We start from the raw sequence: 109449 nt of genomic DNA on the forward strand, positions 1-109449 counted from the left end.
CACTTAAAAGCATGGCCGGTACTGTTCTATTATTTTTCGTACTTTAGAAGGAAATGTTCTCGTATGCAAAAATGGGTATACATTCTTTTAATCATAACCGCAGTTTATATTGGAATCAGCATTTTGCTGTACTTGCTGCAGGATTTTTTTATGTTTAAACCCGAGAAGTTGCCTAAAGATTTCCAATTTCATTACGAAAATCAGGAAACCGAAGAGTATAATATTGGGACTAGGGATGGTGCTATTATCAATGGGTTGCGCTTTAAAGCCAAAAAGCCTAAAGGAGTGGTGTTTTATTTAAAAGGGAATTCTAAAAGCATCAAGGGCTGGGGCAAGTTTGCGGTAGATTTTACACGTCATGAATATGATGTGATTATGGTAGATTATCGAGGTTTTGGTAAAAGCACCGGAAGAAGGACCCAGAAAGCCATAAAAAGGGATTTGCAAATGGTCTATAATAAAATAAAGGAAAATGTGCCTGAAAAATATATTATTCTGTATGGACGTTCCCTAGGCTCTGGATTTGCCACAAAACTGGCATCTATGAACAATCCCAAAATGCTCATTTTGGATGCGCCCTATTATAGCTTGAGCAAGGTAGCCAAACGCTATATGCCTTTTATGCCCCTCTCCATTCTGTTGAAATTCCCTATGCCCACTTATAAATGGTTGAAATACGTGAATTGTCCAATTCATATTATTCATGGTACGGACGATAAATTGATTCCCTTTAAGACAAGTGTGAAATTATCCAAGATAAAGCCAAAGACCACACGTTTGTATAGTGTCATTGGAGGAGGGCATAAAAACTTGAACACTTTTGAATCGTATCATAAAATGCTAAGCGAGATCATACATAAAAAGCCTAGGGAAGTAAACCTGGAAGGGTCCAGTATTCATGTTGATCACCATAGAAAGGTATCCCATGCGAAGACTTAAAAAAGTACTTAAAGTACTATTGATTATATATGGATTGGTAACTGTTATGCTTTACTTCTTTCAAGAAAAACTTATTTTTTTACCCACAAGTTTACCATCATCACATACCTATACCTTTTCTGAACCCTATGAAGAATTGTTTTTGAATGCTGCGGATGGAGCGTCGCTCAACGCCCTTCATTTTAAAAAGGAAAACCCCAAGGGTTTACTATTGTATTTTCATGGAAATGCAGGCAATTTGGCACGTTGGGGGACTATTACAACTTTTTTTGTAGATATGGGGTACGATGTGTTGGTCATGGATTATAGGACCTATGGAAAGAGCACGGGAAAACTCAGTGAGGCGGCTTTATATGCCGATGCCCAACTCTTTTATGACTATGCATTGGACCGATATCCTGAAAATAAGATTACGGTATATGGGCGCTCCCTAGGTACGGGCATTGCTTCCTATATAGGTTCAAAAAATAAACCTGCACAGCTTATTTTGGAAACACCATACTATAGTTTAAAGGAGGTAGCCGTTAAACGCTTTCCTTTCTTACCGGTCAAATGGTTATTGCGCTATCAGTTTCCCTCTTTCCAATATGTACAAAATGTACAATGTCCCATTACTATATTTCATGGAACTAATGATGCTGTGGTGGCTTATGAATCTGGTGCGCGCTTATACGATTCCATTCCCATACAGGAGAAGAAACTATATCGAATAGAAGGAGGTTCACATAATAATTTAATTGAATTTGAGGGATATCGACAAGGAATTTCCGAAATCCTGGATAAACCATCAATCAAATAAATCTGAAGACAGATACCGATCGCCCCGATCACATACAATAGATACAATGATTCCCTTTTCTAGGGTGGCGGCTAATTTTAAAGCTGCTGCTGCTGCACCTCCGCTGCTCATACCGGAAAAAATACCTTCTTCCTTGGCCAACCTTTTGGCCATTGCTGCAGCTTCTTCCTGGCTTACTTCCAAGACACGATCTACTTTTGAGGGATTGAATATTTTGGGTAAATAAGCTTCAGGCCATTTACGGATTCCCGGTATTCTTGACCCATCTGTAGGTTGTACACCAACGATCTCAACGTTGGAATCCTGTTCTTTTAAATAGGTAGAAGTGCCCATAATAGTTCCTGTAGTTCCCATGGAAGAAACAAAATGGGTGATTTTACCGTTAGTATCCTTCCAGATTTCAGGACCGGTACTTTTGTAATGGGCCTTCCAATTATCATCATTGCCAAATTGATTTAAGGAAGTGTATCCCTCATTCTTTACTTTGGCTTCGGCATAGTCCCGAGCTCCTTCAATACCATCATCAGCAGGGGTTAAAGTAACTTTAGCACCATAAGCTCGCATGGTTTGCACGCGTTCTTTAGTGGAGTTTTCGGGCATGACCAATTCAATATCCAAATGATATATGCCGGCAATCAAGGCTAAAGCGATGCCTGTATTTCCACTGGTAGCCTCTATAAGTTTACTGTCTGTGGAGATATCACCTCTTTCAAGTCCACTACGGATCATATTAAAAGCAGCTCTATCCTTAACACTTCCTCCGGGGTTGTGTCCTTCCAATTTAAAAAATAAACGAACATTGGGGTTTTGGTTCAACACCCTCGATTCTACTAAAGGTGTGTTCCCGATCAAATCGAGAATATTATGAGACATGCGGTACTGTTTTTATTTTAATTTCTGGGGTATGATATACCGTTGATTTTGGTGGTAGGGATGCCGTGATCCAGGCATTTCCTCCAATAGTGCTGCCCTCACCAATAATGGTTTCTCCACCCAATATGGTGGCATTGGCATAAATAGTGACATTGTCCTCAATGGTAGGGTGTCGCTTTGTTTTTTGCAGATTCTTGGCAACATAATGGCCACCTAAAGTTACCCCTTGGTAAATTTTAACGTGGTTTTTAATAATTGCGGTTTCTCCAATAACAATTCCTGTTCCATGGTCAATATGGAACGAATCTCCAATGACAGCACCAGGATTAATATCCACACCTGTCTTGCCGTGGGCATATTCTGTCATCAAACGCGGAACCAAAGGAAAACCTTCTTTGTGCAATTCATGGGCAAGTCTGTAGATGGCTATGGCGTAAAAGCCGGGATAGGCCATATATACTTCCTCAACCGACATAGAAGCAGGATCACATTCCACGGTAGCTTCAGCATCTAAATTGAGCTTTTCCAAGACTACGGGTAATTTTTCCACATAGCGGCCCCATAATTTTTCACAGGAATTTTCATGATCCCAACAAGCCAATTCAACCAAATGTTGAAATTCCCTTTCCAAAAGATCTAGATTTTCTTCAACAGGAGTATCGATGTCAAAAAGTGTGTAAAAGAGTCTATTTGTGAAGGCCTCAACCTTTTCTTTTAGTTTAAACCTTAGATTGGGCTGTTTTTTATGTTGATTTATTTTACGTACAATAGATGCTTTGTCCATTTAAAATATATTGAAAATCAAAATTAACCAATATTTCAAAAAGACATGATTCAAAAAGGTTAACTTTAGCATAAAATATGAGAAATAATAAAACATGTCAAAAGTAGTGGTATCAGAGGAAATCCTTGATTTTTACCGAGAATTGGAAGAGAATAATAATCGCGACTGGTTCAATGCGCAAAAGAAAAGATTTAAGTCCTTGGAAGACAAGGTCAAGGAATTTTATCGTGCCATTGAGGCCCGCTTAAATGTTCATGATGAGATTGAAAAGATGAAAATCTTTAGAATTTATAGAGATGTTCGCTTTTCGAATGATAAAACGCCATTTAAGACGCATTTTGCCGGTTCTTTTTCCAGGGCAGGTGCTAGGAATAGAGGAGGGTATTATTTGCAGATAAAACCGGGTAAATCGTTTATGGCTACTGGATTTTGGGCACCATCCAAAGAAGATCTCTTTAGAATACGGAAGGAATTTGAATTGGATGCTTCTGAAATGCGAGAGGTGATGAATGAGGCTTCCTTTAAAAAGATGTGGGGGACTTTAGAGGGCGATGCCGTAAAAACAGCACCCAAGGGTTTTGATAAAACACATCCGGATATTGATTTAATCAAGCAGAAGCAGTTCATTTTCACAAGACACTTTACGGATAAGGAGGTGTTATCTGAGCGATTTTTAGATACTGTAGACTCCTCTTTTAAGGCAATTCGGCCCTATTTTGATCTTATGAGCGATATTTTGACGACCAATTTAAACGGGGAGTCCTTACTCGATTAATTCTGGCGTTTTTTCGAATAGCTGAATTTGATTTTTTAAACGTTCAATGACCATATTCATCATCCGTTTATTCAATGCGGAAGAATTTTGGATATAGCATTCATATTCTTCCAAGGTAAATTGGCCAATAAGCATTCCTTTAAGGGAATTTCTTAGTTTTATATCTTTTTGAATGGCATTCTCAATATATTCCAAACGTTTTTGGAGCGAAAGCTCATAGAATTTGTCTTTGTGTTTTTTGATGTAGTTTTTAAATGCGGCAACCAAAAGGAAATTCTGGAATTTAATTGTTGGGCGTAATGTTAAGTTCTGAAAACGCTCATCCTTGCTCATATTTTCTGTAATTCTTGCAGAAGCTATTTCCGGACGAATATCAAGTAGATATTGGGACCTATTGCTCATAATGAAGTGCTTTACCCTAAAGGTATACATTAAGAGTGCGTATCCGAGGATATCGAAAATTAGTTTTTAACGGCTTTATGAACATTGAAAACCGAGATTGTAGCGGGGATTTTTGAAAATGGGAATATTTTACACTTAATTTGGAGAGATAATAATTAAAATCGCCAAAAAACATGAAATTTGGAAAAGTTGAACAACCAGAAACGATAGATTTTACAATGCCTGAGGATCATCCAGATACGGTAGGGGTATTGGCGAAAAATAAAAATGGGGAACCGTTGCAGCTTTATGTCGGCTGTGCAAAATGGAATCGCCAAGATTTAAAGAATTTCTATCCAAGGGGTACCAAAGACGAATTACAATATTATGCATCGCAATTTAATTCCATTGAATTGAATGCCACGTTCTATAGAATTTTTCCAGCAGAACAATACAGCAAATGGTACGACAAAACCCCGGAAGGTTTTAAGTTCTTTCCTAAAATCTCCCAAGATATTAGTCATTTAAGACGCCTTAATGATGCCGTATACCCTATAGTGGATCGCTATCTGGAAGTTACAGCCAATCTAAAAGAGAAACTTGGAACCATGTTTCTCCAGTTGCATGGAAATTTTGGTCCTAAGAACTGGGATCGTGTGCTGCGTTTTGTGGAATATTGGCCTAAGGAATTTCCTTTGTCGATGGAATTTAGACATACCGATTGGTTTAATGATCCAAAAGTGTCTCAGGAACTATTTCACTTATTGGAAGAAAACAACATCTCCAATACTTTAGTGGATACTGCAGGTCGTAGAGATATCATGCACATGCGATTGACTAAGAATGAGGCGTTTGTGCGTTATGTAGGCGCCAATCACCCTAGTGACTATACCCGACTTGATGATTGGGTGTTGCGATTAAAAAGATGGCATGAACAGGGGTTGACGAACATTCATTTTTTTGTGCATCAAAATTTGGAGTTGGAATCCCCTTTGTTATCCGCATATTTTATAAAAGCCATGAATAAAGCTTTTTCTACACAGTTAAAGGTGCCGCAGACGTTACATCCGCCGAAAACCTTATTTTAGAAGGAGCAACCGTGTTAAAATACAGTAACGACTAAAGACAAAAGAAATACTACGATATACTTAATGAGTGTGGCCATAATTGGATATGGTTTTTGGTTGGTTAAAAGTATTGATTTTCAGTAAGATTTGGCCCGAAAGCCCTTAAAATTTATTGAAAACTTAACAGTTTTGAATAATGATTTTAATTTTTTGTTAAATAAGAAGAGCGCTTTTTTTCCTTTGCATTTATGCTTAATTTGGCCTTCAAAATATTGGAGCATGAAAAAAATAATTGGATTGGTAATGGTCTTTTTTGCTTGGACCCAAGTAGGAGCCCAGGAAACATTGACTTTCCCCTCTAAAGATGGATTGTCGGTAACAGCAGATTATTACCAAAAACAAGGGGCAAGTACCTTTATCTTGTTGTTTCACCAAGCGGGATGGAGTCGAGGTGAATATAAAGAGATTGCTCCTAAGTTAAATGCCATGGGCTATTCGTGTATGGCCGTTGATTTACGCTCAGGAGGGTCCGTAAACAACGTTGTAAATCGTACAAATCAAAAAGCGGGCAAAGCAAATAAGCCGACAGCATTCGTAGATGCTTATCAAGATATCGATGCAGCAGTGTCTTATGTGAAAAATACCTACAAACCTAAAAAGATTATTTTATGGGGTAGTTCCTATTCTTCAGCATTGGTCTTAAAATACGCAGGGGACTACCCTGAGGCAGTGCAGGCTGTTTTGTCATTTTCTCCAGGAGAATATTTTGGAAAGAAAGACTATATCTCCAGTAGCGCTAAAAACATCAAGGTGCCTACCTTCATTACTTCCTCAAAAAACGAAGCTGGCAGCTGGAAGAGTATTCACGCAGCCATTGCTACAGATTCAAAAACCAGCTACCTTCCCAAGACTAGAGGGAATCATGGTGCTAGGGCACTTTGGGCTAAGTTTGATGATCATACAGGCTATTGGGAAGCGGTCAAAAGCTTCCTAAACACGATTCCATAGGTTTCGTATACGTAAATGGAAAGTCAGGGTTAGGATGCTTTGATAAATACCCAAACCTGATGTGTTCATAAATATCTATCGTATAATAACTTGGCCTAAGCATTAACGATACCTTTTGCTATAGTTTTAAGCTTTTTGAAGGGATGCGGCAATGGCCTGCACTTCATCCAATACCCGAAGCAGGTTTCCTCCCCATAACTTTCGTATCTCCTCTTCGGTATACCCTCTTTTCACCAATTCCAAGGTAACATTATAGGTTTCTGAGGCATCGGACCAACCACGTATTCCGCCCCCACCATCGAAGTCGGAACTAATGCCTACATGATTGATTCCAATTTGTTTTACCATATAATCAATATGATCCACAAGATCAGATACGTTTACTGCTTCTGGAGCATCCTTTTTGGTTTTTGCAACCTCTTCCCCAATGGTTCGGATTTGGAAGGCATTTTCCCGAAATCTTTTTATTTGTGCATCAGTAAGGCTCGCAAATTCTGAGCGGTCATACCACTCCAATTGTAAGGAATCTGCTACTTTTTTGAAGATATTTCTCATATAAGCAGCTCTTGCTTCATGTTTTTCTGTATTCAAATAGGAGCTAAAAGCTACGGTTTGTACAACCCCGCCATTCTCTTTGAGCCATAATAATTGTTCGTCATCCAGATTTCTACTATGGTCACATAGGGCTCTAGCTGAGGAATGCGAAGCTATTATTGGAGCTTTGGATATGGCAATCATTTGGCGCATTGCCTCTTTTGAGGGATGGGAAACATCGATCATCATTCCCAGTCTATTCATTTCACTAACAGCCTTTTGTCCTAGTTCACTTAAACCATTGTGTAACCAAATGCTATCTCTTTCCCCCGTATTGGAATCACAAAATTGACTATGTCCATTATGGGATAAGGAAATATAACGAGCTCCCATTTCATGATATTTTTGGAAATTCTCAAGGTCTTCGCCCATGGGATATGCATTTTCAACGCCGATCATGGCTACCTTTTTACCTGCGGCATCTATTCTTCTAACATCATCGGATGTTAAGGCCAATTCAATTTTATCAGGAGCAAATTCCTTGCAGAGCCGATGTATTGCATTAAACTTATCCATTGCATTGGCAGCCGCATTGGTATAACCCTCAGCGTTTAACGAATCTTGACCGGTATAAACAATCAACCAGGAAACATCTAAACCACCTGCTTCCATTTTTGGTAAATTGACTTGGGTGTTAAGATCTTGGGTGTAATTGGTAAGCGGGGTAAAATTTTTGGTATTGATATCATCATGAGTGTCGATAGTAATGACAGATTGGTGAATTCTTGTCGCTTTTTCTTCTAGGCTTTCTTCCTTCTTTTTTTCTGAATTCCCACAACAGACTAAAAGAGATAACCCAAGGAATAGCAATGCATGTTTCATAATTGTAAGATTTTATACCTACAAATAAAACGATTTGACAACAGAAAATGAAGCTTAGGTAACATTTAATTGGTTATGGCCCATGAATTAAGGAGTTTTAAACAAATAATAGTCAGTACGTTCATTAAAAAACCAAATCAAAAGTAATCACAGTACATATTTTAACCCCCAAAATTAGCTGTTCCATTGAAACCTAAAGACCTACTACAACACGTATCCGAACTAGAAAAAACACTGGATAGTTTTTCCTTCGAAAAACTCAATTCAGAAGAAGCGGCACAACTCAAAAAATCCTTTGACTTGTTCAAAAACATGCTACAAGCAAAGATTCCGGCTAAAGCATACGCTTCATCCGCGCCTGTTCATTTGGATTTTGATGAAACTCATGCTCCCCTGGCCGCGGAAACCGAAAATATAGCAGTAAAAACCAATGGAAATTCAGAGGAAAGCATGCTCATAGCTAAGGTTAGTCACGAAATAAGAACTCCGCTCAATGGAATTATCGGCTTTACCGATCTGTTGAAAGAAAGCAACCTTAGTCAGGAGCAATTGGAACATGTGAACACCATACAATCAGCTTCCAATAGCCTTATGGATATCATTAACGAGCTTTTGGAATACTCAAAACTATCTGCTGGTATTGAGCATTTTGAGTCCATTAATTTCAACTTTTACAGCATTATCAGGGACGTAATGTATTTATGCAATACGCTTATAGTAGACAAGGAAGTGAAGCTGGAAATAGACATGGATACTAGGATTCCCGAAGTATTGATTGGAGATCCTTCCAAGCTGTCCCAAGTACTGCTAAATTTGATCGGAAACGCTATAAAGTTTGTAGAAACAGGAGGAATATGCCTAAAGATCAGCTTAAAAAAGGAAAATAAGGACCAACTGTGGTTGGCCTTTGATATTACGGATACTGGAATCGGAATTTCTGAAGATAACTTAAAGCACATTTTTGATTCTTTCCGACAGGCAGAACGCAATACTTATGTCAAGTATGGAGGTTCCGGACTTGGATTGAGTATCGTAAAACAAATTATTGAAAACCTTAACGGAGATATCAAGGTTTCCAGTAGCCTTGGAATAGGAACTACATTTAAGTTTACACTCCCCTATAAAAAAGGAGTTATGGCCGAAATGGCTACGGAAACGCCGGATGAAACCTTTATTGAAAACGAAAAAACGGCACTTAAGGGGATGAAAATTTTGGTTTTTGAAGACAATACCCTGAATCAGAAACTAATAGAACAACGCCTTAAGATATGGGGCTGCGAAACTTTCATTACAGATAACGCCCTCTATGGCTTAAGCATTTTGGAGAAGAATAAAATAGACCTTGTGCTTATGGATCTGCGTATGCCCAAGATGAATGGTTATGAAGTGACGGAACGCATAAGAAATAGTAAAAATCGCTTTGTAAAGCAAATACCAGTAATTGCGCTTACTGCCGATTTCACCATCAAGGATAAAGACCAATGCCTGGCCAACGGAATCAATGACTATATCCTAAAACCATATAGTCCCAATGAATTATTAAGAAAGATTATTGAAAATAAGAATAAAACCAACATGGATACACTACACGTAATTGAATCAACAGGAATAAATGCAAACGAAGTAAACCCTAAAGTAGATTTAGCACCAGTGCTGGAGGAATGTATGGGAGAACTGGATCTATTGGATGAACTCGTAAGACTCTATAAACAGAATGCTCTTGAATTTATGGGTAAAGTCAAGATTCACTTGAAGGGGCAGGATATGGAGCAATTGGAATTTGCAACCCATAAGATAAAATCTGGTTTGGCCATGATGCATACACATAGTTTATATGATATAGCGGCGCAAATGCATAAAATATGTAAGACCAATAAAGATAGCAAGCATTTGGAGTTTTTATACGATTGCTTCCTGGAAGAATATGAAAAAGTAGAAAAAGCAATAGACCAAGGCGTGGCTGATTTGAGGCAAGGGAAATAAATAGATGGAGAAGAAAAAACTTTTACTGGCAGAAGATGATGAATTATTAGCTTCCTTATTAAACTATCGTTTGGTCAAAGGAGGGTATGATGTTAGCCTTTCCGTGAATGGAAAGGAAGTAAAAGAGTATTTAAATGTTCACACGCCAGATATTATTGTAAGCGATATCATGATGCCGTATTTTTCTGGTATTGAGCTTATTGACTTCGTAAGGAATGAGTTGCAATCAAATATACCTATCATAATAATATCGTCTGCGGGGAACGAAGAAAATGTATTGAGTGCCTTTGAATTGGGAGCGAGTGACTTTATATCAAAACCGGTAAGTCCCTCAGAACTCTTGGTACGGGTAGCACGGGAATTGAGCAAACGATAATTTTTGAAAATAGCACATAGCACATACTATAATTATTTATGGATTACGGCCCCAAAAATAGATACCGATATTTTATGGGCCATTACCCTTATTTCTACTGTTTTAGGGATTTTGTGCTTTATGATCATCTTTTTTTTTAGGAATAAATTATCTGCAAAATCAAAAAAGACCGCGACTCGAAAAACTGAATTAGCACCAATTGTAAGTGAATTTCTCTTTTATGAAGAAGATGCTTCCAAAGAGGAAAAGAGCAATTATGTGCAATTGAAGATTCAAATCAGGGAGTCCTTAAAAGACAATTTTAATAGGGAAGTGCTTTCCGAAGTTCTCCTGGATTTACAGAAGGATGTTTCTGGAGATACCAGAAAACGACTGTATAAGCTTTACAAGGATTTGGGATTGCACCTAGACGCGTTCCAGAAATTAAAGAGCTGGCGCTGGGAGGTTGTTTCCAGTGGTATTTTGGAACTCACCCAAATGAAAGTGGAGGAGTCCTATACGTTCATTACCAAGTTTGTCAATGATAAACGCAGTGTAATACGCAAGCAGGCAGAAATTGCTACGGTAACCTTAAAACATGAAGGCATAAATTACTTTTTAGATACCACCAAGTATACTATTTCCGAGTGGCAGCAATTAAAACTATTGGATGTACTTCGCAATCAGGAAGATTTTCAAGCCCCTAAATTTAAAGTATGGCTGACCTCTAAAAACAAGGATGTGGTGTTGTTTGCGCTGCGACTGATAAAGTATTATAATCAAAGCGATGCCAATGCCTCTATTATACACCTTGTACGTCATAAAAACAATGAGATAAAGGCAGAAGCCATTCACTGCATCAAGGAATTTTGCGTTTTTGAAGCCTTGGACACCCTAAAGCAAGTGTTTAAAAAGTGCAATGCCGATATTAAACTCTTAATTCTTGATGCCATTGCCGAATTGGGAGACCATGATCAAATTCCTTTTTTGAAAGCGGTAGAGCAAAAAGAATCAAACTTCTTAGTAAAAAGTAAAGCCCTAAATGCCATAAATACGATTTCCCCCGAATCTGTTATGCCTACGGATAATATTGAAGAAATAATACCAACCCCAATGGATAACAACGAGATGCCAAACACCAAAGAGGAACAGCATATGGAAATCTTTGAAAAAGAAGAACAAGGCCCAATAAAAGAAACTATGGATGATATCATTGATGAGTTTCAAGCCTGGCCACCACCTGCGGAAGATGGGAACGATACCATAAATATTGATTTTTTACCCATTGTTTCGGAAGAAATTTTACAGCCTGCCCAAGAACATGGGGAAGAGCCTATCAAATATGCCAATGAAGAGGATAATAAAGAGACCCTGAAGGAAGCCCTGTTGGAAGACAGCACCTTAGATGCATCCTTGGTAGATTTTCTTCAAGCCATTGTAGAAGAGCCTCAAGGTCTTTTTGCCGAAAAGACTGCAATCACAACGGGGGAAGACATAGAAGGAGAGCTATCACAAGATACTACTGCCATGGCTTCAGAAGAATTGGAAGAGTTGCTGCCCTTTGAAATTGAAAAAGTCAAGGAATTGGAAGAAAGCGGAAATATCACTGAAAAAATAGAAGAGGAGGAGAACGATGAGAAGGAAACCTTAAAGGCGCAAAAAGAAATGCCCAAAAGCGTTTTTGATCATGACTATTTTAATCAGGATGAATATAATAAGACCTTATTGTTAGACACTATTGAGCAATTCGGTGATCAACGTGAAGTACCGCTTTTGATTTCCATTGTGGAAAAAGAGACTAATGGTAGCATAAAAAACAATGCATTTGAAATCTTGAACAAGATTTCGGACAAAAAGTACTGGTTGACCCAAGATCGATCTGGGGTTGTGGAGAACTCAGAGTGCAGGGAAGAAAGTGTCTTTAGGAAACTATTCTGGGTGAGTGATGAAGAATCACAGTTATTACTTCTTGATGAGATGTTGACTGTTGGAGATCATAAGGAAATCTGCTTTTTGGAAACCTTATCCAATTGCCCCAATGATTGTATTCGTAAAAAAGCCCAAACGGTGGCAATAGCCCTTAAAACACGAATAGAAGCTACGGAAACTGTAGAAGAAACAAGCTTGAATATAAATAAGGCTGAAAGCAATTTTTTAGAAGCCCTATTGGAGGAGAAAATTCCTGATTTGGATGATGAAAAGTTAGCGGAAACCTCCGATATGAAAATAAATGAAGAAGAAACTACCTCTAGTTCCTTTGACAAATATAAAGGGGTTATGCCACTGGAATTCTGTTTTTTATTGGATGAACTAGAAATACGACCGTCAAAAACTCTGGACTTGTTTGATACGGAAATCGATTTCGAGAACGCAGTGCCTCAGCTACAGCAAGATACACCAAATACTGGCCCTACGACTGATAGGGATGAGGAAGATAGCTTCTTAAAACAGTTATTATCTTCACCTTCTAAGAGAAAGAACGACTGAAGTGGATAACGGCATACTAAATATCATTCTGGAGTATATAAACATTGTTTTTTTGATGTTTACCATAGTCCTGTTCACCATGTTTGCCATTATGGGATATCTCTCTACCAGAAATTCCATTCATTATAAAAATAAAAACAGTTTTGGAGATCTTTCCAAAGTAATGGCCTCTCCTTTAGCTCCGAGTATTACCATTATTGCACCAGCCTATAACGAAGGGATGACCATAGTGGAGAACATTAGGTCCTTATTGTCCTTACAGTACGTGAATTACGAAGTCATGGTGGTGAACGATGGGAGTAAGGACGATACCTTAGAGAAGATGATCAAGGCCTATGACCTTATAAAAATAGATCGCAAGATAGATCCGGAATGGAAATCCAAACCCATCCGGGGAATTTATAAATCCAAACATCGATCTTTTTCCAAATTAACGGTTATTGATAAGGAAAATGGAGGAAAGTCCGATGCACTGAATACTGGGATTCAACTTTCTGAAAATAAATATGTAGGCTGTATCGATGTAGACTGCCTGTTATTGCCCGATGCACTATTGCATGTAGTAAAGTCCTTTTATCAACGAACACAAAAGAAAGTAATTGCTGTAGGAGGGGTAATCCGTGTGGCCAATTCTTGCAAAATTGCAGGAGGAATGTTAGAGGAAATACGCTTGCCCGAAAATTGGCTGGCCAAGTTTCAATTATTGGAATATACCCGTTCCTTTATTCTCGGAAGAATGGCTTGGGGAAGAATCGATAGTCTTTTGATCATCTCTGGCGCTTTTGGTTTCTTTGACCGGGAAATTGCCTTGGCAGTAGGGGGATATGATACCAATACCGTTGGAGAAGATATGGAAATTGTCTTCAAAATGAGACGGTATATGCACGATAGAAAGGAACCCTATACCGTTGAGTATATTCCAGATCCCTTATGCTGGACCGAAGTACCTGAAAGTGTAAAGATACTGGTGAATCAAAGAGACCGCTGGTCCCGCGGAAATCTGGAAACATTACAAAAACATCGGGATATGTTTTTCAATCCCAAATACGGAAGATTGGGTATGATCAGTTATCCCTATTGGTTCTTTTATGAATGGTTGGCTCCGATCTTGGAGTTTTTTGGGTTTTTTGCAACACTTCTTTTCTATTATATAGGAATTTTGAACTTGAGCTTTTTTATTGCGATAACGGCTACCGTATATACCTTTTCGATCATGTTCTCTTTCTATGCCATCCTATGGGATGTGTATTCCTATAACCAATATACCAAGACCAAGGATATTTTAATCCTAGTATTGTGTGCTATTGTAGAACCTGTTGTTTTTCACCCCATTATTGTCTATTCGGCCATACGTGGAAACTATAAGAAGTTGTTTAAAATAAAGTCGGGATGGGGAACCATAACGCGTAAAGGATTTAGTAAAGCCTAATTGGATGCAGGAAGGAGCTAACATAAAAAAAACCTTGAAACGAAAGACCCTGAAGGACTTTACGCGTTTGATCCTTGCCTATTTTTTATGCCTTTTTGTGTTGTCTATCTATCAGTATATTAGATTGTATATGAGCGGGGTTCTGGATAGCTTTATTAATAAAAGCCTCCTCTTGCTGATTATTCATCATACAGGTTTTACGGCTGTAGTTGGACTGTTCTTTGCCTTTTTATTTAATTTTTTAGAAAAAAGAAAGCCTACGTTCGGCTTTAGAATGGTGCGATTACTGTTGATACTGCTCCTGACCATAGAAGTCCTGCTCATTGAATATTTTGTACGCCAATATGAAATTCTTGGAGCGGAAATACTAGGGATACAACAGTACAATACCGAGATAGTTTTCAATATTACAGTTTTGGCGCTTCTGGGAGTAAGCTTATTATTTTACCTCTTCTATAAAATAACGGCATCTACCTACAATTATATCAGCAAAATGTATCCACTGACCTTAGTGTTGTTCAGTGTATTTTTAACCACCTTGACTTCGGATAAAAAACCGATAAATGAGAATAAGACCCAACATCTAATTTCCAGTATCGCGGATGATGTTCTGGATTTTAACAAATACGATGGTCGTATAGAATATCCCTTATTGACTTCCCATAAGGAAAAGACAGATTTGGTCAATGATTTTGAATTCGGGGAGCAGCGACCCAACCTTGTCATTATCCTTGTAGATGGTCTAGGGGCTGATTTTGTGGGTAGTAGAGCAAAATATGGAGGGCTTTTGCCTTTTTTGGACGCTATGGACCAACAATCGCTATCCTGGGATAATTATGTGAGTAATACCGGGGAGAGTGCTGCGGCACTACCTACGCTTATGGGATCTCTTCCCTTTGGTAAAAATGGGTTTACCAATATAGAAGGGTCGCCCAATAGACATACCCTATTCAGTATTTTAAAAAATAATGGGTATACCACCACTTTTAATTATGGTGGCAACAGTGCGCTGAACTATCTGGACAAGTTTTTACATGAGGAGCGTGTGGATTATATCTTGGATAGGAAAAGTTTTGGGAAAAACTATACCAAACAAGAAGAGGACGCAGCAGGTATTTCCCTTGGATATCCCGATAAGGAACTATTCGTGAAATGGAATAAAAATTTAGGGACAGCTCCCAATCCCCGTTTGGATGTATTCATGACTTTGAGCACTAAAAAACCATTTGAAAACCCCAATAAAGCGGAATACAAACAGCAAGTAAAGCAAAGGTTGACAAAGAGTAATATAATAGGAGAACGGGAAAAAAAATTGGTACTTAAGAATCTCGACGTCTTTAGTAGTTTTTTATATGCCGATGATGCCTTAAAGGATTTCTTTGCGGCCTATAAGAAGCATCCGGATTATAAAAACACCATATTTATCATCACAGGAAGCCATAATACCAATGGATTGCCTCAGGACAACCGATTGGATCGCTATCGGGTTCCTTTTATGATGTATAGCCCGCTTTTGAAAAAACCGCAACGAAAAGCTGCTTTGGCCTCACATGCCGACTTGGCGCCAACGGTATTGTCTTTATTGAATACCGCTTATGATTTAAAAACCCCGAGGCAAACGGCTTGGTTAGGGAATTCATTGACTCATAGTACCCCCTTTGATGGAACCAAACAGATTCCCCTTTTTCGTGCCAAAAACAATATCCAAGAGTATATCTATGGGAAGTATTTTATGTCTAGAAGCAAGGTTTTTGAAATGGGAGAGGATTTGCAGCTGGCCAAAATTAGAGAAACAGCCCTTAAAAAAGAGATGAAAAAAAGGTTCAAACTTTTTAAATCTATCAATAGCTATGTAGCGGAAAACAATAAAATTCTTCCAGATGGCTTAGCCATAATACCTAGGGAGAAACAGGAATTTACCAAACAAGAGCTAGTATGGGTACAGAGTGTATTTAATGGAAAAGATTATGATAACGCCTATAATACGGCACGAAAGTTAGCGTTTAATGATGACGATAGGGCAAGAGCGCTCCTTCTTTGTCGGTATATTTTGTCCAAAATACCAGGACATTCCGATACAGAAATTTTAATGGGAAGAATTCATGCTTGGGAGAAAAACTATGACGGATCTATACGTATTTTAGAAGAAGTGATTCGGAAGTATCCTATCTATGAGGACGGATATGCCGCTTTATTGGATGTGTATTTCTGGTCCAATAAAAATGAAAAAGCCTTGGAACTCTATAAAAGCATTGAACGAAATGAGATAAAAACGGACGCCATTGCACAAAAGATGAATAGAGCCTACACGGCTTTAAAAAAGAGCGCTACCGAAAAAGATTCTATAAATGCCATTATAACGGCTAAAATTGAAAGATATATCGCTTCAGCGAGCTTATGAAACCGTTTAAAAATACATATTATCTAGGCCTCCTATGCCTGTTTGTGGGGGCAATGGGATTTTCTCAGGAAGTGGCTTATAATGGCAATCCTGACAAATCTTTTTTCGCCGCTCGGGATTTGGCCTTCAATGGCAATAGGGGAGTGGCCAGGGATACCTTGAAACAGATACTGACGAAGTACCCGGCCTATACGGATGTCAGAAATTTATTGGCAAAGACCTATAGCTGGGATGGTGCCTATGATAAAGCTAGGAGACAATTTAATATCATTACTTCTGCGGAAAAAGAAAACAAAGAGGTTTGGGAAGGAGCTGTTAAAAATGAGATCTATGCCAAAAATTACGCTATTGCCTTAGGTTTGGCCAATAAATCCCTGAAATACTTAAAGGATGACGCAGATTTAATGAAACTGCGGCAACAGGCTTTAGATCATATTTATGCAATGCAAGGGGAAAGTACGGATGAAGTGGACACAAAAAAACCAGATTCCTTGGAAAGCAAGCCTTTCAAAAATAGTGTTAGAATCAACAACGCTTTTGAAGTATTCGATATCTTGTTCGACCCCTTTATTTCCTCAAGTATTGAATACAAGAGAGAGACAAAGGCCGGAAGTATTATTCCCAGGGTAAATTATAGCAATAGATTTGCTACCAATGGATTGCAATATGAAGTGGATCTCTATCCCAAGATTTCAAAAACCTTCTATGGCTATGTAAATTATGGATTTTCCGATGCTTCTATTTTTCCAAAACACCGAGCTGGCGCTGAATTGTACGCAAACCTGCCCAAGGCTATGGAAGCCTCCTTGGGTATCCGTTATATTGATTTTAGGAATAGTGATGCTACGATATTTACAGGCTCCGTAGGACTTTATAAGGGCAATTACTATTTTTCTTTGCGTCCTTATTTTTCTCCTAGACCAGATGGCACCGCTAACTTTTCCGGAAATTTCTTAATGCGCAGATATTTAAAAAATGCAGATCACTACTGGGGACTGAATGCGGGATATGGGATTTCCCCGGAATTACAGCAATTCAGGGTAGATGGAACCTTGCTGGCAGAGACACTCCTATACGTAGAGTCCCAACAGATAAACATAGAATATCAATTTACGGGAAAAGATAGGGCCAATGTCTATAGAGCCAATCTTGGCCTTACACGGCAGGAGTTGGTATTTGATCCAGGGCGTTTCTTTTGGGCCATTTCGGCCGGAATTTCCTATCAATCCAGGTTTTAAACCCATGAAAAGGGAGATAACACCTTAAAGAATCCATAGGTTCACAACAAAAAAAGGGTACTACACCACAATTTGTTGTTGAAAGCAGATAAAAAAGATAGCTTTATACTATAGTTATTGACACCCAAATCCAATAATAATAAAAAACCAAACCTTACCAAATATGTTATACGACACCTACGGAGAAGAATATCTTAATTTTCTTCAAGATCTAAATGAAATTCTAAGTTTAAACGAATTGGTTGAGTTGGACTATTTATAGTCTAACAGGCCCGTTCCACCCAAATCCTTAAAATTATGGCTAGTAAAAATCATGAAAACAACGCGTATTTAAACTTCATTGAAGATTTAAATGAAATCTTAACCGATTATGATATTAGTAAATTGAGTTTTTCCTAATAGTCGTTAAGTACAAAAGATCTCAAAAGGAGTTCATGAAAATGAGCTCCTTTTTTTATGTCCTGACCCTATCCCAAATACGTTTTTAATAACTTGCTTCTAGAATTGTGACGCAGTTTTCGTATGGCTTTTTCACGGATTTGACGTACTCTTTCCCGAGTGAGATCAAAAGTCTGTCCAATTTCTGAAAGTGTCATAGATTGTTGATCTCCGATACCGTAATACAGTTTCACCACATCTGCCTCCCTGGGAGAAAGCGTTTCCAATGCTCTATTGATTTCAGTATTTAAAGATTGTTGCATTAGGGAAATATCGGGTCTGGGCGATTCCGCAGAGCGCATAAGATCATAGAGGTTGGAATCTTCCCCTTCCTTTAGAGGAGCATCCATGGAAACATGACGTCCGGTATTTTTTAGGGATTGTTTCACCTCGCTCACACTCATTTCCAATTCCTTTGCAATTTCTTCAGGAGAAGGTGGTCTTTCATGTGCCTGTTCTAGATAGGAAAACGTCTTTTTTATTTTATTGATAGACCCAATTTTATTCAAAGGCAAACGCACCACTCTAGATTGTTCCGCCAGGGCTTGAAGAATAGATTGGCGTATCCACCATACGGCATAGGAGATAAATTTAAATCCTCTGGTTTCATCAAAACGCTTGGCAGCTTTTACAAGCCCAACATTTCCTTCATTGATTAAGTCCGGTAATTTTAATCCTTGGTTTTGGTATTGTTTTGCTACAGAAACGACAAACCTTAAATTGGCATTGGTCAATTTTTCTAGGGCCAATTGGTCTCCGTCCCTTATTTTTTGTGCGAGTTCTACTTCTTCATTTGCTGTAATCAATTCAATTTTACTGATATCTTGCAAGTACTTGTCCAAAGATTTTGATTCGCGATTGGTAACTTGCTTGATAATCTTTAGTTGCCTCATATGTGTAATTTGGAGTTGTTGTTTTATACCCATCAGTATACATTATTATTATGGATATTCCAAAGGGAATTGGACAATCTTATACATAACTTGTTATAGTGCTTTATTTAAAAGCTTGTCTTATTTTTGAGGACAAATCAGAATATGAGCAAAAGAGCCTTGATAAAATATTTGGGCAGTATGGAAAAAGAGGAGATTCAAGAACAACTCTTGGACCTCTACAACCGTTTTCCTGTTGTAAAGGAATACTATGATTTTGTATTCAATCCAAAAGAGGATAAATTGGTTCAGGCGGCAAAAGTCAAGATTTCCAATGAGTACTTTCCCGTGAAAAGAAAACGCCCAAAAGCACGCAGGTCTGTGGCACAAAAATTCATTAAGCATTTTATAAAGTTAGGAGTGGAGCCAGAACTAATTACCGATGTAATGCTGTACAACTTAGAAATTGCCCAGGCCTTTTCCAAGGAAAAGAATGTCCCGGATGCCTTTTACAAAAGCATGCTCAATTCCTTCAATGAAGCTGTCCAATTTGTAGCATTGCACGGTCAGTTACCCACCTTTAAAACAAGAATTGTAAATATATATCAGGAAAGCCAGCGGCAACAATGGTTGTATGCCGAGGGTTTTTCTAGAGCCTTAGATAGTATAGCATAACTATGGGAATAGTAATTATTAGGCAAGACGATAAAATTGAGGCATGGAAAAATGCCATACAGACATTTGACCCTAAAGTTGAGGTATATAGTTACCTCGAGGATCATAGCAAAGAGGAAATCTCAATGGTTTTGGTTTGGAAGCCTCCCCACGGCATTATTGGCCAATATCCTAATCTAAAATGTATTGCTTCGGCCGGTGCCGGAGTTGATTTTATTTTTGAAGAGGAAGACCTTCCCTCGGTTCCTATCACTCGTGTTGTAGACCCCGTACTGGCCAGTGATATGTCCGAGTTTGTTTTGGCCTTAACACTGAATCATCTCAAAAATTTGAATACTTATAAAGCAGATCAGAGTGCACAACAATGGGTGCCACGTCCGTATTTGAGAATTAAGGATGTTACTATAGGTATTCTTGGCCTGGGAACCTTGGGACAGGCCGTTGCCGCAGATATGCTTAAATTAGGTTTTAAGGTTCAGGGGTGGGCAAGGTCTTCCAAGGAATTGGAAGGAATTACTTCCTTTTCCGGCCCAGAAGAACTCAGTACCTTTTTAGCGACAACGTCCATCCTAGTATGCCTGCTTCCCTTGACCAAAGAAACCGAAGGGATTCTAAATGTGGATCTTTTTGAGCAGCTGCCTAAGGGGAGTTATATTATTAACGTAGCTAGGGGAGCGCACTTAAATGCAGCGGATTTGATCAAGGCATTGGACCGCGAACAGCTCTCCGGGGCAAGTTTGGATGTTTTTCATACAGAGCCATTGCCCAAAACCCATGCCCTATGGCAACATCCCAAAGTACATATAACGCCACACGTAGCCAGTGTCTCCGATCCGCAAGCCGTAGTCCCTCAAATCATGGAGAATTACTACCGTTTGGAATCAGGAAAAGCGCTTTATAATGTGGTTTCTTCCCAAAAAGGATATTGATCCAAAAAATAATGGATGCAATAATCCCCTGTAAACAAGGCAATTCTATCATGCAAGGGACAGAATCTTGTTTTTATTATAGGATTTATGAATTATTGTTTCATTTAAGGGTAAAAAACATATAATTTAGTAGGGTTTATTTTTTTTCGGTACACTACTGAAAAAATGGAATACTAAAAGCATCATCTAACTACCTTGAAGTTACAAAAAGAGACCATAGAGAAGAAGTTATACGATTATCAGTTACAGGACCTGCGTACTATTTTCAAGTATTTTGAAGAATCCGCGGATGATGTCAATGTATTATACCAATTGCCTACTGGAGGAGGAAAGACGGTGGTTTTTTCCGAAATAGCCCGTCGTTATATTGAAAAAACGGGTAAAAAAGTGGTGGTCTTGACCCATAGAATTGAATTGAGCACCCAGACTTCCCGTATGTTGGAAGGCTTTGGTGTCCATAATAAGATCATCAATAGTCAAGTCAAGGAACTCCAAGATCAGGATGAATACATGTGTTTTGTGGCCATGGTAGAAACCTTGAACAACAGGTTACAGGATGATAAAGTAGAGATACAGAACATTGGTTTGGTGATTATTGATGAAGCCCATTACAACTCCTTTCGCAAATTGTTCAAGTATTTTGAGAAGTCCATTATCCTTGGGGTTACGGCTACTCCTTTGAGTTCCAATATTAAACTCCCCATGAAGGATAATTATTCCAAACTGATTGTGGGAGAATCTATCGCATCCCTTATTGAAAAGAATTTTTTGGCCAGGGCAAATATGTTCAATAGCGATGTAAGCCTCAAAACCTTGAAGTTGGGAATAAGTGGGGATTATACGGTGAAATCTTCCGATGAGCTCTATGGAAACCAGAATATGCTGGGGAAATTGTTGAGTACCTATGAGAAAATTGCCAAGGGAACAAAAACCCTAATTTTTAACAATGGGATCAATACCTCGAGATATGTTTACGAGACCTTTAAAAAAGTAGGGTATAACATCCGTCATCTCGATAACAAAAACAATGCTACGGAACGCCGTGAAATCCTGGAGTGGTTTTCCAATACTCCAGATGCTATTTTAACCTCGGTCAGTATATTGACAACCGGCTTTGATGAGCCTACGGTAGAAACCATCATTCTAAATAGGGCCACAAAATCCTTGACCCTATATTTTCAAATGATCGGAAGGGGATCTAGAATACTGCCCAATAAAGATGAATTTACCGTAATTGACCTTGGAAACAACTTGGCCCGATTTGGAAAGTGGGATGCTCCCATAGATTGGCAGGAGATTTTCCACTTCCCGGATTTCTTTTTGGAGAATATTAAGAATGATGAGGAGATAGAACGGGAATTTGTGTATGAAATGCCCGAAGAATTGAAAGCCCAATTCAGCAAATCAGAGGTCTTGGAATACGATATTAAAGCAGAGTATAAAAAGATATTTGCCCAAGGCTTAAAATCCAAAACCGTTTTGGAACGCAGTATAGAGCAACATGCCAAAATTTGTGTAGAAAACAGTGAAGATGTCTTTGATGCCCGAATATTGGCAAAACAGCTCAAAGAAGAAATTGCTTATCGCGTGCGTCAGTACTCCTATTGTATCATGAACAATACAAAGAATTACAAGGAATGGTTGGAGGAAGATTACGAGCGAAAATTACGATTGAGTATTTCGCAAAAATTTGCGGCCAAAATGTAAATGGAAGAATCCATGGGGGAGGATAGGAAACTGTTGGTCATTGGTTTTGTTTGGCCAGAGCCTACGGCAACAGCGGCAGGTAGCCGAATGTTGCAATTGCTACATTGTTTTATAGAAGCCGGATATCAGCTCACCTTTGCTTCAACGGCGGTTAGAGGTCCTTATAGTCTGGATATGGAAGCCATGGGGGTGACTACAAAGGCAATAACTTTGAACGATGCTAGTTTTGATGCTTTCGTCAAAGTCTTGAATCCCCAAATCGTACTATTTGATCGTTTTTTGACTGAAGAACAATTTGGTTGGCGTATAACGGAACAACTCCCCGATGCCGTACGCATATTGGATACGGAAGATCTGCATTCCCTGCGTTATGTGCGAGAGCAGGCGGTAAAGAAGGAAAAGGCCTTTAGCATAGCGGATTGGCTGGAGAGCGAGAAAACCAAACGTGAAATCGCCAGTATATATAGATCAGATTGCTCCTTGATGATTTCGACCTATGAGATGGAGTTGTTGGAAAAGTATATCGGCATAAATGACCGTTTATTGGTCCATATTCCATTTATGGTGGCTAAAGTAGATGCAGAAGATTGGGTGCTCTTTAAGGATAGGGCAGGCTTTATTTGTATTGGAAACGGAAAACATGCTCCAAATGTCGATGCTGTACTTTGGCTAAAGAAAACCATATGGCCCGTAATACGGCAATGGTTACCACAGGCACAAGTGCGTATTTATGGGGCGTATTTACCCGAAAAAGTAAAGCAGTTGCATCACCCCCAAACAGGTTTCCATATCATGGGGAGGGCACCAGAGGTGCACGAAGTTATGGGAAGAGCAAGAGTAAACTTGGCTCCTTTGCGTTTTGGTGCCGGAATAAAGGGAAAATTGATCGATGGAATGCTTTCAGGTACTCCAAGTGTAACCACAAGAATAGGGGCAGAAGGGATGCATGATGACCTCCCTTGGAATGGCGTGGTCGTAGATGAGGTAGCAGCATTTGCCAAAGCAGCGGTACAGTTATATCAGGAAGAAGAAAAATGGCATCAGGCCCAGCAAAATGGCATAAAAATAATACAACATAGATATCAAAAAGAAAAGTTACAAGAAGGCTTATTGTCTAAAATAGAACATATACAAACAAACTTAAGATCTCATAGAAACATGAATTTCATTGGAGCCATGTTGCAACAACAACAAATGGCCAGCACAAAATACATGTCCAAATGGATCGAGGAAAAAAATAAATCACTATAGAAATGAAACAGATCGATTGGAAAATTGCAAAAGAATTTGAAGATATCACCTATAAAAAGAGCAATGGCGTAGCGCGAATAGCATTCAACCGACCGAATGTCCGGAATGCCTTTCGACCAAAGACCACAAGCGAGTTGTATCAGGCTTTTTATGATGCGCAGGAAGATACCTCCATTGGAGTAGTGCTATTATCTGCAGAAGGGCCTTCTACCAAAGATGGCGTCTATTCCTTTTGTAGTGGAGGAGATCAAAAAGCAAGAGGACATCAGGGATATGTGGGAGAAGATGGAATGCATCGCCTTAATATCCTGGAAGTACAGCGTTTGATTCGTTTTATGCCCAAGGCCGTTATTGCGGTGGTACCAGGATGGGCCGTAGGTGGAGGACATAGCTTACACGTGGTATGTGATCTTACCTTGGCTAGTAAGGAACATGCTATCTTTAAGCAGACAGATGCCGATGTGACCAGTTTCGACGGGGGGTATGGATCAGCCTATTTGGCAAAAATGGTAGGGCAAAAAAAGGCCCGGGAGATCTTTTTCCTGGGAAGAAATTACTCCGCACAGGAAGCCTATGAAATGGGTATGGTCAATGCCGTGATTCCCCATGAGGAATTGGAAACCACCGCCTATGAATGGGCACAGGAAATATTGGCAAAATCCCCAACCTCTATAAAGATGCTAAAGTTTGCCATGAATCTTACAGATGATGGTATGGTAGGGCAACAGGTTTTTGCGGGAGAGGCTACACGCTTGGCCTATATGACCGATGAAGCCAAAGAAGGACGAAATGCCTTTTTGGAAAAACGTAAACCCAATTTTGGGGAAAACAAGTGGATTCCTTAATACGCCTTGTAAAGGAGATATTCATTCAAGTTTTCGTAGGCCTAAAACTAAAAAGAGTCCTGATCTAAGAAGACCGGACCCTTTTACGAGAACACTATATGAAAATGAAAAAATTAACTTGTTTGACTAATTCTTTAACTAAAGTAGACCATTACATCGAGGGAATTAAATTATTGTTGTGAATGGCGTCATTAGCGTGGTATCTTGCTTGAATTCTGATATTTAGATATTTCAGGGAGAGACTATAGCGCCACTTATAATATCTTGTGATAAGAAACAGTGCTAAACTAAAAAGAGTCCTGATCTAAGTAGACCGGACCCTTTTACGAGAACACTATATGAAAATGAAAATTTTTATTTCTTTATTACACTTCGAATATAGAGGGATTCCCCTGCATTTCTAAATTATTGTTGTGTAGGTCCAAAATTCTGTGGTGTAGGCTTTAAATCTTGTTATTTGAAAATTCACAGAACTGATTTTTAGTGAACTATTCGTTGATAAACCTAATGATTGTGGAGGAGTAGCAATCAAGAAATATGGAGTCTCAGTATACCCTATAAGTGCCTTGAATTCCCTTAATCGAGATTTTGACATTTATTTTGGTCCAAGCGTATCTTTTGGGATTGGGTTAGGGATAGTTACGCAAAAAAATCAAATAATACACAATAAAAAAGAGTCCTAATCTAAGTAGACCGGACCCTTTTACGAGAACACTATATGAAAATGAAAATTTTTATGTCGTTATTACGATGTAAATATAGCCTCCTTCTACCTCATAAATAAATTATTGTTGTGAACCCTTCAGAAGTAGTGGTGTCCACAGAGAAAAATGATATTTGGGCTTTCTGATATACGGAAAATGACTCCAATGTATAGCAGCGTTAGGGGTTGAAAAGCCTTCTTCCAATTGATTTAAAAAATGCAAAAAAAATCAGATTTTCCTAACTCCTTAAGATTCAGGGAGATTCAATATATTATATACTAAAATATGCAATTAAAATGCGTATAAATTTAAATATTTATTATTTTTATTCATATTTAGTTATTATTTTCTATATATTTGTTTCGTGCTCAATATTACTTTGGGCATACGATATCGAATACATTGAATGGTCCATTCATCATAATGAAAAGAGGACAGTTACCTCTATAACAACCAAAAAATAAATTTATGATGTTAAAAAAAGTAATTCAGTATTTTTCTGTAGGTGCGGTATTAATGTTTGGTGTAAGCTGTGAAAATGAGGAAAGGACACCTCAAGAATTTTCAGAGGTAAAGCTCGAATATTTTGCTAGAAAAATAAGCAAGGAAGAAGTTAATACCATTAAACCGGAGGTTTTAAAACTGGCCGAAAATTATAACGCCCCTCTATTAACCGGGAGAGAGAATGATTTTGAAGTACTAACGGATAATGTGATCTATGTCCAAAAAGGAGATTATGATTCGTATACTTTCCCCATAACTAGAGACAATGCAGAGATGGAAGGTTTTGAAAACCTCTTAATCAGTAAACAACGTGACAATACCTATAAAGCCTTCTTTGTACTTTATGATGTATCTCTAGAAGATCAGATACAATACTACAATGGCGAGGAAATGGATTTTTCGGATAAGGTCCGTTTCATTGAAGCGGATACTGATTTTGAACACCTGATCACGGCTCGGGACCCTTTTGGTGGAGGAATATTGAATGAATGTCCTTTTGGTTCGTGTTGTGCTCCCGTGCAAGGAGAAAGCCAGGGAACAGGACTTCCTATTATTAACCTTGAGATAATTGACTGTCCCGAACCTGACGGGAGTGGAGGCTCCAATGACAGCGGGGACACCGAAGGAAACGACAATAACGACGATGAACAAGAGGACTCCCCAAGTGGAGGAAATGACCCAAACAATAACAATGATGAAGAGTTCCCAAATAGAGGAGGAGGCGATGGTGGCGATGGCGCCAATACCGATTTGCCCTGTTTTGACTGTGACACGGATGGAACTACACCAATAGTGGCACCGAGGATATTGAGCGAACTCAATAGTATGATAAGTGAGGGTCTTATAGAGTCCTATAGTTTTGAAGATATCGGCGGAATCCTTCCAAGTGTATCAAGTGTTACAGAACTAAGAAACAGGTTAAATAATGTCGAATCCACGTTTGATATAGGTAATACTTTGACTACATTGCAAGATGGTACTAAAAGATTGGAGGGGTTTATAAGAATCGTAGGGCTTTTTTCCTTTACATCGGTTGATGTAAACCTGTTCATCGACCAACAATTAAAGACGGATGCTACTCCCTATATGGTAACCAATTTAACGACCACCCAGACAGGAGGTGGGTTATTGAGTAATTGGGAATTGATATCCTTCAATGTAACTCACAAATCCGTAAACCAATCACGATTGATTATTACGGGCAGAATGAGGTATGGATTGGACTTTTTAGATCAAGATTTTAGCGTTTCGGAATTGTTCAGGTATGAACTTATCCTAAACGAGGAAACAGGTGAACTTATCAGTATTCGGGGAATAGATTAAAAAAATATTATGGACAAACTTATAGAGACTTCAAGTACGAGTTTATTGATTTGGCAAATTTTCTTGCTGGTGACAATGATATCCGTTGTTGTCGTAATAATTTATTTTGCTAGGTTATTATCAAGATATCTGAAATTGCGTATCAAGGATTTAGAACAAAAACGCGATGATGGAGAAAAATGAAAAAGTATAATTATGAAAATAATAAAAAGGCTTAAGGATTATAGTATCATTAGAAAGATAGTACTTTCTTTCATTCTATTATTTATACTTACTGCAATGTTAATAGCCTTTGTATTTTTGTGGATTTACTTTCCTGACCAAGAATTTTAAATTTTAACATGTTTAAGTATAAAAACCTAATTTTCTTACTCATACAAGAAAAATCCTTTCGAGATGATTCCATTTGGAGTTTGATAGAATTTTTGTTGGGTTTGATCAATATATTCGTAATGATTGCCGTGGTTGTTCTGATCATTTACTTGATCAAATACTTAAGAAAAAAAATCGGACAATGATGAAAAATAGCTTATTGATAGTGATGATATTATTCTTTTCGATGTCTTCCTTTGGACAAAAAAAAGAAAAGGTAACTGTATATTATTTTACCGCAACTTGGTGCGGGCCCTGTAAAATATTCAAGAAAGCTAGGAAGACCGAAGCGATGAAGGAAGCACTTTCAAATGTCCGTCTAAAAAAGATAGATATGGACAATGATAGAAGAAGGTTGAAAGAAATCTATAAGGTGAAATCTGTTCCCACTTTTCTAAAGATAGGAAATAAAGGGAAGGTGTTGGCACGAATTGGGGGTGTCACTCTTTATAATATCAAACAAGGAGATAGTATCTTGGATTATGATTACATGGCCAAGGTCATGTACGATTTTGTAAATACCGACATCTATGATTATTAATTCGGATATTTTTATGTTAAAATCAGAAATCATTTAAGTCTTGCTTTCTAATTAAACCAGCAGTTTTATGATATTTTCTTCCTTTTACACTTTTCTAGAAGTGATTCCCACTTTTCTAGTACTGGTATTGTACGCAGGCTTTTGTAGCTTCTTTATTTATTTAGGATTTCTCATGTTGAAGTACTTAAATCTGAAAATCAAATTGATGCAAAAAGAACTTTTTGAAGATGATGATAAAAACTCATAGATACAGAAGACTATATAATAATATAACATAGAATTTTTCAAACAGTTAAGCGAAGGTAACCTCCCATCTTAAAGAGTTTTTATATTTTCGTGTTGTCCTGCGCAAGAGTGCTTCTTAGGAATGGGACAAACAACCAAAAATAGAACCTCTTTTTATGGATAGTTATTTGATCATAACCGCACTTATTTTTTTAGCTGCCGCATTCGGCTATATCAACGTCCGCTTTTTAAAACTGCCCAATACCATTGGCTTAATGCTCATTACCATAGTATACACCCTGGCAGTGCTGGTCTTAAGTTATTTTGACGATACGCTCCTTAGAGCGGAATTGGAATTTGTACGGCAGATCGATTTCAAAACAGTACTGTTAGATCAGATGCTGAGCTTTCTCCTGTTTGCAGGGGCCTTACATACCAATTTTCAACAGTTAAAATTACAACGTTGGCCCGTGATTGCCTTTGCTACCTTAGGAGTAATGGTGTCTACTTTTTTAATTGGAGGAGCCATGTTTTTCATCCTACAACTTCTGGGACTTCCCGTAGATTTTATCTATTGCTTGTTGTTTGGCTCTCTTATTTCCCCCACGGACCCTATTGCTGTGCTGGGAATTTTAAAAAAAGCGGGAGTTCCCAAAACCTTGGAAACCCAAATCGTTGGGGAATCCCTGTTCAATGATGGCGTTGGGGTAGTCGTGTTTTTGACCATTTATCAAATCGCTTCTTCAGGAACTGGGGATTTTGATTTTATGGCAACGCTTGGACTTTTTGGACAGGAAGTCATAGGAGGCCTCCTTTTAGGACTATTATTGGGTTGGATTACCTATCGCTTATTGAAATCTATTGACGATTTTGATATTGAGGTCATCATCACCTTGGCCATGGTCATGGTGGGAACGTTAATTGCTCAAAAATTACACTTATCAGCTCCCTTGGCCATGGTGGCCGCTGGCCTATTGGTAGGAAACGATACCGTACGGAATACGGCCATGTCCGAGACTACCGAAATGTATGTGGACAAGTTTTGGGAATTGATCGATATTCTTTTGAATGCGGTGTTGTTTATATTGATAGGAATGGAAATGTTGGAACTGGTATTCGAAGGAGAGTATATCGTAGCGGGTCTTATCGCCATTCCGGTAATTTTGATCTGTAGATACCTATCCTTATTGCTTCCTGTTAACTTCTTTAAAAAGAAACTCAATTTTGTACCCAATACCAACCTGATCATGACTTGGGGAGGTCTGCGTGGCGGAATATCTATTGCCTTGGCTTTGGGCTTGTCCCAAGAAATGCATCGCGAGCTATTTTTGGTGATTACCTATGTGGTCGTTATCTTTTCTATTATCGCACAGGGGCTTACCATAGAGAAACTGGTAAAAAAACTGCAACTAAGACAAAAGTAAGTTCTTGTAGGTCCCTATTCGATACCTCCGGAATCCCTATTAAAAAAGGGGGTAAACTAAAAAGAGTCCTGATCTGAGAAGACCGGACCCTTTTACGAGAACACTATATGAAAATGAAAATTTTTATTTCTTTATTACACAGTAAAACTAAGGCGAATCTCAGGAAATCAAAAAATATTGTTGTGAACTAAGGGAGAATTGTGGTCTACACGATAAACGGTGTTTTTTATCGATAAAAAACAAAGCTAAAACTAGGGTTTTCTTGATGGCTGTGTGGCTAACTTAGGGTATGGCAGCAATAATTTCCTTGAGAAAAGTATTGATGTCAAAGTTGGGCGCGGCTCCCAAACCTGTTCTTACCACCACCAAATCTTTGGAAGGAATAATGAAAACACGTTGCCCTTGAAACCCATTGGCAGAGTACATATCTCTTGGAACGTCGGGATATTTTCCTTCGGCATTCAACCAGAAATGGGCCCCATAAGTCCCCTCAGATCCCGCGGTGGGTTTACGCACGTAATCGTCCCAACTACGCGCAAACAATTGCTCGCCATTCCAATTGCCTTCATGAAGGTACAACAACCCAAACTTGGCCCAATCCCTTGTGGTGGCCCAGGCATAGGACGATCCTACAAAATTTCCTTGTAGATCCGTTTCGATCAGCATGGAATGCATACCTATTTTATCAATGAGCTGGGTGTAGGGGAAATCCAGATATTCTTGGTGACTGTTAAATTCCTGCCTCAAAATACCCGATAATAAATTGGAGGTGCCCGAAGAGTAATTCCATATTTCGGTAGGAGGAGCCAGAGCTTCCTTAAGAATCTGGGGTTGAGTCATATCATCCGCTAAAAACAACATCTTGTTCACATCGGAGATCGATGCATAATCCTCATCCCATTCCAATCCACTTTGCATGCGCAATAGGTGATTCAAACTAATATTTTTTCGGTCATCTCCCTGCCATTCGGATACCGGAGCAAGATCATTCACATTGATCTTTCCCTGATGCTGTAATATGCCATAGAGTGTTCCTGTAATACTTTTAGTCATGGACCATCCCAAAATGGGAGTATTTACGGTTAACCCACCCGTATACTGTTCCGCAATAATATGATCTTTGTACACCACTAAAACTGTTCTTGTCTTGGTAACTTCCGGATCAGCAAAGGCATGGTCCATAGCGCTCTTCAATTGGTCATAATCCACTTCAGCAAAAGTACTGTCCTTGGTCCCGTTGTTTCCATAGGGGAAAGGAAGGGGCGAATCTAATACGCTACGTTGGGGAATCAGGGAAACGGCTGCAGGATTTCCCGTATCGGTGACCAAAACACAGCCTAAACCTTCCCGATACACGGCCTTACGTTCCATAAGCCCAAAGACGGATGAACTCGCATACCGCAAACTCAGGTCAACATCGGTATCGGCCAATTTAATAAGAGGAACATTATTGTCGTTTTTAGTGATGGATTCTGCTGTGCGCTGTGCAATAAAAACACTGGAAGCCATATTTTTTGAAGCGTATCCCGATATGATCGTAAGTTTTGGATAATTATAGACAAGGGCAAAAATGAGTCCAGCAACCAATACCAGTAAAAGACGTTTTACGATTTTCATATAGGGAAAGAATTGTATATTTAAAAGTACGAATATAAGTATTTGATTTTATGTCGAACCTTGGATTAATTATTGAAGAAAGAAGTAGGGATATTGGAGATTTTTTAGTGGGAAGACTAATTCCGTTTCGAAAAAAAAGAATGATAGGTCCCTTTATTTTTATTGATCATATGGGGCCTTCATTATTGGGGCCTGATCGCTATCTGGATGTTGATCAGCACCCCCATATTGGCCTATCAACACTAACCTATATGTTGGAAGGGGAAATTATGCATGAAGACAGCATTGGAACAAAACAATTGATTAGTCCGGGATCTGTAAACTGGATGGTAGCCGGAAAAGGAGTATCGCATACGGAAAGAACCCCCAAACACTTAAGACAGGGAAAACAAACATGGGCCCATGGGTACCAAATTTGGATAGCATTGCCCAAACATTTAGAGGATATTGCGCCTTCATTTCACCATTGTCCCGCAGAAGAATTACCTATATGGAAGGAGGGTAGCACCACCTTTAAATTGATAGCAGGAGAAGGCTATGGACAAAAATCACAAGTGCCTGTACATTCCCCTTTGTTTATGATAGAAATAAAAAGTCAGGAAGAATATCATTTGAATACGCAAGGGCAACTGAAAGGAGAAATTGGTATTTGTGTGGTCGAAGGAGCTGTGGAGGCCTGTGGACAGCGCATTGAAAAGGGAAATATATTGGTGTCCAAAGTAGAGGATATATGCAGTACGGTGCTAAAACCAAATACCCACCTTTTACTTTTTGGCGGGGAACCATTCCCTGAAGAACGTTTTTTATTGTGGAATTTTGTGTCTTACGATAAAGAAAAATTGAACAAGGCTAAAAAGGCCTGGGAAGATAGGACCTTCCCCATGATGGAAGATGAGACTACCTATATCCCATTGCCCAAATAAAAAGAATAAACACCTATTCTTTTGCACGCTTTATACGGGATGGCTATCTTCCCTGTTTAAAGCAATACTATGGCAATTATCTTTTGCAGACAAAGCATCAAGACCCTATTTCTATTGGGATGTTTCCTAGTGGTTTCTTGCGGACAACGAAAAGAAGAAAGGCAGAAGCGCCTATATGATACCTATTGTGCCTCTTGCCATATTGCTCCGGATATCCAGGATTTACCAAAAAGGATTTGGTCCAGATATGTGCTTCCCGAAATGGGCGCTAGAATGGGCATAAAAGATTCTTTGTATGACCTCACCAGGGAATTTTCTTATGAGGAACAATATGCCATAGGAAAAACCGGCATCTTCCCGTATACGCCCATCATCAGCGAAGAAGATTGGCAATTGCTAAAAGCGTATGTGTTAAAACTAGCCCCGGATACCTTATTGCCAGGCCCTAAAGCCAATAGAAGTAAAAGGCTGACACAGTTTGCGGCTTCCCCCGTTACTTTGGATAGTATAGGAAGGTCCCTGATTACCTTTATGGACTATGATGCGGAGCACAAACAACTGCTGACAGGCGATGTGAACGGATTTCTCACGACCTATGATTTGGGAAATACCGCCAGCGTCCAACGAAAAAAATTTAGAAGCGCTATAACGGATTATACCCGCAAAGGAGAAACGGGATTCGTGACTACAGTAGGACAATTAGATCCTTCTGAAGTAGCTTTGGGGAGTATTGCCTTGGAGACCAAAGATACCATAAGCTATCTTCCAGAGGTGATTCACAGACCAGTACATACTTTGGTGCATGATTTGGATAAGGATGGTACGGATGAATTGGTAGTGAGCGAATTTGGGTATTTTACAGGAAAACTATCCTTGTTCACAAAGGAAGAAGGGAAATACATAAAAAAAGTGTTATTAAATCAACCTGGGGTAATCCGGGTTCTTGCCGAGGATATGGATCATGATGGGAAGGAAGACTTGGTCGCTTTGGTATCGCAAGGCAGCGAAAGTATCAGTATTCTTTACCAAAAAGAAGCTTTGGAATTCCGTTCGGAAAAGGCCATTGAATTTAGTCCTATCTATGGCAGTAGTTGGTTTGAACTGATCGATTATGACGGGGATGGGGATAAAGATATTATTACCGTGAATGGTGACAATGCAGATAAATCCGTAACCCTAAAGCCCTATCACGGCATGCGCATACATATCAATGGGGGTGATAATACCTTTACCGAGACCTATTTTTATCCTTTGAATGGGGTAACTAGGGTAGTGGCCCGGGATTTTGATGAAGATGGGGATGTTGATTTTGGACTTATGGCCGCTTTTCCCGATTATTTTAATCATCCGGAATTCTCCTTTGTGTATTTGGAAAATAAAGATGCGGATAACTTTAGTTTTGAACCCTACACCTTTGAAACAGCGAAAAATGGGCGTTGGTTGCTGATGGATACAGAAGATGTGGATGGAGATGGGGACCAAGATATTGTTTTAAGCTCCTTTTCCTATGTTTTTTCACCGGTACCGAAGGAATTACAGGCATTATGGGATCGGGAGAAAGCCCATATTATGATATTGAGAAACACCCTGCGCTAGCGGGGCGGAGGTATCTAAAGTGTTGTGATTAATGCGTACTTTTAAAACCAATTATCTGGACGACATGAGAATTTTTGGAATCAGCCTTCTTACACTACTTATTTTTTCTTGTTCCAATGACATAAAAATTGTGGATAAGCCCATAATTTTTAATGAAGAACGAAAGCAATTGACCTTGGAGTATTTGTCCGATCGGTATGGATTGGAACAGAAGTTGCCGGTAATCGACCCCAAGATGATTGTATTGCACTGGACCGTTATACCAACTTTGGAAGCCTCTTTTGAAGCTTTTGAAAAACCTAAACTCCCCAATTGGCGCCCGGACATTGAAAATGTCAGTGGGCTTAATGTATCTTCACATTTTTTGGTAGACCAAGACGGCACCATATATCGTTTAATGCCGGAAACCACGATGGCAAGACATGTTATTGGTTTAAACCATTGTGCTATAGGCATTGAAAATGTTGGGGGCGAAGATGATAAACCGCTGACTCAGGAACAAGTAGAAGCCAATATTCAATTGGTACGCTATCTGGCAGAGAAGTATGATATCCAATATGTAATTGGGCATTACGAATACACCAATTTTGAAGGACATGCGCTTTGGTTGGAAAAAGACGATGGATATCGCACCTTAAAAACGGATCCGGGAGAAGATTTTTTAACTAAAGTGCGTCAGGCCACTACAGAATTTAATTTTAAACCAACACCTAAAAAATAAGACAGACATGTCCATTAAATTATATACACTATTGTTTCTTTCATTTATGCTAACCATGGGCTGTGGGCAAGCACAGGAAAAAGAATCCAATAAGGCGATTGACGAAGGTATTACCACGGAATTGTACGATACCTATGATTCCTATAAAGAATCAAGTATTGGAAAAAGAAGGATAAAACACAAAGACCTACAACCATTGATTGACCACTATAGGCAAAATCCAAAATTCACGGTAAATAAGGTGGGAACCTCCATTGAAGGTAGGGATTTAACATTGATCAGCATAGGGACGGGGGAAATCGATGTTTTCTTATGGTCACAGATGCATGGGGATGAGCCTACCGCATCCCAGGCCATATTCGATATTTTTAACTTTCTGGATAGTGATAGTTTTAAAGCGGAAAAAGAAGCCATTCTAAGCAATCTCAAATTACATTTTTTACCGATGCTCAATCCCGATGGAGCAGAGGTATACCAGCGAAGAAACACCTTGGGAATAGATATTAACCGAGATGCCCTGCGTTTGCAATCCCCGGAAGGAAGAACCTTAAAAAGAGTTCGGGATAGTCTTGAAGCTGATTTTGGGTTTAATCTACACGATCAAAGTACCTACTACAATGCAGAATTGACCAATAAACCAGCAACCATATCGTATTTGGCCCCTCCCTATAATTATGAAAGAGAAGTGAACGCAGTGAGAGGAAACGCAATGAAAGTCATTGTTTTTATGAATACGATCATACAAAAATATGCTCCTGGACAAGTAGGGCGCTATAGTGACGATTTTGAGCCCAGGGCATTTGGGGATAATATCCAAAAATGGGGCACTAGCACTATTCTGATTGAATCCGGGGGATATCCAAACGATATTGAAAAACAGGAAATACGAAAATTGAACTATGTTTCCATCTTATCCGCCATATATACTATTGCCAAAGGGAATTACAAAGAGATACCTTTGGAAGATTATGAAAAAATACCTCAGAACGACCGTAAATTGTTCGATCTAAAAATAGAAGGCGTAACCTATGAGCTCTTGGGAAAACCCTATACCATAGATATTGGGATCCATCGTTTGGAAGTAGATAAGGAAGGGCATAATGATTTTTGGTATAGTAGTCGTATTATCGATCAAGGCGATTTATCTACCTACTATGGCTATGAAACGGTCAATGGAGAGGGCTATACCTTGCGTCAGGGAAAAGTGTACCCAAAAACAATGGCTAATATGGAAGCCGTAAAAGATTTGGATTTTGCACAATTGTTAAAGGAGGGCTATGCCTATGTCAGGGTAAAGAAAATCCCTTCTACCGCACTTTCCTTTGATCACAGCCCCTTGCACCTGATAAGCGAGTCCTATGAAATTCCGGAATTTCGTATAGAGATAGGGCAGAACCCCACTTTTTTGATGGAAAAAAATGGGGAAATATTAAGCGCCGTGATCAACGGTTCTTATATAAGCCTTACCAAAGGCTTTAAACCAATCTTGTTCAATTGGAACGGTAATGGGATGATCTATAGATAGTATACGGTTTAGTGTTCAATGACAACACTTTCCCCTGGAATCCATTGTTTATCCTCATCGCTATAGTAGAGGTATGCACTGCTCGCTGGAGCGGTATAGCTTCCTGCAATTTCTGCTTTTAGGCTAAAGCGTAATGTTTTTGTTTCTTTAGGCCTAAATTCGCGCCAATAACAAATAATGTAATTCTCGGAGAGTTCGTAATACGCCACTTTGTGCTGTTCCAAGAACTCCTCCAACTGCCAGGGTTGCAATGAAGCTCCGGAAGGGATGCCGATAATGGCCGTCACCATGGGAATTCCTTTCGCTTCCATATTCTTAATATCTACCTTCATAGGAATAATATCCCCAACACGATAATTGTTCACTGGGATATGGGTATCCATAAGTACTTTACAGGCCTCGGAAGAATCGGGTAGATAACTGTCCCATTGCAGGACTAAACTGTAAGGAAACTGCAATTTATTGGAACTAAATTCCACCTGAACTTCTTGCGTACCTGAAGTAATATACTTTGCAATATCCCGTATTTTAATGATGCCATTTGGGGTATATTCCAAAGCACGTCTAAGCGTATGTCCATTTATGGTCAAAGCGATGTTGTCTTCGGCGGAGAGGATATCTCTCTTAAAATTTTTAGTGTAAGCGATCAATGCCTTTAGGGCCATTGCTGTAGATTGTGTAGCCCCAAAACGTCCGTGTTTTCTGTTTTTTAAAATAGATTCAATGCCTTGAGTAATATAGGTCTTATGTTTTTGTTCTTCCCTTAGCAAGGCCAATACCGTGAATGCCGAGGTTTCAATAATTTTCCCGTTACCATAAGAACGTGTAATGGTATGGGAAACAGGCAATTCGGAAAAACCGTTTTGCGCAATATGCTTTTTAATTTCCCGAAGAAGCAATTGCGCTTTTTCCTTCTTATTAAAGTTATAACTAGCCAGAGTCATTAAGGCCAGGCGATAGGCATCCTTGCTCTTTAAGGCTTCGTTATAGGCATATTCATATTCTTTTTGGATATCTACTTGGATTCCCGCTTCGCTAAGCGCATATACAATATAGGCATTGGCGACATCTTTGGGAGAGCTGGCAAAACTGTCGTATCCCTTGTTCGATTTCATAAATCCGCCTTTACCGTCTCTCCGACTCATAAGCCATGCTACAGTTCGTTTCAACATTTTTTCACTAACCCCTTTATAAACTTCCTTCATTTCTGTAAACTCCAAAACTCCATAGGCAGTTAAGGTTTCATGGGGAGGCGTATCCCCAAACCATTCAAAGCCCCCTTCTTTGGTTTCAAAACCTATTAACTTTTGATAGCCCTCTTTAATAAATTTCAAAGCCCGCCGTTCTATCTTTGGATTACTTTTTCCGCTTTCTTTTAAATATTTCAGAACCATGATATTGGGGTAAGTACTGGAAGAAGTCTGTTCAAAACAACCATAGGGTTTTCTGATCATCCCCTCAATGCCATCCAAAACATCGCCTATAACATCGGTATAAATGTTGAATTCGGCGGTTAAACTTTTGGGGACAACCTGTGCTACATTGAATTGGAAAGCTTGACTCTTATTTCCGGATAGGCTGGCCTCCGTTGGGAAATAAGGACTTATTATGCTTATATCTTTTTGTACGACATCATTGTAATAGGAGGATTTTGCCGTAATTCCAAGGGTACCTTTAGTGTCTACTTTAAGAGGTATAATCTTTATAGGTTTAGTTATAGTACTGTTGGCCTCTATATAGATGGTTTTGGGCAAATCTTCTAAAGGTTTAATAGAATTCGGTAGCTCAAATGATAACTGAACATTAAAGGAATTGCTGGCATTATTGCTAATGACCATGGGTAAAACTACGGTATCATTGACCGCCATATAATTAGGGGTCTTAACATCGATATGTAGTACCTTTTTGGTACTATAATCCTTTTCAGCCCTGCCTACCAATCCGTTATACCCTATACCTTCTGCAGTAACTTTAAAGGAAGTTATGGCGTCGGAATTATAAAATTCAAGTGTAGCTGTTCCTGCTTCGTCGGTCTGTACTACTGGATTCCAGTAAATGGTCTGCCTGAAATCCGAACGCTCATGGGGAAGTGCCTTTCCCGTATACTGGGGAACATAAAATTGTTTTTTACGATGGTTGCTATAATAGGGATAGGAATAAAATTGAGCCGTTGCATAATTGTTGTATTTGGAACTATGTAGCTTCTTTTTCCGACCGTAGTCTTTTGCGCCATTTTTACTGTTTATGAGAATCACTCCGTTGCTTGCTGCGGTACCATATAATGTGGTTGCCGCAATATCTTTTAAAACAGTTATGGAGGAGATTCTTGAGGGGTGTAGTACGCTAACATCCCGGGAATTAATGGGTACCCCATCTAAAATGTATAAAGGCTGACTGTTCCCAGAAATGGCAGCTGCTCCCCGTATGATAATGGAGGTATCCTTGGAAGTGGCGCTGCCTGTAGTATTAATTTGTACCCCCGCCACCTGACCTTGAAGTGCACTGGCGATACTCTGATATTGTTGAAGATTTTCACTATGTATGAAAGCAGCGCTGGCACTCAGGTTTCTTTTTGCCATTGAACCATATCCAACTACGACAACTTCGTCTAAGGATTCACTATCCTCTTCCAAACGTATAGGAGCTATAACCTGCTGTTGTATTGGTTTTTGAAGCGGTTTTACAACAGCTTTAAATCCCTTTACATCGCTGAAATCCTTAGGATGGCTTGTCTTGTTCTTTGCGGATTTTGTGCCTGTGGTGGTGTTCCCTTTTACAATGCGAAGTTGTTTTTTATCTTCTCTATAAGCCAAAAGAATATGATGTATTCCCTCGGCAATTTTAAAAGTATAACTACCATTTTTATGTGTCTCATCTACCAGTACTTTGTTGCCGTAACGATCAAAAAGTAAAATATTGGCCTGAATGGGATTGCCATCGGTATCGTGGACTTGTATGGTTTGCAAGCCTTTTTGTTCAGGCTTATAAACTGCTTCTTTAAGGGGTAAGACATCGTTTTGGATGTAGTTGCGCCATCCGTGGGTAAGCATGACGTAATCCAGTGCTTTTTTGGATTTGGGCTCTTCTTCATCAAAGTAAAATTTGGGTTTGTAGATCTTTCCCTTCAATTCTGAGGATAATAGTAAATAGGAGGAAATATGATCTTGTTTATCGTCAGCAAAAGACAAGAGGGCATTATCAGCAACACTGAGGGATAGGTTTGCAGGAACGGGACTATTCTTTTCATCTGTAGTTTTAATGTGAATCATCACCTTTTCCCGAGTTTCATAGATCTCTTTATCCGAGTTAATACGAACTACTAACTTTTTAGATGCGTTGAGAAACACCAGACGTTCCGCTAAAATTTCTCTTTGTGAATCCATTAGGGAAAATTTCGTTATACCTGCGGGAAATGCTGTGGTAGGAATGGATAAGGGAGTTTGATCAGAAGCTACCTCTTGACGATGTAAAAGCTGGGAGGCGTTTGAAACCTCTAGGAATAGAGCTGTATTTGTGGTATTGTAAATATGGAAAGTGGCATTTTTAGGAGTGCTTTCCAGGATAAAATTGACTCCTTTGCTGTGGACTTTAGGAAGCTTTATTTTCTTCTTGGAGAGGAAGGGAGAGGTAATCAACGCATAATAGGTTTTGGAAGCTTCCGGGCTGAGATAAAATCCGCCCATACCATTGTGATAACTGGTAAAATCAGTAATTCTAAGCCCGTTTTCATCAGTAATGATTCCGGCTACATCTACAGGTTTGGCAAATTCATTCAAAGCTTTAAAAGCCACGTGATTTTTGGTTTTTTCCAAAAGTTTTCCGCTTTCCGGGAAAAATTGGAGATCAATGGTATCTAAGGTAATGGGAACACTACGAGAGATAGAAACTGTTGTTTCGTTATACGGCACAAGAATATTTAAGACCACATCCGCAGTATTTAAGGTATCGGGCAGATTAAAAATAGGCTTTGCCTTTCCTTCACTACCTGTCTTTATTTTTTTTAAGAGAAATGATTTGCCTTTCAACAGGACCGAAAAAGTGATTTCTTTGTTGGGCAAGGGATTATTCTTTAAATCTTTAACCTCAAAATTTGCCTGTACTTTTGAGTTTTGCCCATAACTTTCTTTTTCGAAGCTCAATTGTAGAAGTAGTTTAGGTTTAACCACTTTTTGGACTGGAATTTTTTTGGTAAAAAAAGAGGAGGTTCCATAATTTTTCATCCACTGACTATACATTTTTAGGGTATACATACCGCCCACCCAGTCGTTGGCAATAAAAAAATCCCCATAAGCATATCCTTGTTGTACATCTAGCTTTAAACTTTTTACTACAATGCCTTTTGGCGATATGAGTTCGGCAAAAATAACATCGCTCGTGGTTGTGGCTTTATTCTCGCTATCCACAATATAGGATTTGAACCAAATGGTCTCCCCTGGAAAATAAAAAGGACGATCGGTATGGGTATATATTTTCTCAAGGCCTATTGCCGTTTTGTCTGAAAGTGTAAAGGCAGCACATAGTAGGACAACAATCCAAAGTAAAGCGCTCCGTAGAAAAGTTTGAATGGTTTTCATAGTTATATTTTTATGTTCATCTGAATACCCAACTCGCTGGTTAAGGGAGTATTGAAAAAATGCAAACCCTGCCCGGCAGTTTGATCGAATAAATTGCTGTAAGGATTGGCACCTTTATATTTGGCGTATGTAAAAATGTTCTTCCCATAGATGCCTACACTAAACTTTCGGAAGAAACCTTCATCTTTTCCATGGGCAAAGTCAAAAGCAATATGAAAAGAGCGAAGGTTTACATAACTACCATCAACAATAGCTTCTTCTGCCACGCCGTCATAGCCGTAGCGTATAAAACGATTTTGAGAGATATCCATTCCCGGATCCGCAAAATTGACGGCTGTGGTATTGGGATTTCCAGTTTCGGTGACACCGGGAAATACAAAATTGGTAATAGAGCGCTCTTGGGCGGATTGCTGTGATCTTCCCAAATAATTCAGCACATTCTGGGTGCCATTCCACACATCGCCTCCTTTTTGATAATCCAAAAGAAAATCCAATTCAAATCCTTTCCAGGAAAACCTATTTTGAAACCCCAAGTTAAAATCGGGTGTAGGATCACCAATGATACCCAGTTCCTCTGCAACTTTGGGAAAACCTTGGGCATCAATAATACGGGCACCTTCTGCATTTCGTTCGAACCTTGAACCTACAATTACGCCTGCAACTTCTCCCGGAATCAGATTTTTGGAAATGGAACGAAAACCGGCAATAGGTAATGGTCCATCTCCATCAGCGACCCTTAAAACCTCGGTCCTATAGGTTGAAAAGACAATGCTGGGGTGATATGACAAATTTTTATATCCACCTCTGATATGGCTGCCCAACTCTATTTCAAAGCCTTTACTTTGAATATCGGCACTGTTTTTTAAAACAAATTGATTTTGATCCCATACAGGGAATACACTTTTTCTGGTGGTGTTACGATAATAAATCACGCTTAAATCGATAGGGGCATAGGGAATATGAAAAGTAAAATCAGCGCCTATTTCGTAACTCCTTTTTTCTTCTAGTTCTAAATCGTCATTTACGAAAAGATCCTGATTTGTGGTATAGCTAAGACTTTCTTCTGGTTCCAATCGCAAGGCATTATGGCTTTGATTGGCATAGTATAACGGCAGGTAATTGACATCGTTGGAAAAGGAAGCGGTAAGCATAAAGCGATAGTTTCCGTGCCAGTCAAAGAGTTGCCTGATATCGGTCTTCAGTTCAAGACCTGGCAGCCAAGTTTTTGAAGGCTGTATAGAGGATAGGAAACTATTGTTAGTGAAGGACAATGTGGTTTCCCATTCCCATAGTTCCAAGGAAATTTTATTGAAAAAACGATAGGTGTTCCTGTTTAAATCTCTTTCTATGAATCTCATTGAAGGTGGTGGGGTAACCGTGCTACCGGCTATCCCGGTTCTTTCGGAAAAAATAAAGTTAAGTTGATCGTAATCATAGAAAATGGTACTTAAGATGTCTAGGTCCATGCTGTCACTTAAATAAGTATGGTAATTGAAATTTAAGCTTAGGTCAATATGTTGCTCCCTAAAAGTTTTATCCGTTTGAAATCCGTTTAAAAATCCAACTGTACCTGGTAATACACCAAAATCTTGTCGGTTTTTAGAACTTTGGTAACTCAATATGGTCTTTAAAGAAAACTCATCCAGAATATTGAATTTGTTGGTAAGACCAGCAATAAAAGTCCGATTTTTGGTTTGATTGGTATTTGAAGATAATAACCAACGAGGATTGTTAAAACGACCAGCACTAAAGCTACGCTGCTCTCCATTAGGAAGTACCTCTCCTTGGTTGAGATCAAAACTTGCGGGAGTTGCCAATAGCTGTTGTAGGATATTGTTTTGAAATCCATTCGTATTGGGTTGATTCTGTTTGGAATGGATCAATTTTAGAAAAGTATCCCAATAAATGCTATGGTCACGAGCATTGTGTTTATATCTTAAGTTGAGATGCTGAGCCCTGTTTTTTTCTCTTCCATAGATGTCTTTAGCGGTGCTATGGGTGTAATCAATACCGCCAAAATCCTGATCTGTGTTTAGATTAAAAAAAGCTGTGTTGGTTGTTTTTCCAACCGATTCAAAAATAGTATTGTCATAGGCAATGGCCGAAACACCGTTTCCAGAGTTTAGGGGAACTAAGGAACCATTTTGATCAAAGGGGGAGTCGCTTCCGTCAAATTCCAAAGTGGATAATGCAGGGCCATACGAAAAGAAATTGTCCGTTTCTGGCCCCAAAAAGGCAATAGAGCCATTGAAAGGGCCTCCTTGGCTAAATGTATTCTGAATTTTGGGTAAATTCCTTTGTGGTATGAATTGCAAGGCCGAATTGGAACTGACCCCAAGTTCAAAAAAAACATCTGGACTAAAATACGTGATATTCAATTCGTCTTTGCCAAACTCAATTTTTTTGATTTTTTTATACGGTAAAGAACCTTTTTGACGATTATAGGTATGACTACTTTCCAATATACTTTTTATACTATGCGAAGTGTCCCTAACTTTTTCCAGGGCTTTAGCAAAGGCATCGCTTTTTATGGCTTCTACTTTTTTTTGTTCTACCATAGCCTTAGAAACCCCCTTGGAGAACATATCCGCGTTCACCACAATGTATTTGGTTTTTTGGCCTAAATAAGAATAGCGTAAGGTATTGCCAATAGAACAAGCAATGCTATAATTCCCATCGAAATCGCTTTGCGTCCCAGTATTCTTTCCCACAACAACAATGCTTACACCGGGTAAGGGTAAACCATTACTATCGGTTAATTTCCCAGAAATAATACCAGATTGTGCCCAGATGGAAAAGTTCGACAAGAGCAATATGAAGAGAAGGAATCCTGTTTTTTTTGGTTTTTTCATAGGGTTGGTCTATTAGTCTGGTACTAAACTATGAGCTGCAGGAAGAAAAAAAAATCCAGTTTGAGGGAACTGTCCCTCTGGATGAGGGAAAATATATTTTGGTGGAGGAGATACAAAGACGGGCATCAAAGAAATGACTGTGCAGGCAATGTAACAAGGATATTCAGAGGCTAAACAAAAACAAAAGCCATTCCCGAAAGAATGGCTTTTGAAGCATTAGAGAAATTAGAAAAAATAATAATAGCTTATAAGTTTTCCGCTTCTAGGAGTGCGAAAAATTTATCTAGGTTAGGAATAATAACAATTCTGGTTCTTCTGTTTTTGGAACGGTTCTCCTTGGTATCATTGTCTACCAAAGGCTGATAACTGCTACGTCCTGCTGCAATGAGTTTAGCGGGGTCCACTTCATAATCCTCTTGTAGTGTTCTAACGATAGATGTGGCTCTTTTTACACTAAGATCCCAGTTGTCTTGAAATAATGCGGTACTAATGGTTCTGGAATCGGTATGGCCTTCTACCATGACTTCCATACTTGGTTCGGAGTTAATGACACCGGCAATCTTTTCTAAAATAGTATTGGCCTTATTACTTATGCGGTAGCTACCACTATTGAATAATAACTTGTCAGAGATATTGATCATTACAACGGTCTTGTCAATATCAATATTGACATCGTCATTATCATCTGCAATGGATTTTTTTAGATTGTAGGAAACGGCCAAATTAATGGAATCTTTCATGGTCTTAGCCTCAGCTAAAGCACTGGGATCTACTTTCGCCAATGTGGCGCGCATTTTATCCCTGGTGTTCTTGCTCATGACAGCAACATCATCGATAGAGGTCAATTGACTGTCATTGATTTCTTTGAGAGAATTGATTTTTTCATTGTAAGCTTCAACTCTTGCTTCAATTTTGGAAACTTTGGATTCCAAATCTTCCTTCTCTACCTGTGTTTTGGTCAACTGGCTTTTGGTGGTGGCCAAATCGTTTTCCAAAGCGAGGTATTTCTTTTTAGAAACGCATGACGTCAGGGTCAATGCGGTACCTAAGATAATGGGGATGATTCTTTTCATTTTCAAAATGTATTTAGTTCTTTAAAAATTATTTGTGCAATAGTATACGTGCCGAAATAAAAAAAAGATGTTTTGAAGAGAGAAAAAAGTCATTCCAAATAAAAAAAGGCACTCAAAGAGCGCCTTTTGTTTGCTGTTTTTTTAGGTTTATTCACAACCTCCGGTAAAGCCATCGGCACTGAATCTGGTTTGTACGGCACCTTGGGAATTCCCGGAAACTACTTGAATGGCTAGATTATTATTTCCACTGCCATCACGTTTTGGACTGCAATATTCGAACAAATAAAAACTATTGGCTTGCTGGGAAACTCGAAATGAAATATCATTGAATGTATTTTCCAGTTCTTGGGCATTCCCTGCAAATACGCTAAAAGTTTTTCCGATTTCCATTAAGGTTTGTGTTTCTATTTCACTTCCCAAACCAATAGAGAAAAAGGAAATGTTGGAATTCGCCTCTCTCACGCTGCGTAAAGCCGCATCTTCGGTAAACCTCGAGGCCTGATCGGTACCATCCGTAAAAATTACCACGGAAGCAGCACTGATCACATCATTTTGCCGACTCTCATCCAACAAGTTTTCGGCAATATCGGTGGCTTTGATCACCGCTCCGTACAAATCCGTGGAAGGGTCATTGCTGATATCGGGCGTAATTCCATTTATTGCGGCTGTTAGCTCTTCTTTTGAGGCAGTCAATGGATTCAATAAGTGTAATTCGTCTTCCCCGTCGAACCAATAAATAGCCATTTGAAAGGATTCCTGGGCGGTATCAGGAACCACATTGTCGATAAAGCTAATGGATGCTGTTTTTAGTTCGTCCAGGCTGCTGCTAAGGACACTGTTACTCAAATCCAGCACCAATAAAGTGTTGTTTGTGAATATTCTGGAATTGGGGGAAATTCGGGCTAGGGATTCCGAGGAAGAGATGGTGTTGAAGCAATCATCATTCCTTCCCTGTTCATAAATCGTAAATTGATCGGCCGTTAAATTGGGAACAGGAGCACCATTGGTATCAGAAACTTTAAAAAATATGGAGACTTTTCCGGGCAACGTGGTGAATTGATCTTGAATGGATAGAATCAATTGATTTTCGCCCAGATCAAGACATTCATCAACCGTTCTGCCTTCACCCAATCCGCCATCCCCAAAATTAGGATTAAAGCGTACATCATCATCTGCATTTCCACAGGAAACCACTAAAAATAAAAGGGAAAGGTATGTTAAAGTTTTGGCGTAAAGTTTCATTTTTCAGTTTTTATGTTCAGATAAAAAACGCTCAAAAACAGCGAAAATTATAGGGATAAATCCAAATAAATGTTAAAGTATGTTAAGTAAGTACGTCCATTTTCATTCCTTATCCATACTTCAAGGGACATATGTCCAGTAGGGAATGAAAGATTGGATTACTAATAAACTGTTAAAATGAAAGTCGTACTGTTAAATAAAAAATGGACAAGTTTTATTTTTGGTAACTTGTAGGATATTTAGAGACACAGAACACAATCACCTTAAAAACATAGATTATGCCAACGTTTGAATTAACAGTAAATGGTAAATCCCGAACTGTAGATGTAAGTGAAGACACACCACTTTTATGGGTGTTGCGAGATCACTTGGATTTAGTGGGTACTAAATTTGGTTGCGGGATAGCGCAATGTGGAGCATGTACGGTACATGTAGATGGAAATGCAACTCGCAGTTGTTCACTTCCTATTGGTGCCGCAGCAGGAAAAACAATTACGACTATTGAAGGCTTATCAGAAGATGGTTCCCATCCGGTGCAAGTGGCATGGAAAGCTGTAGACGTGCCCCAATGTGGTTATTGCCAGGCGGGTCAGATGATGACTGCCTCTGCTTTCTTGGAAAAAAATCCAAATCCGACCGAAGCGCAAATCAAAAATGCCATGCATGGTAACATTTGCAGATGTTCGTCATACAACCGTATTTATAGAGCTGTGGAAATGGCAGCGGATAAAATGGGATAATGCTAAATAAATAAACATGTTCCATGGGACTGTAGCATTCCTTTTGTAAATCACAGGACAGTACGATTCCAATTGAACGGAAAAACACTTAAAGAAAAAAACATGTCAACACCTATAACATTCAACAGAAGAAACTTTATACGGACCTCTTCTTTAGCGAGTGGAGGATTATTGATCGGATTCAATTTATTTTCCTCTTGTAAGCCTAAGGCAGCACCTACGGTAGAAATATCCCAACTGGATTTCAATGATTTCAATGCATTTATTAAAATAGCCGACAATGGGGCGGTAACAATTTTTTCTCCCAACCCGGAAATAGGACAGGGCGTAAAAACATCCATGCCCATGATCATTGCGGAAGAACTGGATGTTGCTTGGAAGGATGTCTATGTGCAGCAGGCCGTTTTGGATACGGAGAACTTTACACGCCAGGTTGCCGGGGGTAGCCAATCGATACGCCAAGGCTGGGATGCCTTGCGCAATACCGGGGCAACGGCAAGGCAGATGTTGGTCAATGCCGCTGCAAAACAGTGGGGCGTAGACCCCTCCGAATGTACCACCAGTGAGGGGGTCATTACAAATGCCAATGGCGATACCCTTACTTACGGTGATGTAGTAAAAGTAGCGGCTACTCTGGAAACCCCGGAAAGCGTTACGTTAAAGGAACCTAAAGATTTTAAGGTGATCGGAACCGACGTTCAAAATGTGGATATCGATAAAATCATTACAGGGAAACCTTTATATGGAATGGATTTTAAGGCAGAAGGCATGGTATATGCCGCTGTTTTGAGACCTCCCGCTTTTGGACAGAAATTGGAATCCTATGATGATACTGCGGCCAAAGCAGTTCCCGGTGTGATCGATGTTATCCGAATGGGACAAAAAGGAAGAGATTTATTAAAGCAAGAACGGCAGAACTGGACCACCAAATTGGGCGAAACGGACAAAGTTGTGGTATTGGCTAAATCCACCTGGGAAGCTTTTCAAGGAAAAAAAGCCTTAAAAGCTACTTGGACCGAAGGAACGCCTACCGAGAGTACAGCATTCCATGATAAGAAATTATTGGAAATTCTGGATGGCAATGATTTTAATACCCGCCGTTCGGATGGAAATATCAAAAAAGCCTTTGCCGAGGCAGATCAGATTTTGGAACGTACCTATGAATCTCCATTTTTACCACATAACTGTATGGAACCCATGAATTTCTTTGCAGATGTTACCGGAGATAAAATACGTTTGATCGGCCCAACACAAACCCCCGAATCTACAGCAGGTGCCGTGGCAGAGATGCTGGGAAGGGATGTAGCCGATATTAGTGTGGAAATGTCCCGTATCGGAGGTGGCTTTGGTAGACGTCTGTACAGCGATTTTGTATTGGAGGCTGCCGAGATTTCCCAAGCAATAAATAAACCGGTAAAAATGGTTTCCTCTAGGGAGGACGATATGACCGCTGGAGTATACAGACCAGCAATTAAGTATCGCATAAAAGCTTCCGTAAAGAATGGGAAGGTTACAGGATATCATTTAAAAGAGGCGGCTGTTAACAGCAATATGTATGGTCTAATTCCCAATTTCTTCCCCGCTGGGGCCATTGAAAACTATCAGGTAGATACTGCAAATTATCAGAGCAATATTACTATTGGCGCCTGGAGGGCTCCTTATACCAATTTCCTTTCTTTTGCCGAACAAAGTTTTTTTGATGAATTGGCAGAAATGATGGGCGTGGATCGCGTACAATTACAATTGGATCTGTTGCAAAAGGTAAAAGGACATAATGACGAATTCATTCAATATTCTCCAGAACGCTTGGAAGGGGTGATCAATGAAGTGGTCGAAAAATCCAATTGGGGAAATAAAGGAGGAAATACTTATCAAGGATTCTCGGCCTATTACTGTCATAACACGCATGTGGCGGAAGTTGCCGATGTGGAAATAGAAAACGGACAGCCCGTAGTGAAGAAAGTTACCGCAGTAATCGATTGTGGTATTGTAGTGAATCCATTAGGGGCTAAAAATCAGGCAGAAGGCGGTGTTGTGGATGGCGTAGGACATGCCATGTTTGGAAACTTTACGTTTGAAGACGGCGTACCGCAGGCCCAAAACTTTGACGGCTATCGCTTGGGAAGAATGAAAGAAGCTCCTACCGTAGAAGTACACTTTGTGAAAAATGAATTGGCGCCAACAGGTTTAGGAGAACCAACCTTCCCACCTGCAGGTGCAGCAGTTGCCAATGCCTTGAAAGCTGCTACGGGAAATAGGATCTACAATCAGCCTTTCACTTTGAATCCGGAACTATTAAAAATGCCGAAAAAAGAAATTATAGGATAAGAATGACAATTTTATTATTTGGAATAACAAAGGATATCATAGGCGCGTCTTCCTTATCACTCCCCATGTCCAATGGAATGGGAGGGAAGTCACCCAAGACGGTAGGAGAACTTAAAACCTATTTATCCAATACATATCCCGATCTCCAGAAATTATCTTCCATGGCAGTTGCAGTAAATAATGCCTATGCAGAAGATACCACGGTAATCGATGCTTTTGATGAAGTGGCTTTGATTCCTCCGGTTAGTGGAGGATAAGAAGTTGTAGTCATTAAAAGGAATACACACCAAACCCTTTTTAAAACCTATCCGTTGTGATAGGGACTAAAAAAGGGTTTTTGTAATGGAATTGATTTATATTTGATACAAATGGATGCAACAAAAATATATGGCCTTGTACTTTCCGGAGGAAAAAGTACACGGATGGGAACAGATAAAGGGAATATTGTGTATCATGAACTTCCCCAAAGGGAGCACCTTTATCATCTGTTGAATAAAATATGTGAAAGAACCTTTCTGAGTGTTCGTTCCGATCAGCAGGCAGACTTACCCAAGGATATGGACTATATCCTGGATAAAAATGAATACAGGGGTCCCTATAATGGACTACTAAGTGCACATGATGCTTTTCCAGAGGCTACATGGTTGGTTTTGGCCTGTGATCTTCCCTTGATGGACTATGAAGGAATAACAGAATTGTTGGAATCCAGGGATATGTCAAAAATTGCAACAGCCTTTGCCACGAGGGAAAGTCAATTACCAGAGCCTTTATGTGCTCTGTGGGAACCTGAAGCCTTGCGTAGTTCAAAGGCCTATTTGGATGCGGGCAATGGTACCTGCCCCCGTAAATTTTTAATTAATTCCGAGGTGCGATTGGTACACCCCAACAATGAATTGGTCTTACTTAATGCCAACTCCAAAGAAGAGTATACTTTAGCGTTGGATAAATTGAATTCCCATGAGTGATTATCGGTACATACGACAGACCACTTTAAAAGAATTTGGTCCTGAAGCCCAAGAAAAACTAGCAAATTCCAGCGTCTTGGTCGTTGGTGTGGGCGGCCTTGGTATCCCTGTATTGCAGTATTTAAATGCCATGGGCGTAGGTACTTTGGGAATGGTGGAGCAGGATATTGTGGACCTTAGTAATTTGCAACGGCAGGTCCTTTATACAGAGGACAATATAGGGCAATCAAAACTTGAAGTGGCTTTGGAAAAATTGCAAGCGCAAAATAGCTTGACTTCCTTTAAAACCTATTCCACTTTTTTAACTCGGGATAATGCTTTAGAAATTATAAAAGACTATGACCTCGTTGTGGATGCTTCCGATAATTTCCCAACACGCTACCTGGTCAATGATGCCTGCGTATTATTGAATAAACCCTTTGTATATGGTGCGCTGCATAGCTTTGAGGGTCAGGTTAGCGTATTCAATTATAAGGGTGGCCCCACCTATAGATGTCTATTTCCTAAAATGCCATCAAGTGAAGAAATTCCCAATTGCAATGAAAATGGAGTATTGGGCGTAATCCCTGGAATCGTAGGGAATTTTCAGGCCTTGGAAGCGGTAAAAGTACTTGCAGGAGTGGGAGAGGTGCTGTCTGGTAAATTGTTGCTATATAGTGGCCTAACTCAGGCTATGCAAAAAATAAACTTTAAGCGGCATTCGGACTATGCCAAGGTTACCACCCTGCAACAGTCCTATGATACGTTATATTGTGGCATTGAAGCATCTGTTAGCACAGAACACCTACTGAAACTGCTAAAGGCCAAAACCACCTTTCAGCTCATCGATGTGCGTACTCCGGAAGAGTTTGGACAACAACACCTGGACCAGGCCTTTAATATTCCTCTTGATGAGCTTTCACAACGTTGGAATGAAATTGATCCCACGCAGGATACCTATTTAATTTGTCAGTCTGGAAAACGGAGTCAAATGGCTTTGGAACAATTACAGACAAAATTTAAGGAAGCTACCTTCTTTAATGTAACGGGAGGAATAAATCAGTATAATAGGACGATCGCCCAAACTACTACATAGCTGTGAGGCTACTTGATCATGGAGGTTTCTAAAACAGATATTGCAATACTTATCTTGGCAGCGGGATCATCCACTCGTATGGGAACGCCCAAGCAAATTCTTCCCTGGGGCGATACCACTTTATTGGGAAATGCTATCCGCAGTGCCCAAGGCACCGGGATTAAGGACATCTATGTTGTCCTTGGTGCCAATGCACCTCAAATTCTCGAGATCAACCCCATAAAAGACATTCATTTTCTTACAAACTCCAATTGGAAAGAAGGATTGGGAACTTCTATAGCCACGGGCATGCGTTATTTTCAAGAAGCAAACAAAAACTATAGGGGAGTACTCGTTATGCTCGGAGATCAACCTTTGATCGATACGACCTATCTAAATAAGATGATCACTACCTTTACATTGACAAAGAACAGTATTGTTTGTACTGCCTATGATGAGAAAAAAGGGGTCCCCGCCCTTTTCGATCAGGTCTATTTTAAGGAGATGATTCTTTTATCCAAGGATTATGGGGCAAAAGAGATTCTCCACGCCAATAAAAAGAAACTTCTGGCATTAAATGCTTTAGGAAAAGCTGTTGATCTGGATACAATGGAAGCCTACAAAAGATTAAGGGCGGATACTTTTAGCAAGTCGTAATATCTTTAATTCCAGCAGATAAGGGTGTAAATTCCTTTAAGGATCACTTTTTTTTGAAAAAAAAATGAGACATTATCGAAAGTCTACGGTTATACTTATAAACCGATCAATCAAATAGTCGTATTTGGAGCATTCAGATTTAATACAAGCTTGCAAAGAGAATAGTTATAAAGCGCAAATGCAAGTGTACAAATTACATAAAGATAGTTTGTACAATACCAGCTTGCGTATTCTTAGAAACGAGCATGATGCAAAAGATGCTGTACACGATGCTTTTATCAAAGGGTTTCAACGCATCCACCAAATAGACGACGAAGGGAATTTAAGAGCATGGTTAAAGCGTATAACGATCAATCGTTCATTGGATATGCTCAAAGAAAAAAAGACCATGAGTTGGTTGGAAACCAATCCCATGCTTTTGGAAGATGAAACAGAAGCAGAATTGGAAGAATCGCAGTATCCACCTATTGCCGTAGTAAAAAAGGCGATAGAAGGATTGAAAGATAGATATCGGGTTATTGTCGTACTGTATTTGATTGAAAATTATTCCCATAAGGAGATTTCCCAATGCTTGGGTTTAAATGAGAGTACGGTACGAAATCAATACCGAAGGGGAAAACAGTTGTTAAGATCTCAACTGGAACGTAAAATGGAGTTATGAGTTTAAAAAAATATATAGAGAAACATAGAACGGCTTTTGAAGACCAAAAAATGCCACTGGACGCAACACAAGACTTTGAATTGCAATTGAAAAATACATTGCATACGTCATCAAAACAAAAAACAAACAGCTATACATACTTTGCTGTTGCGGCCAGTGTCTGTCTTCTTATGGGGCTTGGTTATTATTTCATACAAGATAGGACGGTTAAAGATGAAGTACGGGAGCAACTGATCTATTCCATGTCAGACCAGGTGGCCAGTGAACGTTTACAGGCAGTATATGATGTGGAGGAAAATTACAAAGAAGAGGATGATAGAATATTGGGAACCCTGTTTTCGCTTTTACATAAAGATGAAAATAACAACGTAAAAATTGCAACGATCGATGCCTTGGTCAAATTTTCGGAGAATGAGAAAGTACGTTTGCATTTGATCAAAGCTTTGGAAGAAGAGCATGAACCATTGGTTCAAATTAAATTAATACAATCAGTGACCGTTTTAAGGGAAAAGCGCGCGAAAAAGCCTTTAAAACAGCTTATCGAAGATAAACAAACCTTTCCTGTGGTCAAGGAAAATGCCACATTGGCAATGTTAAAATTAAAAAACGAATAAGATGAGAAATTGGATAACTATAAGTTTGGTATGTTGCTTCTTTATCGCAGCAATAGGCCAAGAGAAAAAAATTAAATTCAACAGTGGAGTGTTAAAAATTTGTTCCTCCTCCCATATGAAGATCAGCGGTTATGATGGAGATGAAGTGATTATTAGAACAGTACAGAACAATAGTTTTTTAGTAGAAGGACAGCATTCCAAAAGATATAGACCTAAGATTACCAAAAATGGAAAAAATGCAAATCCAGAAAAGAGCACAAAAGCCGATGCTATTCGTGTTTATAGAAGTCTAACGAATGGATTTACTGAACGGAAATTAGAAGAGGGTTTAAAGCCCTTGGGCACAAAATCTACCAACCCTGCCGATAATTTGTATTTGGATATAGAATTAAAAGAAGGGGAACTTCTAATTAAAGATTATGATTCGGGGAAAGGACAAGGACAGGTATTGGTTTTGAACAAAGAATACGAACTATTAATTCCCAATAGTATTAAATTGTTTTGGGATACCAAAGGCTGTAAAAAAACAAAGGCAAATAGTTTTTTTCTTCGATCTAAACCTTGGGAATTGAAGGACTTTAAGGGAGAAACCGAAATCTCGTCTTCTTTTGGTTCTATTTCTTTGATCGATGTAAGCGGACCAGTACTTGCAAATACTTTAGGTGGGAACGTTAAAGTGGTTTTTGACAAAGTGAAACCTAATGAGTTATATTCTATTATTAGCAATGACGGCCATATTGATGTACAATTACCCGAAAATGCCAATTTGAGTGTTAGAGCCATTGGTAGTCGTATTCTTAGCGATATTGACTTTAAGATTACGGAAGAAACCATTGTTTCAGGAATGAAGGCAATGCAGTTACAACTAAATAAAAGTAATATTAGCATGAAACTGAATGCAGGCTATGGAAATGTATATCTCCGTAAGAAATAAAACCATGAAGTCATAAAATAGATTCGTTTTAACAGCCATAGATTTATATTTTTATTGAGAATATAAATGGAAATAAAATAGTTATTTTGCAGACTATGGTAAAGATGAAGACAGTAGTATTGTTTGTAGTAGGGGCAATGACCTACAGTTTTTCCCCGGCGCAAGAGATGAGTTTTGAAGCCTATAATCCAAAATCTACTTTGGTGGTTCCGGGGAAGGAAATCAAAAAGGCCAGATTTCCTTTTATTGATGTACATGGCCATCAATACCGTATGGCTACCCAAGATTTATCCCAACTCATAAAGGACATGGATAACATGAATATGGGGCTAATGGTGAATCTCAGTGGAGGATCAGGGGATAATCTTAAAAAGGCCATTGAAAACGCAAAACGCAATTATCCAAATAGGTTTGCCGTCTTTGCCAATGTCAATTTTGAGAAGGTCGGTACGCCAGATTGGGGAACTAAAGCAGCGGCCCAGTTGGAAGCGGATGTACGGAATGGGGCTAAGGGGTTGAAAGTTTACAAAAGCCTTGGCTTACGAAATAAGGATGTGAACGGCCAGCGAATTGCTGTAGATGATGCCCGCTTAGATCCCATCTGGGCGAAGTGCGCGGAACTCGGGATTCCAGTATTGATTCACTCGGCTGACCCTAAATCTTTTTGGGACCCCTTTGATAAGGATAATGAACGCTGGTTGGAATTAAAAACACGCCCTGGAAGAAAACGCTCTGCCACGGACCCGGTGCCTTGGCAGCAGATTATTGATGAACAACATCGCATGTTCAAAAAACATCCTAAAACAAAATTTGTGAATGCACATATGGGATGGTATGCCAATAATCTAGGGAAATTGGGGGAACTTTTGGATGAAATGCCCAATATGTATGTGGGTATAGGTGCAGTTATTGCAGAATTGGGGAGGCAACCTCGATTTGCCCATCAGTTTTTTGTAAAATACCAGGATCGAATACTATTTGGAAAAGACAGTTGGAAACCCGAGGAGTTTCCTACCTATTTTAGAGTATTGGAAAGCAATGATGAGTACTTTCCATATTATAAAAAATATCATGCCTTCTGGTCCATGTACGGTCTGGGACTGCCCGATGAAGTGTTGAAAAAAGTATACTATAAAAATGCATTAAAACTTATTCCGGGATTAGATAAAAGCCTATTTGAATAAGGATAAATCTCTGCTGTAGGGGAGTAGGGCTACACGTTCTTCTTCGATATGCATCGCCAAAAAAATAGTAAGAAATATCCCTTGTTTCACTCAAGAAGCAAGGGATTTCTTTTACTTTGTATCTTTCGTTGACCTAGGGCAAACCGTTCGATAAAAAGGCTCTTTGAGCACTTATAAATATGCACTTAACTTCTTTTGCTGATATTCCTTATACATGTCATGAACCATGGCAATGTTTTCCTTAAACTGTGTATCGGTAAAAATACTTCGAATATTCTGTCTGATCTCTTCTAGACTATCCGTGTCTTTATCTCCGCGAATGCCTAAACCGTGATAGGCAATTCGTGCTGCATTTCCATTTTGATCAAAGCGTTTTCCAGAGTAAACTAACATTGGCACCGAAAAATGAATACACTCATTAATGCTATTGATGCCACCGTGATTAATACTGCAATCGCTAGCTTTTAAGACGCTTAATTGAGGAACCCAGTCAAACAAATGCACATTGGGCGGAATATCTCCTATATCCTTAACTGCGATATGCCTTCCCAAGGACATGATCAATATCCAATTGGATTCTGTAGCTACTGCCTGGACAACTTTTTTTAAAAAATGAACATCTCCTTTAACAAAACTACTAACAGAACAGTAGATCAATTTTTTATGGGATTGATTTTTGGTAGCCACAATGGTATCTATTTTTTGCTCCAAGGCAGCTACATCATTGTTAATATCTCGACCAACATGTACCATTGGTCCAATATAGCGCAGATTTTTGGGCGGAATATGAGGGAAATCCATGGATTTAATGTTCATGGTCCATATGGGAAGCGAAGTAAATGTAAATAAAGGAGGCATATTCGTGGGAATCAATGTTCGTGTAGGAAAACCGATACGTTGCGCATATGTTTTAAGAACACTACGCCTATAATTTTTAAATGTAAGTCTATTGACCAAAAGCCTTGCCCATACTTTTGCACGTATAATACACCAGGCTTTCACAATATGCAATCGCCTTCCTTGGCCTTCCTTATTGGGAACAATAGTAGATCGCAATGGAGGCAAGCGGGTGCTTATTTTGTTGGAAAACCAGGCGGTGTATAGCTTAACATTAATGTTGACGGCCAATGCTGCAAAAATAATATCGTGCAATTCCATATCAATGAGGGCGACATCGGGTTGGAGTTTTTTTAAGATGCTCTCGTATTCCGCTAATCCAAGTGCTCTTTTTCCAATATTGTAATGATTTGCGTAGTTTTTAATATGGTACAGAAAACGTTTTGTCCAGGAAACCCCTAATGCATGAGGGCTGAAGTTAAAAATGATCTGTGGCAATTGTAGATAGGAAAAACCCTGATGTTCCACTTTCTCCCGCACATCCTCCGGACATAGATAGGTAATGGAATGCCCTTCTGACTGCAACCTAGTGGCCATTTCAAAACTAGAATGGAGTCTTCCTGTTAACCCAGATACTATGATCGCTATATGTGACATACTACGGAAGGACTAAAGTGGTTGGTTAAGAATATCATGCTTACAAAATTAATTTAGGAGGTTATGTTGCCAAGAATTGATAGATACGGATTTCACTTTTCCTTTTACGGCAATCGCCGCGATACAACTTTTTCTGGGACTGAAGGAAAACATATCCCACTTTTCCCTTTCCAATGTGTCCCATTGTGTTTCTATAAGTTGTGCGATCATGTCATTGTTTAAGGTCACTGAAAAGGCGTCTAGAGGAAAAGAAAGCCCCATGCCTTTTGCTTTAATAAAGGCTTCCTTTCTCGTCCAACAACGGTAGAAACCCTCGAACTGATTTTTTTGACCCATGGATTCCAACGTATGGAGCTCTGTTGCTGAAAAAAAATTTCGCCCTACTTCCATAACGTCAAAATTATTTTTCATATATTCTATATCTACACCTATTTCATGGTCTTGGACAAAACCTATTACAATATAATTCTCAGAATGGGACACATTGAATTGTAATGAAGTAGGCTTTCGGAACTGGGGCTTTCCATAGGCTTCATAATCAAAATCAATATCTTGAGGAGGTTCTTTTAAATATGCCCCGCTTAAACAGCGTAAAACCCCTCTTGCTGTGATATAGGTACGTCTATCTTTAACAAATCGAAATCTAGAGGCCTTATATTTCTCATCTTCCGAGAGCAAATTAAAATAAGCCTGTTCCTGTTTCTCCGAAATAAGGGAGCTAACGTTCCAAATGTGCACGTTGGACGGAAGTAACTCATCTTTATGCTTTAATTTATGGATCAAAACAATTATTTGGGCTGTGGGATTGCTTCTAGGATTGATTTTTCAATATTTTCAGCCAAATGCTGAACATCTGTTCCTTCAAATAAGGTTAAATGATTTCCTTCTGTCCGCAAGACATTGACGTTCTTGTTAGAGAGCTCCTGCCAACCACGGATATATTCTTTGTTAATTTTCTTATCGGATTTATCTGTGAGAATAAGGGAAATATGGCCTGGATGTTTCTTTCCCCATTGATATTTATTATAGATCGCAATTAAATTACTCTTTATTTTTTCAAGGTTCTTTTCATCTTTTGACCCAAATAGATTCACCCATAGTGGCTCTATAAATCGACTCGTTTTATTTATGATCATTAAACGGATACCGCTAATAGGGTTTTTTACAATCCTTTTCATAAAACCTCTAAAACGCAATTTTAATCTCGACAATTCAATAAAGTCCTCTTGTTCTACTAAACTATCGGCCACAATGAGATTTGCAACCTTTCCGTGCCTTTCAAATTCCCTTGCCATTTCTATTCCAACCGCAGAGCTAAAGCAATACACCATAAGATTATAGGGACCTTCCGGCTGTATTTGCATGATTTCTTTGGCATAGCTTATGGCCATTTCTTCAATGCTCTGATGCATATTCTCTTTACCATCGATTCCCGAGGGCTGGAGGGCATAAACGGGTCTGTTTATATCCAAACTGTTGGCCAAAGGGTTGTAAAAAAATACATGACCTCCACCTCCATGGACACAGAACAACGGTTTTTTATGGCCACTGGCTCTAAGTGGTACTATATATTCCCAGGATTGTACTTTTTTGTCACCTTGGAGAACTGCCGCAATAGCTGCTATGGTGGGATGTTCCAAAAGGGTAGTGGGAGGAAGTTTAACCCCCATTCGGGTATCAATTAAGGAGAACATCTGTACGGCCAACATCGATTTTCCGCCAATCTCAAAAAAGTTATCATGGATACTGATCGATTCTATTCCAAAAACAGTCTCCCAAATTGCGGTAAGCTCTAATTCTGTTTTGTTTTTTGCAGCAATAAATGCTTGTTTTCCGTCTTTAGGGCTATTTTCGGTTTCACTGATCTTGGAAGGAATATTTTCAGGAGTCGGTAACTGAGAAAGTACTTCTTGCAGGGAGATGTCCGCCTGGTCTATTAGGACTGTACACAAACGTTCTAAGTTTTCCAAAAACCATGAAGCACTGGTATTTGAAATAACATCTGGATTAGTGAACAGGTTTATTTCTAGACAGTTTCCTGTTTTCACTACAAAGGTCATGGGGTATGTGGTGGTCACACCACTTTCAAAACCACGCACGGTAACACCGGCACTCTCCATATCTTTCCAAGGAAAGTTTTCAAAAATGAACAAACTGTCGAATAAAGGAGCCCCAGAAGGCCAATTGATCCACCCAGTAATATCATCATTGGTAAAATGTTCATAGTTTCTTGCCTCTTGCTGTTGCGTTTGTATTTTTTGAAAACAGGAAGCTACCGTTTGATCTTGGGAAAGATCGGTGTTTACAGGAAGTACGTTCATGAACATTCCTGCCATAAGTTCAATATTTGGAAATGATGCCGTCCTTCCGGAGACTGTAGTCCCAAAGGTAATATTTTGATCTCCAAAATAGGCTCCGAGCAATAGGGACCAAATTCCCTGAAACATAGAATTTGCGGTTACTTTATGTTTCCTTGCCAGCGCATTAAGCGCTGTAGTGCGTTCTTCAGATAGTTTTAAAAAATGATTCGTACTTTCTTTAGTGAGCGTTATTTTCTGGGGATTAAAAAGTGGTGCCTTGGAAACGCCATTGAAGGTCGTGTTCCAGAAATGGGCCGCTTTTTTTGGGTCTATGCGTTGTAACCAGTTCAGATATGCCTTTTGGGAAGGAACAGCTTCCAGTTTTGGGATAATATCTTTTGAAAACCCTTCATAGAAGGCAAAAATATCTTGTAGAAGGATACTACTGGACCAACCGTCCAATAAGAGGTGGTGGCAGTTCCAAATAAGGTAATGCGCCTTTTCGGATAGCTTGATCAGGCTAACTTTGGCGAGAGGGCCTTTTTCAAAATTAATGGTTTTCTCTTCCGCTTTGTTCTTAAAGGCGGTGAGTTGCTGTTCTTGCTCTTCCTTGGAAACATTGGACCAATCATGATGTACCCAATTCATTTCAGCCTGTGGACGCACCACCTGAATGGGCTTTTCCATTTTTTTCCAGTGTACCGAAGTTCTTAAAACTGGGTGCCGATGAATGGTAGCTTGCCAAGCTTTTTTTAGTAAGTTTACGTCCAATGTACCTTCTAATTTGCACTGAACGTGCAAGAAACCCTGATCATTTTTACTCATCAAATGATGAAACAGCAGGCCTTGTTGCATTGCTGTCAAAGGATAAATGGCTTCTATTTTTGCTTTTGGTGTTGTTGTTTGACTCATAATGTTCTATAGCAGATTCTCTAGTAGATTATCCAGGTCATCCTGGTTTAATTCTACTTCTGGAAAATCTGAGGGAGTATACTTTCCCTCTTCTTGGGTATCACAATGCTCTATAATCTCATCCACGGCTTCATTGAACTTTTGAATTAAATGTTCAATGGTTTCTGTATGATGGATAAAAGTACTATAACCCCAGCGCATATGCAATTGCCCATTCGTAATATAACAATTTATTTCTAGGACGTAATTCCGCTCACTCATAGGATGATGTACCCCTTCCAAGATGGGAGACATGTTCAGACTACCTTCTTCAGCCTGGAGATCTTGTTTTCCTAAGAAATTAAAAACTACAGTAGGCTCTTGATTTCTAGGCAATTGTTTGGTCAAATACCTGGAAATACCATAACCAATCCCAGAATTTGGGATTTTACGCATCTGCTCTTTGATGGTTATGATTTTATCCCCAAAACTACCCGAAGAGGCATGAAGTTTCACAGGGAAAAAAGAAGTAAACCAACCTACCGTATTGGAAAGGTCCAAATCTGTGTGATTGGTCTCCCTCCCATGCCTTTCCAAACTAAGGGATAAGGTCTCGTTTCCAGACCAATGACATAAAGTATGCACTAAAGCAGTAATCAGCAATTCGTCTGTTTTGGTACTATAGGTTTCATTGGCCCTTTTGGATATGGCTTCGGTAACATCATGATCCAAAGTATAGGCAATGGTTTCGATATCTTTGGATACGATGGGCAATGTTAACTTCTGATCCGTAGGGAGTTCTGGAATGTCAAGGACCTGGTCTTTCCAAAATGACAGTTCTTCTTCGCTTATGATAGTTTGACTCAAATGGTCGATCCAGCGTTTTATAGAGCTTGTTTTTATGGGCAAATGTATGACGTTGTCGCTTGTCTCTTGCTGTATTGCAGAAATGATCTGATCGGATAACACCTGCCAAGAAACTACATCAATAACCAGATGATGCGCCAACAGCATGCAACAATCCCCAGAGGGAAGGCCCGTTTTTACATAAATGGCTTTGAAAAGGTTTCCTTTGGAAAGGTCCATTGCATGCTGAACCTCGTTCAGACAACTCGCTTTTTTGGCTTCAATATCCTCTTCATTGGAGAAATCTACATATTCATAAGCATTCATAGCTTCCGGAGCCAAAATTGAGGCATGCCATACACCCTCTTTTTTTGTGAAACTCAATCGCAATGCGTCGTGTTGTTCCACAATTTTCTGAATGACCTTGGGAACCATATCGGACATATGGGGCGCCAAATTATTCAATTGCATATTTTGATTCCAGAAATGCGGTGCATTGATATGGGTATCAAAAAACCATTGTTGGATAGGTGTTAAGGCAATGTCTCCCGTAATCACTTCTTCAGTATTATCTGCAATCTGATCTTCAAAGGACACAAAAAGTGCCAACTCGGCTATCGTTTGATGATCAAACAACTGATTGGGCGAAAGGGTCATCCCCAATTTACGTGCCTTGGCAATAATTTGTATACTTAAAATGGAATCCCCACCGATTTCAAAAAAATTGTCTTGGACACCAATGGGAGAGAATTGAAGGACATTTTCCCAGATTTCTATTAACTGCGCTTCAATTTTAGAACTTGGCCCAGTAATTTCTTTGGACGTATCCTTTTGGTTCCGTATAACCTTTTGGGCTTGGGCCAACGCTTTTTTGTTGACTTTTCCATTGGGCAATAAAGGCACCTCTTCTATTTCATAAATGCTGGCAGGCAACATATAATCAGGAATGTTGTCCTTTAAGTGTAATTTTAGCCCCTCTTGTGTAAAAGCGTCCTGGGATTGTATATAGGCCACCAATTTCTTGGGCGATTCCGCCGAAGTTTTAAGGAGCCCCTTTTTAATCAATTCATTGAGTTTAATGGAGACTAATTTACGTTCATCAATAGATAGTTTTTCTATCCGCTGTATTAAATTGCTTTCTGTCATTGTATGGTCTTCATTAGTATGCCAATGCCCTATGCTATAATTTTGAAGTAGGGCGTTTACTGTATTTTGTTCACCAGATCATTTTTAGATCTGTCCTAACATAAATTCTTTTTCTTTATCGCTCAATGTCTGTACGGAAGACAGAATATCTTCAATTTCCGTAGAGGACATATGCCGTAATACCTTAGCCAATGCGACTGCGGACAGCCCTTCTTCAGACAATTCAATAGTCATATCCTGAGACGCTTCCTCAACTACAACTATGGCATTTTTAACAGGTTCATAGGCAGATATGGCCTTTTCAATCTCGTCCAGTTCAATTCGAAAACCTCGAACTTTAACTTGTTGATCTGCTCTTCCCAAAAATTCAATACTTCCATTGTTCCTATAGCGACCTAAATCACCCGTTTTGTATAATTTCTCCCCTGGGATAGTACTAAAAGGGTTGTTCACATAAGCATTAGCGGTCAAATCGGGTCTATTGATATAACTGCCCGCCAATCCGGGCCCTCCGATATAAATTTGACCAACTGATCCAAAGGGAACCATATTAAGGGCGTCGTTCAAGAGATACACTTTAGCTTCGGCTACTGCTCTTCCAATAGGAGTTATATGATGTATATCTTCCTTGGTAACCTTATGGGCAATGCACCATACGGTAGCCTCCGTAGGACCATATTCGTTATATAATGCCGTTTGGGGCATACGATCAAAATGCACTTTGCAAATGGAAGGAGCACAAGCTTCCCCAGCTACCATTACGGTAGTTAAGGATTGTATTTTGGATAAATCAACATTTTCCAAAATCAATTTATAGAGCGAAGGTAGCATTAATGTATGACTTACCTTTTCTTGTTGAATAACTTGAGCTATTTTATCAATGTCCTGTTCAATGCGTTTCTCTGAAACCACTAATTTTCCGCCAGTACATAAGGTCCAGAAAATACCTGCTTTTGAACTGTCAAAAGAAATGGAGGACATCAATAAAAATGCGGATGGATTTTCATCGTAAAAATGTAACCTTCCCGCTGTAGAGCCCATAATATTTTTATGTGTTATGGGAACCCCCTTAGGTTGCCCCGTACTACCTGAAGTATAGATAATATAGGCCAAATCTTCCGAATTTACCTCAGGAAAGGTTATGCCATCCAATATTACCGATGTATCCAAAGCATCGATGAAAAGTAAATTCGTTTTAAATTCATTGAAAATTGGCTGGAGCGTATGTTGTGTAATTACAGCTCCTACCTGTGCATCTTTTAAAATAAAATCGATTCTTTGCGCAGGATATTCTGGATCAATGGGCAAATAAGCGCAACCCGCTTTTAGAATACCCAACAAGCCTACAATCATGTCTACGGAACGTTCCACACAAAGACCGACTACTTTAGTAGGTATTTGGCCGTCTTTTAACAAGGTGGCTGCCACGAATTCTGCTTTGCGGTTCAATTCAGCATAGCTAAGACTTGTATCCTTATAACATACCGCTACCTGATTTGGATCGGCCTTTGCAAAAGTTTCTATAATTTCATGAACTCCTTGAAACTCTTCAAAAGGATTATCTTGGACTTCTTCTTTTGGAAAGAAAACCGTTTTTTCCTTGGAAGTAAGCATAGGAATGTTGGCCATGGGCAGTTCTGGATTGAGGACCAACCCTTCTAGAAGGATTCTAAAATGCTCTTGAAACCGTTCAATGGTAGCCTGTTCAAATAAGTCCGTATCATATTCAAAAGTGGTCGATAATCGGCCTTCTTCCTCGGCGACAAAAAGCGTAAGATCAAATTTGGAAACCCCAGTATCAAATTCGGAATGTTCCGATAAGGTCACATCTGGCCCAAAAGAAGGGGTATCCGTTACGGCATGATACAAGAACATCACTTGAAAGAAAGGATTTACACTGAGTGAACGCTCTATTTTCAATTCATTGACCAGGCTATCAAAAGGTACCTCTTTATTGGAAAAAGCTTCTAAGGTAGTTTTTCGTACTTCATGGGTAAATTGTGAAAAGGATTGCCCCTCCTGTATCTCAGAACGCAACACCACGGTATCTATAAAGAAGCCTATAAGATTTTCCAGGCTTTTTTGACTCCTATTGGAGATTGGAGTGCCAATAAGGATATCCTTTTGCCCAGTATATTTATAGAGTTGTAGATAGTAGACCGATAAGAGCAATACAAAGGGAGTGACCTCTAATTTTTTTGCTAAGGCCAAAATAGCTCCGGACAATGCATCAGGAAAGTGCTGCGTATGTTGTGCTCCCCTGAATAAAGGACGCACAGGCCGTTGTTTATCTGTTTGCAAATTTAAAACGGGAATATCTCCGGATAATTTCTCTTTCCAATACCCCAATTGTGCGGCATCTGTTGTTTTCTTACGTTCCCAATAGGCGTAATCGGAAAATGCTATCTCCAAGGGAGTAACCGTAGGTTGCAGTCCTTGGTTAAAAGAGGCATAGAAAGCCGCCAGATCCTTTTTTAAAAGTCCTATGGACCAAATATCTGTAATAATATGGTGCATGGACATAAACAGCACATGTTCGGCATCCCTTTTTTTTATCAAAGCAACCTTGATCAAAGGTGGCTGTGCAAGATTAAAACGGGTATTGGCGTAGGATGTTTGTACCTTATGGAGTTCCTGCTGGGCCTGATCCTCTGGTAGTCCACTAAAGTCAAAATCATCTACCGAAATCGCTAGTTGATCATCCACCTTAAATACAGGTGCGCCATCAACAATGGGGTAGTATGATCGAAGTATATCATGCGTTTTGAAAAGCATTTGCATACTTTTCTTAAGATAGTCCGTGTTCAGATGACCACGGAGCGTACAGGACTCCGAATAATTATAAAAAGGATTATTGGGATACAATTGTTGCAATAGCCATAGTCGCTGTTGCCCACTGGAAAGGGGAATAACAGCATCTTGTGGTGCTTTCCCTATCCCTGTTGATCCCAAGTCTTTTTTCTTTCTATTCTTCCACTGACTTAAGAGGGACTTTTTTGTATTTTCCTTAGCCATTACCAATAATTTAGTATTGTAGTGATTAATATGCTGATAGTCGTTAGCGCAACCCTAACCAAACAGCAAAATCGTATATAGTTCTTCGAATGGAATCTTCTATCCCTAAGTTCACATCCAGAATTCTTTCCACCATCCAATAAATTGATACTATAATGAGTAAAACGGACATATAGACTAGGAATTTAGGATATAACTTTAATTTTCTGATGAGGAACAGGATAGGGAATATACCTGCGATGATGGCCAATTGTCCTATTTCTACACCGATGTTGAATCCTAGCAAGGATAAGGTAAGGAATTCTCCTTTGAAACCCAATTCCCCTAAAACACTAGCGAATCCAAAACCATGAAAAAGTCCAAAAATAAAGGCAATGACCCAATCCTTTCCTTTGAAAATAGGTTTAATGTTGTGATAAGCGGCAAGTCCTATGGAGAAGGCAATAATAGATTCAACGATCTGTGATGGAAGCGTTACTATTTTTAGAGAAGCCAAACTTAAGGTAATGGTATGGGCAATAGTAAAGAAAGTAACAATTTTTATGATATACATAAAAGCCGGCCTGAACTTCTTTACAGGGTACCATCCCCAAATATTGAATTTCTTTTCAGCGCCTTCGCCCGTGGTATCTTCTTCCCTTCGTCTTCTAACTACAGCAGGTAGAATAAGAGCTACTAAGAACAGAATATGATCTAGACCAATCCATATATGCCAAACCCCTTGTCGTACCATGGCCATAAAACCTTTAAAAACAGACGCATCAGTCAGGGAGAAGGTTTTATTGGTATAGCTACCTTCCGTAAAATCCAGCGCAAACAAAGATTCATTGTTGATCAGTCCCGCTTTCCAATTGTATTCCATGGTAAGGAAATTTCGCTGCCCCGAATTTTCTTCGATAAATACGCCATTGGTAACGGTCATTTCGTCCGGTAGGGTCTCTGAATTTTCTAGATGAAAGTGAAAATTCATAAAAGAGCCATAACTAACCCGCAAAGTGGACATTTCGCCTGTAAAGACGATTCTATGTTTTCCATTTGGTGAAGCGAAAGAAGCTTTTCTTAAAAGATATGCTTGTATTTCTTGCTGATACGGGCGTACATCCTCTATACTTGGATGTTTCTCAAAACTGTAACCAAGAACGGAATTGAGTTCGTTTACGTTCAATTCAAAACGACCATCGATTCCATTATTTTCGTATACCCTTAAATAAATAAAACTTTGCTCTGGCTGGTGGGCATAACTAATCACCGGGATTAGAAAAAAGAGAAATAATAATAGTTTAAAAAAATGGTTTTTCATAACAGTTTATTTATAATCAGGTTTTTACAAATTTAAAAGTATTGTTTTTACTATAGTTTGTGCATATTTCCTAAAAAAGAGGACTAGTACAATTATTTTTCGATAAATTCATTGAATTATGGGTTCAATAACATAGTTGTGAATTTGATGTGCTGTTTATCTAAATTATCTTTGCCAATGTTGTTAAAAACATAAGGAATAGCTATTCCTCGTTTTTCCTGCTACGGACCAAACCATCATTATTGCTAGAAAACATATACGATATCTAAACAAGCAAAATCCATTCATTTTGGAATCAACGATCGTATGTACGCAAAAACTTATTAAAGGGTTTTTTATTAAGGTTGTAAAGTGTGAAAGCTGCAAAAAGCTATATAAAAAATGAACCCTCCCATTGTATTTTCCGTAGGTAGTGGAAATAGAATTAGGCAAATTTTGAATTTGCATAAAACAACAACAGCATAGCGCAATGGACAAAATTATAAAAGATTATATCATTAATGAGGTAGCTACGGAGAGGCTTACGCATATAGATGTGAAGGAAGAACTTCTAGGAAGTGGGATTGTAAATTCCATGGGAATGATGCGGATTGTCCTATTCATTGAAAAGCAATTTCAAGTAAAGGTCCCACCAGAAGATATGACATTGGACAACTTTAGGAATATTCAAAAAATAACGGAGTACATTACTTCCAAAAAGGCGTAACGGCATTCTTAAGAAAATGATGAATACTTTAAATAGTACACCTATGCAACTTACACAAAGTCAATTATTGCTTTGGGCAGGACAAAAATTAAATCCAGATACGCCATTACATAATACCGCACATTCTTTTGACATTTCGGGAGATATTGATTTTAACATATTTAGTAAGGCATTTCAAGAAACTATCGCCCGTACGGATGCGCTACGAACTGTTTTCTTTGAAGAAAATGGTATTCCTCAACAACGTATAGTACCTTCCATAGCATTTACACCAGAGTACATTGACCTCAGTGGAGAAGAAGATGAGAATGCCATTCAGCTTATTTTAAAGGAAAGGAGCAAGGCGCATATTGCTATTAGTGAACGAATCTTTGATGCGGCTTTATTTAAGATTAACGAAAATAGATACATTTGGTTTTTGAATATGCACCATATGGTGACGGATGCAATTTCGGCTACTTTAGTGTATAAAAGAGTAGCATTGCTCTATAAGACAATTGCCGAAGGAAGTTTGGCTGCTTTGAGTGCCTTTCCGACCTTTTCGGAATATGTTGCCTTTGAATCCAAGCAATTGAATCATGAAGATCTTCAGGATACTGTAACCTATTGGAACACTAAAATTCAAGATCTTAAGGAAATTTCAAATTTCTATGGCATTCGTACCAAAGATGTTGGTACCACATCAACAAGAGTCACCCTTAAATTTGGAACGGAAAGAGCCGATAAACTTAGAGCTTTGATACAACAGCCAGAACTGCGCAGTTGGACATCAAATTTAACCTTGTTCAATATTTTTGCAACCGTATATTTTGTGTATTTACACCGGATTAGTGGCGAAAAGAAAATTGCGATTGGAGCTCCGGCACATAACAGGTTGAATAAAAAAATACAGGAAACCATTGGTCTTTTCATTGAAATTTTTCCAGTAGTATCGTCTCTTTCGGAAGAAGATACCTTTCGTACGGTTTTAGAGCGTATGAAATTAGAAGCCAATGACTACTTAAGACATGCACAACCGGGAATGGTTACCCCCGAAATAAGTGGAAGTTTTAATACCATCTTAAATTACATTAATGCGACTTTTTCTGATTTTAATGGGATTCCCATGAAATCAGAGTGGATCCATACCGATCATATCGATATTACCCATCAAATGCGCTGTCATATTGTGGATTTTGATGATACAGGCGATATAGAAGTGATGTTTGATCTAAATCACGGTGTATTCAATGCGGAACTGATTGAAAGGGTACCACAGCATTTCTTAAACGTATTTGATGCTTTTTTAGAAGATATGGATCAGTCCATTTATCAACCAAGCATCATTACGCCAGAGGAACTTCAAGCTGGTTTGACGGAAACGCAAACGGAAGCAAATGATTTTGTCCCTATTATAGCACAATTTCAAAAACAGTGTGAGGCAGATGCGTCCTTGAATGCCGTACAATTTAGAGAGGAGAAGATAAGTTATGGGCTTCTTGACCAAAAATCAGATGCTTTAGCCGTTTTTCTTAAGAATAAGGGCGTTGTCCCGGGAGATAAAGTTGCCTTATATTTAGAACGCAGCCCTGAGTATTTGATTGGGGCCCTGGCTATTCTAAAATTAGGTGGAACTTTTATTCCCATCCCTTCCGATCAACCTGATCATAGGATAACCTATATTTTGGAGGACTCCGGGAGTTCCCTATTGTTAACAACATCCAATCTTATTGGGAACATTGACACAGGAAATGCTGAATCTATCCTTTGGAATGAGCTAAGGGATGAAATTGAAAAAATCGCTGAAAAACCTCGCTATCATGCAACAACTGCAGAGGACATTGCTTATATGATCTATACTTCTGGGTCCACGGGCAACCCCAAAGGAGTATTGATTTCCAATGGTGCTTTTTTCAATTATATTGCCTGGGCCCAACACGCCTATAAGAATACGGAAAAATATATTTTTCCATTATTTACTTCCATTGGCTTCGATCTAACCATAACGTCAACATTTCTTCCGTTGACGACAGGGGGGGAGATCGTTGTTTATAAGGAAAGTGATCATGGACCCGATATTTCTTTAATGGAAGTATTGGAAGAGAATAAAGTGAATAGTATAAAACTTACCCCTTCACATTTGGCCCTGATACAGGGGAGAACTGTTTCAGATTCCAAACTTAGAACCATGATCGTGGGTGGGGAAGATTTCAAAACTCATATTGCCAATGCAATTCAAACATCTTTTGGCCCAACCTTAAAAATATATAATGAATATGGCCCTACGGAAGCTACTGTAGGCTGTATTGTAAGTCAATATGATGCAAACAAGCATCTTCAAGCCTCCGTGCCTATCGGTAATCCAATAGCCGGAATGCAAGCCTATGTACTGGATTCCCATAAGAATATGGTGCCTACAGGCGTCATTGGAGAACTGTATATGGGCGGACTCGGTCTAGCCAATGGATATGCAAACCTTCCTGATTTAGTGCAAGAGAAATTTGTAGATAACCCTTTTGTTAAGGGAACAAAAATGTACCATACCGGGGATTTGGTTCGTATGAATGAAGCGGGGGAATATGAATATTTAGGACGTGCCGATGAACAAATTAAATTAAGAGGTTTCCGTATTGAATTGCCGGATATTGAATCCAATCTGGCCAATCATGAATTGGTGGATAATTGTGCGGTAGTCCTTATTGAGAGTAAACAATCCATTCCCGAAGATGAAGTGTTCAATTGTGTACGATGTGGCCTTCCTTCCAATTTCCCGAATACGGATTTTGATGAAGAAGGTGTTTGCCACGTCTGTAATGCCTTTGACGAATATGAGGAAAGAGCACAACGCTATTTTAAGACGTTGGATGATCTTAAAGCGATACTAATGGCCGATGATCTTGATCCAGAACGCGAATACGATTGCTTGTCCTTATTGAGCGGAGGAAAAGACAGTACGTACATCCTTGCCCAATTGAAGCGAATGGGACTTAAAGTGCTTGCTTTTACTTTGGATAATGGATATATCTCTACCCAGGCCAAGGATAATATAGACAATATCGTATCTAAAATGGGCATTGATCACGTCTATGGCACTACAGAACACATGAATAAGATTTTTGTAGATAGTCTACACCGTTTCAAAAATGTGTGTGACGGATGCTTTAAAACGATATATACCCTAAGTACAAAGATAGCGCTGGAAAAGAAGATCCCTTTTGTGGTCACAGGGCTCTCCAGAGGGCAATTTTTTGAAACAAGATTGACCGAAGAGCTATTCCGGGATAAGGATGCCGATGCGAGTCAAATTGACGATACGATCCTAGAGGCCCGAAAACTGTATCATCAGGAAGAAGATGCTGTAAAAACACTCTTGGATACTTCTGACTTTGAAGATGACAGTACGTTTGAAAAAGTACAATTTGTAGATTTTTTCAGATATACCGATGTAAGCTTAGAAGAGATGATTCGCGATCTGGAAGACGAGATAGGATGGAGAAGACCAACAGATACAGGGCGCTCTACCAACTGTTTGATCAATCAGGTTGGAATTTATGTGCATAAAAAACAAAAAGGATATAGCAACTATTCTTTCCCCTACAGTTGGGATGTTCGTATGGGCCATAAAACCAGGCAAGAAACCTTGGATGAGATCAACGAATATATCTACGAAGATGAAGTAAAACGCATCATGAAAGAAATAGGTTATGAAGAACCAGGAGAAACAGAATTGAACCAACAACGCTTAGTAGGCTATTATACTGGAGATTCCAGAGTTCCTTCCAAAGAATTGGCAGAACATCTTAGAAATGAACTGCCCGAATATATGGTGCCAACGCATTTTAAGTATGTAGAGGAGTTACCGCTAACCTCCAATGGGAAAGTAGATAAGGCCACTTTAAAGCGCCTAAACCTTACGCAATTGGATTTAGACACTCCTTTTGTAGCGCCTGAAGGAGAGATTGAAGAGCTGTTGGCAGCTATTTGGAAAGAAGTATTACGCTTGGATCAAGTGGGTACCCAAGATGATTTTATAGCCCTAGGAGGGCATTCCTTGGCTGCGATAAGGGTAACCGCAAGAATCAATGAGGAATTTGAAATGAATCTTCCTTTGAACAAAATTTTTGAATTGCCTACAATTGGCGAATATGCCGCGCATATTGAAGCAACGATTATTGCTTTGATGGAAGAATAATAAAAAAAACAAACCCTAACTGCAATTTTTCCGTAGGTAGGGATGTATCATGGAAAACAAACTGCAAAAAGGCTTGAAGCCATTCATCATTAAAAATATAGCGATATTGATCGGTATCTGTTATTTGCTGCAGCCTTTGCATCAGCAGATTGGTGAAGTATTGCATACGGTTTCCCATCATATAGACGCTCCTACAAGCGTACTGGCACATGATCATACAGATAGCACTCCTTTGGATATGCACGCTCCTGACGATCATATGACGGCTTCAGTAGATCACGAGCATGGTTTTATGGATTTCATTGCAGAGCTTTTTGAAAGCTCGGATTCCGATGAACATCCTGGAAAAACCCAAAAACGCGATATTAAAATGTCCAAACATCTATTAGCGCGTTTCGATTTGGTTTTACCCCAGGAAATACTACAGAAAAATAAAATAAGTGTGCTGTGGGAACATGAACTCTTAAAAGGATACGAATCCGAGTTCTATCCTCCTCCCAAAATACTGTAAGGAATACCTCTAGTCAGTTTAACCATTTAATTATTCTTTTTCGTGGATGCATTACAACTATGAAAACCAAGAGAATATGCTCTTTTTTATGGAGTATGTTAAACTGACAATGCCCTTATTTTCCCTATTGCATGTGAATTTAACATGCTCAAAAAACAAAAAAATGATGTCTATATATCACCTGAGAATGAATCTTAGTGGGTATGGGACAAGTATGAAAAAACAAAATAATGAAAAAATATATACTAAGCTTAGTCTTTTTAATGGTAATGACCGGTCTGAGCGCACACGAATTGAAAGGAACTATAGTTGATGAAGATAATGTTCCTGTGGAAGGCGTAGCCGTAGTAAATACAACTACAGGCGCCTATGTTTACTCCAATGTTTCCGGATATTTTGAATTGGATGATATTGCTATTGACAATGTGATCAGTATCTCTAGTTTGGGATTTGAAACCCAAGAAATTGTGATTACCGAAAGTCAATTGGATGCCACCGTGAATATAACATTGTTGGAGGCGGCAGTTTCCTTGGACCAAGTAACTTTGGTCTCTAAAGTAAATGCCCTGACCAAGTTTGTTGATGTAGATGTACAGGCAAATCCTGTAAAATCTTCTCAGGAGATCTTGAGAAAAGTTCCAGGGTTGATCATTGGACAGCACGCTGGTGGAGGTAAAGCCGAACAAATCTTCTTAAGAGGTTTCGATGTGGATCACGGTACTGATGTGGCTATCAATGTAGATGGATTGCCCGTAAACCTTCCTTCCCACGCCCATGGTCAAGGGTATGCCGATCTTCACTTCTTGATTCCTGAAACTATTGATAATGTAGATTTTGGAAAAGGACCTTATTATGCCAATAAAGGAAATTTCAATACGGCAGGTTATATTGATCTAAATATTAAAGATAAAATTGATCAAAACTTGGTAAGTGTAGAAGCCGGTCAGTTCAATACTTTGAGAGCTGTTGCTTTGTTAAAAGTATCCGAAGGAGAATACAGCAATGCCTATGTAGCTTCTGAAATTAATTTAACCGATGGGGTATTTGAATCTCCACAAAACTTTAACCGTATCAACCTTTTGGGACGTTACAACTACAACAACTACGAGGATGAGCAATTAACGTTGTCCATCTCACATTTTCAAAGTAGATGGGATGCTTCTGGACAAATTCCACAGCGTGCGGTAGATCAGGGGATCATCAGTAGATTTGGCGCCATTGATGACACAGAAGGTGGAAATACCAGCAGATCAAACATATGGTTGAAGCACACCAAGCAATTGGATGAACATCAAAGAGTTAGAACGAAAGCCTATTTGAGCAAATATGATTTTACCTTATATTCTAATTTTACATTCTTTTTGAACAATCCGGTAGACGGAGATCAGATAAGACAGTCAGAGAGCAGAACTATTATTGGTGCAGAAACCATTTATGATACCAATTTCCATATTGCCGATCACGATGCGCAATTAAGCTTCGAAGGAGGTTTAGGTTTCCGTTATGACGATAATAACGATGTAGAGTTATCCCGTACACGTAACCGAAGAGAGCTCTTGAGTAGATTGGCTTTTGGAGATGTTGATGAAGTCAATGGATATGCTTTTGCCAGTGCAACCTATAAAACGGATAAATGGAGTTTTATTCCTGGAGTGCGTTTGGATTATTTTAAGTTTGGATATGACAACTTCATTTCTGGACTTGATAATGGTGGTGCCAATCTTTTTGACAACAGACAAGAGGAGGATGTTATTGTAAGCCCAAAGTTTAATGTCATCTTTACGCCTTCCCAGAACTTCCAGTTATACCTTAAATCTGGATTTGGATTCCACTCCAATGACAGTAGAGTGGTCACCAATCCTCAAGGTTTGGGATTGAACAACGGTAACGACCAGGATTTAGAAACACTTCCTTCTGCGTTTGGTGTAGATTTGGGAACGATCTTTAAGCCTACCAACAGATTGGTAATCAATGCTGCGGTATGGGGATTAGGACTTGAACAAGAGTTTGTATATGTTGGAGATGAGGCTGTTGTTGAGCCAAGTGGACGTTCTAGAAGATATGGAGTTGATTTTGGAGTACGTTATCAATTGACCGACTGGTTGTTTGCCAATGCCGATATTAACTATACTTTAGCGAGAAGTATCGATGAAGTAGATGGACAGGATTTTATTCCATTGGCTCCAGACCTTACTTCTGGAGGTGGACTTACCATTAGAAATCTTGGGAAATTCTCTGGAGGTTTAAACTACAGATTTGTAGATGATAGACCGGCAAACGAAGACAACTCTATCGTAGCCGAAGGGTATTTTGTGACCGACTTCAATTTAAACTACAATTTTGCAAAAAATTGGACTTTTGGAGTTATTGTCGAAAACCTTTTTGATACAGAGTGGAATGAAACACAGTTCGCTACGGAAACAAGATTACAGAATGAAGCAGAACCTGTAGAGGAAATTACATTTACCCCGGGAACACCTTTCTCTTTAAGAGGAAAGCTTTCCGTAAGGTTCTAGTAATTAAAAATACGCCATTCAAAAATCCTCTTTGAGCAATCAAAGGGGATTTTTTATATATAATCCCGATAACCTACGGGAAACCATAAGGACTTCAATAAATGCCTCCCTATTTTTAGTTCAGAAATTTAAACTTTTCAACTATGGGACTATTTGATCAATGGGGTGACAAGGCGGACGATATCGCACAGGAAAAAGCGAGAAACAATAATCGTTATCAAGAAGAATATCGGTACAACAATCATCGGCATCACACGCCAAGAAAAAAATCAGGAAGCTTTCTAAATTCGGTTTTCAAAGCAATAGCATTGTTGTTTATTATTTGGTTGATTGCCAGTATTATGAAGTAAAAAGCAAAGCTTAGAGATAAGCTGCTATTGAAAAACCAATGTAGGTACCCAGCGCATTTCCTATAGAACCAATGATAATAGCGGGCAAAATCAATTCATTTCGTTTAAAATTTTTAGCCAAAGCCAGTGCAGTAGTGCCTCCACCTACATTGGCCTGAGACGCTATGGCAATAATTTCCCAATCGTATTTTAGAAAGAAGTTAATGCCAAAAATAAATAGGCCATGAATCAATACAATGACCGTCACAAAGCAGAGTAGGAGTACGGACAGGTATCCCGACTGTCCCAAGGCAGCAAAATCGCAATAAGCCCCAACTACCGCCAAAAACACGTACACGGCCCAACTTCCCAACAACATATTTCCCTTTACCTGTGAAATCGTTTTAAATTGTGCTAGGATCAAGGCTATGGTCGTTAAGATCAATATGGCAGGAATTACAATACCTTGTGTTTCAAAAAATACTGCTATTTGATCGGAAATAAAAAGCGCAAAGCAACTAATGCCTACGAGGATGGATATGGATTTTAAAGTCAAGGTTTCTATTTCATCGGTCTGCGAACCTATATCCAGAGGGTCTTTACTAGCTGTGTTTTTATTTTTTTTGAATCTCGGGGCTAGTTTCTGCAGACTTACCGGAATGGCGATGGTTAAAAAGAACCATAAGGTAGTAATGACATTATCTACGGCTACGGCATTGGTATAAATAACGCCTTTATCTACCACTTCGTAGTGCAGGGCAACGGCATTAAAATTAATACTGCCTCCCGTATAGGTACCTGCAAACATTCCTGCCAAGGCATTATATATCCCTTGAAAGTGAACCGAATCCTTAATGATGAAGCTGGCAACCAGCACGCCTAGCACTGTTCCCAGGCTACCTAGAACAAAAGCGAATAGAATAGGAAAACCTACCTTTTTTAACTGCCTCAAATTCACATCCAACAATAAAAGGAATAAGGCAATCGGTGCCAAGTAATCAAAAATACCATTGTATACTGGATTGGAAGTAGTTGGAACCAGCCCAATATTGGCTAAAATTGCAGTAAGGATAATCACCATCAAGGCGATACCAAAAGTTTTGAAAAAAGCTTTTTTCGTCAACCAATCAGAAATTAAAAGTACAAAAGCAAGGATGGCAATAAGGTAAATAGGGTGGTTTATAAACTCCATAAAGTGGTATTTTTTCTATAGCTGTCTCAATGTAAGGGTAATACTGGAAATAGGAAAAAAAATAAGACATTGAATTTTATGTGTAAGCATTGGATATACCTTTACGACTACCTTGTTAAATTGACAACGACATGAAAAAATTATACACACTTATTCTAGTATTGGGACTAGCATATGGCGTACAAGGTCAAGTATTGAATTCAGTCCCCTCCGCAGCAGCAAAATCATTAACCGACGGATGGTATAAGTACCAGACAGAAGGCACCTATTTAGATGTAGAAGTAACCGCTGGGAGTATTAGTGAAGGCAATATCAAGTGGTTTAATGGCGATAGTTATTCCGGAAAGCTTCAGGGAAGTGAATTATGGGGAAAAGGAACCTATACTTGGTCCAATGGAGAGCGCTATGAAGGGACTTTCAAGAAAAATGCACGTCATGGAAAAGGAACCATGTACTGGAACAACGGAGAAAAATGGAGTGGAAAGTGGAAAAATAATCTTCGAAATGGAAAAGGGAAGTTATGGAAAACGGACGGTACCATCGAAGAAGGCATATGGGAAAACGGTAAGCTAGTGAAAAAGAAGTAGAATCTACTTGTGTAATGCACGTTTAGAAGCCTTGACTGTTGTCAGGGCTTTTTTTTATTAGGGCTTTTCCCAAACCATTTGGCGATGGTATTTTCGGCCGGTTTGTAGCGAGGAGTGAAGTCAAGATTTTTATAGGCGTTTTCCTTGGACGTACAGGAATCCCATTGCCAGATGTACATGCCGGCAAACCAATCCTTGTCCCACACGCGCTGAAATAAGGCTTCATAGGCAAGTTGTTGGGTTCTATCGGATTTTTTTAAATAAAAAATACTGAGGACCGAACCCCATTCCCAGGGTTTTATGGTAGCAGAAGCCTCACTTTTGTACCCCACTTCCGTAAAAAGAATAGGTCTTTGATATTTTTCATGAAATTGCTCTAAAGTGCGGATATGCTTGGTCCACCCTTGTTTAATTTCTTCCAAATCGGGATTGCTGTTTTTCGTTAGGGGAAAATAAGCCTGAACGCCAATATAGTCCAACGCACTCCAGAATTCCGGGAAATCAGCCATGGCATCCCAATTGGCGGCATAGGTTAATTTTCCTGGATATATGGCCCGTATTTCGGTGATTAAATCCAACCATTTTTGAGGCTGCTGCTGTAAAGATGTCTTTAGTTCGGTACCAATACACAATAATTCTACTTTGGCCAAGGCCGCCATTTTTGCGTAATGAATCATATTTTTCCTGTAGGACTCAAACCAAGTATCCCAAGCGGCACTATTCGGTAATTGAATATTGGAACGCCATCCATCGCGCATCCATAAATGAGGTTTCAATTGTACATGTCCTCCTTTGCCGTGAATTTTAGCAATACTTTGGATAAAAATAGAGTCACGCGCCGTCCACATCCCTATTTCCTCAGGGACTCCCATAGCCCGGGTAGTAGCATCCTTTTGATACATAAAAGGAGTTACAGCAACCCATTCAATGTTATTCTTGATTAAATTATCCATGGTCTTTGTGGTATTCCTACTCAACCCAAACACACTCATTCCACGGTGTTTTCCATCTTCGGCAAAAAAATTGGACGCCTTTCCAGAGGTATTTTCCACGCTGGTATCCCAAGTATAGGCATAAGATTCATAGCTGTTTTTATATATGATGGCTTTATAACTGCCGATCAGTAATAAGGCAGGCAGAAGATACCATAGCCCTACTGCCTTTAAAAAGGCCAGTAGCCCTTTTTTTCTGTAGGTTCTGATAAAGTGCCGTAATGTGAAAAAGAGGAAGCTGAGAATTAAGAAAATCACATGAATACTAAGGATGGCCCAGAGATTTAATATTTCTTCCATTTGAGCCCACAGATTGCCTGGCGCAACCCCGGCGCGTAGCAATTGATAGATGATCAAACCAACGGAGAGTACCCAAGACAGGCCGTAAATCATAAGGAGGAGGAACCCGTTTCTCTTTTGCATGAAAAATCTAATTTTTAGCTTTCTTAAGTAAGAAGGCCAATTTTAAAAAATGTTACACTTTATCTCTATAAAATAATTGCAATTCATCTAATTAGAAGTACTATCTTTGTATAGAAGCGTTGAAATAGCTATATTTAACTTGCTTCGGCAATTCTGCGATATCGCTAAGGGTAAACCAAGAAAACAGTCATTTTTCCAAGAGTTTATGTGATATTTCAATTACGAATAACCAATTGACAAACTTAAAAATCTACGAATAACGAATGGCGAGAGCACAGGAAACCTTTGGTAAAAAAGAACGAGAAAAAAAACGTCTCAAAAAGAAAGAAGAAAAGCAAAAGCGTAAAGAAGCACGAAAAGCTGCGGGAGGAGCCGATAATATGTTTGTTTATGTTGATGAAAATGGACATCTTGTGGATACTCCACCAGACCCCACCAAGAAAGTAAAAGTAGATGCAGAAAGCATTGAATTGGGTGTTCCCAAAAGAGAAGAGGAAGAATACGATCCCATTAGAAAAGGAAGGGTAGAATTTTTTAATGATTCCAAAGGATTTGGTTTTATTAAAGACACTGAAGATCAAGAAAAGTATTTTGTGCACATTAATGGATGTACAGAAGAAATAAAAGAGGGGGACAAAGTGAGTTTTGAGTTAGAGAAAGGCATGAAAGGTCTTAATGCCGTCCGCGTCAAAAAAATATAATAGGTATTTTTCAATACACTATTTTGTAAAAAAGGATACGGCAACGCCAATTTGAGCAGTATCCTTATTTTTCCTTCAAAACATACATCTTTTATATACTTGCCATATTAATAGGTATATGGCTTTTACATGCAATACCTTACCATAAATTTTTGCTAGGCCTTGTTGTCCAGATAATCTCCCAAGTGACGCAAATGCTCATCCCAGAATTGCGCATAACCATTCAACCATTGATTGATTTCTTTCAAAGGCATTGCATTTGCATAGCAATACCGTTCCCTACCTTGGGTATTGCTATGCACGAGACCGGCGTTTTCCAAAGTTTTAATATGTTTGGTCACACCCTGACGACTGATATTGAACTGATTCGATATTTGAGTGATGGATAGGGCAGTGGTAGCCAAGATGAGACCATGGAAAATTTCGCGCCGTGTGGGATCGGCAATGGCTTTTAAAATTTTAGTGATACTATCCTGCATGTGTCAGTTTTGTGAGATAAGTACCCAGTTCCAACATACAGTTTTCCCAGCCTCCATTAAAACTATTGAACATGCTAAGGGCGGTTTCTGACGTATAACCCGAAATTCCTGAATGTTCTAGGGAAAGTTGTGTTCCTCCTGCAACTGTCTTTAATTCCCATTTTACCGTAGTCTCCACAGGATTGTCTTGTACTACCCAAGTGTAGATCAGTGTGTAGGGCGTTGCGGATTTCACTTCCCCCATGATCGGAGAACAATCTTCTTTGGAAGAATTAAAGGTATACTGATAACCTACTTCTGCTTTAAAATCACATTCAATAAACCAAGTGGCTATTTCTTCTGCTTTGGAAATGGCATTCCAGACCGAGTCAATGGAATGTTTAAAAAAAACTTCTTTTGTGATTACGTCGTTCATAATGATTGATTTTTAAAATTAATATGCAACTGTATGGTTGCAAATATAAATATATTTTTTTAATATGCAACATTTTGGTTGCATATTATTCAAAACTACCTCCTATGCTTGTATAAATTAAACTCGGTGGGAGAGAAGAAGTCTTTAAAATTGTGGCAGTACCAAATCTAAATACTTAAGGAGTTGCTGCTTCCGGAATACTTTTGCTCCAGGCACACAATTGATGGAGTATAGGGATAAGCTCATTACCTTTGGCTGTCAGGGAATATTCTACTCTAGGCGGAATTTCTGGAAAAGATTCCCGATACACAATACCACGGGCTTCCATTTCTTTGAGTTGCTCCGTAAGTACTTTTCTACTGATTTTTTCTATACGCGCAGCCAACTCACCAAAACGCAGCTTTCTATTTTCCAGGGTATATACAATAATAGAGGTCCACTTATTGCCTATAATATTCATGGAATGTGTCATCGGACAATGATGTGGATTATCAATACACTTTCTTGTCATCTTGGTTACCTTTAGGTTACTACTTTATTTTGGGTAAAGATATAAAAATATCTTTTAGTAACAATTATTAGTTACTTTTGGAAACTAATAATCGTAAACAAGACAAAATGAAAATATTTGAGCCATTTTCCTTAGGGGAAATCACATTAAATAATAAAATAGTTATGGCGCCAATGACGCGCTGTAGAGCCATAGGGAATGTTCCCAATGCACTAATGACAGAATACTATTCCCGTAGGGCTTCTACAGGTCTGATCATTACAGAAGGTACTGCACCTTCCATCAATGGTTTAGGGTATGCCAGAATTCCAGGGGCTTATACGGATGAGCAAATTAACGGCTGGGAATCCATTGCTACTGGAGTTCATGCGAATGAAGGAAAGATTTTTGTACAATTAATGCATACGGGTAGAGTGTCCACAAGTTTAAACTTGCCAGAAGGAGGTATTACCATGGCACCATCAGCTATTCCATTGGATGCTATTGAAATGTATACTGATGAAAAAGGGATGCAACCTCATGATGTTCCTGTGGAAATGAGCTTGGAACAGATTGCGGCCACTCAAGAAGAATTTGTCAATTCTTCCATTAAACTTGTCGAAGCAGGAATCGATGGGATAGAACTGCACAGTGCAAATGGCTATCTTTTAGATCAATTTTTGAATCCTAAGACCAATACGAGAACGGATGAATACGGAGGTAATTTTAAAAATAGAGCACGATTTGTAGTGGAAATTGCGCAAAAAGTAGTTGCTGCGGTAGGAGCAAACAAAGTAGGGATACGCTTCTCTCCCTATGGTGCTTTTAACGATTTAGAAAGTCATTTTGAAGATGTAGTGGAACTCTATACCTATTTGGCGGAAGAAATGAATACCTTAGGTCTGGCCTATATCCATATTGTAGATCAACGTGTGGCCATGAATGCACCAGAATTTGGTTCGGATATTAGAAAAACTATCCGGGAGCACTTTAATGGAGCTTTGATCGGTGGGGGAGATATCCATGAGGCGAATCAGGCAGAGGCAAAATTGGATGAAGGGTACGACTTGGTCTATGTGGGAAGGCCTTTGATATCTAATCCTACTTTTGTTGAAAAAATTAAAAAAGGGGAAGCGTTGACACCAGTTGATCCTGACACCTTCTACTCGGCGGATACCCAAGGTTATTTGGATTACAATTAAAAATAAGAAACAAATACATTATAAATTGCATATGTCACTTACTGAAGAATTAAGAGAATTAGCGGAAAACAGTGTCAAAAGACATCCTGGAGAAGCCCAAGAGATTATGAAAGCCGCCATAGAGGAATTGGAAGGAACGGATATCCTGGAAAAAGCGTTCAAGACAGGGGATAGTATTCCTGCCATTAGCCTGCCAAATGCCAATGGCGTACAACTCGATATTAGGGATATCCTAAAAGATAAGAGGGTTGTTTTGGCCTTTTATCGCGGTGCATGGTGCCCTTATTGTAACCTTGAATTAAAGGCACTTCAAGAGGCCTTGCCGCAAATTGAAGCCAAAGGTGCCCAACTGGTTGCCATAAGTCCGCAAACTCCCGACAATAGCATGACTTCCAAGGAAAAGAATGACCTTAGTTTTGAAGTATTATCAGATACGGATAATGGCGTGGCCAGGGCCATGAACTTGGTATACGAACTACCAGATGCTTTGGTGGCCTTATACACGAAATTTGGTATTGATTTAGCCTCCAGCAATGGGGGAACAGCTTGGGAGTTGCCCATTGCTGCAACCTATATTATTGAACAGGATGGGAGCATTTCCTACCATTATTTAGAAGAAGATTATAAATTAAGGGCAGATCCACAAGCAATATTGGATGCGCTTTAAGAGCATAAAAAAGGCAATCTTATTTTAGATTGCCTTTTTTATGGTATAAATCCTTCAGAATTACGGAGCTTGAATACCTTGGATTTAGAATTTGCTGACTTTTACTTCCAATTCGGGAAGTTCCTTTTTTAAGAGATCAATTTGTTTTGGATCGGTTTTCCTATGAACTTCTATGTATTTTAGATTTTTGCAGGATTTTAACGGCGATAAATCAGCTATTAAAAAGCTGGATATGTAGAAGCTTTCCAATTGCTCCATACCACTAAAATGTGATGCATTAGTGGTTTCGGACTCAAACGAAGAGCCAGATTTTTCAGGAATGTATAAGGAAGTTAGATTTTTTAAACCTTCCAACGCCGTAAAGTCGGCTTCCGTAATTCCTTTTTCTCCCACCGACGATATATTGAGCCATTCTAATGATTTTAGAGTACCTACGATGGGATAAAACTCTGCTTTATCCATTTTGTTGGGAATTCTTAGAATTTTGATTTTCGATTGTCCCTTTAAAAAAGTATAATCATCCATGCTTCCGCCATCTAGCCTAAATTCTTCAATATCGTTTTTCCCAATTAAGGCATCGGCATTAATAAAACTAATGCCTATGGCATCAAAGATTTTCAGGTTTTTAGCCTCTTTAAAAACACTGAGGTCAAACGGGTTTTCATCGGTTCTTCTTAAATAACTAAAGGAAATCTCTTCCAATTCCTTGAGATGTTCCAATGGACCTATATGCTCAATTTTTTCAAAAGCAGAACCAAAATCAAATTTTCGGATCCAAGGTAAGCCGGTACATATGGCTTCAAATTCTGCTTGGGATATCTCCCGTCCCAATTTGATATCGATTTGTTCTTTTTTCTCCAATTTTTGAATGGCTGCTAAGTCCGCATCCGTAAAATGTTCAATAACTACGCGTTTTCCATAAGTTTTAAAGTGCAACGGCGCATCTTCGGCTTCTTCAATACTTGCCTTTTTAGCATTGGAGGACATGCTTATTCCACTAAATTCGGCTCCTGCCGCATACATGGAAATATCTGTGAACAATTTGCTTTTAGATTCTTTTTTAGAGGTATATACAATGTCATTGTTTCGTTTATAGAGGATCTTCCCCGATTTTCGTTCCACCTTGACCAGATCTCCTTTTTCCACTTTTACCTTAGAGGTAAAGATAACTTTCCCTTTTTCTAAAATTTGGATACTGCCATTTCCTTTCACATACAATCCAAATTCCACCGTATCCCAAGTAAATTCTGTATTCTGGCTGGACAAGCCCAGTATTTTGGCTCCTTTAGGTTTCGTGATAGTGGCTTGCGTCCACCCATCTTTGTTGGCACCAATGGCCTCTTCTGAGGCGGTACCTGCATTCCACCAAGCCTTTACATCCCCATTTTTGATCAGTTTATTTCCTTTGATCGAGATGTTCTTGGTGTTGGTCCAATTGATTTTGGTCTGTGCCTTTACCGTTATATGGATCAAGATACATAGCATTAAAAGATAGGTTGTTTTCATAGCAAATTATTAGGTTATTAGTTAAGAATAATGTGTTTATTTCTGCAGTATAACGTATAAAGCATGCACATCTTATATCTTGAAGGTGTTATAAGTATGATTGTATACAGGGGAACTTGAATCTTAGTTTTGTAGGGAAAAGGGTTTGCGCGTAAAAACGGTATGGATCATTGGAATGAAAAACTCAAGATTTTCCGAATCATAAGCGGGATCAAAAGAGTTCTGATCCCAATTTTCGCAGAAATCCACCGCAAGTGAATAATAGGCATGATTTTTATATTTCTCCCTGGAATTTCGCAAAGCTTCTGATAAACTGACATTATAAAACATCTGAAAAGTTCCATGGTGACGAACGACCCAAGTAACTTCCTCTTTTACAAAAGGACGCAAAATCTCTGCGGCAACCTGTCCATGGGTAAATGGGGCCAGTACATCCCCAATATCATGGAAAAGCCCGGCCATCACCCAATCCACGTCGGCTCCGTCACGGTGCACACGTGTGGCGCATTGCAATACATGATCCAATCTACTTATCTTATAAGCCCCATCATCTTCGGTCATTTCCTTTAAATGGGCAATCAAGCGGTCGGGTAGGGCCGCAGCAGTGGCCTCATCATTGGCGGCAATGATTTCATAATCTTCTGGGGTGCCATCTTTCATGGCAGTAAAACTCACAATGCTATGTTCGGACATCAGTAGGATATTATGTTTAAAAATACAAATAAAGTCTCTTGATTTACAATCAATGGGCTATAGTCTTACGGTCTATTTCAATTTTCCCAAAGATTTTGCAACTAATACAGAGACACAGCTGTCCCCTGAGATATTTACCACCGTTCTGCACATGTCCAAAGGACGGTCAACAGACATGATCAACGCTAGGGCCACAGCAAGTTTGGTAGAGGGAAAGCCCACGGATTCCAAAACAATCACCAACATAATGATCCCTGCACTTGGTGCAGCAGCGGCTCCAATGGAAGCTAAGGTGGCAGTAAGCACAATGGTCAACTGATCGGCAATATTTAGATCGTGCCCCATGACCTGACACACAAAAATGGCAGCAATGGCTTGCATAAGACTTGTGGCGTCCATATTAATGGTAGCTCCTACGGGACAAACAAAACTGCTGATTTCCTTTTCTACGCCCAAGTTCTCTTCCACACATTTCATGGTCACAGGAAGCGTTGCCATACTGGAGCTTGTGGTCAAGGCCGTTAATTGTGCAGGTAAGATGCCCCTTATAAAATGAAATGGATTTCGTTTTGTATACGCCATGACCAATAGCATATAGAATACTACCAATAGGAACATTCCAAACAAAAGTACGCCAGAATAGCTGAGCAATGCAACGAAAAGTTCGCCACCGGTAGTTTCCACGATCAATGCAGCGATAAGCGCGACTACACCGTAGGGTGCAAAAAGCATGATTAGATCTACCGCCTTTAAAATGGCATCGTTGGCAGCATCCACCAAACGTTTTACTGGAGACACTTTGGTGGCAGGCAAAATAAGCATACAAATACTAAAAAGTACCGTCACAAAAATGACTTGAAGCATATTGGAATTGCTATTCGCCGCTCCAAAGATGTTCTGTGGCACCAGATTTTCAATAAAATGAAGCGGGCCATTATCGCCCATATTTTGCTTCATTTCAATTTTATCGGTCATCATGGAGGTAGAGTCGGGAGACAGACTGGCCAGGGTTTCTGGACTAACATTGGAGCCTGGGGAAAATACATTCACTAAGAATAAGCCCAGCACTACGGCAAATACCGTAGTAAATAGGTAGATGACAATGGTTCTCCCTCCAATTTTGGATAAAGAAGCCATATCCTTGAAATCAGTAATTCCCTTAGACAAAGACACAATGACCAGGGGTACGGCAATCAATTTCAATAACTTAATAAAAATGGTGCCAAAAGGTTTTATCCAATCTTTTACCAAGGCCACACCGGCGGGGAATTGTGCTGCAATTAGACCAATGATTACCCCCAAAATCATCCCAATGAGGATTTTCCAATGCAATGCTAATTTCTTCATAAATAAGGAATGCTATTTTAAAGCGACAAAAGATAGGAATAAAATACGCTTTGGATGTATTTTTAACTATAGAATACGCACGTACCATCGCGTTTCACTTTTAAGTACCTTTGTCCTATGTCTAAATCATTACTTTTTATTCCTGACATTTCCGGATACACCAAGTTTATACAAACCACAGAGATCAATCATAGTCAACATGTAATTTCCGAATTGTTGGAAGTCTTGGTTAGTGCCAATATTTTGAATTTGAAGCTAGTGGAAATTGAAGGAGACGCCTTATTTTTTTATAAAGAAGGAGATGTCCCGTCCCAAGAAAATCTGCTGGCACAAATAGAAGGGATGTTTACGGCTTTTCACAGTCATTTGGAATTGCTCAAAAAGAATAGGATATGTCCTTGTAATGCCTGTGCAACCGCACCTGATTTGGAATTAAAAATTGTGGCCCATATTGGGGATTTGCAACATATTCAGGTTCAGGGGAATCGCAAACCTTTTGGAAAACATGTGATACAGGCACATCGCTTGCTTAAAAATTCCGTGGATAGTCAAAACTATGCCTTAGTGAGCAAAGCCTTGGCCAGTGAGATAGGATTACCGATATATTATTACAGCAAATTGTTTCGCTTTAGAGAGGGAGCGGATACCTATGATGACGAAGAGATCCCGTATATTTTTGCGGTTATTGATCAGGAAAAACTAAACCTTAAAGGCTTTGTGGAACCAAAAAAAGTAGGTTTTGATTTTCCACCTCAACTCATTCTTAAGGAACGCTTTGAGGTTTCGGCAGAAACCTTATTGGAGGCCATCACCAACTATACCACAAGGCATCACTGGGCCGATAATGTAGACAAATTTGAATACAATGAAAATGAAGTTACGCGCATTGGTACGGAACATATCTGTGTAATCAATGGCAAACATCTTAATTTCACGGCGATAAGCAAAGATGTTGAACCCGGAAAACTGGTTTATGGGGAATTGGCGACAAGTCACCCTATTTTTGATGAATTCAATAATTTTTTCGTGATTACACCTTTATCGGGAACTTCCTGCGCCCTAGAAACCGAATTGTATTGGAAGGTAAAATCTCCTTTAAAAAGAATTATGCTGTTTCTTTTTCTCAAGAAAAAAATAGAAAAAACCTTTATGAGGAACTTGAAACAGCTGAAGCATTTTGTAGAAACCGAAGGCGTATGATCCAATATTTCCAACAAAACTGTTTAAAGCATAGATTTATATTTATATCAGAGGGGTACTTCTAGAGTCTACCAATTTTTCCTACCTTGTTACGGACTAATTTTATACCTAAAACACATTATGGAATACCTCAAAAAATCATTGCAGCTACTGTTGCTGCTGGGCAGTATATGCCTTATGCATGCCCAACAACTAAAATCGGAAAATTATAGCGGACTGGACTTTAGAAATTTAGGTCCGGCTTTGACCTCAGGAAGAATTGCCGATATCGCCATACATCCGGAAAATGAAAATATATGGTATGTGGCCGTGGGATCTGGGGGCGTATGGAAAACACAGAATGCGGGAACCACCTGGACCCCAATTTTTGATAAAGAAAATAGTTATTCCATAGGTTGTATTACCATTGATCCCACGAATTCAAGAACACTTTGGGTAGGAACTGGAGAGAATGTAGGAGGGCGCCATATGGGGTTCGGTGATGGCATATATGTAAGTCATGATGATGGAAAAAGCTGGAAAAACATGGGATTGAAAAATTCCGAGCATATTTCCAAAATTATCGTACACCCCAACGACCCAAATACGCTTTGGGTAGCATCGCAAGGGCCTTTATGGAGTAAAGGGGGAGAACGTGGATTGTATAAATCCATTGACGGAGGAAACAGTTGGAGAAGAACCTTGGGGAACAATGAATGGACGGGCGCTACAGATTTGGTGATGGATCCCACAAATCCGGATATCTTATATGCGGCCACTTGGGATAGGCATAGAACGATTGCTGCATATATGGGCGGAGGACCAGGATCGGGTATCCACAAAAGTACGGATGGCGGGGAGACTTGGACGGCCTTAAAAGAAGGTATTCCAAAGTCGAATTTGGGGAAAATAGGACTGGCAATATCTCCTTTTAACCCAAAGACCATCTATGCTGCTATTGAACTAGATCGCAAAAAAGGAGGCGTCTTTATGTCTACAAATCAGGGAGCTTCTTGGACCAAGCAGTCCAATGCCGTATCCGGAGGTACCGGACCCCATTATTATCAGGAATTATACGCTTCTCCCCATCAAGAGGGACGTCTGTATTTAATGAGCAATACGTCGCAGATATCAGATAACCATGGGAAGAATTTTCGTTTCATGAACGAAGATAAAAAGCATGTGGATAGTCATGCAGTAGCCTTTAAAAAAGATGATCCCAATTATATTTTATTCGGAACAGATGGTGGTTTGTATGAAACTTTTGATTTGACCAAAACATGGCGTTATATCCACAATCTGCCCTTGACGCAATACTATAAAATTGCGGTGGACGATTCGGCTCCTTTCTATAATGTATATGGGGGAACTCAGGATAATGGTTCCCACGGGGGGCCTTCCAGAACCTTGAGTGAGGCAGGAATTCGAAATTCGGATTGGTGGATTACCTTGGGGGCAGATGGACATCAATCGGCGATAGAACCCGGGAATCCGGATATTACCTATGGGGAATTTCAACAGGGATGGCTATGGAGAATAGATCAAACGACCGGAGAAACGGTATTTATTCAACCACAACCGGCTGCAGGAGATCCCTATGAACGTTTTAACTGGGATGCCCCAATACTGGTAAGTCCCCACAATCCTAAACGGCTCTATTTTGCTTCCTATCGCGTATGGAAATCAGAAAATAGAGGGGACGATTGGAGTGCCATTTCAAAAGACCTGACCAGAAACCAAGAACGTTTGTCCCTTTCTATTATGGGAAAACAACAAAGTTGGGACAATCCGTGGGATGTGGGAGCCATGTCTAACTACAATACCATTACTTCCTTAGCGGAATCTCCCAAGCAGGAAGGATTGCTTTATGCCGGCACCGATGACGGTATAATCCAAGTGACGGAAAATGGCGGAAATTCTTGGCGAAAATTTGAATTGGGGCGTATCAAAGGTGTTCCTTCTACGGCCTTTGTCAATGATGTACGTGCGGATCTTTTTAATGCCAATGTAGTATATGCTGCCTTGGACAATCATAAATATGGAGATTATAAACCCTATCTTATTAAGAGTGTCGATAAAGGAAAATCATGGACTTTGATGAATGGGAATCTCCCTAAACGCCTTTTGACATGGCGCTTGGTACAAGATCATGAAAAAGAAGATCTACTCTTTGCCGCTACGGAGTTCGGGGTCTATTTTACCAATGATGGGGGCAAGAATTGGATACAACTTAAAGGAGGATTGCCTACCATATCTATTCGGGATATCGCCATACAGCGCAGGGAAAATGATCTTGTCCTAGGATCTTTTGGAAGAGGTATTTATGTACTGGACGATATGAGTCCTATTCGTCAATTCAATGCCTCCATGTTAAATAGGGAAGCCACCTTATTCCATACAAAACCGGCCTATTGGTATATTCAGAAAGATGAAATTTATGGACAGGGCAATGCGGAGTATGCCGCAAAGAATCCCGATTTTGGAGCTATATTCACCTACTTCTTGCCCAAAAAAGTAAAGTCACTGAAGGAGGTACGTCAGGAAAGAGAGAAGAAATTAACCGAACAGAAAGCTTCCATTCCATTTCCGGGCTGGGAAGCCTTGGAAGCCGAAAAAAATCAAGATTCCGTATTGATTTTATTGACGATTAAAGATAATAAGGGCAAGGTGGTCAATACGGTCAAAGGAACGAATAAGAAAGGTTTTAACCGAGTAAGTTGGGGATTGGATTATACCGATAGGAGTGGAGAATCTTTGCGCACAAATGCACAGTTGGGACGTTTTTCTGGAGGTGGTGCTTTGGCTACCCCCGGAACCTACACCATGACCCTTTCCAAGCAAGTTGATGGCAAAATAAGTGTTTTGGCAGAACCCCAGACCTTTGAAGTGAAACGCCTAAGAGAAGGAGCACTTAAAGGTGCTTCCTATGAGGATATTAACGCGTTTAGGGAAGCTTTGGAGCAATATCAACAAGATGTAACGGCCGTAAACACCATATTGGATAAAAACCGCGCCAAAGTAATTACGATGCGCAGGGCATTGTACAAGGCAACGAATCCTAAGGAGGGATTGTCCGACCAACTTCATACGGTTACCCAACAATTGCATGAATTGGATAAAATTATGAATGGGAGTGCTGTTAAAGGTGAAGTAGGGGAACGCAACCCTCCAGGGCCAGCTGATGGGGCTTTTGTAGGGGCCGTTGCATTGGGCAATACCTATGGTCCAACACCAAACCACAAAAAGGCCTTTGAGCGAGCTAAAAAGCAACTGAATGCCTTTAAAGTACAATTAAAAGAAATCACCAATGTCGTATTGCCTTCCATTGAAAGAGATTTAAGAGCTTCTGGAGCCCCTTGGATAGAAGGCCAGGGATTCATTGATAACTGATAAAAGTTGTTGCCGGGAATATAAAAAAGGGATTATAGCTACTATGAACTGTAATCCCTTTCTATTTTTATAGGGTAAGGTTACCTTTTTATAAAGATACCAAAGAGCTCAGAACCCGCTCTTTCGGGGATGGAATTGTAAGATTCTTCAAAAACTTTTACTTTAAATGAAGCTTTTAAATAGTTGAAGTAAAGCATTTTATCTCCGCCAAAGGGCCTTTTTTCCATATCTCCGGTCAATGGGATGTTAAACCATAGGCCTACTAATTTTCCTTTTGGAAGCAACAACTTTGCCATGTGTTCCACATAGGCCATTCTATTGGCATCTGTTGGAACAAAAGAACAGAAAAAGGTTTGCTCAAAAATAAGGTCGTAATGACTATCATGGGTGAAAAAATCACCTAAAAGAATATGATCTTTAGGAAAGCTTGGATTACGTTCTTTAAAATCTTGAAGAGGCAAGGGGGAAATATCAAGAATAAATACATTGGAAAATCCATTTTGGTGTAGATACTCTGCTTCATACGCGTTTCCCGCACCTGGGATTAGAATACGAAGGTGTTTATCTTTTAATTGATCAATATATGTTTTTAAAGGGGTAGAGGGATATCCAATATTCCAGCCAGTACGTGCTTCCTGATAACGTTGTGTCCAATAGGTTTCTTCTTTCGCGTTGCTCATAACCCACTATTGCTTATGGTGATTCCTATAGTTTACTGCCAATATTTTTGAAATTCCTCATAAAAAGTCAAGGTTTCCATGGACTCCATGCGATCGATAAGGAGAATACCATTGAGATGATCCAATTCATGTTGCGCTACAACGGCAGCAAAACCGGAAAGTTCCTGTGTATACGGCCTGCCAGTCTCATCGTAGGCCTTCAGTTCAATGTGAGCATGTCGTCTTAATTTCCCTCTAATATTTGGAATGGACAAGCAACCTTCCCAACTGTCTTGCCATTGATCATCCAAAGGGGTAATACTTGGATTAATAGCGGTATACAAGGGGAAAGATTCTTTATTGGGATAGCGTACATTATCTTTCATTTCCATTACAAAAACACGTTCCATGACAGCGACTTGAGGTGCTGCTATTCCAGCGCCACTTTCCATTCGCATGGTATGGATGAGGTTTTTCAGAAACTCCCGAAATTCAGGAGTAGAAATCCGTGAAAGCGATACTTCTTTAGACAGCTCCCTGAGTTTGGGGTTGCCCATTTTTATCACGTCCAATTTAGGCATTGCATTAATTTTTAAATTAAAAGTATTAAAAAATCCCCATAGTAAGTACTATAAGGATTTTTCATAATGGGATATCTCTAGCTATATTAAACTCTCATCAGCAGAGGCCACGTAGCTCGCAGGAACTTTTTGGTCGTTTAAACGTAAATATACGCCCAATTGTGCCCTGTGATGTACGGTATGGCTAATGATGAGGTTCCGTAAAGCCGCATATTTTGGTGCTTCAATATAAACAGTTTCCCCGTTTTTCAGCGTCCAGGAATCTTCTAGGTTTTCAACAGCCAAGGCATCAATGGCATGCAGGGCATTGGCTACGTTTGCTTCAAAAGTGGTGATTACCTCGGCTTTCGTGGTCAATTTTTTTGGAGGGGCCTGGGTTGCAAAATCAAAACCTTCCATTCCGGTAATCGCAGGAACCCAACTAGGAATTTGAACCAAGTGATTGACTAAAGTTCCAAACTCCATGGATTTCTCATGAGGTCTATAACTGAATTTGTCATCATTCATGGATTCAAAGAAGCGTTTTGTCGTATTCATTTCATTTTGAAAATCTACTCTAATACTTTCCTTTAATGTCATTGTAGTGTTTTTTTTGAAATTTGTGATTTTAGATTTTTAAGGTATTGCAGCTAGTATCCTAGCCATACGTAAACAGTGGGTCGTCTAAATGAGGAGGAGATTACAGTCTCACAACCGCAATACAATCAAAAAAAGTCAAAATCACCTCCCTAAGGGACTTAAAAATTGTTTGAGCCAACTTGATCGTTCTTGACTTAGATAAATGGGGTTCTCTGAAATAGGGTGAAGTAGTAACTGTAACTGTCCTGGTTTATAGGGGACTAACTTTTCTATAGCTTCTATATTAACCAGATATTGTCTGTTTAAACGAATAAACCTTGTAGGGTTCAATACCTTTTGCAATTGGTTCAAGGACTCGTCCATGGGGTACGATTTTCCATCGAAGCATTGGGCAAAAACCAATTCATCCCTATAAAAATACGCAATATCCTGTGTTTTTACCGGATGCAAGCTGCGACCTGATTTCAAAAGAAAACGCTCGTTATAATTCGCTTCTTTATGGGTATTGATCGCTTGAAACAAGTTCATGTTTTTTAAAAACCAAGCTTCGGGATCTTGGGGTAACGTGGCTTTGAATTTGTCTAAGGCGTTATGTAACTCTTCTTGGGAAATGGGTTTTAATAAATAATCTATTCCGGTTGTTTTGAACGCTTTAATGGCATATTGGTCATAGGCCGTGGTATAAATAATAGGACAAGTCAATTCTACTTCTTCCATAATATCAAAAGCAAGTCCATCGGAAAGATGTATATCCATAAAAATAAGATCTGGCGATGTATTATGCTGCAACCAAGCAATACTATCGGTTACCGTGGCCAAACTTGTGATAATATCAATGGGCTTGGGGTATTGGGCAATAAGGCCCATAATATGGTGGCGAGCGCTCTGCTCATCCTCTATGACTATAGCTTTAATACTCATGGCGAACAGGATATTAGGGGGATTGAAACACTAAAAGATGCTTTGTCATTTGCAATCACAACCTTTTTATCCGTAACAAAACGGTATCTTTTTTTAATGTTCTTTAAGCCTGTTTGGGAAGTAGGTTCCATACGCTTAGGGTTATTGTTATTGCTTATGGTCAATTGATGTTCATTTGCCGAAAAGGCAATGTCTAAAGGAAAGGAGGTATCTATTCTATTGTGTTTTATAGCGTTTTCTATCAGCTGTTGAAGGACTAAGGGAGGGACACATTTTTTTTCAAAAATTTGCCCTCGAATAGTGTCCGTAACCCGTAAGTCATCGCCGTAGCGTTGTTGGATAACTTCTAAATATTGTTTGGCCATATCGTACTCCTGACGAACGGGGATAAGTACCTTTTCATTGTTCTGTAAAATATAACGATGTACCGAAGCCATATTTTTAAGAAAACTTTTGGCATTGTGTGGGTTATCATCGATAAGGTAATAGAGTGTATTAAAATTATTGAACATAAAATGCGGGTCCAATTGGTTTCTCAATAGGGAAAGATTGGCATTGGCGATTTCTTTTTTAATTTGTTCGTTCTCAATATAGGAGGTATAGTACTGATGCTTCCAGTACAGCGCAAACTGAATAAAAGCAAATATAATGGACATGGAAAACCCCATAAGGGCAGCAGTGACCATATGCGATAACATGGGAACCTCGCTGCCGTTGTAAAAATGATCTCCCCACTTAAATCCATAAAAAAGAACCGAATAACATAGGGTGCCGGCCAAAATGCTTCCCACTAAAACCAGGCTGTGCTGTAGAATGTTCTTGTTAAAAAAACCGGCATTATACAGCTTTCTCTGGAATCTATTTACGGTTTCCAAGGTGAGATAAGCCATCAAGAGTAATAGTAAACTAAAGATAAGATCAATTCCAGGGGATTCTTTAAATTTCGATACGACCCAAATAATGGTATACAATAATATGGCAATGATTGCGGCGATACCGATGCGCCAGTATTGTGGTATTTTGGGTGTGATATTGGTCATAGCTTAGTGGTTCAGTTAACACAAACCACGATAAAAATAGGAATTTGAGGGAAATGACAAGAAGAAAACAAAGCATTCTATACCGTATTTTAGGGACTTTATAGGTCAATTATACGCATTGGGGCATCATTTATTTCTTCTTATGGCCTGCATATCAGCTTTGGGAAATTTAAGAAAGAAGCGCCTGAGAGAATCGGATATCTTTGGAAATAACAACCGAAACCGAATTTATCATGAAAAAAACACTCTTTGCCCTGGGATTTGTAGCAATGATCAGTACAACACTTGTTAAAGCACAATCCAAACTCCATATTTCGGAACATTTATTTCAAGTAGATGCCTTGAATGAGGAAAAATATATCTCCTTTACGAAAAAACAGCTCAAAGGGAGTCAATTTATTCTTATTGGGGAACAACACGGTATAAAAGAAGTAGGCGTATTTACCAATGCAATGTACCGCTTGGCAGAAAATTATGGGTACAAAACCCTTTGTATAGAAACGGATGCTCTGGCCGCAGAAAAAATTATGACGTTATCCGATGGTGTCAACACATTGGATAAAGCAAGAAAACTATATGGAGATTTTCCTTTTGCCATTCCGTTTTATGGAAACGAAGACGATTATGAACTTTTTAAAAAGGTAGTACAAACACAAGGGAATATTTGGGGAATAGATCAAACCTTTATGGTTCAATTTCGAATGAACTTTGATCATATTTCCAAAACCACAAAAAGCAAAAAATTAAAGAAAAAAGTACTCGAACTAAAATTAAAAGCAGAGCGTGCATTTGAACAGGCCTTGGCTACTAAAGATTTTAATGGGAATTATATTTTTCAATATGACGAAAGTACCCATACTGAATTGCTGGATTTAGCGGAGAACGAACAGGAAAAAGAGGTTTTTAGACAATTCTGGAAAACAAAAGAAATATACGCCTATAACAACCTTAGTAAGGAATACTACAAGAACAATAATGTGCGCGGGCAATTGATGAAGGAGAATTTTATGCGCTATTATAGAGAAGCCGAAAAAAACACCGCTACTCCTAAAGTAATATTTAAACTGGGAGCAAATCATGCCGCCAAGGGATTAACAAGAACCAATATTTACGATATTGGGAATTTGGCAAATGAGCTGGCCATTAGCCGTGGCAATACCTCCAAACATTATATGGTCGTGGGACTTTCCGGTAAGGCAACAACAGGAAACCCCTTTACTCCAGACCCGGTAATTTCATTTGATAATTCAAAACAACTACCCAAAGAATTACAGGACATGCAAGCTACATTCACAAAGAAATATATAGTTCTGAATGTAGCGGCTTTACGTCCGTATGCCTATGGAAAACGCTATTCAGAAGACCTTAAAAAACTTATTTTTGGCTATGATGTCCTGGTTCTGGTGAACAATGCAGAGGCGGTACGCTCGTTCTGAAAATCCTGGGATTTTGTTTGCTATTGTAACAATTTCTTGGCCGGCTTAAAATCGGACTTTAGCTGCAGCGCTTTTTTGAGTGCAGCTTGAGAGGCTTCGGTATCGCCTTCATGTTGTTTGAGCAAAGCCAATCTGTAGTATGCCCAATGTTTTTTTGGTTGCCCATCGGCCGGACTATGCTGTATAAAGTATTCAATATATGTTATTGCGGTGGGAATATTTTTTTTGGAAACAGAAGCTACTTTGGCGTATTGATAATGGCCCACCAAATAATTGGGAACTTCTTTTATGGAAGCCAAACTGTATTGAAATGCCTTATCATAGGCTTCCATTTCAAAATACACATTAGAAATCCAATACCATACTTTTTCGTTTTTTGGATCTAGTTGCAGTATCTTTTTGTATTGGGTAAGGGCTTCTTTATAATCTTCATTGTTTAAATGGATACTGGCTAAAAGGGCATGTCCTTTTACGGAGTCATAACGAATGACTTCCAATGCCTGTTTTTTGGCTTTACTGGTACTGCCCCCTGCAATCACAGGGGCATTCATATAATAATTGCTCAATAAGATCCTCGCATCAACATGTGAAGGTTGTAGTGCTATGGCTTTTAACAATGCTTTCTTTGCCTTGCTGGCAATAGAACCTTTTTTAAAAAAATTGTCTGTAGCATTCAATTTGTCAATATAGGCCCTTCCCATTACATAATGATACTTGGCATTGACGGTGTAAGCCTCCTCTTTTGTACTTAGAAGGGCAAGGGTTTTGTCGTATTGACCTTCATCCAATAGGTGTTCGGCTTTTTGCAATATGCCGTTTTGACCAAAGACCAGGGTTTGAAACCCTAGGATAATGCTAAGGAATAAGAATTGCTGTGTTTTCATTGCTTTAGTTTTTTAGGAAAGGAATATTGATTTTCGATGGATATCTTTTGGAATGATATACCGTTTGTTGCGCCTTTTTGAGTATAAGGGCTTTCAAGGGTTCAACCTCCGTACTGGGGTTCCTATTGAATTTGGGATAATTACTGCCACTGATCTGTAAGCGCAGCCGTTCTCCTTTGGAAACGCTAAAGGCAATAGCACCCAATTCAATGCTAATTGAATTTACTCCCGCTTGTAATGCTTTAGGGGATATTCGTTGAATACCATCAATAATATTACGCGAGACCCCGCTTTTGTCCACCAAGGTGAGCTTAGCCGTGAAATCTGCACTTTTCCCAGTGGTTTCTACAAAGAGATCAACACTAATGTCTCCAGCAATAATGTTGTCCTCTTCAAATACAGGTGTTGTAAACAAAAGCACATCTTTGCGCTCTTCAATTTGCTGTTGATTTTTTATTCCTATTTTATCCGAAAATAGGAAGAAGTTTGCTCCTCCTAAGGTGGGTGTAGGAGTGCTTGGATCGTATTCAAAAGTACTTGAGGCATCTAATTCTTGTGGGATGGAAAGTGAAAGTTCATTGCCATCGTTTAGATAGAACGGGGAAATACGATTTTGAGGCGGCCATTGTTTGGCAGATTTCCATTGATCTAAAAATAGAACATAGTACCTAATATTCCCTTCCATGCCCATGTCAAGAGCTTTTTGATTTAAGGTATAATCAAACCAATACGTCACTTTTGCTAAAAAAGCAGGAATGGTCATTTGTCCTACATTTGGAATTTGATAATCGCCTAACTCAAAGTATTCATCGTAAATTTGATTGTGGTACCAAGGCCCTAAAACTAGGTGTTGTTTTGATTTAGAGTGTACGTTTAATGCGGTATAGGCATCTAGGGTCGACGGTGTAGTGAAGTCGTACCAACCATTCATATGGAAGATGGGGACATCCACATTGCTGTAATTGAACGGAGCCGCCAATTCCGTCAATGAAATTTTTGAACCATCGCTTCTTTTAAATAATGCTCCACCTCCTGGAATAGCCTCTTTTAAAGGCGTATGCGCAAACATTTCATCCAAATCTGCCCCAGCTTCAGAAAGGAGGGAAGTTTGCCCGTCGGAAAGTAACCAAGGAATAATGAGCATTTGATGGAATGCCCCGCCCGGATAATTTACTTTGCTACCGTCTATCCAACCCGAAAGATTGAAAATTCCTTTTAGGGCCGGATGACCGGAATCTGCCAAGCTCAGGGCACAGAAACTAAGATAAGAGGAACCCCATAGACCAATGCGATGATTGCTCCATTTTTGATGATTCATCCAATCCAGGGTTTCATAACCATCTTTTTTTTCGTTCACAAAGGGAGTAAAGACACCTTTAGATGCCCCTTTTCCACGTACATCTTGGACCACCACAGCAAAACCATGTGTGGCAAAATGTACAGCAAAAACGGAACTTCCCTCTTTTCCATAAGGCGTTCTTATGAGTATACTGGGATGGCTACTTCCTGTAACGGGAAGATAAAGGTCGTGGGCGAGCAGCGTACCATCGGACAATTCCATCTCCTGATCAGGAATTACTTTATAAGAAGCCAACTGTGCAAAGACAGGGCATTGAAAATAACAGAAGACAATGATGATGAAGCGTATACGATGCATAGGCGTGATTTTGCCCTACAAAGATGAATAGGCCGATTTAGTTTTAAAAAAAAGAGTGGTAAGCGGAGCCCTTATGTGGTAATTTCAAGGGATTGTGGGTAAATGACAAAGAAAATGCATTTCGCCACAGTTACAACCTATGCTTCCAAAGCCGTTTTAAGATTGGCAATATAAGTTCTAGAAACGGGAATACTAAGATCTTGATCGATATAAAGTTGCATTCCCTGTGCATTTCCTGAGACTTTTTGAACATAATTTAAATTTACGACATAAGAGCGATGTATCCTTAAAAACGGTAGGGACAATTGGGAAACTACTTCCTTTAAAGGAGTTCGTATCAATTCGGAGGGAACAATGGCTTCGGCATCGATCTTATGGAATACCTGAATATAATTGTCTTCAGATTTGATATAGACCACGGAAGCAGCTTCAAAACGATGGATGTCTTTCTTGTTGAGTGGATAAATATTCAACATACCTTCCTGTGGAGTACGATTCAAAAGTCCTGTCAGATTTTTACCGGCATTCCTTAGTTCTTTTTGAAGCGCTCTGGTATATGAAATCAGGGATAAGATAAAGGTGGGAATCAGTCCTACCAAAATGGCGTTCTGAAATACGTCCAGAAAAAGCGTCCAACTTAAAAGGGGATTACCATTCAGATAATTTTGTATGAGGTGGTGTACAAAGGCAATTAGGATGATTAAAAAGAGATATCCAAGGATAAAATGATAGAAATAATAATGCTTCAGTCCAGCAAGTTTATTGATCCATGGGAAAATCCATTGAATAGCGATAAACAAGGCCATAAAATAGGCTATGGAAAAGAGAAGGAATACCGCATACTTGCTGTAGTCGCTGGTCTGAAATTGAAAGGGTTCCAGAAATACAAAAATGAGGTAAATAATCCCAATTCCGAGTCCCAAGGTTTTGGCCACTTCCAAGGTCTTGACTTCCCTTTTGGGAATAGGTTGACACAGTAAAGTCTTTACATCGATCATACTACAAATATAAGTGTATGTTCTTTAGGTGAGCTACCTTGGATCAGCGGTCTTTTAAACGATATACAAATTTAAGGCCACTCCAATCGGCATCTACGGCGGCTACTTTTACGTCCACAAGTCCAATTCCTAACATATAGCTTCGTATAGGCTCTCGTTTTAAATCTGTTAGAATCTTTGAGGCTCCTTTAGGCCAACTTACCCATAAGAGACCATTTTTCTTCAAGGCATTCTTATAAATCTTCCCCACTTTTTCCAAATCTTCCATATGTGTACAGAAGATATGGATGAAATCGGTATTCTCGCTAACAATTTCTTTTGGATACTTTAAGCCTTCGGGTAAATCGGAAAACAAGTCAAAATAGTGTTTTGGAGCTTGGTACAGTAGTATGGAATAGCCCTCTTTTATGCCCAGTTTTTTGGCTAAAGGTGTTCCAGAATATCCAGCGGTTGTCATAGGATTGCTTTTTGTTAAGATAAAAAGAATATATGAATAAACTTTTTGTTCCCATTAAAGATGAATAGTACATAGGGCGCATCCTGCTTTTTAGTAGATTTACAAAAAAGAACCAAAAGATATGTCTATGACACAAGAACAATTGCGCATTGCTATAAATGCTCTTTTTAATGCCCTTGAAAATGAAGTAAAAACCTATGAAACCAGCCCAGAAGATTGGAATATTTGCCAAGGAAATGTTGCGGTATGTCTTATTACGGATGATGGGGACAGCTATGGTCGGTTTTTTGGCCATGATAAATTGCTACAGCGTGCTTCCTACGCAACAGCTTATAAAAAGGCGAGTCAAGTTTGGATTACAGGATATCATACCAATGATTATGAAAAAATGGTATTTGACGGGCAGGTTGATCCAGAGGAGTTTTCCCCCATTGAATTGCCCGATTTGATTGGATGGCTTGGAGGACAACGTTTGCAAATGAGCGATACCATTACGGTTTCGGTTGGGTTTAGTGGATTTCGAGGATTTAATGATGTTAAGATCGTTAAGGATGCTTGGGAGCGCATAAAGGATAGTTTTTAAGGGCTATGGTTCCTAAATAGTGCAGTTTGATAAACAATGATATAGCTGCTAATATGGAGGCTGAGTCGCTTAAATTTGGTATACCCCTACCCGTTAGGACGTTTCTTTTTTGAGCTTTTTTTATTTTGAAACAAAAAATAAAAGAAAGAATTGTCCCCGGCGGAGTATACTAAAACGTCTATATAGTATAAACTTTAAAAGGTAGTGAAATGGATAAAAGAGTAGTATTACTTGTGTTATGTATGCTGTTATGGGGGCAGGCGGCCTTGGGACAAGAGGTTTTCCCCAATACAAAACGGTATGATTCCATTGCGGGGAGTCCAAAAGCTAAGATAGATGCAGTAGCTTGGATCGCAGGACATTGGAAAGGAGAAGCGTTTGGAGGGGATATTGAGGAAGTTTGGACGCCTCCTATGGGAAATGCCATGATGTGCGTATTTAAATTAGTGGTTCAAGATGAAGTACAATTCTATGAAATATTGACTATTGTAGAGCAGGAAGAGAGTTTGTTGCTCCAATTGCGACATTTTAATGCCAACCTTCATGCTTGGGAAGCCAAGGAAGAAACCATAGATTTTAAATTAGTAGAAGTAACTGATGATAAAGTATATTTTAACAGATTTACCTTTGAACGGGAAGGGACAGATACCTTGAACGTATATGTGGTATTTACCAATGAAGGAAAAAAAACAGAAACAAAGTTTACTTACCAGCGCGTTATTCCAGGTTCTTAAAAATTGCGAGTATGTGAACCTTAAAACAAGTATGAATACAAACCATACAAACCATGAAAAACAATCATATTGATTACATTGAATTTAAGGCAAACGACTTAGTCAAAACCAAAGCTTTTTATCAAAAATCCTTTGGGTGGACCTTTACAGATTACGGGCCTACCTATATTGCTTTTGAGGACAGTGGGGTTTTAGGGGGCTTTGAAAAAACAGAAGACCCTATTGTGAATGGGGTGTTGATAGTACTTTATCATAAAGACCTTCAGGAAATTCAGGCTAAAATTACCGAAGCTGGTGGAAAAATAGTGGTGCCGACCTTCTCTTTTCCGGGAGGGCAGCGCTTTCATTTTACCGATCCCAGTGGAAATGAATTGGCGGTTTGGTCGGAATGATGAAAACCTACAAATCCGGTAACTTTTATTGAAATTGAAGTGAACATGGAGGTATTCTTTTTTATAGGAATCGTTATTTGTGCCTTTTTGGCATTACTCATTTTCAACAAAAAAGAGAGGTCTACAAGCGATACTATTCTTGGAATATGGCAGTTGGTATTGGTCCTCCATTTTGGTTTATTGTATATACGCCATTCAGGCTTGATTCAGGAATACCCTCATTTTATAGGATTGGACACCCCATTTGTGTTGGTGCATCTGCCCTTTATCTTCTATTATACGAAAAGTATTGTAGGTCGTAGCTTATATTTTTCAGGCTATCTTAAGCACCTTCTGCCTTTTGTGATCATGATTGTGGTATTGGGCATTACCTTTTATTTCAATAGCGGAAATGAAAAACTGACCTTATACAATGCGCAACTGGATGGACAAAAATTGTATTCCATAGCAGATATTGTTTTATTGTGCCAATGTCTATACTACCTTCCATTCTCCTATGTACTGGTGCGATCACGAACTAAAACCTTAAAATCCAGCTATTCCAATATCGATAAAATGAACCTTGCCTGGTTGGAAATGCTATTAAAAGGCGCTAGTATTTATTTCGGCATGATTTTTATTTTGTATGCTGTTTACCTGAGTACAAGTTTCAACAACTTTGGACTCTTAAGTAAAATAAATGTACTGAGTTTCTGTATTTTTCAGCTCTTACTGGGGTACTTTGGAATACGGTATACCCCAATTTTTTCTGAAATAGATCTAAAGGGAAAAGTACATCAAAAATACAGGAAAACAGGTTTGGATGATGCGGATGCGGAATCAAGATTCAAGGAGCTCCAGACCTATATGTCGGTGCACAAACCCTATAAGGACCTAGAACTGACTTTAAATGCCTTGGCACAACAATTGGGGCTTTCGCCTAATCACTTGTCCCAAATCATCAATCAATTCGCCAAAACCAATTTTTATACCTATATCAATACCTACCGTATTGAGGAAGTAAGTAAATTGTTGCTTGATCCAAGCCAAAATCAGTATAGCATTTTGGGATTGGCCTATGAGGCTGGCTTTAAGTCCAAATCCGTATTCAACGCACTTTTCAAAAAGGTGAAGAAGACCACTCCTTCCGCATATCGGAAAACCTATAAAAAATCATAACAAATTGCCCATGCGTATGGGCACGGACTTTGGTTTTGAAAATCCAATTTATGTTTGTGCAAAACATAGGATATGGATCGAACAAAAATTTCATTTCAGCAAAAAATTGCTGATACACTTCGCAATAACAGCGTGTTTACCATTCTAAGTATTTTTTTGCTTGTTGGTTTGGGTGTACTTGGGCAAATAGGATTTCTATTGTCTATTGTCCTTATCGCAACACTGTATTATCTGCAAAAAACAACTTGGGAGAAGATAGGATTGGGCAGGCCTAAATCCTGGTTAAAAACAATTGGCCTAGGGGTCTTACTGACATGGGGCATTTTAGCTTGTTTTCATTGGTTTTTGACTCCCATGCTCCTAGAGTGGTTTCCAATGGCTACTAAAGATATAAGTCGTTTTGATACCTTAAGAGGAAATGAATGGCTATTGATAGCTGCTATTGTAAGTTCGTGGATTACCGCTGGTTTTGCTGAAGAACTTATATGGAGAGGATACATTCTTAAACATACGGCCTTGCTTTTGGGGAACACCTCATTCTCATGGGGTTTTAGTCTCGTGTTGAGTGCCTTGGCCTTTGGAGCACTACATTTTTATCAAGGCCCCTTGGGCATGTTGCAAACGGGCCTTGTAGGCATGATTTTAGGAATTATCTATATATGCAATGGAAAAAAGAACCTCTGGTTGAACATCCTCATACATGGCCTGATAGACACCATCAGTATGATCGGATTATATTTAGGGAGTATTTAATTTTTACTTTCGATAAATGTATTTAAATTATTGTATTACAATTACTTGAAAATAAAAAATGGACTCCTATAAAAATACGAACCCATTTTTATGAAGGGCTGTAGCCCTATAATTTCATTAGTGTATGCACTCCATTTTCCAATCCATACAAGGCTTCGATTTCCGCTTCGGTCAAATCTCTATTGTATATGGAAAGTTCATCCATTAAACCAATATAACCTAGTCCGAGATAGATATTGGATTGATCCAATTCCCAGGTGAAGGGATCTGAGATATTGGAGCGTGTTCCTTTCAGTTCTCCGTTCATATACAGGGAAGCTGTTCCGTTAGCAGTATTCAAATGCGAGAAATTAATGAGAATATGCGTCCATTCGCCTTTTCCAAAAGGAGGGTTTTTCACTGGAGCCAGCTGCTCAATAAAGCTTGAGTTTTCATTATCGGGACCTTCTGGATTCGGATTCCATACCTCTCGATCTCCGATAACGCCCAATCTAAAATCTCTAGGGTTTTCCTTGGTGAAATCTACCCAAATAGCGGCATCGTTATAACTGACATCCGTGATTTGAATAGGGTCGCAATAGCCTGGTTCTAAATCGGTAGCAGGATCTAAATTCAACCAAAAAGAAATGGCGCCACTCCAATCCTTGGTGTCATAAGCAATATTTTTGGTACTAGGGTAGTAGATATTTCCAGGACTACGTTCCGTGTATTTCAAGGCATCACCAAAAAGACCTTCTCCCGTGGCAATACTAATATCGGGTTTGTGCAAGCCCGCTTGGGCAGAATCTCTTGCCCTTCGATTGGGTACCGTATATAGTTTTTCATCGCCCAATGCAAAGTCGGCATCAACACCAGTATCAAAGGATGCGTATAGGGTCAGGGCTTCCATTAAAGCCACATGGGTTTGATTTTCAGTAGTTTCTTTAGCTTCCGGGGCTTCTTTTTTTGTTTCCTTGCAGGAGGTAAAAAGTGCCGCTCCGCAGAGCGAAAGGCATAAAAAAGTTTTGCGTATTGAAGTAGTTATCATGTTCTTATAGTTTAATGGTGATAAAAATACGGATTATCGAGCGATATTTTTGGTTCCCATAGTAGTAAAAATAAATACAAATACTACATTTATAGCAGCGAAAGGACTTCATTATATAGCCTTTGATCACTTGAATAAAACACATTGAAAATCAATACAGAAATGGTAAAAAAAATTAATTGGGACGAAGTACCAACAGAGCAGGTAACGGATAAAATGGAACGTAAACTGATTTATGGAGATAAAGTCATGATCGCCCGTATGAAATTTAAGGATGGTTTTCTAGTGCCATTACATCATCATATCAATGAGCAGGTGACTCAAGTGACCAAGGGCACTATGCGTTTTTGGTTTGGTGCCAATAAAGAAGAAGTTATGGATCTGCATGCTGGGGATGTGGTGGTAATTCCTGCAAACTTGCCGCATGAAGCTTTGATGATCGGGGATGTTGAGGAAATTGATACCTGGACACCTATCCGTGAAGACTGGTTGGATGGTACGGATGATTACTTAAGAAAATAAATATGGATTTAGGCTTAAAAGATAAAATAGCCTTCATTGGAGCTTCCAGTGATGGCTTGGGAAAGAGTGTGGCCCTGGAAATGGCAAAAGAAGGAGCGCATTTGATTATTTGTGGAAGGAATGCGGATCGTTTGGAGAATACCAAAGAAGAGATCAAAGCAGTAGGAACGGGGAAGGTTTTGGCCATACAGGGCGATTTATCCCTTGCTGCGGATCGAGAACGAATGCTTTCCGAAACCTTAAAGGAATTTGGCAAAGTAGATGTTCTGGTGACGAATACTGGCGGACCTCCATCCGGAAAATTTGAAAACTTGTCCCAAGAAGATTGGGATAATACCTATCAACAATTATTAGGGAGCACGGTGGCCATTATTCGTGGTTTTTTACCCGGAATGCAAAAACAACAATGGGGAAGAATTATTGCCATTACTTCCCAGGCCGTAAAACAACCCGTGGCCAATCTTATATTATCCAATGCTGTAAGAGCTTCCGTGGCTGGCTTGTTAAAAACCTTGGCCAGTGAATTGGGAGAACACAATATTACTGTGAACAACGTCATGCCTGGATATACACAGACTAGTCGCCTAAAAAATCTGATCGCTGCCAATCCAGCCTTTGCGGAAGCCGTTGATGAAATTCCTTTGAAACGCTTTGGGAATCCCGAAGAGTTTGCGGCTGCCGTTACCTTTTTGGCCAGTGAACGCGCCAGTTATATTACCGGTGTTTCCTTAGCTGTTGATGGAGGTTGGATCAAACATATTTTATAGATGACGCGCATAGATGTAAAAGACAAGGTGATATTGCTCACCGGAGCCTCCGATGGAATAGGGAAGGGGGTGGCCGATTATCTCATGACCATGGGGGCCAAAGTGGCAGTGCATTATAATCGAAATGAAACCTCTGCCCAAGAGCTCGTTCAAAAATATCAGAACGGTTCCAAAGCTTTTCAGGCAGATTTATCCAATGAACAAGCCGTTACGTCACTTTTTGATGCTGTTACAAGTCATTTTGGAAAAGTAGATACACTTATCTTAAATGCCGGCGTATTTTTAAAACATTCCTCTCATTTGGATACTGGGGATTGGTATAAGGTATGGCGAAAGACCCTTGCCATTAATTTGGATGCCGTTGGTTTATTGACCAAAATGGGGATCGATCATTTTAGAAGGCAAGGGGAGGGGCGTTTTATTTATATAGGGAGTAGGGCAGTATTCAGAGGGGAAACCGAAGAATATTTGGCCTATGCGGCCTCCAAAGGCGGACTGACTTCCTTAGCGCGAAGTGTGGCCCGATCTTTCGGGAAAGAAAACATAAAGTCCTTTGTGGTTTCTCCTGGTTTTACCCGTACCCAAATGGCAGAACAGTTTATTGAGACCTATGGGGAGGAAAGGGTTCTGAACGAAATCGCTTTGAATACCTTGACTACACCTCAAGATTTGGCGCCTATGATCGCCTTAATGTGCAGTGGACTTATGGATCATGCCACTGGTGCGACCATTGATGTCAATGCAGGGAGTCATATTCGATAGCAGAGCAATTTGATTATTGCATGTCAGTTCGAGTGTTTTTGATGAGCGAAGGGAAATCAAAAATGTATCGAGAACTATGTCATACCTCATGCGGTTCTCGATACATCACGCTTAGGCGTGACACTCGAACTGACATTGGATTGGTCAATTCAGTAGAACTATGCTCTGCGAAGTTTGCAGCTTCGTAGCGATAACTTCTGCCTCACATTACAATGACACCCCTAAAGTCCCCTCAAGGGGACAATATTTTAAAGTGCAATTCATAGTCAGTTCGAGTGTTTTTGATGAGCGCAGGGAAATCAAAAATGTATCGAGAACTATCTCACCTCGCTCTGCGAAGTTTGCAACTTCGTAGTGGTAACTTCTATCTCAGACACTACAAAAACACCCCTAAAGTCCCCTCAAGGGGACAATACCTTAAAGTGCAAGTCATAGTCAGTTCGAGTGTTTTTATGGAATGAAATGAAATATAAATGCACTTCTGCAAGCTCAGTAGCACTATCGAGAACTATTCTGTATTTGATGGGGTTCTCGATACATCACGCTTAGGCGTGACACTCGAACTGACATTGGATTGGCAAGCTCAGTAGAAGAGCTGCTGTCCATTGAATCTTATTTGCCCTAGTACAATAAAAAAGAGACGGCCATAATCCCAAAGATGGCAATAGGCAATACCACAAGCATATAAATCATCATTATGGTACCCGCTTTCAACATAGCGCCCCACCATCGACTTTTATAAAAATTAATCAATGCAATAATGAGATATACCATGCAAAACAGGAAGAAGAGTGTGGTGATCCAATTGACTAGGGTAATGATATAGTCCAATAGGAGTAGGAGACAGAAGGTGGTAAAAAGGAAGGTGAAAAAGTAAAAACTAAATACCATATGGTGTGCAAAAATGCCTCTTTTCCAGTAAAAGATTTTCAGTAAAAAGGCAAATAAGGGTAACATGAAAAACATGGCAATGGGAATAGTATCGTACAGAGCTTTTAAAATACCGCCCCCACGCTGCTCATAGAATTTTAGCATTTGGGTGTAAAATCGTTTGGTTAAAGCCCCAGCGTCGTTTTCCATGCCCATGGCCGCCAATTTATCCGCTTCACTGGCATTATGTAGAATTAAGGAATCCAGCACGTTTCGGTTAAAGGTAAATGAAACATTGGGAGCCCCTTGTTCTTGACTGATTACAGAATCCAGACGTTGTAATTCCTCATCGGGAAGTCCTTCGATATTGTCGAGAATTATTTTTTTGGTCTTAGCGATCTGCACAGAATCCTTTTGTACCTGTAAAGAATCCAGGATGGTCTCTTTTTGAAACCCCTTTTTCAAAGCATCGGATACCTTATTATCCGCTTTTCGAACACTAAAGGAAAACAGGAAAAAGAAAACCACGGAGATAAAGAGGTAAAACTGTGCCGGATGCAAATAAGAAAGGCGTTTTCCATCTACAAAGCGTCTTGCCAGGACCCCAGGCTTTAACATCAAGGGAACAAAACTTCGAAAAAACCTTGCATCAATAGAAAAATAATTACTGATGGTATTACTGAAGAGGATACCAAAGGTCAATTTATCGGCTACTTCCTGTCCGCAGTGGGGACAATAGTCAAAAGAGGCATCAAAAAGGCGTTCACAGTTTTTGCATGAGGTGGTCTTGGTCATTGGTTCAGCTTTACGCGATAATCGAGATTTAAATGTTCTAACGCCTGCCTGCCGGACAGGCGTTGGAATATGATATAAATTCTTCGTATAACTGCTTCGTGGTCATACCACAAGGCAGTTTAACTAAAAGTACAAAAAGAATTTAAAATAGCTAATAATGCGCAAGGCCATCACCTTCTCACGGCCTTGATTAATCCAAACCTCCTTTTCTTGTTGCTTTTCGTGGAGTAGGCCACTGCCTTGCTTCACCAGTTCTTCGGTCTACAGGTAGCGTGGCTTTATCACGTGGCGTAGTTTCAGGATCTTCACTGGCCATATAGGCTAAGATCGCGGTTAGTATGGCATTATTGCGAATATCATCAAAGACGATTTTATCGTAGGTATCCCTATTGGTATGCCAAGTATAGTTCCAGTACGACCAGTTTAAGGAGCTTAAACTAAAGGCAGGAGCTCCTGCTGCCTGAAAAGAAGCATAGTCCGATCCTCCGCGAGCGGGAGCCCCGGGAAACTGAGTTTCTATATGTTGTGTGATCGATTCCGGAACAGCAGCCAACCAGCGGGTCAGATAGTCATAGGCGTGTAAAAAACCACCTCCCGAAAGGCGAACCACTCTGCCCGTTCCGTTATCCTGATTAAAAAGTGCCTGAACCCCTTTTACGACCTCCGGATGATCTTCCACATAGGCTCTGGAGCCGTTTAAGCCCTGTTCTTCACTGCCCCAATGTCCCACAAGAATCGTACGCTTGGGGTTGGGGTATACTTTCTTGAGGATACGCATGGCTTCCATCATGACAAGGGTACCCGTACCATTATCCGTAGCGCCTGTACCGCCATCCCAAGAATCAAAATGTGCAGAAAGAATAACATATTCGTCTGGTTTTTCCGATCCTTTGATTTCTGCAATGGTATTGAAGGTGGGTACTTTTCCCAATTCTTTGGATTGGGCAACGATTTTAATTTTTGGTCGGTGTCCCGAGGAAACTAAACGATACAACATGCCATAATCCTCCAATTCCAGATCCACCGTCGGTATTTTTTTGGTGCGCGCACTAAAAATTTTATTGACTCCAAATCCTCTGGACCAGTTGGAGGCGACAAGCCCAACAGCCCCTGCTTTTTCCAATACAGGGATGATCGTACGTGTATTGTAGCCTGTGCGCCTAATATTGGCACGCCATTCCTGGGTTTGTTTTTGCCGATCTTCCTTCATTTTGGTAAAGGATTCTTCCGTAGCAAATTCTTCCCAGTTATAATCAGGGCGCCCTGTAGGTTGCTCCATAGAGATCATGACCAACTTTCCCTTTACGGAAGGTAACCAGCGCTGAAAAGCAAGCGAGTCTGCAAAATTTGGAAAGACCACCAATTCTGCCGTCACCCCTTTACTGGAAGTACTGGGATTCCAGGCCAATTGTGTACCTTTAAGGCTTTGTACCCTAGGGTACACCATATCAATATGGGTAATACCGCGTTCCCATCCACGCCATTCTCCCCATTGCTCGTTTTTGGCAGAAATTCCCCAATCCGCATATTTTTTTACCGCCCAATCGTGTGCCGTTTTCATTTGTGGAGACCCTACTAATCTTGGACCAATAACATCCAATAGTTCGTGTCCTAAATTTTCCAATTGGGAATTGTTTACCGCTTCCGCTACGATAGCACTGGTAACGTCCTTATCGGTTTGTGCGTGTATACTGAGACAGGTGAAACTAAAAATAAAGAAGAAAATATTGAATCGAATTTTCATGTAGATCTAATTTTGCATTAAAGATGTTGCAAAATATAGATTTTAAATGGATGATTACTAGGAATAGGCTGCTAATTTCAGCTAAAGAAGAATGCGTACGAAAATTATAAAAAAAGGTAGGAGTATACTTAATGGTATTTCTCCTACCTATCTCACTTGAAAAAAAAATAAAAACATTCAAAACGGGTATGCTAATCTGGTTTACGCTCTGTGTGTGTCAAAGCGATTCTTTCTACTATCCTTGAGGGTTGAAAAAAAAGGATTTGTTCTGGATGTTATGGCGGTTTCCCTAATAAAAGTTTGCATGATCGTTAATTTTGATGATTGATGATTGATGATTGATGATTCGCTGATGAGGCGATGTTGGTTCTTGTACTTGGCTTACCTGTGGTTTCTCCAGGCGCTCCACTGAATTCGCTTGCTGTCTCTAAAACTGGTAAAGAAACGGTTACTTCTAGCTTCTGTGGGCGATTTACTGATTCGTGCTTCCATGATTGTTAATTTTGATGATTGATGATTGATGATTCGCTGATGAGGCGATGTTGTTGGTTGTTGTATTTGGCTTACCTGTGGTTTCTCCAGGCGCTCCACTGAATTCGCTTGCTGTCTCTAAAACTGGTAAAGAAACGGTTACTTC

The 109449-nt window shown here is 39.4% G+C and carries 89 protein-coding genes; 53 read left to right on the forward strand and 36 right to left on the reverse strand.

The window, feature by feature from the left end; translation table 11 throughout:
* Positions 1–63 precede the first annotated feature (63 nt).
* Positions 64–939, forward strand: coding sequence for an alpha/beta hydrolase (locus ACEXOE_RS10665; RefSeq protein WP_394748767.1), 876 nt, complete (start codon positions 64–66; stop codon positions 937–939).
* Complete coding sequence (locus tag ACEXOE_RS10670; protein ID WP_394748768.1) at positions 926–1738, forward strand: alpha/beta hydrolase; 813 nt, start codon at positions 926–928, stop codon at positions 1736–1738. Before ACEXOE_RS10665 ends, ACEXOE_RS10670 begins: the two co-directional genes overlap by 14 nt.
* Here the strand turns inward: ACEXOE_RS10670 and cysM are convergent.
* The gene (gene cysM, locus ACEXOE_RS10675) at positions 1727–2611 is read right to left on the reverse strand and encodes a cysteine synthase CysM (protein ID WP_394748769.1); all 885 of its coding nucleotides are present in this window, start codon (positions 2609–2611) and stop codon (positions 1727–1729) included. The genes ACEXOE_RS10670 and cysM overlap by 12 nt on opposite strands.
* Entirely contained in the window at positions 2601–3395 is a 795-nt protein-coding gene (locus tag ACEXOE_RS10680) for a serine O-acetyltransferase (protein WP_394748770.1), read from the reverse strand. Before ACEXOE_RS10680 ends, cysM begins: the two co-directional genes overlap by 11 nt.
* A gap of 94 nt (positions 3396–3489) precedes the next feature.
* Between ACEXOE_RS10680 and ACEXOE_RS10685 the strand changes: the two genes are divergently transcribed.
* Positions 3490–4170 (forward strand): DUF2461 domain-containing protein, encoded by a 681-nt coding sequence (locus ACEXOE_RS10685; protein WP_394748771.1) that lies wholly within the window; start codon positions 3490–3492, stop codon positions 4168–4170.
* Here the strand turns inward: ACEXOE_RS10685 and ACEXOE_RS10690 are convergent.
* Positions 4159–4572, reverse strand: a complete 414-nt coding sequence (locus ACEXOE_RS10690) for a glyoxalase (RefSeq protein WP_394748772.1) — start codon at positions 4570–4572, stop codon at positions 4159–4161. The two genes, ACEXOE_RS10685 and ACEXOE_RS10690, sit on opposite strands and share 12 nt — an antisense overlap.
* Before the next feature lie 173 nt (positions 4573–4745).
* Here ACEXOE_RS10690 and ACEXOE_RS10695 point away from each other — a divergent pair, with 173 nt between their 5' ends.
* Both ACEXOE_RS10695 and ACEXOE_RS10700 read left to right on the forward strand, forming a co-directional pair.
* Complete coding sequence (locus tag ACEXOE_RS10695) at positions 4746–5639, forward strand: DUF72 domain-containing protein (RefSeq protein ID WP_394748773.1); 894 nt, start codon at positions 4746–4748, stop codon at positions 5637–5639.
* Between the two features lie 258 nt (positions 5640–5897).
* Complete coding sequence (locus ACEXOE_RS10700; protein WP_394748774.1) at positions 5898–6626, forward strand: alpha/beta hydrolase; 729 nt, start codon at positions 5898–5900, stop codon at positions 6624–6626.
* Between the two features lie 126 nt (positions 6627–6752).
* Here ACEXOE_RS10700 and ACEXOE_RS10705 read toward each other — a convergent pair whose 3' ends face one another.
* Positions 6753–8042: a dipeptidase gene (locus ACEXOE_RS10705; RefSeq protein ID WP_394748775.1), complete on the reverse strand. Its 1290-nt coding sequence runs from the start codon at positions 8040–8042 to the stop codon at positions 6753–6755.
* 186 nt (positions 8043–8228) lie between these two features.
* On the opposite strand from ACEXOE_RS10705, the gene ACEXOE_RS10710 reads away from it, so the two are divergent.
* Genes ACEXOE_RS10710 through ACEXOE_RS10735 form a run of 6 tightly spaced genes read left to right on the forward strand, consistent with a single transcriptional unit; the run spans position 8229 to position 17935 of the window.
* Entirely contained in the window at positions 8229–10025 is a 1797-nt protein-coding gene (locus ACEXOE_RS10710; protein ID WP_394748776.1) for an ATP-binding protein, read from the forward strand.
* A 4-nt stretch (positions 10026–10029) separates the two neighbouring features.
* Positions 10030–10401 (forward strand): response regulator, encoded by a 372-nt coding sequence (locus ACEXOE_RS10715; protein ID WP_394748777.1) that lies wholly within the window; start codon positions 10030–10032, stop codon positions 10399–10401.
* Positions 10402–10404: 3 nt separating this feature from the next.
* Positions 10405–12867, forward strand: a complete 2463-nt coding sequence (locus tag ACEXOE_RS10720) for a HEAT repeat domain-containing protein (protein ID WP_394748778.1) — start codon at positions 10405–10407, stop codon at positions 12865–12867.
* Between the two features lie 55 nt (positions 12868–12922).
* Entirely contained in the window at positions 12923–14296 is a 1374-nt protein-coding gene (locus ACEXOE_RS10725; RefSeq protein ID WP_394748779.1) for a glycosyltransferase family 2 protein, read from the forward strand.
* 4 nt (positions 14297–14300) lie between these two features.
* Positions 14301–16697 (forward strand): sulfatase-like hydrolase/transferase, encoded by a 2397-nt coding sequence (locus ACEXOE_RS10730; RefSeq protein ID WP_394748780.1) that lies wholly within the window; start codon positions 14301–14303, stop codon positions 16695–16697.
* A complete protein-coding gene (locus ACEXOE_RS10735) occupies positions 16694–17935 on the forward strand; it encodes a YaiO family outer membrane beta-barrel protein (protein WP_394748781.1) in 1242 nt (413 codons plus the stop codon). Before ACEXOE_RS10730 ends, ACEXOE_RS10735 begins: the two co-directional genes overlap by 4 nt.
* 467 nt (positions 17936–18402) lie before the next feature.
* Here the strand turns inward: ACEXOE_RS10735 and ACEXOE_RS10740 are convergent, their stop codons facing one another.
* Positions 18403–19266, reverse strand: coding sequence for a sigma-70 family RNA polymerase sigma factor (locus ACEXOE_RS10740; protein WP_394748782.1), 864 nt, complete (start codon positions 19264–19266; stop codon positions 18403–18405).
* A gap of 144 nt (positions 19267–19410) precedes the next feature.
* On the opposite strand from ACEXOE_RS10740, the gene ACEXOE_RS10745 reads away from it, so the two are divergent.
* From ACEXOE_RS10745 to ACEXOE_RS10780, 8 genes are all read left to right on the forward strand, one after another.
* Positions 19411–19920 carry a DUF6155 family protein gene (locus ACEXOE_RS10745; protein WP_394748783.1) on the forward strand — a complete coding sequence of 170 codons (510 nt, stop codon included), beginning with the start codon at positions 19411–19413 and terminating at the stop codon, positions 19918–19920.
* A 2-nt stretch (positions 19921–19922) separates the two neighbouring features.
* A complete protein-coding gene (locus ACEXOE_RS10750; protein ID WP_394748784.1) occupies positions 19923–20849 on the forward strand; it encodes a 2-hydroxyacid dehydrogenase in 927 nt (308 codons plus the stop codon).
* Positions 20850–21044: 195 nt separating this feature from the next.
* Complete coding sequence (locus ACEXOE_RS10755) at positions 21045–22556, forward strand: DEAD/DEAH box helicase (RefSeq protein WP_394748785.1); 1512 nt, start codon at positions 21045–21047, stop codon at positions 22554–22556.
* Complete coding sequence (locus tag ACEXOE_RS10760) at positions 22557–23807, forward strand: glycosyltransferase (protein WP_394748786.1); 1251 nt, start codon at positions 22557–22559, stop codon at positions 23805–23807.
* Positions 23808–23809: 2 nt separating this feature from the next.
* On the forward strand, positions 23810–24652 hold the full coding sequence (locus ACEXOE_RS10765; RefSeq protein WP_394748787.1) for a 1,4-dihydroxy-2-naphthoyl-CoA synthase: 843 nt from the start codon (positions 23810–23812) through the stop codon (positions 24650–24652).
* Positions 24653–25824: 1172 nt separating this feature from the next.
* On the forward strand, positions 25825–27183 hold the full coding sequence (locus tag ACEXOE_RS10770; RefSeq protein ID WP_394748788.1) for a hypothetical protein: 1359 nt from the start codon (positions 25825–25827) through the stop codon (positions 27181–27183).
* A gap of 514 nt (positions 27184–27697) precedes the next feature.
* Positions 27698–28096: a thioredoxin family protein gene (locus ACEXOE_RS10775; protein ID WP_394748789.1), complete on the forward strand. Its 399-nt coding sequence runs from the start codon at positions 27698–27700 to the stop codon at positions 28094–28096.
* Between the two features lie 401 nt (positions 28097–28497).
* On the forward strand, positions 28498–29745 hold the full coding sequence (locus ACEXOE_RS10780; protein ID WP_394748790.1) for a cation:proton antiporter: 1248 nt from the start codon (positions 28498–28500) through the stop codon (positions 29743–29745).
* Positions 29746–30027: 282 nt separating this feature from the next.
* On the opposite strand, the gene ACEXOE_RS10785 is transcribed toward ACEXOE_RS10780, so the two are convergent.
* On the reverse strand, positions 30028–31362 hold the full coding sequence (locus tag ACEXOE_RS10785; RefSeq protein WP_394748791.1) for a serine hydrolase domain-containing protein: 1335 nt from the start codon (positions 31360–31362) through the stop codon (positions 30028–30030).
* A gap of 50 nt (positions 31363–31412) precedes the next feature.
* Between ACEXOE_RS10785 and ACEXOE_RS10790 the strand changes: the two genes are divergently transcribed.
* The 4 genes from ACEXOE_RS10790 to ACEXOE_RS10805 all read left to right on the forward strand — a co-directional run bounded on the left by ACEXOE_RS10790 (position 31413) and on the right by ACEXOE_RS10805 (position 36127).
* Positions 31413–32285 carry a pirin family protein gene (locus ACEXOE_RS10790; protein ID WP_394748792.1) on the forward strand — a complete coding sequence of 291 codons (873 nt, stop codon included), beginning with the start codon at positions 31413–31415 and terminating at the stop codon, positions 32283–32285.
* Between the two features lie 69 nt (positions 32286–32354).
* Positions 32355–33881: an FG-GAP-like repeat-containing protein gene (locus tag ACEXOE_RS10795; protein WP_394748793.1), complete on the forward strand. Its 1527-nt coding sequence runs from the start codon at positions 32355–32357 to the stop codon at positions 33879–33881.
* 31 nt (positions 33882–33912) lie between these two features.
* A complete protein-coding gene (locus tag ACEXOE_RS10800; protein WP_394748794.1) occupies positions 33913–34602 on the forward strand; it encodes a peptidoglycan recognition protein family protein in 690 nt (229 codons plus the stop codon).
* A gap of 55 nt (positions 34603–34657) precedes the next feature.
* Entirely contained in the window at positions 34658–36127 is a 1470-nt protein-coding gene (locus ACEXOE_RS10805) for a M14 family metallopeptidase (RefSeq protein WP_394749626.1), read from the forward strand.
* Positions 36128–36135: 8 nt separating this feature from the next.
* On the opposite strand, the gene ACEXOE_RS10810 is transcribed toward ACEXOE_RS10805, so the two are convergent.
* The 4 genes from ACEXOE_RS10810 to ACEXOE_RS10825 form a co-directional block, all read right to left on the reverse strand.
* Complete coding sequence (locus tag ACEXOE_RS10810; protein ID WP_394748795.1) at positions 36136–40701, reverse strand: TonB-dependent receptor plug domain-containing protein; 4566 nt, start codon at positions 40699–40701, stop codon at positions 36136–36138.
* Between the two features lie 2 nt (positions 40702–40703).
* Complete coding sequence (locus tag ACEXOE_RS10815; RefSeq protein WP_394748796.1) at positions 40704–43553, reverse strand: carboxypeptidase-like regulatory domain-containing protein; 2850 nt, start codon at positions 43551–43553, stop codon at positions 40704–40706.
* A gap of 245 nt (positions 43554–43798) precedes the next feature.
* Complete coding sequence (locus ACEXOE_RS10820) at positions 43799–44626, reverse strand: OmpA/MotB family protein (RefSeq protein ID WP_394748797.1); 828 nt, start codon at positions 44624–44626, stop codon at positions 43799–43801.
* A 147-nt stretch (positions 44627–44773) separates the two neighbouring features.
* Positions 44774–45868: a vWA domain-containing protein gene (locus ACEXOE_RS10825; protein ID WP_394748798.1), complete on the reverse strand. Its 1095-nt coding sequence runs from the start codon at positions 45866–45868 to the stop codon at positions 44774–44776.
* A gap of 278 nt (positions 45869–46146) precedes the next feature.
* Here ACEXOE_RS10825 and ACEXOE_RS10830 point away from each other — a divergent pair, with 278 nt between their 5' ends.
* The 10 genes from ACEXOE_RS10830 (at position 46147) to ACEXOE_RS10875 (ending at position 55005) form a co-directional block, all read left to right on the forward strand.
* Complete coding sequence (locus ACEXOE_RS10830; protein ID WP_394748799.1) at positions 46147–46608, forward strand: (2Fe-2S)-binding protein; 462 nt, start codon at positions 46147–46149, stop codon at positions 46606–46608.
* 102 nt (positions 46609–46710) lie between these two features.
* Complete coding sequence (locus tag ACEXOE_RS10835; RefSeq protein ID WP_394748800.1) at positions 46711–48936, forward strand: xanthine dehydrogenase family protein molybdopterin-binding subunit; 2226 nt, start codon at positions 46711–46713, stop codon at positions 48934–48936.
* Between the two features lie 2 nt (positions 48937–48938).
* The gene (locus ACEXOE_RS10840; RefSeq protein WP_394748801.1) at positions 48939–49193 is read left to right on the forward strand and encodes a MoaD/ThiS family protein; all 255 of its coding nucleotides are present in this window, start codon (positions 48939–48941) and stop codon (positions 49191–49193) included.
* 111 nt (positions 49194–49304) lie between these two features.
* Positions 49305–49901: an NTP transferase domain-containing protein gene (locus tag ACEXOE_RS10845; protein WP_394748802.1), complete on the forward strand. Its 597-nt coding sequence runs from the start codon at positions 49305–49307 to the stop codon at positions 49899–49901.
* The gene (locus ACEXOE_RS10850) at positions 49894–50976 is read left to right on the forward strand and encodes a ThiF family adenylyltransferase (RefSeq protein WP_394748803.1); all 1083 of its coding nucleotides are present in this window, start codon (positions 49894–49896) and stop codon (positions 50974–50976) included. Before ACEXOE_RS10845 ends, ACEXOE_RS10850 begins: the two co-directional genes overlap by 8 nt.
* Positions 50977–50994: 18 nt before the next feature.
* A complete protein-coding gene (locus tag ACEXOE_RS10855; RefSeq protein ID WP_394748805.1) occupies positions 50995–51612 on the forward strand; it encodes a nucleotidyltransferase family protein in 618 nt (205 codons plus the stop codon).
* Positions 51613–51736: 124 nt separating this feature from the next.
* A complete protein-coding gene (locus ACEXOE_RS10860; protein WP_394748806.1) occupies positions 51737–52273 on the forward strand; it encodes an RNA polymerase sigma factor in 537 nt (178 codons plus the stop codon).
* Complete coding sequence (locus ACEXOE_RS10865; RefSeq protein WP_394748807.1) at positions 52270–52887, forward strand: HEAT repeat domain-containing protein; 618 nt, start codon at positions 52270–52272, stop codon at positions 52885–52887. The genes ACEXOE_RS10860 and ACEXOE_RS10865 overlap by 4 nt, the downstream gene beginning before the upstream one ends.
* A gap of 1 nt (position 52888) precedes the next feature.
* On the forward strand, positions 52889–53821 hold the full coding sequence (locus ACEXOE_RS10870; protein ID WP_394748808.1) for a DUF4097 family beta strand repeat-containing protein: 933 nt from the start codon (positions 52889–52891) through the stop codon (positions 53819–53821).
* A 104-nt stretch (positions 53822–53925) separates the two neighbouring features.
* A complete protein-coding gene (locus ACEXOE_RS10875) occupies positions 53926–55005 on the forward strand; it encodes an amidohydrolase family protein (RefSeq protein WP_394748809.1) in 1080 nt (359 codons plus the stop codon).
* A gap of 171 nt (positions 55006–55176) precedes the next feature.
* Here the strand turns inward: ACEXOE_RS10875 and ACEXOE_RS10880 are convergent, their stop codons facing one another.
* From ACEXOE_RS10880 to ACEXOE_RS10905, 6 genes are all read right to left on the reverse strand, one after another.
* Positions 55177–56499 carry a nucleotide disphospho-sugar-binding domain-containing protein gene (locus tag ACEXOE_RS10880; RefSeq protein WP_394748810.1) on the reverse strand — a complete coding sequence of 441 codons (1323 nt, stop codon included), beginning with the start codon at positions 56497–56499 and terminating at the stop codon, positions 55177–55179.
* A gap of 48 nt (positions 56500–56547) precedes the next feature.
* Positions 56548–57282, reverse strand: a complete 735-nt coding sequence (locus ACEXOE_RS10885) for a 4'-phosphopantetheinyl transferase family protein (protein ID WP_394748811.1) — start codon at positions 57280–57282, stop codon at positions 56548–56550.
* Positions 57283–57287: 5 nt separating this feature from the next.
* A complete protein-coding gene (locus ACEXOE_RS10890; RefSeq protein ID WP_394748812.1) occupies positions 57288–59711 on the reverse strand; it encodes a condensation domain-containing protein in 2424 nt (807 codons plus the stop codon).
* 6 nt (positions 59712–59717) lie between these two features.
* Positions 59718–61682 (reverse strand): condensation domain-containing protein, encoded by a 1965-nt coding sequence (locus ACEXOE_RS10895; RefSeq protein ID WP_394748813.1) that lies wholly within the window; start codon positions 61680–61682, stop codon positions 59718–59720.
* A gap of 84 nt (positions 61683–61766) precedes the next feature.
* A complete protein-coding gene (locus ACEXOE_RS10900) occupies positions 61767–64697 on the reverse strand; it encodes a non-ribosomal peptide synthetase (RefSeq protein WP_394748814.1) in 2931 nt (976 codons plus the stop codon).
* Between the two features lie 43 nt (positions 64698–64740).
* The gene (locus ACEXOE_RS10905; protein WP_394748815.1) at positions 64741–65997 is read right to left on the reverse strand and encodes a HupE/UreJ family protein; all 1257 of its coding nucleotides are present in this window, start codon (positions 65995–65997) and stop codon (positions 64741–64743) included.
* Between the two features lie 469 nt (positions 65998–66466).
* Here ACEXOE_RS10905 and ACEXOE_RS10910 point away from each other — a divergent pair, with 469 nt between their 5' ends.
* From ACEXOE_RS10910 to ACEXOE_RS10930, 5 genes are all read left to right on the forward strand, one after another.
* Positions 66467–66703: an acyl carrier protein gene (locus ACEXOE_RS10910; RefSeq protein ID WP_394748816.1), complete on the forward strand. Its 237-nt coding sequence runs from the start codon at positions 66467–66469 to the stop codon at positions 66701–66703.
* Between the two features lie 43 nt (positions 66704–66746).
* A complete protein-coding gene (locus tag ACEXOE_RS10915) occupies positions 66747–70874 on the forward strand; it encodes an amino acid adenylation domain-containing protein (RefSeq protein WP_394748817.1) in 4128 nt (1375 codons plus the stop codon).
* A 49-nt stretch (positions 70875–70923) separates the two neighbouring features.
* Positions 70924–71385 carry a hypothetical protein gene (locus tag ACEXOE_RS10920; RefSeq protein WP_394748818.1) on the forward strand — a complete coding sequence of 154 codons (462 nt, stop codon included), beginning with the start codon at positions 70924–70926 and terminating at the stop codon, positions 71383–71385.
* A 230-nt stretch (positions 71386–71615) separates the two neighbouring features.
* Positions 71616–73901 carry a TonB-dependent receptor gene (locus ACEXOE_RS10925; protein ID WP_394748819.1) on the forward strand — a complete coding sequence of 762 codons (2286 nt, stop codon included), beginning with the start codon at positions 71616–71618 and terminating at the stop codon, positions 73899–73901.
* A 143-nt stretch (positions 73902–74044) separates the two neighbouring features.
* Positions 74045–74251, forward strand: a complete 207-nt coding sequence (locus ACEXOE_RS10930) for a hypothetical protein (protein WP_394748820.1) — start codon at positions 74045–74047, stop codon at positions 74249–74251.
* Between the two features lie 10 nt (positions 74252–74261).
* On the opposite strand, the gene ACEXOE_RS10935 is transcribed toward ACEXOE_RS10930, so the two are convergent.
* Positions 74262–75422, reverse strand: a complete 1161-nt coding sequence (locus ACEXOE_RS10935) for a DUF819 family protein (RefSeq protein WP_394748821.1) — start codon at positions 75420–75422, stop codon at positions 74262–74264.
* A gap of 131 nt (positions 75423–75553) precedes the next feature.
* On the opposite strand from ACEXOE_RS10935, the gene ACEXOE_RS10940 reads away from it, so the two are divergent.
* Positions 75554–76009, forward strand: a complete 456-nt coding sequence (locus tag ACEXOE_RS10940; protein ID WP_394748822.1) for an MORN repeat-containing protein — start codon at positions 75554–75556, stop codon at positions 76007–76009.
* 41 nt (positions 76010–76050) lie between these two features.
* Here ACEXOE_RS10940 and ACEXOE_RS10945 read toward each other — a convergent pair whose 3' ends face one another.
* Positions 76051–77424, reverse strand: a complete 1374-nt coding sequence (locus ACEXOE_RS10945; RefSeq protein WP_394748823.1) for a glycoside hydrolase family 113 — start codon at positions 77422–77424, stop codon at positions 76051–76053.
* Positions 77425–77687: 263 nt separating this feature from the next.
* Here ACEXOE_RS10945 and ACEXOE_RS10950 point away from each other — a divergent pair, with 263 nt between their 5' ends.
* Complete coding sequence (locus tag ACEXOE_RS10950; RefSeq protein WP_394748824.1) at positions 77688–78125, forward strand: cold-shock protein; 438 nt, start codon at positions 77688–77690, stop codon at positions 78123–78125.
* A 155-nt stretch (positions 78126–78280) separates the two neighbouring features.
* On the opposite strand, the gene ACEXOE_RS10955 is transcribed toward ACEXOE_RS10950, so the two are convergent.
* The 3 genes from ACEXOE_RS10955 to ACEXOE_RS10965 all read right to left on the reverse strand — a co-directional run bounded on the left by ACEXOE_RS10955 (position 78281) and on the right by ACEXOE_RS10965 (position 79530).
* Positions 78281–78604, reverse strand: a complete 324-nt coding sequence (locus ACEXOE_RS10955; protein ID WP_394748825.1) for an ArsR/SmtB family transcription factor — start codon at positions 78602–78604, stop codon at positions 78281–78283.
* Positions 78594–79019, reverse strand: a complete 426-nt coding sequence (locus tag ACEXOE_RS10960; RefSeq protein ID WP_394748826.1) for an SRPBCC family protein — start codon at positions 79017–79019, stop codon at positions 78594–78596. The genes ACEXOE_RS10955 and ACEXOE_RS10960 overlap by 11 nt, the downstream gene beginning before the upstream one ends.
* A gap of 175 nt (positions 79020–79194) precedes the next feature.
* A complete protein-coding gene (locus ACEXOE_RS10965) occupies positions 79195–79530 on the reverse strand; it encodes a winged helix-turn-helix transcriptional regulator (RefSeq protein WP_394748827.1) in 336 nt (111 codons plus the stop codon).
* Positions 79531–79637: 107 nt separating this feature from the next.
* Between ACEXOE_RS10965 and ACEXOE_RS10970 the strand changes: the two genes are divergently transcribed.
* Together ACEXOE_RS10970 and ACEXOE_RS10975 are read left to right on the forward strand one after the other, a co-directional pair.
* Complete coding sequence (locus ACEXOE_RS10970; protein ID WP_394748828.1) at positions 79638–80711, forward strand: alkene reductase; 1074 nt, start codon at positions 79638–79640, stop codon at positions 80709–80711.
* A 31-nt stretch (positions 80712–80742) separates the two neighbouring features.
* The gene (locus ACEXOE_RS10975) at positions 80743–81378 is read left to right on the forward strand and encodes a peroxiredoxin-like family protein (RefSeq protein ID WP_394748829.1); all 636 of its coding nucleotides are present in this window, start codon (positions 80743–80745) and stop codon (positions 81376–81378) included.
* Between the two features lie 84 nt (positions 81379–81462).
* Here the strand turns inward: ACEXOE_RS10975 and ACEXOE_RS10980 are convergent, their stop codons facing one another.
* From ACEXOE_RS10980 to ACEXOE_RS10990, 3 genes are all read right to left on the reverse strand, one after another.
* Positions 81463–82884: a leucine-rich repeat domain-containing protein gene (locus tag ACEXOE_RS10980; protein WP_394748830.1), complete on the reverse strand. Its 1422-nt coding sequence runs from the start codon at positions 82882–82884 to the stop codon at positions 81463–81465.
* Between the two features lie 123 nt (positions 82885–83007).
* Positions 83008–83577, reverse strand: a complete 570-nt coding sequence (locus tag ACEXOE_RS10985) for an HD domain-containing protein (protein WP_394748831.1) — start codon at positions 83575–83577, stop codon at positions 83008–83010.
* A 72-nt stretch (positions 83578–83649) separates the two neighbouring features.
* A complete protein-coding gene (locus tag ACEXOE_RS10990; protein ID WP_394748832.1) occupies positions 83650–84924 on the reverse strand; it encodes a dicarboxylate/amino acid:cation symporter in 1275 nt (424 codons plus the stop codon).
* Between the two features lie 117 nt (positions 84925–85041).
* Between ACEXOE_RS10990 and ACEXOE_RS10995 the strand changes: the two genes are divergently transcribed.
* Both ACEXOE_RS10995 and ACEXOE_RS11000 read left to right on the forward strand, forming a co-directional pair.
* Positions 85042–86124 (forward strand): DUF2652 domain-containing protein, encoded by a 1083-nt coding sequence (locus tag ACEXOE_RS10995; RefSeq protein WP_394748833.1) that lies wholly within the window; start codon positions 85042–85044, stop codon positions 86122–86124.
* Between the two features lie 120 nt (positions 86125–86244).
* The gene (locus ACEXOE_RS11000; RefSeq protein ID WP_394748834.1) at positions 86245–89493 is read left to right on the forward strand and encodes a VPS10 domain-containing protein; all 3249 of its coding nucleotides are present in this window, start codon (positions 86245–86247) and stop codon (positions 89491–89493) included.
* 80 nt (positions 89494–89573) lie between these two features.
* On the opposite strand, the gene ACEXOE_RS11005 is transcribed toward ACEXOE_RS11000, so the two are convergent.
* The 5 genes from ACEXOE_RS11005 to ACEXOE_RS11025 all read right to left on the reverse strand — a co-directional run bounded on the left by ACEXOE_RS11005 (position 89574) and on the right by ACEXOE_RS11025 (position 93273).
* Positions 89574–90173 (reverse strand): methyltransferase domain-containing protein, encoded by a 600-nt coding sequence (locus tag ACEXOE_RS11005; protein WP_394748835.1) that lies wholly within the window; start codon positions 90171–90173, stop codon positions 89574–89576.
* A 32-nt stretch (positions 90174–90205) separates the two neighbouring features.
* Positions 90206–90733: a peptide deformylase gene (gene def, locus ACEXOE_RS11010; protein WP_394748836.1), complete on the reverse strand. Its 528-nt coding sequence runs from the start codon at positions 90731–90733 to the stop codon at positions 90206–90208.
* Between the two features lie 81 nt (positions 90734–90814).
* Positions 90815–91312, reverse strand: coding sequence for a DinB family protein (locus ACEXOE_RS11015; protein WP_394748837.1), 498 nt, complete (start codon positions 91310–91312; stop codon positions 90815–90817).
* Positions 91313–91453: 141 nt separating this feature from the next.
* Positions 91454–92233 (reverse strand): LytR/AlgR family response regulator transcription factor, encoded by a 780-nt coding sequence (locus ACEXOE_RS11020; RefSeq protein ID WP_394748838.1) that lies wholly within the window; start codon positions 92231–92233, stop codon positions 91454–91456.
* Complete coding sequence (locus tag ACEXOE_RS11025) at positions 92230–93273, reverse strand: sensor histidine kinase (RefSeq protein ID WP_394748839.1); 1044 nt, start codon at positions 93271–93273, stop codon at positions 92230–92232. Before ACEXOE_RS11025 ends, ACEXOE_RS11020 begins: the two co-directional genes overlap by 4 nt.
* A 233-nt stretch (positions 93274–93506) precedes the next feature.
* Between ACEXOE_RS11025 and ACEXOE_RS11030 the strand changes: the two genes are divergently transcribed.
* A complete protein-coding gene (locus ACEXOE_RS11030; RefSeq protein WP_394748840.1) occupies positions 93507–94709 on the forward strand; it encodes a hypothetical protein in 1203 nt (400 codons plus the stop codon).
* A gap of 20 nt (positions 94710–94729) precedes the next feature.
* Here the strand turns inward: ACEXOE_RS11030 and ACEXOE_RS11035 are convergent, their stop codons facing one another.
* The 4 genes from ACEXOE_RS11035 to ACEXOE_RS11050 form a co-directional block, all read right to left on the reverse strand.
* Positions 94730–95593 (reverse strand): tetratricopeptide repeat protein, encoded by an 864-nt coding sequence (locus tag ACEXOE_RS11035; RefSeq protein WP_394748841.1) that lies wholly within the window; start codon positions 95591–95593, stop codon positions 94730–94732.
* Between the two features lie 4 nt (positions 95594–95597).
* Positions 95598–97250 (reverse strand): CocE/NonD family hydrolase, encoded by a 1653-nt coding sequence (locus ACEXOE_RS11040; RefSeq protein ID WP_394748842.1) that lies wholly within the window; start codon positions 97248–97250, stop codon positions 95598–95600.
* Between the two features lie 137 nt (positions 97251–97387).
* A complete protein-coding gene (locus tag ACEXOE_RS11045) occupies positions 97388–98248 on the reverse strand; it encodes a LytR/AlgR family response regulator transcription factor (protein ID WP_394748843.1) in 861 nt (286 codons plus the stop codon).
* Positions 98249–98291: 43 nt separating this feature from the next.
* Complete coding sequence (locus ACEXOE_RS11050) at positions 98292–98705, reverse strand: DUF3052 domain-containing protein (RefSeq protein ID WP_394748844.1); 414 nt, start codon at positions 98703–98705, stop codon at positions 98292–98294.
* 127 nt (positions 98706–98832) lie between these two features.
* Between ACEXOE_RS11050 and ACEXOE_RS11055 the strand changes: the two genes are divergently transcribed.
* From ACEXOE_RS11055 to ACEXOE_RS11075, 5 genes are all read left to right on the forward strand, one after another.
* Complete coding sequence (locus tag ACEXOE_RS11055; RefSeq protein ID WP_394748845.1) at positions 98833–99288, forward strand: hypothetical protein; 456 nt, start codon at positions 98833–98835, stop codon at positions 99286–99288.
* Between the two features lie 209 nt (positions 99289–99497).
* Entirely contained in the window at positions 99498–100022 is a 525-nt protein-coding gene (locus tag ACEXOE_RS11060; RefSeq protein ID WP_394748846.1) for a DUF6265 family protein, read from the forward strand.
* A 53-nt stretch (positions 100023–100075) separates the two neighbouring features.
* Positions 100076–100414: a VOC family protein gene (locus ACEXOE_RS11065; protein WP_394748847.1), complete on the forward strand. Its 339-nt coding sequence runs from the start codon at positions 100076–100078 to the stop codon at positions 100412–100414.
* Between the two features lie 45 nt (positions 100415–100459).
* The gene (locus ACEXOE_RS11070; protein ID WP_394748848.1) at positions 100460–101572 is read left to right on the forward strand and encodes a helix-turn-helix domain-containing protein; all 1113 of its coding nucleotides are present in this window, start codon (positions 100460–100462) and stop codon (positions 101570–101572) included.
* Between the two features lie 72 nt (positions 101573–101644).
* Positions 101645–102325 (forward strand): CPBP family intramembrane glutamic endopeptidase, encoded by a 681-nt coding sequence (locus ACEXOE_RS11075; RefSeq protein WP_394748849.1) that lies wholly within the window; start codon positions 101645–101647, stop codon positions 102323–102325.
* Between the two features lie 106 nt (positions 102326–102431).
* Here the strand turns inward: ACEXOE_RS11075 and ACEXOE_RS11080 are convergent, their stop codons facing one another.
* On the reverse strand, positions 102432–103352 hold the full coding sequence (locus ACEXOE_RS11080; RefSeq protein ID WP_394748850.1) for a LamG-like jellyroll fold domain-containing protein: 921 nt from the start codon (positions 103350–103352) through the stop codon (positions 102432–102434).
* A 162-nt stretch (positions 103353–103514) separates the two neighbouring features.
* Between ACEXOE_RS11080 and ACEXOE_RS11085 the strand changes: the two genes are divergently transcribed.
* The 3 genes from ACEXOE_RS11085 to ACEXOE_RS11095 are packed head-to-tail and all read left to right on the forward strand — an operon-like array spanning position 103515 to position 105403.
* The gene (locus tag ACEXOE_RS11085) at positions 103515–103874 is read left to right on the forward strand and encodes a cupin domain-containing protein (RefSeq protein ID WP_394748851.1); all 360 of its coding nucleotides are present in this window, start codon (positions 103515–103517) and stop codon (positions 103872–103874) included.
* A 2-nt stretch (positions 103875–103876) separates the two neighbouring features.
* Complete coding sequence (locus ACEXOE_RS11090) at positions 103877–104641, forward strand: SDR family oxidoreductase (protein ID WP_394748852.1); 765 nt, start codon at positions 103877–103879, stop codon at positions 104639–104641.
* Positions 104642–105403, forward strand: a complete 762-nt coding sequence (locus ACEXOE_RS11095; protein WP_394748853.1) for an SDR family oxidoreductase — start codon at positions 104642–104644, stop codon at positions 105401–105403.
* A gap of 621 nt (positions 105404–106024) precedes the next feature.
* Here ACEXOE_RS11095 and ACEXOE_RS11100 read toward each other — a convergent pair.
* Positions 106025–107068, reverse strand: a complete 1044-nt coding sequence (locus ACEXOE_RS11100) for a DUF3667 domain-containing protein (RefSeq protein WP_394748854.1) — start codon at positions 107066–107068, stop codon at positions 106025–106027.
* Positions 107069–107258: 190 nt separating this feature from the next.
* Positions 107259–108812 carry a M20/M25/M40 family metallo-hydrolase gene (locus ACEXOE_RS11105; protein WP_394748855.1) on the reverse strand — a complete coding sequence of 518 codons (1554 nt, stop codon included), beginning with the start codon at positions 108810–108812 and terminating at the stop codon, positions 107259–107261.
* Positions 108813–109449: the final 637 nt, after the last annotated feature.

The sequence above is a fragment of the Spongiimicrobium salis genome (genome assembly GCF_043678055.1).
In the GTDB taxonomy this organism is placed as follows: Bacteria; Bacteroidota; Bacteroidia; order Flavobacteriales; family Flavobacteriaceae; genus Spongiimicrobium; species Spongiimicrobium salis.

Bases quoted from the DNA above. Each gene is read 5' to 3' on its own strand.
- ACEXOE_RS10665 (WP_394748767.1), top strand. From the start codon at position 64: ATGCAAAAATGGGTATACATTCTTTTAATCATAACCGCAGTTTATATT.
- ACEXOE_RS10670 (WP_394748768.1), top strand. From the start codon at position 926: ATGCGAAGACTTAAAAAAGTACTTAAAGTACTATTGATTATATATGGA.
- cysM (WP_394748769.1), bottom strand. From the start codon at position 2,611: ATGTCTCATAATATTCTCGATTTGATCGGGAACACACCTTTAGTAGAA.
- ACEXOE_RS10680 (WP_394748770.1), bottom strand. From the start codon at position 3,395: ATGGACAAAGCATCTATTGTACGTAAAATAAATCAACATAAAAAACAG.
- ACEXOE_RS10685 (WP_394748771.1), top strand. From the start codon at position 3,490: ATGTCAAAAGTAGTGGTATCAGAGGAAATCCTTGATTTTTACCGAGAA.
- ACEXOE_RS10690 (WP_394748772.1), bottom strand. From the start codon at position 4,572: ATGAGCAATAGGTCCCAATATCTACTTGATATTCGTCCGGAAATAGCT.
- ACEXOE_RS10695 (WP_394748773.1), top strand. From the start codon at position 4,746: ATGAAATTTGGAAAAGTTGAACAACCAGAAACGATAGATTTTACAATG.
- ACEXOE_RS10700 (WP_394748774.1), top strand. From the start codon at position 5,898: ATGAAAAAAATAATTGGATTGGTAATGGTCTTTTTTGCTTGGACCCAA.
- ACEXOE_RS10705 (WP_394748775.1), bottom strand. From the start codon at position 8,042: ATGAAACATGCATTGCTATTCCTTGGGTTATCTCTTTTAGTCTGTTGT.
- ACEXOE_RS10715 (WP_394748777.1), top strand. From the start codon at position 10,030: ATGGAGAAGAAAAAACTTTTACTGGCAGAAGATGATGAATTATTAGCT.
- ACEXOE_RS10725 (WP_394748779.1), top strand. From the start codon at position 12,923: ATGTTTACCATAGTCCTGTTCACCATGTTTGCCATTATGGGATATCTC.
- ACEXOE_RS10730 (WP_394748780.1), top strand. From the start codon at position 14,301: ATGCAGGAAGGAGCTAACATAAAAAAAACCTTGAAACGAAAGACCCTG.
- ACEXOE_RS10735 (WP_394748781.1), top strand. From the start codon at position 16,694: ATGAAACCGTTTAAAAATACATATTATCTAGGCCTCCTATGCCTGTTT.
- ACEXOE_RS10740 (WP_394748782.1), bottom strand. From the start codon at position 19,266: ATGAGGCAACTAAAGATTATCAAGCAAGTTACCAATCGCGAATCAAAA.
- ACEXOE_RS10745 (WP_394748783.1), top strand. From the start codon at position 19,411: ATGAGCAAAAGAGCCTTGATAAAATATTTGGGCAGTATGGAAAAAGAG.
- ACEXOE_RS10750 (WP_394748784.1), top strand. From the start codon at position 19,923: ATGGGAATAGTAATTATTAGGCAAGACGATAAAATTGAGGCATGGAAA.
- ACEXOE_RS10760 (WP_394748786.1), top strand. From the start codon at position 22,557: ATGGAAGAATCCATGGGGGAGGATAGGAAACTGTTGGTCATTGGTTTT.
- ACEXOE_RS10765 (WP_394748787.1), top strand. From the start codon at position 23,810: ATGAAACAGATCGATTGGAAAATTGCAAAAGAATTTGAAGATATCACC.
- ACEXOE_RS10770 (WP_394748788.1), top strand. From the start codon at position 25,825: ATGATGTTAAAAAAAGTAATTCAGTATTTTTCTGTAGGTGCGGTATTA.
- ACEXOE_RS10775 (WP_394748789.1), top strand. From the start codon at position 27,698: ATGATGAAAAATAGCTTATTGATAGTGATGATATTATTCTTTTCGATG.
- ACEXOE_RS10780 (WP_394748790.1), top strand. From the start codon at position 28,498: ATGGATAGTTATTTGATCATAACCGCACTTATTTTTTTAGCTGCCGCA.
- ACEXOE_RS10785 (WP_394748791.1), bottom strand. From the start codon at position 31,362: ATGAAAATCGTAAAACGTCTTTTACTGGTATTGGTTGCTGGACTCATT.
- ACEXOE_RS10790 (WP_394748792.1), top strand. From the start codon at position 31,413: ATGTCGAACCTTGGATTAATTATTGAAGAAAGAAGTAGGGATATTGGA.
- ACEXOE_RS10795 (WP_394748793.1), top strand. From the start codon at position 32,355: ATGGCAATTATCTTTTGCAGACAAAGCATCAAGACCCTATTTCTATTG.
- ACEXOE_RS10800 (WP_394748794.1), top strand. From the start codon at position 33,913: ATGCGTACTTTTAAAACCAATTATCTGGACGACATGAGAATTTTTGGA.
- ACEXOE_RS10805 (WP_394749626.1), top strand. From the start codon at position 34,658: ATGGGCTGTGGGCAAGCACAGGAAAAAGAATCCAATAAGGCGATTGAC.
- ACEXOE_RS10810 (WP_394748795.1), bottom strand. From the start codon at position 40,701: ATGAAAACCATTCAAACTTTTCTACGGAGCGCTTTACTTTGGATTGTT.
- ACEXOE_RS10815 (WP_394748796.1), bottom strand. From the start codon at position 43,553: ATGAAAAAACCAAAAAAAACAGGATTCCTTCTCTTCATATTGCTCTTG.
- ACEXOE_RS10820 (WP_394748797.1), bottom strand. From the start codon at position 44,626: ATGAAAAGAATCATCCCCATTATCTTAGGTACCGCATTGACCCTGACG.
- ACEXOE_RS10825 (WP_394748798.1), bottom strand. From the start codon at position 45,868: ATGAAACTTTACGCCAAAACTTTAACATACCTTTCCCTTTTATTTTTA.
- ACEXOE_RS10830 (WP_394748799.1), top strand. From the start codon at position 46,147: ATGCCAACGTTTGAATTAACAGTAAATGGTAAATCCCGAACTGTAGAT.
- ACEXOE_RS10835 (WP_394748800.1), top strand. From the start codon at position 46,711: ATGTCAACACCTATAACATTCAACAGAAGAAACTTTATACGGACCTCT.
- ACEXOE_RS10840 (WP_394748801.1), top strand. From the start codon at position 48,939: ATGACAATTTTATTATTTGGAATAACAAAGGATATCATAGGCGCGTCT.
- ACEXOE_RS10845 (WP_394748802.1), top strand. From the start codon at position 49,305: ATGGATGCAACAAAAATATATGGCCTTGTACTTTCCGGAGGAAAAAGT.
- ACEXOE_RS10850 (WP_394748803.1), top strand. From the start codon at position 49,894: ATGAGTGATTATCGGTACATACGACAGACCACTTTAAAAGAATTTGGT.
- ACEXOE_RS10855 (WP_394748805.1), top strand. From the start codon at position 50,995: ATGGAGGTTTCTAAAACAGATATTGCAATACTTATCTTGGCAGCGGGA.
- ACEXOE_RS10865 (WP_394748807.1), top strand. From the start codon at position 52,270: ATGAGTTTAAAAAAATATATAGAGAAACATAGAACGGCTTTTGAAGAC.
- ACEXOE_RS10870 (WP_394748808.1), top strand. From the start codon at position 52,889: ATGAGAAATTGGATAACTATAAGTTTGGTATGTTGCTTCTTTATCGCA.
- ACEXOE_RS10875 (WP_394748809.1), top strand. From the start codon at position 53,926: ATGAAGACAGTAGTATTGTTTGTAGTAGGGGCAATGACCTACAGTTTT.
- ACEXOE_RS10880 (WP_394748810.1), bottom strand. From the start codon at position 56,499: ATGTCACATATAGCGATCATAGTATCTGGGTTAACAGGAAGACTCCAT.
- ACEXOE_RS10890 (WP_394748812.1), bottom strand. From the start codon at position 59,711: ATGAGTCAAACAACAACACCAAAAGCAAAAATAGAAGCCATTTATCCT.
- ACEXOE_RS10895 (WP_394748813.1), bottom strand. From the start codon at position 61,682: ATGACAGAAAGCAATTTAATACAGCGGATAGAAAAACTATCTATTGAT.
- ACEXOE_RS10900 (WP_394748814.1), bottom strand. From the start codon at position 64,697: ATGGCTAAGGAAAATACAAAAAAGTCCCTCTTAAGTCAGTGGAAGAAT.
- ACEXOE_RS10905 (WP_394748815.1), bottom strand. From the start codon at position 65,997: ATGAAAAACCATTTTTTTAAACTATTATTATTTCTCTTTTTTCTAATC.
- ACEXOE_RS10910 (WP_394748816.1), top strand. From the start codon at position 66,467: ATGGACAAAATTATAAAAGATTATATCATTAATGAGGTAGCTACGGAG.
- ACEXOE_RS10915 (WP_394748817.1), top strand. From the start codon at position 66,747: ATGCAACTTACACAAAGTCAATTATTGCTTTGGGCAGGACAAAAATTA.
- ACEXOE_RS10920 (WP_394748818.1), top strand. From the start codon at position 70,924: ATGGAAAACAAACTGCAAAAAGGCTTGAAGCCATTCATCATTAAAAAT.
- ACEXOE_RS10925 (WP_394748819.1), top strand. From the start codon at position 71,616: ATGAAAAAATATATACTAAGCTTAGTCTTTTTAATGGTAATGACCGGT.
- ACEXOE_RS10930 (WP_394748820.1), top strand. From the start codon at position 74,045: ATGGGACTATTTGATCAATGGGGTGACAAGGCGGACGATATCGCACAG.
- ACEXOE_RS10935 (WP_394748821.1), bottom strand. From the start codon at position 75,422: ATGGAGTTTATAAACCACCCTATTTACCTTATTGCCATCCTTGCTTTT.
- ACEXOE_RS10940 (WP_394748822.1), top strand. From the start codon at position 75,554: ATGAAAAAATTATACACACTTATTCTAGTATTGGGACTAGCATATGGC.
- ACEXOE_RS10945 (WP_394748823.1), bottom strand. From the start codon at position 77,424: ATGCAAAAGAGAAACGGGTTCCTCCTCCTTATGATTTACGGCCTGTCT.
- ACEXOE_RS10950 (WP_394748824.1), top strand. From the start codon at position 77,688: ATGGCGAGAGCACAGGAAACCTTTGGTAAAAAAGAACGAGAAAAAAAA.
- ACEXOE_RS10955 (WP_394748825.1), bottom strand. From the start codon at position 78,604: ATGCAGGATAGTATCACTAAAATTTTAAAAGCCATTGCCGATCCCACA.
- ACEXOE_RS10960 (WP_394748826.1), bottom strand. From the start codon at position 79,019: ATGAACGACGTAATCACAAAAGAAGTTTTTTTTAAACATTCCATTGAC.
- ACEXOE_RS10965 (WP_394748827.1), bottom strand. From the start codon at position 79,530: ATGACAAGAAAGTGTATTGATAATCCACATCATTGTCCGATGACACAT.
- ACEXOE_RS10970 (WP_394748828.1), top strand. From the start codon at position 79,638: ATGAAAATATTTGAGCCATTTTCCTTAGGGGAAATCACATTAAATAAT.
- ACEXOE_RS10975 (WP_394748829.1), top strand. From the start codon at position 80,743: ATGTCACTTACTGAAGAATTAAGAGAATTAGCGGAAAACAGTGTCAAA.
- ACEXOE_RS10980 (WP_394748830.1), bottom strand. From the start codon at position 82,884: ATGAAAACAACCTATCTTTTAATGCTATGTATCTTGATCCATATAACG.
- ACEXOE_RS10985 (WP_394748831.1), bottom strand. From the start codon at position 83,577: ATGTCCGAACATAGCATTGTGAGTTTTACTGCCATGAAAGATGGCACC.
- ACEXOE_RS10990 (WP_394748832.1), bottom strand. From the start codon at position 84,924: ATGAAGAAATTAGCATTGCATTGGAAAATCCTCATTGGGATGATTTTG.
- ACEXOE_RS10995 (WP_394748833.1), top strand. From the start codon at position 85,042: ATGTCTAAATCATTACTTTTTATTCCTGACATTTCCGGATACACCAAG.
- ACEXOE_RS11000 (WP_394748834.1), top strand. From the start codon at position 86,245: ATGGAATACCTCAAAAAATCATTGCAGCTACTGTTGCTGCTGGGCAGT.
- ACEXOE_RS11005 (WP_394748835.1), bottom strand. From the start codon at position 90,173: ATGAGCAACGCGAAAGAAGAAACCTATTGGACACAACGTTATCAGGAA.
- def (WP_394748836.1), bottom strand. From the start codon at position 90,733: ATGCCTAAATTGGACGTGATAAAAATGGGCAACCCCAAACTCAGGGAG.
- ACEXOE_RS11015 (WP_394748837.1), bottom strand. From the start codon at position 91,312: ATGACATTAAAGGAAAGTATTAGAGTAGATTTTCAAAATGAAATGAAT.
- ACEXOE_RS11020 (WP_394748838.1), bottom strand. From the start codon at position 92,233: ATGAGTATTAAAGCTATAGTCATAGAGGATGAGCAGAGCGCTCGCCAC.
- ACEXOE_RS11025 (WP_394748839.1), bottom strand. From the start codon at position 93,273: ATGACCAATATCACACCCAAAATACCACAATACTGGCGCATCGGTATC.
- ACEXOE_RS11030 (WP_394748840.1), top strand. From the start codon at position 93,507: ATGAAAAAAACACTCTTTGCCCTGGGATTTGTAGCAATGATCAGTACA.
- ACEXOE_RS11035 (WP_394748841.1), bottom strand. From the start codon at position 95,593: ATGAAAACACAGCAATTCTTATTCCTTAGCATTATCCTAGGGTTTCAA.
- ACEXOE_RS11040 (WP_394748842.1), bottom strand. From the start codon at position 97,250: ATGCATCGTATACGCTTCATCATCATTGTCTTCTGTTATTTTCAATGC.
- ACEXOE_RS11045 (WP_394748843.1), bottom strand. From the start codon at position 98,248: ATGATCGATGTAAAGACTTTACTGTGTCAACCTATTCCCAAAAGGGAA.
- ACEXOE_RS11050 (WP_394748844.1), bottom strand. From the start codon at position 98,705: ATGACAACCGCTGGATATTCTGGAACACCTTTAGCCAAAAAACTGGGC.
- ACEXOE_RS11055 (WP_394748845.1), top strand. From the start codon at position 98,833: ATGACACAAGAACAATTGCGCATTGCTATAAATGCTCTTTTTAATGCC.
- ACEXOE_RS11060 (WP_394748846.1), top strand. From the start codon at position 99,498: ATGGATAAAAGAGTAGTATTACTTGTGTTATGTATGCTGTTATGGGGG.
- ACEXOE_RS11065 (WP_394748847.1), top strand. From the start codon at position 100,076: ATGAAAAACAATCATATTGATTACATTGAATTTAAGGCAAACGACTTA.
- ACEXOE_RS11070 (WP_394748848.1), top strand. From the start codon at position 100,460: ATGGAGGTATTCTTTTTTATAGGAATCGTTATTTGTGCCTTTTTGGCA.
- ACEXOE_RS11075 (WP_394748849.1), top strand. From the start codon at position 101,645: ATGGATCGAACAAAAATTTCATTTCAGCAAAAAATTGCTGATACACTT.
- ACEXOE_RS11080 (WP_394748850.1), bottom strand. From the start codon at position 103,352: ATGATAACTACTTCAATACGCAAAACTTTTTTATGCCTTTCGCTCTGC.
- ACEXOE_RS11085 (WP_394748851.1), top strand. From the start codon at position 103,515: ATGGTAAAAAAAATTAATTGGGACGAAGTACCAACAGAGCAGGTAACG.
- ACEXOE_RS11090 (WP_394748852.1), top strand. From the start codon at position 103,877: ATGGATTTAGGCTTAAAAGATAAAATAGCCTTCATTGGAGCTTCCAGT.
- ACEXOE_RS11095 (WP_394748853.1), top strand. From the start codon at position 104,642: ATGACGCGCATAGATGTAAAAGACAAGGTGATATTGCTCACCGGAGCC.
- ACEXOE_RS11100 (WP_394748854.1), bottom strand. From the start codon at position 107,068: ATGACCAAGACCACCTCATGCAAAAACTGTGAACGCCTTTTTGATGCC.
- ACEXOE_RS11105 (WP_394748855.1), bottom strand. From the start codon at position 108,812: ATGAAAATTCGATTCAATATTTTCTTCTTTATTTTTAGTTTCACCTGT.